The sequence below is a fragment of the Nitrospirota bacterium genome (assembly GCA_016214855.1).
Lineage (GTDB): Bacteria > Nitrospirota > Thermodesulfovibrionia > Thermodesulfovibrionales > UBA6898 > UBA6898.
The window spans coordinates 1-115343 of the sequence record JACRMT010000016.1 but is presented as its reverse complement, the minus strand read 5'-3'; the positions used below and the strand labels follow the sequence as shown (position 1 = coordinate 115343).

The 115343-nt window shown below is 51.5% G+C and carries 112 protein-coding genes, 3 tRNA genes, 1 other RNA gene and 1 pseudogene (1 of these 117 running past the window's edge); 57 read left to right on the top strand and 60 right to left on the bottom strand.

Annotation, left to right across the window (positions count from 1 at the left end):
* Nucleotides 1-3637, bottom strand: the 5' portion of a protein-coding gene (locus HZB62_13850) for a DUF11 domain-containing protein (protein MBI5076232.1). It extends 4211 nt beyond the left edge of the window; 3637 of the gene's 7848 nt are visible here — the first part of the coding sequence; its start codon is at nt 3635-3637; its stop codon lies off the left edge, out of view.
* 354 nt (nt 3638-3991) lie between these two features.
* Between HZB62_13850 and HZB62_13845 the strand changes: the two genes are divergently transcribed.
* The gene (locus HZB62_13845; protein MBI5076231.1) at nt 3992-4570 is read left to right on the top strand and encodes a type II secretion system protein GspG; all 579 of its coding nucleotides are present in this window, start codon (nt 3992-3994) and stop codon (nt 4568-4570) included.
* 44 nt (nt 4571-4614) lie between these two features.
* Here HZB62_13845 and HZB62_13840 read toward each other — a convergent pair whose 3' ends face one another.
* Together HZB62_13840 and HZB62_13835 are read right to left on the bottom strand one after the other, a co-directional pair.
* A complete protein-coding gene (locus HZB62_13840; GenBank protein MBI5076230.1) occupies nt 4615-5049 on the bottom strand; it encodes a DUF296 domain-containing protein in 435 nt (144 codons plus the stop codon).
* A 63-nt stretch (nt 5050-5112) separates the two neighbouring features.
* A complete protein-coding gene (locus HZB62_13835) occupies nt 5113-6012 on the bottom strand; it encodes a patatin-like phospholipase family protein (GenBank protein ID MBI5076229.1) in 900 nt (299 codons plus the stop codon).
* Between the two features lie 184 nt (nt 6013-6196).
* Between HZB62_13835 and HZB62_13830 the strand changes: the two genes are divergently transcribed.
* The gene (locus HZB62_13830; GenBank protein MBI5076228.1) at nt 6197-6583 is read left to right on the top strand and encodes a response regulator; all 387 of its coding nucleotides are present in this window, start codon (nt 6197-6199) and stop codon (nt 6581-6583) included.
* Nucleotides 6584-6592: 9 nt separating this feature from the next.
* On the opposite strand, the gene HZB62_13825 is transcribed toward HZB62_13830, so the two are convergent.
* The 18 genes from HZB62_13825 to HZB62_13740 all read right to left on the bottom strand — a co-directional run bounded on the left by HZB62_13825 (nt 6593) and on the right by HZB62_13740 (nt 21614).
* On the bottom strand, nt 6593-7663 hold the full coding sequence (locus HZB62_13825; protein ID MBI5076227.1) for a response regulator: 1071 nt from the start codon (nt 7661-7663) through the stop codon (nt 6593-6595).
* A gap of 133 nt (nt 7664-7796) precedes the next feature.
* A complete protein-coding gene (locus HZB62_13820; GenBank protein MBI5076226.1) occupies nt 7797-8105 on the bottom strand; it encodes a hypothetical protein in 309 nt (102 codons plus the stop codon).
* Between the two features lie 121 nt (nt 8106-8226).
* Nucleotides 8227-9165: an AEC family transporter gene (locus HZB62_13815; protein MBI5076225.1), complete on the bottom strand. Its 939-nt coding sequence runs from the start codon at nt 9163-9165 to the stop codon at nt 8227-8229.
* 165 nt (nt 9166-9330) lie between these two features.
* Nucleotides 9331-10137, bottom strand: coding sequence for a hypothetical protein (locus tag HZB62_13810; GenBank protein ID MBI5076224.1), 807 nt, complete (start codon nt 10135-10137; stop codon nt 9331-9333).
* Nucleotides 10134-11330 (bottom strand): FprA family A-type flavoprotein, encoded by a 1197-nt coding sequence (locus HZB62_13805; GenBank protein ID MBI5076223.1) that lies wholly within the window; start codon nt 11328-11330, stop codon nt 10134-10136. The genes HZB62_13810 and HZB62_13805 overlap by 4 nt, the downstream gene beginning before the upstream one ends.
* A 37-nt stretch (nt 11331-11367) precedes the next feature.
* Nucleotides 11368-11718, bottom strand: coding sequence for a hypothetical protein (locus HZB62_13800; GenBank protein ID MBI5076222.1), 351 nt, complete (start codon nt 11716-11718; stop codon nt 11368-11370).
* Nucleotides 11719-12027: 309 nt separating this feature from the next.
* Entirely contained in the window at nt 12028-12438 is a 411-nt protein-coding gene (locus tag HZB62_13795) for a PIN domain-containing protein (GenBank protein MBI5076221.1), read from the bottom strand.
* Nucleotides 12431-12685, bottom strand: coding sequence for an AbrB/MazE/SpoVT family DNA-binding domain-containing protein (locus HZB62_13790; GenBank protein ID MBI5076220.1), 255 nt, complete (start codon nt 12683-12685; stop codon nt 12431-12433). The genes HZB62_13795 and HZB62_13790 overlap by 8 nt, the downstream gene beginning before the upstream one ends.
* 338 nt (nt 12686-13023) lie before the next feature.
* Nucleotides 13024-13254, bottom strand: a complete 231-nt coding sequence (locus HZB62_13785) for a hypothetical protein (GenBank protein ID MBI5076219.1) — start codon at nt 13252-13254, stop codon at nt 13024-13026.
* Nucleotides 13255-13342: 88 nt separating this feature from the next.
* Nucleotides 13343-14377, bottom strand: a complete 1035-nt coding sequence (locus tag HZB62_13780; GenBank protein MBI5076218.1) for a RelA/SpoT domain-containing protein — start codon at nt 14375-14377, stop codon at nt 13343-13345.
* Nucleotides 14378-14479: 102 nt separating this feature from the next.
* Nucleotides 14480-14899 (bottom strand): DUF86 domain-containing protein, encoded by a 420-nt coding sequence (locus HZB62_13775; protein ID MBI5076217.1) that lies wholly within the window; start codon nt 14897-14899, stop codon nt 14480-14482.
* Nucleotides 14892-15473, bottom strand: a complete 582-nt coding sequence (locus tag HZB62_13770) for a nucleotidyltransferase domain-containing protein (protein ID MBI5076216.1) — start codon at nt 15471-15473, stop codon at nt 14892-14894. The genes HZB62_13775 and HZB62_13770 overlap by 8 nt, the downstream gene beginning before the upstream one ends.
* A 134-nt stretch (nt 15474-15607) precedes the next feature.
* Entirely contained in the window at nt 15608-15979 is a 372-nt protein-coding gene (locus tag HZB62_13765) for a hypothetical protein (protein MBI5076215.1), read from the bottom strand.
* On the bottom strand, nt 15976-16266 hold the full coding sequence (locus HZB62_13760) for a hypothetical protein (GenBank protein MBI5076214.1): 291 nt from the start codon (nt 16264-16266) through the stop codon (nt 15976-15978). The genes HZB62_13765 and HZB62_13760 overlap by 4 nt, the downstream gene beginning before the upstream one ends.
* Nucleotides 16267-16416: 150 nt before the next feature.
* Entirely contained in the window at nt 16417-18651 is a 2235-nt protein-coding gene (locus tag HZB62_13755) for a vitamin B12-dependent ribonucleotide reductase (GenBank protein MBI5076213.1), read from the bottom strand.
* A 363-nt stretch (nt 18652-19014) separates the two neighbouring features.
* Nucleotides 19015-19281 (bottom strand): cell division protein ZapA, encoded by a 267-nt coding sequence (locus HZB62_13750; GenBank protein MBI5076212.1) that lies wholly within the window; start codon nt 19279-19281, stop codon nt 19015-19017.
* A gap of 7 nt (nt 19282-19288) precedes the next feature.
* Nucleotides 19289-19507, bottom strand: coding sequence for a hypothetical protein (locus tag HZB62_13745; GenBank protein MBI5076211.1), 219 nt, complete (start codon nt 19505-19507; stop codon nt 19289-19291).
* A 139-nt stretch (nt 19508-19646) separates the two neighbouring features.
* Nucleotides 19647-21614 carry a transglycosylase SLT domain-containing protein gene (locus HZB62_13740; GenBank protein MBI5076210.1) on the bottom strand — a complete coding sequence of 656 codons (1968 nt, stop codon included), beginning with the start codon at nt 21612-21614 and terminating at the stop codon, nt 19647-19649.
* Nucleotides 21615-21722: 108 nt separating this feature from the next.
* On the opposite strand from HZB62_13740, the gene HZB62_13735 reads away from it, so the two are divergent.
* The gene (locus tag HZB62_13735; GenBank protein MBI5076209.1) at nt 21723-23576 is read left to right on the top strand and encodes a TIGR04442 family protein; all 1854 of its coding nucleotides are present in this window, start codon (nt 21723-21725) and stop codon (nt 23574-23576) included.
* Here HZB62_13735 and HZB62_13730 read toward each other — a convergent pair.
* Together HZB62_13730 and HZB62_13725 are read right to left on the bottom strand one after the other, a co-directional pair.
* A tRNA-Cys gene (locus tag HZB62_13730) sits at nt 23555-23630 on the bottom strand. The genes HZB62_13735 and HZB62_13730 overlap by 22 nt on opposite strands.
* Before the next feature lie 117 nt (nt 23631-23747).
* Nucleotides 23748-23822 (bottom strand) — tRNA-Gly (locus HZB62_13725).
* Between the two features lie 117 nt (nt 23823-23939).
* Here HZB62_13725 and trpE point away from each other — a divergent pair.
* Nucleotides 23940-25412 carry an anthranilate synthase component I gene (gene trpE, locus HZB62_13720; GenBank protein MBI5076208.1) on the top strand — a complete coding sequence of 491 codons (1473 nt, stop codon included), beginning with the start codon at nt 23940-23942 and terminating at the stop codon, nt 25410-25412.
* Nucleotides 25413-25492: 80 nt separating this feature from the next.
* Nucleotides 25493-26065 (top strand): aminodeoxychorismate/anthranilate synthase component II, encoded by a 573-nt coding sequence (locus HZB62_13715; GenBank protein MBI5076207.1) that lies wholly within the window; start codon nt 25493-25495, stop codon nt 26063-26065.
* Nucleotides 26066-26067: 2 nt separating this feature from the next.
* On the opposite strand, the gene trpD is transcribed toward HZB62_13715, so the two are convergent.
* Nucleotides 26068-27078 carry an anthranilate phosphoribosyltransferase gene (gene trpD, locus HZB62_13710; GenBank protein MBI5076206.1) on the bottom strand — a complete coding sequence of 337 codons (1011 nt, stop codon included), beginning with the start codon at nt 27076-27078 and terminating at the stop codon, nt 26068-26070.
* A gap of 15 nt (nt 27079-27093) precedes the next feature.
* Complete coding sequence (locus HZB62_13705) at nt 27094-28329, bottom strand: hypothetical protein (protein ID MBI5076205.1); 1236 nt, start codon at nt 28327-28329, stop codon at nt 27094-27096.
* Between the two features lie 179 nt (nt 28330-28508).
* Between HZB62_13705 and HZB62_13700 the strand changes: the two genes are divergently transcribed.
* From HZB62_13700 to HZB62_13665, 8 genes are all read left to right on the top strand, one after another.
* Entirely contained in the window at nt 28509-29414 is a 906-nt protein-coding gene (locus HZB62_13700) for a Gfo/Idh/MocA family oxidoreductase (protein MBI5076204.1), read from the top strand.
* 191 nt (nt 29415-29605) lie between these two features.
* Nucleotides 29606-30694: a DegT/DnrJ/EryC1/StrS family aminotransferase gene (locus HZB62_13695; protein ID MBI5076203.1), complete on the top strand. Its 1089-nt coding sequence runs from the start codon at nt 29606-29608 to the stop codon at nt 30692-30694.
* Complete coding sequence (gene lpxB / locus HZB62_13690) at nt 30687-31829, top strand: lipid-A-disaccharide synthase (protein MBI5076202.1); 1143 nt, start codon at nt 30687-30689, stop codon at nt 31827-31829. The genes HZB62_13695 and lpxB overlap by 8 nt, the downstream gene beginning before the upstream one ends.
* Before the next feature lie 172 nt (nt 31830-32001).
* Nucleotides 32002-33273, top strand: a complete 1272-nt coding sequence (locus HZB62_13685) for a 3-deoxy-D-manno-octulosonic acid transferase (protein ID MBI5076201.1) — start codon at nt 32002-32004, stop codon at nt 33271-33273.
* Nucleotides 33274-33514: 241 nt separating this feature from the next.
* Nucleotides 33515-35920 carry a DUF2207 domain-containing protein gene (locus tag HZB62_13680; protein ID MBI5076200.1) on the top strand — a complete coding sequence of 802 codons (2406 nt, stop codon included), beginning with the start codon at nt 33515-33517 and terminating at the stop codon, nt 35918-35920.
* 43 nt (nt 35921-35963) lie between these two features.
* Nucleotides 35964-36998, top strand: coding sequence for a tetraacyldisaccharide 4'-kinase (lpxK, locus tag HZB62_13675; protein MBI5076199.1), 1035 nt, complete (start codon nt 35964-35966; stop codon nt 36996-36998).
* Nucleotides 36999-37025: 27 nt separating this feature from the next.
* Nucleotides 37026-37439, top strand: coding sequence for a YjbQ family protein (locus HZB62_13670; GenBank protein MBI5076198.1), 414 nt, complete (start codon nt 37026-37028; stop codon nt 37437-37439).
* A 2-nt stretch (nt 37440-37441) separates the two neighbouring features.
* Nucleotides 37442-38683, top strand: coding sequence for a 6-phosphofructokinase (locus tag HZB62_13665; protein MBI5076197.1), 1242 nt, complete (start codon nt 37442-37444; stop codon nt 38681-38683).
* Between the two features lie 175 nt (nt 38684-38858).
* On the opposite strand, the gene HZB62_13660 is transcribed toward HZB62_13665, so the two are convergent.
* Entirely contained in the window at nt 38859-40253 is a 1395-nt protein-coding gene (locus tag HZB62_13660; GenBank protein ID MBI5076196.1) for a sigma-54-dependent Fis family transcriptional regulator, read from the bottom strand.
* Nucleotides 40254-40269: 16 nt separating this feature from the next.
* Nucleotides 40270-41304, bottom strand: a complete 1035-nt coding sequence (locus HZB62_13655) for a PAS domain-containing protein (protein ID MBI5076195.1) — start codon at nt 41302-41304, stop codon at nt 40270-40272.
* A 273-nt stretch (nt 41305-41577) separates the two neighbouring features.
* On the opposite strand from HZB62_13655, the gene HZB62_13650 reads away from it, so the two are divergent.
* The 3 genes from HZB62_13650 (at nt 41578) to HZB62_13640 (ending at nt 44242) form a co-directional block, all read left to right on the top strand.
* Nucleotides 41578-43020, top strand: a complete 1443-nt coding sequence (locus tag HZB62_13650) for a sensor histidine kinase (GenBank protein ID MBI5076194.1) — start codon at nt 41578-41580, stop codon at nt 43018-43020.
* Between the two features lie 3 nt (nt 43021-43023).
* Nucleotides 43024-43677: a response regulator transcription factor gene (locus HZB62_13645; GenBank protein MBI5076193.1), complete on the top strand. Its 654-nt coding sequence runs from the start codon at nt 43024-43026 to the stop codon at nt 43675-43677.
* Nucleotides 43678-43834: 157 nt separating this feature from the next.
* Nucleotides 43835-44242, top strand: coding sequence for a response regulator transcription factor (locus tag HZB62_13640; protein ID MBI5076192.1), 408 nt, complete (start codon nt 43835-43837; stop codon nt 44240-44242).
* 99 nt (nt 44243-44341) lie between these two features.
* On the opposite strand, the gene HZB62_13635 is transcribed toward HZB62_13640, so the two are convergent.
* From HZB62_13635 to HZB62_13625, 3 genes are all read right to left on the bottom strand, one after another.
* Nucleotides 44342-45172 carry a multicopper oxidase domain-containing protein gene (locus HZB62_13635; GenBank protein ID MBI5076191.1) on the bottom strand — a complete coding sequence of 277 codons (831 nt, stop codon included), beginning with the start codon at nt 45170-45172 and terminating at the stop codon, nt 44342-44344.
* Between the two features lie 99 nt (nt 45173-45271).
* On the bottom strand, nt 45272-45514 hold the full coding sequence (locus HZB62_13630; GenBank protein MBI5076190.1) for a carboxypeptidase regulatory-like domain-containing protein: 243 nt from the start codon (nt 45512-45514) through the stop codon (nt 45272-45274).
* Complete coding sequence (locus HZB62_13625; GenBank protein MBI5076189.1) at nt 45498-47789, bottom strand: carboxypeptidase regulatory-like domain-containing protein; 2292 nt, start codon at nt 47787-47789, stop codon at nt 45498-45500. Before HZB62_13625 ends, HZB62_13630 begins: the two co-directional genes overlap by 17 nt.
* On the opposite strand from HZB62_13625, the gene HZB62_13620 reads away from it, so the two are divergent.
* The 11 genes from HZB62_13620 to HZB62_13570 all read left to right on the top strand — a co-directional run bounded on the left by HZB62_13620 (nt 47758) and on the right by HZB62_13570 (nt 57266).
* Nucleotides 47758-48225 carry a hypothetical protein gene (locus HZB62_13620; protein ID MBI5076188.1) on the top strand — a complete coding sequence of 156 codons (468 nt, stop codon included), beginning with the start codon at nt 47758-47760 and terminating at the stop codon, nt 48223-48225. The genes HZB62_13625 and HZB62_13620 overlap by 32 nt on opposite strands.
* Nucleotides 48226-48543: 318 nt before the next feature.
* On the top strand, nt 48544-49542 hold the full coding sequence (locus tag HZB62_13615; protein MBI5076187.1) for a class II fructose-1,6-bisphosphate aldolase: 999 nt from the start codon (nt 48544-48546) through the stop codon (nt 49540-49542).
* Between the two features lie 243 nt (nt 49543-49785).
* Nucleotides 49786-49983 carry a 30S ribosomal protein S21 gene (locus tag HZB62_13610; protein MBI5076186.1) on the top strand — a complete coding sequence of 66 codons (198 nt, stop codon included), beginning with the start codon at nt 49786-49788 and terminating at the stop codon, nt 49981-49983.
* A 1-nt stretch (nt 49984) separates the two neighbouring features.
* Entirely contained in the window at nt 49985-50446 is a 462-nt protein-coding gene (locus tag HZB62_13605; protein ID MBI5076185.1) for a GatB/YqeY domain-containing protein, read from the top strand.
* Nucleotides 50446-51405: an NGG1p interacting factor NIF3 gene (locus HZB62_13600; protein ID MBI5076184.1), complete on the top strand. Its 960-nt coding sequence runs from the start codon at nt 50446-50448 to the stop codon at nt 51403-51405. Before HZB62_13605 ends, HZB62_13600 begins: the two co-directional genes overlap by 1 nt.
* A 70-nt stretch (nt 51406-51475) precedes the next feature.
* Entirely contained in the window at nt 51476-53170 is a 1695-nt protein-coding gene (locus HZB62_13595) for a DNA primase (protein MBI5076183.1), read from the top strand.
* A complete protein-coding gene (rpoD, locus tag HZB62_13590; protein ID MBI5076182.1) occupies nt 53157-54752 on the top strand; it encodes an RNA polymerase sigma factor RpoD in 1596 nt (531 codons plus the stop codon). Before HZB62_13595 ends, rpoD begins: the two co-directional genes overlap by 14 nt.
* Before the next feature lie 205 nt (nt 54753-54957).
* Nucleotides 54958-55034 (top strand) — tRNA-Ile (locus HZB62_13585).
* 16 nt (nt 55035-55050) lie between these two features.
* A complete protein-coding gene (locus HZB62_13580) occupies nt 55051-55758 on the top strand; it encodes a hypothetical protein (protein MBI5076181.1) in 708 nt (235 codons plus the stop codon).
* A 143-nt stretch (nt 55759-55901) separates the two neighbouring features.
* Nucleotides 55902-56327: RNase P RNA component class A (rnpB, locus tag HZB62_13575), an RNA gene on the top strand.
* A gap of 30 nt (nt 56328-56357) precedes the next feature.
* On the top strand, nt 56358-57266 hold the full coding sequence (locus HZB62_13570) for a LysR family transcriptional regulator (protein MBI5076180.1): 909 nt from the start codon (nt 56358-56360) through the stop codon (nt 57264-57266).
* A 60-nt stretch (nt 57267-57326) separates the two neighbouring features.
* Here HZB62_13570 and HZB62_13565 read toward each other — a convergent pair whose 3' ends face one another.
* Nucleotides 57327-58955 carry a DUF1957 domain-containing protein gene (locus HZB62_13565; GenBank protein ID MBI5076179.1) on the bottom strand — a complete coding sequence of 543 codons (1629 nt, stop codon included), beginning with the start codon at nt 58953-58955 and terminating at the stop codon, nt 57327-57329.
* A gap of 180 nt (nt 58956-59135) precedes the next feature.
* On the opposite strand from HZB62_13565, the gene HZB62_13560 reads away from it, so the two are divergent.
* Nucleotides 59136-59987 (top strand): aminotransferase class IV, encoded by an 852-nt coding sequence (locus tag HZB62_13560; GenBank protein MBI5076178.1) that lies wholly within the window; start codon nt 59136-59138, stop codon nt 59985-59987.
* A gap of 144 nt (nt 59988-60131) precedes the next feature.
* On the opposite strand, the gene HZB62_13555 is transcribed toward HZB62_13560, so the two are convergent.
* The 5 genes from HZB62_13555 to HZB62_13535 all read right to left on the bottom strand — a co-directional run bounded on the left by HZB62_13555 (nt 60132) and on the right by HZB62_13535 (nt 64529).
* Nucleotides 60132-61202: an LptF/LptG family permease gene (locus tag HZB62_13555; protein ID MBI5076177.1), complete on the bottom strand. Its 1071-nt coding sequence runs from the start codon at nt 61200-61202 to the stop codon at nt 60132-60134.
* Nucleotides 61199-62299: an LptF/LptG family permease gene (locus HZB62_13550; protein MBI5076176.1), complete on the bottom strand. Its 1101-nt coding sequence runs from the start codon at nt 62297-62299 to the stop codon at nt 61199-61201. The genes HZB62_13555 and HZB62_13550 overlap by 4 nt, the downstream gene beginning before the upstream one ends.
* The gene (locus HZB62_13545; protein MBI5076175.1) at nt 62266-62829 is read right to left on the bottom strand and encodes a tetratricopeptide repeat protein; all 564 of its coding nucleotides are present in this window, start codon (nt 62827-62829) and stop codon (nt 62266-62268) included. The genes HZB62_13550 and HZB62_13545 overlap by 34 nt, the downstream gene beginning before the upstream one ends.
* Before the next feature lie 220 nt (nt 62830-63049).
* The gene (locus HZB62_13540) at nt 63050-63505 is read right to left on the bottom strand and encodes an SRPBCC family protein (protein ID MBI5076174.1); all 456 of its coding nucleotides are present in this window, start codon (nt 63503-63505) and stop codon (nt 63050-63052) included.
* A 58-nt stretch (nt 63506-63563) separates the two neighbouring features.
* Nucleotides 63564-64529: an NAD(P)-dependent oxidoreductase gene (locus HZB62_13535; protein MBI5076173.1), complete on the bottom strand. Its 966-nt coding sequence runs from the start codon at nt 64527-64529 to the stop codon at nt 63564-63566.
* 328 nt (nt 64530-64857) lie between these two features.
* Between HZB62_13535 and mraZ the strand changes: the two genes are divergently transcribed.
* The 19 genes from mraZ (at nt 64858) to HZB62_13440 (ending at nt 84982) form a co-directional block, all read left to right on the top strand.
* Complete coding sequence (gene mraZ, locus HZB62_13530; protein MBI5076172.1) at nt 64858-65310, top strand: division/cell wall cluster transcriptional repressor MraZ; 453 nt, start codon at nt 64858-64860, stop codon at nt 65308-65310.
* On the top strand, nt 65311-66186 hold the full coding sequence (gene rsmH / locus HZB62_13525) for a 16S rRNA (cytosine(1402)-N(4))-methyltransferase RsmH (GenBank protein ID MBI5076171.1): 876 nt from the start codon (nt 65311-65313) through the stop codon (nt 66184-66186).
* Entirely contained in the window at nt 66183-66539 is a 357-nt protein-coding gene (locus HZB62_13520) for a hypothetical protein (protein MBI5076170.1), read from the top strand. Before rsmH ends, HZB62_13520 begins: the two co-directional genes overlap by 4 nt.
* Complete coding sequence (locus tag HZB62_13515) at nt 66536-68266, top strand: penicillin-binding protein 2 (protein MBI5076169.1); 1731 nt, start codon at nt 66536-66538, stop codon at nt 68264-68266. The genes HZB62_13520 and HZB62_13515 overlap by 4 nt, the downstream gene beginning before the upstream one ends.
* Before the next feature lie 71 nt (nt 68267-68337).
* Nucleotides 68338-69813, top strand: a complete 1476-nt coding sequence (locus HZB62_13510) for a UDP-N-acetylmuramoyl-L-alanyl-D-glutamate--2,6-diaminopimelate ligase (GenBank protein MBI5076168.1) — start codon at nt 68338-68340, stop codon at nt 69811-69813.
* Between the two features lie 54 nt (nt 69814-69867).
* On the top strand, nt 69868-71235 hold the full coding sequence (locus tag HZB62_13505) for a UDP-N-acetylmuramoyl-tripeptide--D-alanyl-D-alanine ligase (protein ID MBI5076167.1): 1368 nt from the start codon (nt 69868-69870) through the stop codon (nt 71233-71235).
* Nucleotides 71225-72307, top strand: a complete 1083-nt coding sequence (locus HZB62_13500; GenBank protein ID MBI5076166.1) for a phospho-N-acetylmuramoyl-pentapeptide-transferase — start codon at nt 71225-71227, stop codon at nt 72305-72307. Before HZB62_13505 ends, HZB62_13500 begins: the two co-directional genes overlap by 11 nt.
* Nucleotides 72308-72309: 2 nt before the next feature.
* Entirely contained in the window at nt 72310-73476 is a 1167-nt protein-coding gene (locus HZB62_13495; GenBank protein ID MBI5076165.1) for a D-alanyl-D-alanine carboxypeptidase, read from the top strand.
* Nucleotides 73460-74884, top strand: a complete 1425-nt coding sequence (murD, locus tag HZB62_13490) for a UDP-N-acetylmuramoyl-L-alanine--D-glutamate ligase (GenBank protein MBI5076164.1) — start codon at nt 73460-73462, stop codon at nt 74882-74884. The genes HZB62_13495 and murD overlap by 17 nt, the downstream gene beginning before the upstream one ends.
* Nucleotides 74877-76088 carry a putative lipid II flippase FtsW gene (gene ftsW, locus HZB62_13485; GenBank protein MBI5076163.1) on the top strand — a complete coding sequence of 404 codons (1212 nt, stop codon included), beginning with the start codon at nt 74877-74879 and terminating at the stop codon, nt 76086-76088. Before murD ends, ftsW begins: the two co-directional genes overlap by 8 nt.
* Nucleotides 76085-77203, top strand: coding sequence for an undecaprenyldiphospho-muramoylpentapeptide beta-N-acetylglucosaminyltransferase (murG, locus tag HZB62_13480; protein ID MBI5076162.1), 1119 nt, complete (start codon nt 76085-76087; stop codon nt 77201-77203). The genes ftsW and murG overlap by 4 nt, the downstream gene beginning before the upstream one ends.
* A gap of 1 nt (nt 77204) precedes the next feature.
* Complete coding sequence (locus tag HZB62_13475) at nt 77205-78593, top strand: UDP-N-acetylmuramate--L-alanine ligase (protein ID MBI5076161.1); 1389 nt, start codon at nt 77205-77207, stop codon at nt 78591-78593.
* Nucleotides 78583-79509 (top strand): UDP-N-acetylmuramate dehydrogenase, encoded by a 927-nt coding sequence (gene murB / locus HZB62_13470; protein ID MBI5076160.1) that lies wholly within the window; start codon nt 78583-78585, stop codon nt 79507-79509. Before HZB62_13475 ends, murB begins: the two co-directional genes overlap by 11 nt.
* Nucleotides 79509-80459 (top strand): D-alanine--D-alanine ligase, encoded by a 951-nt coding sequence (locus tag HZB62_13465; protein ID MBI5076159.1) that lies wholly within the window; start codon nt 79509-79511, stop codon nt 80457-80459. Before murB ends, HZB62_13465 begins: the two co-directional genes overlap by 1 nt.
* The gene (locus HZB62_13460) at nt 80459-81265 is read left to right on the top strand and encodes an FtsQ-type POTRA domain-containing protein (GenBank protein ID MBI5076158.1); all 807 of its coding nucleotides are present in this window, start codon (nt 80459-80461) and stop codon (nt 81263-81265) included. Before HZB62_13465 ends, HZB62_13460 begins: the two co-directional genes overlap by 1 nt.
* Nucleotides 81262-82524: a cell division protein FtsA gene (ftsA, locus tag HZB62_13455; protein ID MBI5076157.1), complete on the top strand. Its 1263-nt coding sequence runs from the start codon at nt 81262-81264 to the stop codon at nt 82522-82524. The genes HZB62_13460 and ftsA overlap by 4 nt, the downstream gene beginning before the upstream one ends.
* On the top strand, nt 82517-83725 hold the full coding sequence (gene ftsZ / locus HZB62_13450) for a cell division protein FtsZ (protein MBI5076156.1): 1209 nt from the start codon (nt 82517-82519) through the stop codon (nt 83723-83725). The genes ftsA and ftsZ overlap by 8 nt, the downstream gene beginning before the upstream one ends.
* Nucleotides 83726-84033: 308 nt before the next feature.
* Nucleotides 84034-84348, top strand: a complete 315-nt coding sequence (locus HZB62_13445) for a hypothetical protein (GenBank protein MBI5076155.1) — start codon at nt 84034-84036, stop codon at nt 84346-84348.
* Nucleotides 84349-84472: 124 nt separating this feature from the next.
* The gene (locus HZB62_13440; GenBank protein MBI5076154.1) at nt 84473-84982 is read left to right on the top strand and encodes an intradiol ring-cleavage dioxygenase; all 510 of its coding nucleotides are present in this window, start codon (nt 84473-84475) and stop codon (nt 84980-84982) included.
* Between the two features lie 39 nt (nt 84983-85021).
* On the opposite strand, the gene HZB62_13435 is transcribed toward HZB62_13440, so the two are convergent.
* From HZB62_13435 to HZB62_13415, 5 genes and pseudogenes are all read right to left on the bottom strand, one after another.
* A complete protein-coding gene (locus tag HZB62_13435; protein MBI5076153.1) occupies nt 85022-85558 on the bottom strand; it encodes an N-acetyltransferase in 537 nt (178 codons plus the stop codon).
* A gap of 189 nt (nt 85559-85747) precedes the next feature.
* Nucleotides 85748-85942 (bottom strand): annotated as a pseudogene (locus HZB62_13430) (GNAT family N-acetyltransferase).
* 620 nt (nt 85943-86562) lie between these two features.
* Complete coding sequence (locus HZB62_13425; GenBank protein MBI5076152.1) at nt 86563-87168, bottom strand: hypothetical protein; 606 nt, start codon at nt 87166-87168, stop codon at nt 86563-86565.
* 42 nt (nt 87169-87210) lie between these two features.
* Nucleotides 87211-87558: a hypothetical protein gene (locus HZB62_13420; protein ID MBI5076151.1), complete on the bottom strand. Its 348-nt coding sequence runs from the start codon at nt 87556-87558 to the stop codon at nt 87211-87213.
* Nucleotides 87559-87658: 100 nt separating this feature from the next.
* On the bottom strand, nt 87659-88216 hold the full coding sequence (locus HZB62_13415) for a hypothetical protein (GenBank protein MBI5076150.1): 558 nt from the start codon (nt 88214-88216) through the stop codon (nt 87659-87661).
* 177 nt (nt 88217-88393) lie between these two features.
* Between HZB62_13415 and HZB62_13410 the strand changes: the two genes are divergently transcribed.
* From HZB62_13410 to HZB62_13365, 10 genes are all read left to right on the top strand, one after another.
* Nucleotides 88394-88672: a hypothetical protein gene (locus HZB62_13410; GenBank protein ID MBI5076149.1), complete on the top strand. Its 279-nt coding sequence runs from the start codon at nt 88394-88396 to the stop codon at nt 88670-88672.
* A gap of 204 nt (nt 88673-88876) precedes the next feature.
* On the top strand, nt 88877-90877 hold the full coding sequence (locus HZB62_13405) for a sulfatase-like hydrolase/transferase (GenBank protein ID MBI5076148.1): 2001 nt from the start codon (nt 88877-88879) through the stop codon (nt 90875-90877).
* Complete coding sequence (locus HZB62_13400; protein ID MBI5076147.1) at nt 90867-91475, top strand: TetR/AcrR family transcriptional regulator; 609 nt, start codon at nt 90867-90869, stop codon at nt 91473-91475. Before HZB62_13405 ends, HZB62_13400 begins: the two co-directional genes overlap by 11 nt.
* 184 nt (nt 91476-91659) lie before the next feature.
* On the top strand, nt 91660-92874 hold the full coding sequence (locus tag HZB62_13395) for an efflux RND transporter periplasmic adaptor subunit (GenBank protein MBI5076146.1): 1215 nt from the start codon (nt 91660-91662) through the stop codon (nt 92872-92874).
* On the top strand, nt 92871-95993 hold the full coding sequence (locus tag HZB62_13390) for an efflux RND transporter permease subunit (GenBank protein MBI5076145.1): 3123 nt from the start codon (nt 92871-92873) through the stop codon (nt 95991-95993). Before HZB62_13395 ends, HZB62_13390 begins: the two co-directional genes overlap by 4 nt.
* Nucleotides 95994-96047: 54 nt before the next feature.
* Nucleotides 96048-97355: a TolC family protein gene (locus HZB62_13385; GenBank protein MBI5076144.1), complete on the top strand. Its 1308-nt coding sequence runs from the start codon at nt 96048-96050 to the stop codon at nt 97353-97355.
* A gap of 212 nt (nt 97356-97567) precedes the next feature.
* Nucleotides 97568-98731: a PilT/PilU family type 4a pilus ATPase gene (locus tag HZB62_13380; protein MBI5076143.1), complete on the top strand. Its 1164-nt coding sequence runs from the start codon at nt 97568-97570 to the stop codon at nt 98729-98731.
* Between the two features lie 99 nt (nt 98732-98830).
* Nucleotides 98831-100012, top strand: coding sequence for an efflux RND transporter periplasmic adaptor subunit (locus tag HZB62_13375; GenBank protein MBI5076142.1), 1182 nt, complete (start codon nt 98831-98833; stop codon nt 100010-100012).
* A gap of 1 nt (nt 100013) precedes the next feature.
* A complete protein-coding gene (locus tag HZB62_13370) occupies nt 100014-100700 on the top strand; it encodes an ABC transporter ATP-binding protein (GenBank protein ID MBI5076141.1) in 687 nt (228 codons plus the stop codon).
* A gap of 121 nt (nt 100701-100821) precedes the next feature.
* Entirely contained in the window at nt 100822-102051 is a 1230-nt protein-coding gene (locus tag HZB62_13365; GenBank protein ID MBI5076140.1) for an ABC transporter permease, read from the top strand.
* Between the two features lie 52 nt (nt 102052-102103).
* Here the strand turns inward: HZB62_13365 and HZB62_13360 are convergent, their stop codons facing one another.
* The 19 genes from HZB62_13360 to HZB62_13270 all read right to left on the bottom strand — a co-directional run bounded on the left by HZB62_13360 (nt 102104) and on the right by HZB62_13270 (nt 114825).
* Nucleotides 102104-102487 (bottom strand): hypothetical protein, encoded by a 384-nt coding sequence (locus HZB62_13360; protein MBI5076139.1) that lies wholly within the window; start codon nt 102485-102487, stop codon nt 102104-102106.
* Nucleotides 102488-102756: 269 nt separating this feature from the next.
* Entirely contained in the window at nt 102757-103605 is an 849-nt protein-coding gene (locus HZB62_13355; protein ID MBI5076138.1) for a phosphate ABC transporter substrate-binding protein, read from the bottom strand.
* Between the two features lie 89 nt (nt 103606-103694).
* The gene (locus tag HZB62_13350) at nt 103695-104279 is read right to left on the bottom strand and encodes a hypothetical protein (GenBank protein ID MBI5076137.1); all 585 of its coding nucleotides are present in this window, start codon (nt 104277-104279) and stop codon (nt 103695-103697) included.
* Nucleotides 104280-104373: 94 nt separating this feature from the next.
* Entirely contained in the window at nt 104374-104871 is a 498-nt protein-coding gene (locus HZB62_13345) for a rhodanese-like domain-containing protein (protein ID MBI5076136.1), read from the bottom strand.
* 174 nt (nt 104872-105045) lie between these two features.
* Nucleotides 105046-105609: a universal stress protein gene (locus HZB62_13340; GenBank protein MBI5076135.1), complete on the bottom strand. Its 564-nt coding sequence runs from the start codon at nt 105607-105609 to the stop codon at nt 105046-105048.
* A gap of 7 nt (nt 105610-105616) precedes the next feature.
* Nucleotides 105617-105763, bottom strand: coding sequence for a hypothetical protein (locus HZB62_13335; protein MBI5076134.1), 147 nt, complete (start codon nt 105761-105763; stop codon nt 105617-105619).
* A gap of 14 nt (nt 105764-105777) precedes the next feature.
* Complete coding sequence (locus HZB62_13330; GenBank protein MBI5076133.1) at nt 105778-107370, bottom strand: putative sulfate exporter family transporter; 1593 nt, start codon at nt 107368-107370, stop codon at nt 105778-105780.
* Nucleotides 107371-107431: 61 nt separating this feature from the next.
* Nucleotides 107432-107848: a universal stress protein gene (locus HZB62_13325; protein ID MBI5076132.1), complete on the bottom strand. Its 417-nt coding sequence runs from the start codon at nt 107846-107848 to the stop codon at nt 107432-107434.
* A 102-nt stretch (nt 107849-107950) separates the two neighbouring features.
* Nucleotides 107951-108973, bottom strand: a complete 1023-nt coding sequence (locus HZB62_13320) for a sulfurtransferase (protein MBI5076131.1) — start codon at nt 108971-108973, stop codon at nt 107951-107953.
* Between the two features lie 88 nt (nt 108974-109061).
* Complete coding sequence (locus HZB62_13315; GenBank protein MBI5076130.1) at nt 109062-109523, bottom strand: universal stress protein; 462 nt, start codon at nt 109521-109523, stop codon at nt 109062-109064.
* Nucleotides 109524-109593: 70 nt separating this feature from the next.
* Complete coding sequence (locus HZB62_13310) at nt 109594-109803, bottom strand: hypothetical protein (protein MBI5076129.1); 210 nt, start codon at nt 109801-109803, stop codon at nt 109594-109596.
* Nucleotides 109804-109839: 36 nt separating this feature from the next.
* Nucleotides 109840-110028, bottom strand: coding sequence for a hypothetical protein (locus HZB62_13305; protein MBI5076128.1), 189 nt, complete (start codon nt 110026-110028; stop codon nt 109840-109842).
* A 28-nt stretch (nt 110029-110056) separates the two neighbouring features.
* Nucleotides 110057-110311 carry a sulfurtransferase TusA family protein gene (locus tag HZB62_13300; protein MBI5076127.1) on the bottom strand — a complete coding sequence of 85 codons (255 nt, stop codon included), beginning with the start codon at nt 110309-110311 and terminating at the stop codon, nt 110057-110059.
* 28 nt (nt 110312-110339) lie between these two features.
* Nucleotides 110340-111767, bottom strand: coding sequence for a YeeE/YedE family protein (locus HZB62_13295; protein ID MBI5076126.1), 1428 nt, complete (start codon nt 111765-111767; stop codon nt 110340-110342).
* A gap of 225 nt (nt 111768-111992) precedes the next feature.
* On the bottom strand, nt 111993-113666 hold the full coding sequence (locus tag HZB62_13290) for a glycosyltransferase family 39 protein (GenBank protein ID MBI5076125.1): 1674 nt from the start codon (nt 113664-113666) through the stop codon (nt 111993-111995).
* A 35-nt stretch (nt 113667-113701) separates the two neighbouring features.
* Nucleotides 113702-114004 (bottom strand): hypothetical protein, encoded by a 303-nt coding sequence (locus tag HZB62_13285; GenBank protein ID MBI5076124.1) that lies wholly within the window; start codon nt 114002-114004, stop codon nt 113702-113704.
* 13 nt (nt 114005-114017) lie between these two features.
* Complete coding sequence (locus HZB62_13280) at nt 114018-114188, bottom strand: hypothetical protein (protein ID MBI5076123.1); 171 nt, start codon at nt 114186-114188, stop codon at nt 114018-114020.
* A gap of 23 nt (nt 114189-114211) precedes the next feature.
* Nucleotides 114212-114484 carry a hypothetical protein gene (locus HZB62_13275; GenBank protein ID MBI5076122.1) on the bottom strand — a complete coding sequence of 91 codons (273 nt, stop codon included), beginning with the start codon at nt 114482-114484 and terminating at the stop codon, nt 114212-114214.
* A gap of 116 nt (nt 114485-114600) precedes the next feature.
* Nucleotides 114601-114825, bottom strand: coding sequence for a sulfurtransferase TusA family protein (locus HZB62_13270; GenBank protein MBI5076121.1), 225 nt, complete (start codon nt 114823-114825; stop codon nt 114601-114603).
* Between the last annotated feature and the right edge of the window lie 518 nt (nt 114826-115343).

Sequence of the window (115343 nt, the reverse complement as noted above, 5' to 3'; positions counted from 1 at the left end):
CAGTCACCTCGACATAATACCCGGTCCCGGGTGTAACGCCGGTGAAGAGGTAGCGGCCATTGCCATCGGTGAGAGTTGTTGCGATCGGCGTTCCGAACTGGTCCTTGAGCGTAACCTCGGTGTTCGGTATGCCCGGTTCGCCTATGTCCTGCGTTCCATCAGCATCAGCGTCAAGCCAGATCCTGCCGCCGGTGCTGGCGCTGAGGGAGCTCGGTACAAGCACGGTGTTTGTTGCCGAGGCAGATACCGCCATCGGGATCTGCACGGAGCTTGTCGATGCGGTGTTGGTAATAATGGTCTGACCCGAAGGGAAAGGGTCGTCCACGGTGGCGCTAAACGTAAGGGTGAGTGAGCTGCCCGGAGCGATAACACAGCCTGCGCTGCTTGCCAGGAAATCAGGCGGATTGCCGGATGCGAATGTACTGGCCGGCGGCACAATATATCTGATATCCACGTTGTCGACATTGAAAGTCTTACCAACGGCATTGAATCCGCCTGTAACACGGAACTGTATGGTGGTAAAGCCGGAGATATACGAATTCAGACTGTAGGGTGGCGCAACATTAGGAACACCGCCTGTGAAAGTCGCCAGGACCGTAAATGGCCCGGCTACTGCGTTGCCGGCCTCGATCACCAGCGTATCACCTGCGGCAAGACCTGTTGAATTGTAGTCGAAATTCAGAGTGGCGTTCGTGGCACCGGTGAGATTGGCAGTGCGCTTGATCTGTGAACCAACTGCATTGGCAGGGACGTTGAAGCTTATGTCCACATTGTCGAAATATATTTCGTCGTTATTGGAATTCCACGCAACAGCACTCGATCTAAATCGAAGGATGATCGAGGCTGCGCCGCCAGGGGCTATAGGACCGAAGGCCTGTGTGACCCCGCTCCACGAACCGGACGCCCCCCCGTCAAAGGTGCCGAGCGTCGTCCAGCCAACTCCCCCGTTTAAACTGTATTCGGCAGTCACAGCCTCGCCGGCTCCTGCCGTACGGTTAGTAGGCACGAAACTGATCGTAACACTTGTAGCTCCCGTGATATTGGCTGTCCTGCTGATCATGAACGGATTAGCTGCAGAGGGATTGCGATCAAATACAAGACGGTTTCCGCTGACGTACATATGCTGGTTGCCCGTGATCGCGGCTGAGCCGTCATCATTGACTTCCGTCCAGTTGTTGCTCCAATTATTCGATCCATTATTTCCTGCATAGCTGCCGTTGGTGTTGAACTGATCGAGCACATTGGAGAGCAGATATCGAAACTGCAATTGGCCGGCCGTGATCCATACGAATCCGGCTCCTGCCCCGGCTGCGCCGGGACCAGGGTCTGTCTCTGCCCACGGATTGGCGGCCCAACTTACTGAACCAGGCCCCGTGTTATTGTAGAGTGCAGGGTTGAACACGTCGGCCACGTTCCGTAGAATATCACAGGTTACTGATCCGCTGGCAGGAACATAGCTTACCCCTGCCGGCAGGGGATCGTAAATAGAGACACCTGTCAGGTTGGCTGTTGCAGATGCAGGATTGGTTACAGTAACGGTATAAGGGATCGTGTCACCCGGAGATACCGGGTCAGCTGCCCCCGATGCCTTAGTGATCGTCGGTCCCCCTGAGGCAACATAAGCAAAGTCAGTTGTTGTGAAGGTCTGGGTCTGGCTCGGTGTTCCGAAGGTCCTCGTGCCGATGGCCTTCACACGGTTCTGGCTGAGGGTTCCTGCGGCAAGGACTGCTGTTGTCTGAGCAGTGAAGGAAATAGTGACCTGCTGATTTTCGGCCATATTGCCGAGCACCGTGTTGTCCCAGGTGAGACATGAACCGCCGCCTGCCGGGCAATTGCCAGTGAACGGCGCCGGCAGGGCAGCTCCAGCAGCTGTCACAGTCGGTGCAGTTGTGACTGTCGTCATATCGGGGAGTGTAATTGATGTTGGGCCAAGATATTGCCAGTTAGCCGGCAGCATATCCATTATCATTACATTATCCACCGTGTATTTCTGAGAGTTAGCGGTGAGGGTGAACGTGGCAGTTGACCCCGCTGCAGTCGGTACGACCTGAGGATTCACAGTCTTGTCCACGCTGAGCACGAGGGAGACGAAGTCTGTGGCCGGCAGCGCGACATAGCCGAGGTCCAGCGCCGGCGTGGAGTTCCCGGAGATGTCTGAGTTCTGACCATAGGCCATGGAGAACTCACCGGTCGCCCAGATGCGTGCCCCCGACAGGTTGCCGTCAGGATCTATTATGTACTGCGTTTGCAGGCGGTCTAGAGTGTAAGTCTGGTCCACCGTACCGTCGTTGTTTAAGTCCACAAAGACCCGGGTGTTGTCCTGGGCAACGGTGAGGAACACGCCCATATCATTGTCCCCGGCACGAGGCCCGGGAGGAACGTCGGCGGGCCAGTAGCCATTAGGGGTCCAGCCGAGGAAATGCTCAGTGTACAGCATTGTGGAGGGGAGGAGGCTGTACCCCCACTCGTGCGCGAACCCTCTTGTACCGCCTCCGCCGTTGGCATCGTTGGAGCCTACACCCCAGAATATATCGCTTCCCTTGAAGTACAGTCCCGAGTCCAGGGGGACGGAGCCTCCACTTGCTGCACGGAAAGAAACTACAGTATTGGCAAGGATGTTGAAGGTCCCGGAGGTGGTGCGACCCTGCCAATCGACCGTGATTGTTGAGGAGTTTGGGTTATACAGGTAGTAGTCAGTATCGCTTGCCTGGGCGTTGTCGTCCAGACCGGGCTGGTTGAGAGGCGCATAGTAGTCCTTTGTCCAGAAGCCTCGTGGAAACGCACTGAAACCTCGGGTCTGGTTGTTCACGTCAGTCCGGCCGGTGATGTATTTGACCTGAAGCGTGTCGGTGCCGGTAATCACGGCCCCCGCGGCCAGGGTCCCTGGGGCTGCGAAGGCACTCACGTCGTCGAGCAAAAAAGTCTGGCCTGTGTTAAGGGTGACGGTCGTCCCATCACCGGCATCCAGTATGCCGCTACGGTTCAGGTCGAGGACGTCCGGGGTGCCGTCGTTGTTGAGATCAATAGTGACCTGTGTGTTGTCCTTCGTGGCCTGGATCAGAACGTTCACTCGCTGGAATCCGTACCAGCCGCTGGTTTCCCCGAATGGGACGATGTAAGTCGTCAGTTGGGGCTTGATAGGGTAAATCTCCCAGGCTACCCCCTGGAGACCTACACCCCGCTCCTCTATCCAACTCACCCGGCTGACCGTGACGGCACCGCCGGCCACGTAGATCCGGTCCCGGCCGTCGTAGATGGTGCAAGGGCATGCGCCCGGAGTAGTAGGGAGAGCGATGTTCGCGCTCTCAAAGATTTTTATACCGCCGGTGTTGAGTGTGTACGTCTCGTCTGCCGTAGCCCCTGGATTCGCGGGGTCGAAGTTGTAACCGTTCTCCCAGTGGTCGTAATAGATGGTAGTGTTGTCAGACCATGCCGCCACGCTGATAACAGTGTGTGTGTGATAACCCGCCGGGCAGGCAGTCGCCCCCTGGGCGCAGAGGACGGCACCAATGGTGTCCTCGTCGCCGGGTATGTAGTATTCGGAATACCCCGACACGACTTGGCCCATCGCGGGCGATGCGGACAGCATGACTAAAAGACCTAACAAAAATTTATAAATAACTCTTATTGATTTCATGAATCTTGTTCCTTGACGCGCGGGATTTGAAAAATATCTGTAATGACCGGACATAATAACCTCCACTGTTCAGATCATGGCAACTAAATACAGTATTTACATAATTATATCATCTTATATCATTGCCATGTAAAATATTTAAAGCAGCCGTCTCTGTTCGACAGAATGGATTTTAACCTCACGCATACACGGGAAACAGCATTTTTTTGGTCGGGGGAGTATCCTCTTTCCCTGATCTGCTGCTGTAAAATGAGTTGCCGTTTGTCGCATTTCGCGGAATAATTGTTGTATTATCTGTCAGGTTGTGAAATAATTTTCAAGATCCATCACGTTGATAGCCTGATGTATCACCTGATGTATCATAGGAAATTATTTGGAGGGAGGACTTTTATGAAGTTCGGGAATGAAAAAGGTTTTACACTGATCGAAGTAATTGTTGTCGCAGGGATTATCGCCATACTCGCCGGAATCCTGGTGCCATTGATATTCAAGGAGATCGATGAGTCGAAAATTACAAGGGCTTCTGCTGATGTCAAGTCAATATCTGCTGCGATGCTCGTGTTCAAGAAGGATACCGGAGCCTGGCCTTTGATGGATGGAGGCTGTGCACCTAATGTTACTTTTCTGTCGGGATCAGGCAATCTTCCTGCAGACCTTGCTGCAATGGGCTATGATACCGGCGTTGCGAGTTCATACGATTCTCATTTATCTACTGATGTTGGTGGTTGTTATACGAACTGGAAGGGATCGTATATGGCAGTTGTGACTAAGGATCCCTGGGGAAACAGCTACGTGACAAATGCAAATGCTTTTGCAGTTTCCGGGCAGCCAGTCTGGATAATTTCGGCAGGGCCTAATGGCATCCTGGAAACGCCTACGAACAGCGCCGCTGTTGCCGATGGTATCGATGATGTTGGGGTCAGGATTAAATAATCACCAGTTCAATTAAGAAGTCCAATAGTTGGGGCAGCAGGACCTCAGAGTTTCAGCAGCACCATTGCTGATACCGGATCGAGCTCTCTCCTTGCGGTCACGCCCTCTATTTCGGTAATAACCGCCTCAAGGACCAGGAAGGTCTCTGAATCAGCCCTGAGGCAGCCGACCTTGACCATATCCTTTTTACCGAATGCCCCATGGAAATGCACCTTTGGTTCGTCATCCTGCCAGAAGATCGTGCCGAAGCCGACAACCTCATGGCTTTCCCCGAGCTTCTTCCATACAGGCTTCGGAGGGAACTCATCAGTTTCAGGCCCGACCACAATGCTGCCTTCACGCATGCCGCCGACAAGATGCACTACTGCTGCCCGGATATTCTCTTTTTTTGCAATATGCACGAGATTTGAAAGAATATCGTCCCTGTCTTCGAAACGAACCACAATTACTCTGCCCGGCCTGCCGACCTGATAGTTCATGACCTCTCCTTATTATCCATAGTTTTTTCCTCTGATCGCAAAATGTTCTTCAGGCAGCCGCTCTCAGTCCAGCCTCTTCTCCTGCCTGAGCCGCGCAATGATGGCCTGGATCTGAGGCAGCATGTCGAGGGCTGCTTTCTCCCCTTCGATCACGGCATCGAGGCGTTTCTCAAAGTCTGCAGCGCCGATGCGGCCTACCTTTGGCCGTATGACCACGTCTGCCTTTGCAAGCTGTATGGCGGAGATCTTCGCATGCATGATCCCGATAGACTGCAGTATCGTCTCGACAGTGCCTTCAGGCTGGAGCGCATCGATATCAGCCGAGATGTCAACAGCAATGACGATGTCAGCTCCCAGTCTTCGCGCCGCATCAACGGCAACAGGGCTTACAACGCCGCCGTCCACATACATCCTGCCGTCTATTTTGACCGGTCTGAATATGCCGGGGATCGAACAGCTCGCCCTTACTGCAGTGCCGGTATTGCCCCGCGAAAATACCGTCTCCTGTCCGTTCTGAATATTGGCTGCAACAGCATAAAAGGGGATTCGCATCTTTTCGAGCGGTGTGTTTCTGACCATGGCATTGACGTATTCTTCGAGCCGCTCGCCTTTTACAAAGCCGTTGTCCGGGACCGTCAGGTCAATGATCTCGTTCTTGTCCAGCGTGTGAGCCATCTTCTGGAGTTGATAAGACGTAAATCCATATGCATAGAGACTGCCGACAAAGCTGCCTGCGCTGGTGCCGATAACCATATGGACCGGGATCTTATTCGCCTCAATGATCTTGAGAACACCGATATGCGCGAAGCCGCGTGAAGCGCCTGCTCCAAGCACCAATGCCACCCTCGCCGGTTTCTGCTGTGGTTTGACTTCCTGCGGGGCACATGCAGCAAGGAGAAGGCAGATACAAAGTGCGGCTGTCAGACAGAGACGGACTATTATCATGGTTCTGCTGATGGTCATCCTGAGCCTCCTGTTTCAGGTATAGTATAAACTCCTGCCGGGTATTTCTGCACCTCCGGGCTGAAAAAATCATGATCGTTGTTTTGCTTTTTTCGCTCCAAGGTATATATTATTCAGGATAGAGCGGTGCAGGTCAGGCACCCGGACAGCGGTATCAGAAGGGATTCAGGGGAAAGGCAGGGACATGACAGAATCAGCACAAAGCATAAAAAAGATACTTATCGTTGAGGATGACGCAGATACGCTCGTGCTGATCCAGCATTTTCTGAAGGATTCCGGTCATGAACTTCTTCTGTCACGGCGGGGAGATGAAGCGTTCGAAATGACGCTCAGCCAGCAGCCGGACCTCGCTATTATAGACGGTCTGATACCGGGCATCCATGGATTCGAGCTCTGTAAAAAGATCAAGGAAGAGCCGAGACTGAAGAAGAAGCCGAAGGTGATCCTCATGTCGAGTGTCTATAAGACCCAGAAATACAAGTTCGAGGTCATAGAATTCAAGGCTGATGCCTTTATGGTGAAACCCTTTTCGAAAAGCGACCTTTTGACGAAAGTGAGCAGTCTGCTTTAGTAGACGCGGTCAGTTCTTTTTTTCCACCACCGTAACGGTTCTCAGATACCCCGCCAGCATGCTGTTCGCCTTCCTGATGTCTTCGGTCCTGGAGGTCAGCGCTGCTGCTTCTATGGCTTTTCCCATCTTTCCGATCTCGGGGAAGCCGTATCCCCCGGCGCTGCCCGCCATGCTGTGGCCGATGACGCGTATCTCTCCGAAGTTCTCCTGCTCAAGCAGTTTGCGGATCTTTTCAGTATCTGCCTTTCGGTTATTAAGAAATCCCGGCACCAGTTCAGCGATATCAGGATCGATCTCGACCACGTCAGATTCAAAGTCTTCCTGCACCCGATTGCGATGCAAGACGGTCTCCGGTCTTAGATGGTCAGACAGGGCCTTCATGATCGATTGGCGTGTTACGGGCTTGCTGAGATATCCGGTACAGCCTGCCCGGAGGCACTTCTGCACTTCATGGTGACCCTCGTGGGCTGTCATGGCGATTATCGGTATTTCGTCGCTGCCCGTCATGGAGCGTATGGATCGTGCGGCTGTGTACCCATCCATAACCGGCATCTCCATATCCATCAGGATCAGGGATATGCGGTCATCTTTCCTGACTGCAGCAATCGCCTCGATGCCGTTCTTTGCAAAGAGTAACGCATAGGGGGTTTCCTTCAGGTAATGTTTCAGCAGCCGCCTGCTCTCCTTCATGTCGTCAACAAAGAGGATCACCGGTCTCATCTCAAGCCAATGTTCCAGACAGGCCCTGAGTATCTGCTCATCACAGGGCTTGTTCAGAAAATCATTCATGCCCTGATCAAGACATGCCCGCCGGTGAGGGTCTGCAGGTAGCGCCGTGAATGCGATAATGGGAACTCTCCTGCCGCTGTCAAGACGTCTGATCTCTGCAGTTGCCTCAATGCCGTCCATTTCAGGCATCTGAAGGTCCATCAGAATGAGGTCATAGGACGATCTCGTAAAGGCCTCTACTGCCTCCCTGCCGTTATTGGCAATGGCGATTTCGTACCCTGCCCCTTCAAGCATCCTCCGGCAGACTGCCTGGTTGTCCTTATTGTCTTCAGCAAGGAGTATCCTGAACATGGCGGCGGATCTCTCTGATCAATGCAGGTCAGCCATAAAAAAAAGGGCTGCTGCCCGTTGGTCCTCAGGCTGCAACCCTGTCATGGTCGATCCGTAATAATGATCAGCAAAGGCTGATCGGACATGGACCAAGTTACTGTTTAATCTCGTCTACCCGGTTAGAAGAAGGCACATAATCAAAATCGCCTACCGGCCTTGCAAGGGTATATTTTATCGGATTGGTTATCAATGTCTCTGTGGTGTCGGGTACGCTGCCGCTTATGAGCGCAAAGGGAAACGAGACCACCCAGAGCGCAGCACCGCCTATAATAGACATGATACCAAGGGGCCGCGCAAAGATCGTATCTCCGGCAATAGGACCGTCATTTTCCATACCCGCAAACACCGGAACCGATACTACAAGAAAAGCCAATACCAGAATAAAAGCTGTGATCTTTTTCATAAAAAATCCTCCTTATTTTTGCTTCCTGCTCGAATTCTGGTTCCATTATAGTGAAATCCATGTGCATAATCAATAAATTTTCTGCCCAGTTCATGGAGACAGCCTCTCGGATCTCCTGCTGTTACTGTACCAGCAGACCGGTGAAATGGACCGCAATCGGCAGGGTAAAAAAGGAAAGAACCGTTGTTACCACGATTATGAAGGCGGACAAGGCGACATCGAGCTTGAACCGCGATGCGATCAGCAGTGAAAGTACCATGGTCGGCATGGCGCCCTCCAGCAGGGTGGAAGAAAGGGCCTGCCCCTGCAGACCGAGAGAGCGTGCTGCCATGAACGAGATGAACGGCGAGAGAACCATCTTGATCACCACTGCAGGGATGATGGCATACGCGTGACTCACTCTCGGGAGAGTAAGCGCCAGTCCGATGCTGAAGATCATCAGCGGAACCACAAGGCCTCCAAGCATATCGAGTGCTTTTAGAAAAAAAACAGGAAGAGGAATGCCGGCGAGCTTAAGCGTAATGCCGCAGGCTATGCCCCAGATAGGCGGTAGCGAGATGATCGTCCTAATTGCTTCCCGTATGGTCATTTTCTGGTTCTCACCATACCGGGCCGCAAGCGACGCGCCTGCAAGCCAGAGGACCGGTGTTGTTGCCAGAAGGTCGTAGAAGAGGGCGTATTTAGCAGCTCCAGGACCATACAGGCCGGTCAGTACCGGAAGCCCGAGATAGGTGACATTTCCAAACGCAGCCGAAATGACAAGAATCCCCTTTTCCTGCGGCGTGAGATGCATTATCCTGCCGAGCAGCGTATAGACCGCGACCGCAATGGCCAGCGTTGAGAGCGTTGTTATTATCGCGGTGGCCGGGATCAGGATCGTCTCGATATCGATGCTGGAGGTATAGAGCGTCTTTATGCAGAGGGCAGGGAGAAAGATGTTCAGCACCATGACATTGATGCCCTGGCGCAGGGAGTCAGCGTGGATGCCGCCGACCCTGAACCTCCTGCAGGCTACGCCTGCCAGGATGATCAGACCAAAGGGAAAAAGGATATCCTGCATAGCAGACATTATACGTTAAGAAGCAGTTCTTCGTAACTGCCCGGGTTATCTGCTGTAGTCTGTCAGGTAGAGGCAGAGCCGTGGATTGATAACCTATAGGCTAACCAAATGAAATGTTTATAGTTCATTCACGTCATCTTTTCAGCCTGTCAGCTTGCCGGCTGCTTAGGCTTTCTTAACGTGCTCATGGTTCTTCAGATGCTTCATGCAATACTCATGATCCCCTTCACAGGTCGAGCAGTATCTGAACTCCATGGTGCTATCGTCGTTCTCGGTCATGCCGCAGATCGTGCATTTATGGATAAAGCCTTTTTTTAGAGGCTTATTGAGCGAACTGCTGAACCCTTTTCTTCTTTGGTACGCTGAACCCCTGTGCTTCACGGTATTGATGATATCGCTGCCGAAGAAGAGAAAGTAATTCGAGACAGAGACCAGGGCCGCCACTTTTCCTGAAAGAGGAGCGGTCAGGAGCGTAAATGCGATAAAGGCCCAGTTCAGCCATGCCAGATATTTGATCTTTACCGGAATGATGAAGAAGAGCAGGACCTGGAAATCGGGAAATATATAGGCAAAGGCCAGGAAGAGCGAAAGGTTCAGATACAGAGCTGTTGTGCCCTGGCCGGTTATGAATGCTGCAAGTGCGGTAGCTGCCACACCGGTGAAATAGTAGATATTGAACCTGAAGCTTCCCCATTCCTGCTCCAGGCCTGTGCCGATCATGTAATAGAAATAGAGGATAAAGAAGATCCAGAGCAGAGAGGCTGAGGGCGGTATGAATACCCAGGTAATAAGCCTCCAGACCTCTCCCTGCATGATCAGCTGCGGGTTGAGTACGAGCATGCTGATGGCGTCGCTCTGCGGCATGCCGATCCTCAGGATATAGATCAGCGCATTGATGCCGACGATATAGACTATCAGCTGCCTGATCGCATACCGGCCGAACTTCCTTTCGAGTTTATTGAGCATGTTCATATACGTAACCTTTGTGCGATATTTGCGCCGAGACGACTGCAGTTCTGCAGATCTTCTTCAGTCGGGGAGCAGTTCACCTCTATAACAGGCTCCATGAGCTGCCATTTCATCCGCCCGGCGAGATCGGTCAGTTCCTTGATCCCACCTCCGCTCCAGCCATACGAGCCGAACAGGCCAACAATGCGGTCCTTCAATCCCTTGTTTTCGATCAGGCGGAGAAGATGGTCCATGAGCGGAAAGACCCCCATGTTATAGGTCGGGCTTCCGAGGACAATTGCCTTATAGCGCCAGATATCGGCGAGGATGTATGAAGGGTGCGTACGGGAGACATTATGGATCTTGATGGTGCCCGGTTTTTCAGCGGCAAGGGCATGGCCGATCGCCTCCATCATCTTCTCTGTATTGCCGTACATCGAGGCGTACACGATCACCACGCCTGCTTCAGCATCCTGCCGGGACCAACTGTCGTACAGTTCTATGGCATGCCTGGGCCGTGTTCTCCAGACAGGGCCGTGGGTCGAGGCGACCATGCTGATCTCCAGGTCCTTTATCTTTGCTATCGCCTTCTGCACCATAACGCTGTATTTGGCGATCACATTCGTGAAATACCTGAGCATCTCGTCTTCGTAAAACTGCAGGTCTTTGATCTCGTCATCAAAGATGCCGTCATCAAGACTTCCGAAGCCGCCGAAGGCATCACCGGAGAAAAGGACCTTGCGGGTCTCTTCATAGGTCATCATGGTCTCTGGCCAGTGGACCATGGGGGTCAGAAAGAATTTCAGCCTGCAGCTTCCAAGATCGAGACTGTCGCCGTCTTCCACCTGCCTGACATTATCTTTGATGCCGTAGAAATGGGTGAGCAGGTCCAAGGTCTTTTTGTTGCCCACGATCGCCATATCAGGAAAGGCCTCACGCAGTATTTTTATGCCGCCTGAATGGTCAGGCTCGATATGGTTGACGATCAGATAGTCGATCTTCTTTCTCTCACCCAGCAGGCTCCTGATCTTCTCCAGGTACCGGTCCATGGAGATGTCCTTTACTGCATCGATGATCGCCACCTTATCGTCAAGGATCATGTACGAGTTGTACGCCACGCCATGCGGTATGGGCCAGAGCTCTTCGAACAGGGCGGTCTGCCGGTCATTGACCCCGATCCAGTATATCTTGTCGTTCAGTTGTATCTCAGAAGTCATCTGCGTTATCTATTGTCCTTCATAAAAATAGTGCAGCTCAGTGCTGTGCCTTTCTGGCTCCAAGAAACCCGCCGAAGAGAGCGGCAAGGACCGACGGAACGGAAAGCACAGCGAATACAATGATGCCGAGGGGCAGGAGATTGCCTACTCCCTGTGTAAGGAGCATCCAGATAAACTGTCCGAAGAGCGGTGCGATTCCCCATCGCCACGATCTGACAGGCGCAAAGAAGCCTAATGCAAAAGAGATCAGGCAGACAGCCGGCATGCCCATCGTGAAATACAGGCCGGAATCCCAGGCCTCTCTTCGTCCTGAGGCCGCTGCGATGAAATACCATATCGCCGCACCAAACGTGATTGCTACAAGATATAAATAATAGTCTTTTTTCATGAGTTTGTTTCCTTTTTTACATTCTGTATCTCGGAGCAATGCAAAAAATCAATAAGCAAGTCCGATCCAATTACTCACTTGTTAGAGACATAACCCCCTCAGTCCCCCTTACCTCAAGGGGGAAGATATCACTCGTCATGCCTCAGTCTTTTCTTCCTGTCCTATTCCTCCCCTTGGGGTAAGGGGAGGCGAGGAGGGGTTATGGTCTCTTCTTGTTATTCACAAAACGGCGCGAGGATGTAACAATAACCCTCTGCATCTGTCTGCGGCTCATAATCAGGGTCTCCGTCGACTTTATATGATCATGCACTACAAGACAAGTTTCAGCCCCTCGACATTTTTAAAGTGCTTTACATCGAATGTTGCAATCTTAGAGTAATTTTTCGCTTTCATATAGGCGATATTGTATGCATCGATAAAATCGATCTTGCCCGATGAATAGTGACGGGCTGCCTCGGTAATTCTTGACTGGTTGGCAACCTTGATGTTTCTTGTTTCAAGGATCGTATCGATCACTCGCTGTATCTCCGCCCTTGAAAAGGCATAATACGATTCAAGGACCAAAACAATTTCTGCAATCACGAGATCGCTTGTTTCGAGTTTTACAGATCCCTTGTCCGCCTTTTCAAAAAGCTCCTTTGCCTTAAGATAGAACGGCTCCACGTCCCGCACAAAGAATCTGAGGAATGCATTGGTGTCGACAAAGACAGGATCATCCATGTTTGGAGCCTTCTTTTGCAATCTTTTCGGCTATGACTTTCCGGGTGAATGCTCTTTCATCTCCTTTGCCGACTTTTCTTCCCTGTGCAATGCCGCCAAGACTTAATATGGATTTTCTTGTCCGTTTCTTTATTATCAGGACATCGTCGCGCATTTCAAAGTCGAGGCTGTCGCCTTCCTGTATGTGGAGTTTTTCCCTGAACGGTTTGGGAATGGTAACCTGTCCTTTTTTTGTTATGAATGACATTGCCTTACCTCCTTATCGGTAATACTTAATATTAAGTCTTACCGATAACTAAGTCAAACTTGATTTGATGCATGGCTGGCTCTTAGTGACATAACCCCCTCAGCTCCTGTCTTCGTTGCTTTAATGCCGGATCATTTCTTAAGATTTTCATAATACCTCAAGACACATAACCCCCTCAGCCCCCCTTATCTCAAGGGGGAAATTAGAAGGAGTTCTCAATTCCAACACTTCAGTTACCCTTGATGACGTTATTGGTCATGTCTCGTTCTTCTCTTGCCATCTTGTCCCTCCACTTGAGGTAAGGGGAGGTGAGGAGGGGTTATTTATTGTCTCTTTCCTTATTCACAAAACGGCGCAAGGATGTAACAGTAACCCTCTGGATCTGTCTGCGGCTCATAGTCAGGGTCACCATCAACTTTATATTCGCTCAGCAAGATCTCTTTCCTGATCCGCTCGAAGTGATAGGAAACCCCATCGATCTGGAGCGAGCCAACTTCCCGCCCGTCATCCATCTCCAGCGGAATTTCAATAACATCACTGCCAGACCGTATCGTCGCTTTTTCTTTCATAACCGTTCTATTCCCGTAACCTGTCAAGGTGTAGACCTGACACTTTCTAGCACTTCCTAAAAGAGACTTCTCGGCCTCATATTTTGTTTTATTTTTCTCCTTCTTCGCCTTCCATAGTGGAAATAAGCTTTCCCACAGTTCCGGCTGGTAGCCTACTTACTTTCTCAAAAAATCCCCATCTATCTTCTTTGCTAAATTCAAAATCAAGCATTTTTCTTATAATGACCTGTATCGAGAAATCTATTGCGTCAGGCGCTACATCGGGTTCAGCATCACGGATTATTTTGAAGGCGACTTCCTTAAGTTCAAGAACCTTCGTCTTCTGCTTATTTAGAAGATTTCGAAAGTCCTTCACTGTCTTCACTTCAAAGAGGAATAAATCGGCCAATATGCTACTCATATTTTCATCCAACGCAAAACCCTTAGAATCCGGGAATTCTTCATTAAGTATCTTTGAAAGCAAATCTACATTGAGAGTCTCTAAGGAATCACTAATATCAGCCTTTATTAGATACTCTTCTTTCTGATTCAATAAGCGATCATACTCCTCGTCAATTAGCTCCAAGAGTGCAGCCATTCTGCTGAGAGGCCGCAGAAGATCCTTGCCAACATCTTTTCTCTCTTTGTAATTCATATAGTGAGAGGCAGCCGCCCATAAATGTTGTGATAGCGTCCTAACTTGAATTTCTGCAATTAGATTGCCAAACTTGTCAAAGATGTCAGGCATACAAGCAGCCCGTTTCAAACGTACCTCATAATGCACAGATTTATATCCAAATTGATCATCTTCATGAAATATGTATTTCTTTTTCTGAATCTCGAAATGTGCTTCAATTGAGGAGCATATTGGATCGATATACCTTTTAAACAATAAAGCAATCCTGATTCCGGCTAAATCCTTTACCTGCGCTAAGTGTTCGGGAATTGTAGACGCAAATTTTAAGTTGCGGATATTTTGTTCAATTGAATCAAACCCTTTAACCCGTTGACTAATTTCTGCTATTTTTGTCACACCATGATTTTCAAGTATTGTCTTAAGCTGATTACTAATTTCTTTTAAAAAATCCGTATACAGGACACGGCTGGATTCGTAATCTTTTCTGAGCTGTTCAATGGTAATCACCTAAAATACTTCTACTCCGGCCCTTACTACATTGTCCAGGACTCCCTTTAAGTCCTTAATCCCAATCTTAATCTTTGTGACTTTATTGCTCACAAGCGCATCCTACAATCCAAATTTCTTAACCACTGCCCTGCAGAACGAATCAAGGTCTTTGCTTTTTTTTTGCCATACCCTGTGGACGATCTTCAGGTCGATCTTTTCGTATTCATGCACGATCCTATTTCTGAACCCTGCCATCTGGATCATCTTCTTCGACAGCTGCGGGCCGATCACTTTTTTCTTTGTCATGGTCTCGAATATCGCTGCCTGAGAGCCCGGAACTTCCCATCCGGCGTCGCTCAGAATATGCGCTGCTATATCGCTGCATGCCTGAATAGCCTGGATTAGGTTGAAGAGTATGATACTTTGGAGGTCACTGTCTTTCTGGAATGCTGCAATCCCTGGATCTTTTCTGGCCCTTATTGCTCCAAGGTATATCTCGATCTTTTCTATTTTTCTCAATACGAGAGGTCTATCAACCATTGTTTGCCCTCCTGATGCGCTTTGAAACCCCATTGAGGCAGATGTCCTGAAGTGGTTTGAAATCAAGGTATTCGATTATCGCCCGTTCAGTAAAGTGGACCCTAAGCTTTCGCTTTCTGTCAAAGAGGACTTTCCCGGTTTTCAGCACCTGATACTTAAGGAAGGTAGGCGCAGTGTTCAGGATCACGATATCAACAGGCCGCAGCGAAAAGGAAGGAGACGCTGCATAATAGCGATTTTTCAAAGACTCAAAGTTCTTTCCCTTCAGCTGTGATTCGTCGATCAGTACGGCGATGTCGATATCGCTCTCGGCATTAACCTTATCCCTGCTGAAGCTGCCGAAAAGATAAAGGGCCGAAACTTCGGCCCTTTCCCTGAAATACCGCTTTATCCTTGTTAAATCCTCTATGGGATCCACGTTGTTATGCGCACTTGGTAAAGCCGCAGCTATGGCAGACCGCGCAGCCGCCTTCGTGTTCGACCGTGCCGCCGCATTCCGGACACTGGCCGATAAAGACGTTCTCTCTATGGTTCTTGTCGCCGCCGCTTTATTGCTTACTAATCTCGCTTTCACTTACCCTCCACTGAACACTACAACTTAAAATTCTTCACCACTGCCCTGCAGTATGCATCAAGGTCTTTGCTGATCTTTTGCCATACCCCTGTGGACGATCTTCAGGTCGATTCTTTCATATTCATGGCCAGCAGTCATACCGCTATTTCCAACGCTATCTGATCGTAACTTATCACGGGCGCTGTCTTGCGCTTGTCCTCCCTGATCTCAACCAGGCCGATGCGTACAAGATACTTCACATCGTCAGCAACATTTTTCACGTCCCTCTTTGCCATCCTTGCAAGTTCATTAATGGATGAAGGCTTTTGGGTTTTGACGATATGCAACAGCTCCAGCCGCTTGGGGGTCAGAGCTTTTCTGAACGATTCAAAGCTTGTGAAATTAATCTCAGGATCTCTGACAGGCTTTAGCCTCTCTCCCCTCTCGATGGCCTCTCCGGCCCTTACTACATTGTCCAGGATTCCCTTTAAGTCCTTAATCCCGACCTTGATCTTTTTGACCTTCATAGTTCACCTCTTTTAAACTTCTCCACGTCGTTGTAGAAATCTGTTACCAAATCACGAAGACTGACATAACGATATACATTTGTTGCTTCATAAATATGCCGGTGGTCTCCCTTTGCTTCAGCGTTGTCATATCCAATAACCCTGATATCATCAACGATATAGACGAGCGAGTATTTGTACCCATGTGGTTTGTCCTCTGTCGGTGCAGGCAATTGCCACATCTTAACCTCAATAGTGTTGCCCAGCTCATCAAAGCCCTTTTCATAAAGAATCAGGTGGGCTTTCATATTGGTATGATATACCTATGATATAGTCCGGTCAATCGAATAATAAGTGACAAGCCGCCTCCCCTCTGTTGACCCGTTATCCTCTGTACTCAACTACAAAGGGCTGAACAGAGGTTCAGCCCTTCGCGATTCTCTATATCGAATGATTACCTATGCGCACTTGGTGAAGCCGCAGCTGTGGCAGACTGCGCAGCCGCCTTCGTGCTCGACTGTGCCGCCGCATTCCGGACACTGGCCGATAAAGACATTCTCTCTATGGTGCTTGTCGCCGCCGTTGCCGTTGCCCTTGGTCCCCTTTTCCATATACTTTTCGAGGGCCTTTGCTATGGCATCAGAGCATGAGGTGATCTTGCCGCCGTTTGCCCAGGTCTGGTTGTGGCAGGTGATGCCCTTGAGCTGCTTGATGATCACGTCAGGCTCGATGTTGGAACGGAGCGCAAGGCTTACCAGTCTGCCGATCGCTTCTGCCTGGCTTGAGGCGCAGCCTCCTGCCTTGCCCATATGCGTGAAGAGCTCAAAGAGATGGCCGTTTTCATCCTCGTTCACGGTCACATAGATCGTGCCGCAGCCGGTGTTCATGGTGCGGGTCTCGCCGATGATCGCATCAGGCCGCTTTCTGGGGACGATCTTTGTCTCTGTCGGCTGAGGCTCTGCCTGCTTTGCCCCTGTCTTGCCGGTCGAGAGCACCTGCTCATCGCGTGAGCCGTCGCGGTACACGGTCACACCTTTACAATTCTGCTGGTACGCAAGCAGATAAACATTCTCAACATCCTTGGGCGTTGCACTATGGGAGAAGTTCACGGTCTTGGAGACTGCGTTGTCCACAAACTCCTGAAATGCCGCCTGCATGGCAACATGCTCGACCGGCTTGATGTCGTGAGCAGTCACAAAGACCGCCTTTACATCCTCGGGTATCTCGTCAAAGTCGTGGAGCGAGCCCTTGTCCGCTATCTTTTCCATCAGGTCCCTGGACCAGAATCCACGCTCCTTTGCCACCTTCTCAAAATACGGGTTGATCTCAAGGAGCTTGGTGCCCTCCATGACGTTCCTTACATAGGAGACGGCAAAGAGCGGCTCAACGCCTGATGAGCAGGTAGCGAGGATCGAGAGCGTGCCTGTAGGGGCGATCGTCGTGACGGTTGCATTCCTGATCTTCATCTTGCCGTCATAGATGCTCTCAGCATAATTCGGGAATACGCCCCTGTCTTCAGCAAGTGCAGACGATGCGTTTTTGCCTTCTTTCTGGATAAAGCCCATCACCTCTTTTGCGAGTTCTATGGCCTGGGGGGAATTGTACGGGACGCCCATCATGATCAGCATGTCAGCCCAGCCCATGACCCCAAGGCCGATCTTTCTGTTGGCCCGCGTCATCTCGGCGATCTTCTGAATAGGATATTTGTTCACGTCGATCACATTGTCGAGGAAATGTACTGACTTCCAGACCGTCTTCTTCAGCTTCTGATAGTTGACCTTGCCCTCAGTTACCATCATCGAGAGGTTGATCGAGCCGAGGTTGCAGGACTCATACGGCAGAAGCGGCTGCTCGCCGCAGGGGTTTGTTGACTCGATCTCCCCGACCTTTGGCGTGGGGTTCGAGGCGTTGATCCTGTCGATAAAGACAATGCCGGGTTCGCCGTTTTTCCAGGCATGGTTGACGATGAGGTCAAAGACCTCGCGTGCCTTGAGCGACCTGACCACGTTCTTTGTCCTGGGATTGACCAGTTCATAGTCTGTATCGTCCTTGACCGCCTGCATGAAACGGTCGGTTATGGCGATCGAGATGTTGAAGTTGTTGAACCGGGAATTGTCGTCCTTGGCAGTGATGAAGTTGAGGACATCAGGATGGTCAACACGGAGTATCCCCATGTTTGCACCTCTCCGGGTGCCGCCCTGCTTCACCGCCTCGGTTGCCGTGTCAAATACGGTCATGAACGACACGGGCCCTGATGATACGCCTTTTGTGGAGCCGACAATATCGCCGCCTGGTCTGAGATTCGAGAAGCTGAAGCCGGTGCCGCCGCCTGACTTATGGATGATGGCAGTGTGCTTTACCGCATCGAATATGGACTCCATGGAATCTCCGACAGGAAGCACAAAGCATGCGGAGAGCTGGCCTAACTTTCTTCCGGCATTCATGAGTGTTGGGCTGTTTGGGAGAAAATCGAGGGAGGTCATCATGTGATAGAACTCTTCTTCGAGCAACAGGACATCAGCTTCCGACTTCCCGTACATCATATCAGCGCGCGCAATGGTCTTTGCAACCCTCCTGAAAAGGTCCGCTGGTGCTTCGACGACCTTGCCTTCCTCGTCTTTTTTCAGGTATCTCTTTTCCAGGACCTTTAATGCATTTGGGGTAAGTCCGATCGCTGCCGCTGTGCTCTTCATAAGATGGTTCCCTCCCGGTGGTAATGCTAAATTATGTCGAAAAAATGGCTGTTTATTGCCAAAAAACAGGATGTCTGCTCTTGATGATACTGCGTTATTTTGCCTCTATATTTGAACATCAGAACCTTAAATACAATGGTCATAAAAAACTACATCTTGTGTTTGACTTAAGAATTTAACCACAACATATGGTATAAGTCAAGGCCAAATGAAGACTGTTCTGAACCCTTTGATTTTAATAACTATTTCCGGTGAAATCGGTGTTCATCATTTGTTGAGAGGACGACTAAGCCGCATGAATGGCTGAGCCGGTTATAGCGGAAAAATAAGCAAGGAGGTATTGCCGAAAAAAAACGATGCGGATCAGTCGAAAAGACCGCTGAGGGCGTTGGTCTTTTCCTCTATGGTCTGTGCTGCTCTGTCGTGGTCATCCCTCAGTCTCTGCAGCTCGTCAGCGATATTGAGCGATGCAAGAATGGAAGCTTTCAGGGGGGTTATATTTGGATTGCCAGCGTGGATCTCCTGAAGTTTTTCCTCCACATAAGCGGCAAGTTTCTTGATGTATTCCTCCTGGGCATCACCCTTGATGGTGTATTTCTGTCCGAGGATGCTGATTTCAACGCTGCCCACAGCTGTATCAGATCTCCAGGGTTTCGAGCTCCTCAAGAAGCTCTTCGACCTGGCTCTTGATCGACGTCTTTTCGTCCTTCAGAGATTCTACCTCCCGGTTTTTGCCGTCAAGAAGGGATTCAAGCTCCCTGATCTTATTTTCGAGGGATATCTTCTCCTCTTTCAGGGCCTTGACCCTTTCTACTGCTGTCGCTATTTTTTCCTCGAGGTTTTTTAGTCTGTCCACGGGTGCTACCTCCTTGCTGATAAGAGCTGGTGTTTCCCCTGCGCCGGGTGATGATGGAGCCAGAGGATCATCATCGAAAAGGGATGCCTTCCATGCCATTTGTTACGATACCAGATGCGCCGGTTTTGTGTCCATATTACTATGTCTTTCCGAGGATGATCTCGATTCCTTTGTCATCTCCCTGCTCAGCCAGCCCGGCCCGCCTGTATTGAAAATAGCTGGTGAGCACTTTTTTGACGTAATTTCTCGTTTCGCTGTAGGGAATGTCTTCGATGAATTCGTCGACAGAGCGGTAATCAAAGCGCTGCTGCCATGACCTTACCGCGAGTTCGCCTGCATTATATGCGGCGAGCATATGAGCCAGGGAATGGAATTCGTCCAGCAGGGACCTCAGGTAAAAGCTCCCCAGCAGGACATTGTTCTTCGGATCGGTAAGCTGCGAGGGCCTGTGAATGCCGAGCTTGAGGCTTTTATCAAGGCGGTATGCTGTCTGGGGCATGAGCTGCATGAGCCCGTATGCTCCTGCAGGAGATTTTACCGCCTGATCGAACCGGCTCTCCTCCCTCATGACCGAGAGGATGATGAAGGGATCAAGATTGTTTCGCTTTGATGCCTGTTCTACCTTGTCCCAGAAGGCGAGCGGGTACCAGAAGCGATGCATTTTTTCCGAGTAGGGGATCTTTGTTGTGAGGCCGATGGAGCGTCTGAATTCGCCCAACTCCTGGAACTTGGCTGCGTTGTACATGAGATCAGGCAACGAGGCAGTATGCCTGCTTGATGCTGCGAGCTCGGCAACCGCCTCTTCCCGCATGCCCAGAGAGATGAGCGCCTCCACCCTCTCGTTTGCCCGGGTCTTCCCTGGTGTGCTCTCGGGCAGATTCAGCGACGAAAGCCGGGGGATTATCCGGCGGCTTCGGGCATATGCCAGCACTACATAAAAATTGTTGTTGTCCGCTGCGACAAGCCCTGCATAAATGTGCGATGCATCCTTGTTCTGTGCCTCCATGCTCCTGGCCTGCCAATACAGATATTTCGGATCATCGTATTGGGCATGGAGCCTGGAGAAGGTATCTTCCGACTGCTGGTAGTCCCCCGAAAGGTACTGTGTCCACCCGATGCCCCAGAGTGCATCTTCTGCGTCAGACGGATAGGTCTTCAGCACGTCCTGGTAGATCTGTAATGCCCGGTTAAAATCCTTTTCTCTCCTTCTGTCAGCTGCAACCGTGACCAGAAGAAACCCGGTCTTCTTATCATTCCTGTCCGCGAGTGTGTTCAGTGCCGCTTCAAAGCCTTTTTTATCACCTGCACGGTACAGGGAACGGGCTTTGTAGAAGAGGTCGTTAACCTTTTCATAAAGCTCTGCTGCCTCCCGGTATTTCTTCTGTTTGAAAAGGGCATAGGCGAGGTTCCTGAGGATTTCCTGCCGGTGTTTTCCCGAGCATACTGCAAGCGCCTGCTTCAGGTCGCGCTCAGCTTCCTCAAAATCATACTGTTTGATAAGATTTGCGGCCCGCTCAACAATGTCACCCGTCGTGATCTGGTCCGGGCCCAGTTCGCTGCGTGCAGCAGCGGAGAGATAGCCCGCTCTGATATAGAGCTTTTTGAAGACCGCGGCTGCCCTGTCCTCGCGGCTGTTCTTCTTCAGCAGCTTCCCATAGACATAATATGTTTCATCGTCCTCCGGGAAATCCTTCACATAGGTCTCGTAAAGAGGCAGCAGTTCTTCGCCGCTGATATCTTTTTCTTCTCTGAGCTCAGCCATTCTTGCCTTTTTGCGCAGAGGAGAGGACGGATACTTGTCGATCAGTGCCTGGAGAGTTTCTCTCGACTTGCCATGCTCTCCGAGATTGTGGTACGCGTCGGCAAGATAGATCATCGCATAGTCCTCAAGAAGAGCAAACTCCCTTTGGGCGATGAGAAGATTGGGCACTGCCTCGCTGTAACGGCCGGCAGCGAGATCTTTCCTGCCGTTTGCCAAAGCTTCTCTGCCTCCGGAGTCCCCTGCCGAGACAGAGATAAGGACAGACAACAGGATCAGCGCGCAGCATGCGGGAAGGGTTATCTTTGCTGTGGAGCAGCCATGCATATTGTGGTGATGACGGTTCATAATTACCTGTATTTATAATAGATAAATCGCGGCCTTTCAGCAACTTATCAGCGAGCGTTCCGACGCCGGAATTAGAATAAAACAGGAGCCCTGTGGTATATTTTCACTATGATCAAAGACCTCAGGCTCCACGGCAGTCATGGTCCGGTGGACTTTTTTGCCCTCATCTCCGGAGCAGACACCCTCAGCACTTATTTCTATGAAGAAGAGACTGCACGTATCCGCTTTTTTTCCCGCGGCAATGAGTTTACGATCTCTGAAACAGGGGTAAGCTACCGGGGGACAGGCGGCAGCTTCTGCGAATACATGTTCGGCGTGGAAAAGCCCCTTGCAGACATGGAAAAAGAGGATGTGCTGAACAGGCTCATCATGTTCGGCGCTTTTATGGATGAAAGCGAGAGGGTCATTTTTACCAATGACACTGAGGGCGGAGAGACCTTTTATCGTCTTTTTCTCCAGGGACATGCGGTCGCGAACTATTACTTCCTGATCGCGTCAGAGTCTGACGGCGACCACAAGAAACGGCAGAAGCAGGTGCTCAGGGCTGTCGGCAAGTTTCTGAAGCGCACGGATATCTTGTCACAGAACAAGGATACCGAGCTGCTTGAGAGGTTCTGTTCCGAGCTGGGGGAGAAGAAGTCCATGGTCTTCATCTTCAAGCTGATTCACCGGGCGAACAGTGAATACTACAACGCCTTCAGGAGTTTTTATTTCAGGAACAGGGGGATCACCTCTGAGGAAGAGCTCTTCCTGAACGAGATCGTGTCGCAAAACGGGATCGACCACTATCAGCAGGAGCGGATGAAGATCGATGTCATGTACCGGCATCCGGATAATAAGCTGGTTGTTGATGAATATCGCGATATTCTTATCAAAGGTGCTGCTGACGATACCCTTGACGCCTCAGGTCATGCCCGTCTGAACAGGCTCAGGACCCTGAGCATCAGAAATAACATCCCGGTTGTGCTCTTTGACACGCTTGACGATCTTCTTCTCAAGGACAAGAAAGTGCTTGAGGTGCAGGAGCAGGAATATCTGAAAGAGTCGCGCGCCATTCTTGAGAACCTCTTTTTCAAAGACCCTTCCCTGAAGCAGCATATCATCAAGGAGGACATTGTAAGGCTCATCCGGGCAAAACATATTGCGTACTCGCAGAATGACCGCGGCTTTGAGCAGGTGCTGCTTGACATCGGCAAGGCCTGTGATGAGCTTGCGCGGGAGACCGACGACTTCAGCATCTTCGAGGAGTTCAGCTCCATCATCACCTATTTTGACCGGTATGATAATGTCCAGGCGCTTCTCAGCCAGATGTCCTTTATGAAGAACATCGAGTTCAGGGAGGAATCGCTCAGAAGCCTTGTCGGCAATAAAAAGGAATTTGACCGTCTTGACAGCGAGCTTTTCAGGGCTGTTTTTATTACCGACCTGATGGACAACAAATATATCACGGCATATGGCAGGCGCAAGCTGAAGCTGGTGAACAAGGGTGTTGAGAATATTCAAAACGGCGAGGCCTCATACAAAGATGTTATCGCAGACCTCACGGCGCTCACGGATGAAGAGAAGATCTACTTTGAGACGCATGCCGCGCTCAAGGAGCGGATGAGAAGCTTTTTCCCCGGTCTTGAACTGAAAGCAGTCAGAAACCATATCCGGGAGGACATTGCAAAAGAGCTGGCGGACAAGGGTATGACCGCGAAGATCCCGGCCCGGCTTTTTGAAAAGGTCTTTCTCGACCTCCGCAAGGAATCGGTCTATCTGAACCAGATCCTCCCTCAGGTGATACAGAACAGCGATTATGCGTTGCGGGAGGACTTTCTCCAGAACAGCGGACTGGACCGCTTTTATGTTGAGTCCCTTGAGCAGGAGTATTTCGAAGAGAAGGAAATGGACATTGCTCTGCTTGAGGCGATCAGGGAAGGGAGAGCGGTGAAGGGAGTTGGAGGCGGCGAGCGGATTTGAACCGCTGAATAACGGTTTTGCAGACCGTCCCCTTAACCACTTGGGTACGCCGCCGTGTTTGACAAAGTAAGCAGTAATAAGTAAGCAGTGGAAGAAAAAAGGACTTTATGTCTGTGTTGTGCCTGCTGCTTACGGCAGCCACTTCTGGTGCTTAGTGCTTACTGATTTTTATGGAGCGGGAAACGGGATTCGAACCCGCGACCCCAACCTTGGCAAGGTTGTGCTCTACCACTGAGCTATTCCCGCATGCAATGCTTTACGAAAACTCTGTCATAACCAGAGGGCATTCTTAACTTATCAGTGAGGAATGCGCTATAATTACGACGTTAGAGATACTAATTTAAAAAGGAAATTTTTGTCAATATGCTCTATCCTGATTTTGCAGAATTTGAGGGGCTTTCGCAGAAGGGGAACCTGATCCCGGTGTATCGGGAGATCCTCGCCGATACATACACACCGGTGACCGCATTTCTGAAACTCGGCGGCTCTCCGTCCTTTCTGCTCGAGAGCGTTGAGGGCGGTGAGAAATGGGCGCGCTATTCATTTCTTGGCTCACGTCCTGAAAAAATCCTGAAAGGCAGGGGCCGGAGGGTAGAGATCCTTGAAGGGATGAACCCGCCGCGGATCATCGAGACCGAAAACCCTGTCGATGTCATCAAGGCCGAGATCATGACCTATCGCCCTGTTGAGGTGAAGGGTCTGCCCCGTTTTTTCGGCGGCCTTGTCGGGTATATCGGGTATGACATGGTCAAGTTCTTTGAGACGATCGAACTGAAGGCCAAGGAGGGCATCGGCCTGCCGGATTTCTTTCTTATGCTTACTGACACCATGCTTGTCTTCGACAGTCTGAAGCAGAAGATCAAGGTGGTTTCGAATGCTCATGTTGACGGCAGGGACCTGAAGGAGATCTATGCAGAATCGGTGCAGAAGATCGATGAGATCATCAGCAGGCTGAGAACTCCTCTGCAGGGAACAGATGCCGGCACCCCGGAAAAGGAAACCGGTTTTGTTTCGAATATACCCAAAGAAGGGTTCCTTTCTGCCGTAGAAAAGGCCAAGGAATATGTGATGGCAGGCGACATCGTCCAGGTGGTTCTGTCTCAGCGGTTCGAGCGGTCTTCGCAGGTCGATCCCTTTGATATCTATAGGGCGCTGCGGGTGATCAACCCTTCGCCGTATATGTATTATCTTGACATCGGTGAAGGCAAGATCGTGGGATCGTCGCCCGAGATCCTGGTGAGGGTCGAGAACCGGAAGATCGTACTCCGTCCTATCGCAGGTACGCGGAGGCGGGGAGAGACCGACACGGTTGATAAAGAACTGGAAGAGGAATTAAAACGTGATCCCAAGGAGATCGCTGAGCATATCATGCTGGTCGACCTGGGAAGGAATGATGTGGGACGGGTGGCAAAGGTCGGCTCTGTGAAGGTTACGGACCTGATGGCAGTGGAACGGTACAGTCATGTGATGCATCTCGTATCGAATGTTGAGGGAGATCTTGAGGACGGACTTGATTCTTTTGATGTGTTAGGCGCCTGTTTCCCTGCAGGTACGGTGAGCGGCGCTCCCAAGGTGCGTGCCATGGAGATCATAGATGAGCTTGAGCCTGCGCAGAGAGGACCCTATGCCGGGTCTGTCGGCTATCTGAGCTATTCGGGGAACCTCGATATGTGCATTACGATCAGGACGCTTGTGATCAGGGACAATAAGGTCTATGTCCAGGCAGGCGCAGGCATTGTTGCAGACTCGGAGCCGGAGAAGGAATACACGGAGACGGTGAACAAGGCAAAGGGCATGATGAAGGCCGTTGACATGGCCGAAGAAGGATTGGATTAGAAAAGCCGTAACCAGTAATGGGTGATGAGTGATGGGTAGGCAGCAAACAGAAAGAAACAGAAGGTGAAGAGGGAAATACGATGCTATTGATGATTGACAACTATGATTCTTTTACCTATAACCTGGTCCAGTATTTCGGTGAACTGGGTGAGGATGTGCGGGTATTCAGGAACAACAGGATAACGCTTGATGAGATAGATGCGATGAAGCCTGACCGTATTGTCATATCACCGGGCCCCTGCACACCGAACGAAGCAGGGATCTCAATCGATACGATCAGGCGATTCGGCGGCAGGGTGCCGCTCCTTGGTGTATGTCTCGGCCACCAGTCGATCGGTGCGGCATTCGGCGGAGAGATCATCCGCGCGCCGAGGCTCATGCATGGCAAGACCTCGCTTATTCATCATGACGGCAGGACACTCTTCGAGGGTCTGCCGAACCCCTTTGAGGCAACACGGTACCATTCGCTGCTCATCAGGAAAGAGACCAAGCCGGACTGTCTCGAGATAACGGCATGGACCGATACCGGGGAGATCATGGGCGTCAGGCACAAGGAGCTGCTCATAGAGGGAGTGCAGTTCCACCCGGAGTCAATACTGACCCTTGCGGGAAAAGATCTGCTCAGGAATTTTCTTAAGCTCAGACAGAAATAATGCTATAGGCTGTTTGAGACCTTTATGATCTCTTCGAGTTTTTTCAGGGCACGGCCTGAATCGATCGCTTCCTGAGCCATTGCAACAGCGGTTTTCGCATCCGATGCCCTGCCTGCGACCATAAAACCTGCAGCCGCATTGATCAGCACGATATCGCGTTTTGCCCCCTTTTCACCGCCCAGGGTCTGCCGGGTGATATTCGCATTTTCCTGATTGTCGCCGCCGACCAGATCTTCCCGCTTCCCGCGTTCAAGCCCGAAGTCCTCGGGAGAGAGGATAAGGTTTTCCACCCTGCCTTGCGTGAACCGGGATACCCGTGTGCCGTCAGTGATCGTGATCTCATCAAGACCGTCTTCACCGTGCACTACCATAGCATCTTCTGCCCCGAGGTTTCCCAGCACGGTTGCGAGCGTTTCGGTGAGCTTGGCGGTGAATACGCCGAGTATCTGTCTTTTGGCTCCGGCAGGATTGGTTATGGGGCCGAGAATATTGAAGACCGTTCTCAGGCCCATCTCTCTGCGCGGCCCGATCGCGTACTTCATTGCCGGGTGGAAAAGGGGAGCGAAAAGAAAACCGAAACCTGTTTCAAAGAGACATTTCTCGACCTTGTCCGGGGACAGATCGATCCTGATGCCGAGCGCCTCAAGCAGGTCCGCGCTGCCTGATTTGCTCGATACGGCCTTATTGCCATGCTTGGCCACAGGAACACCCCCCGCTGCCACAACGATAGCAACGGTTGTGGAGATATTGAATGTATGAGACATGTCCCCGCCTGTGCCGCAGGTATCAAGCACACCCTCCGGTGCATTGATCTTCGCTGCCTTGTCCCGCATGATGCGTGCCGCACCGGTGATCTCTTCAACGGTCTCACCCTTGATCCTGAGCGCTGTGAGAAAGGCGCCTATCTGGGCATCAGTGGCCTTTCCCTCCATGATCTCTTTCATGCACTCGGCCATTTCAGATTCAGAGAGGTTAATGCCTCCGACGAGCAGATTGATGGCTTCCTTGATCATAATGGTCATATCCCCCTAATAACAGTAATCTTGTTCAGCCGGGTCTTCCTGTGTATCTTTATTCCCCGCCGGTTCCGTGGTTACATCTGTATTTGGTTGAGGTCCCTTATTATTCGAGATCCCTATGTCCCTGCTTTTTGCCGCGGCAACATTAGCCCCTGAATCCCGGGCATCTTTTATGCCTGCCGGTTCCGCAGCCACATTTTTATTTTGCTGATGTTCTCTGTTGTTCGAGATCCCGCTGTCCCTGTTCTTTGTCATGGCGACATTAATCACGGTATTGAGGAATTGGGGAGGAAGGTGCTGAAGGTTCGTATTGCTCGGTGTTTTATTCAAAATGAATTCTGAACTTGCCATCAGATTTATCTGGTCGTTTTCAAAAAAGCGGCCGGCTGTACTTTCCGTGATATCCTCAGGTGAGAAGGTAGAGATCTCAGGAACGATGAAGTAGTTGCTTCCGAACGAATACTTTGTGACATAGTTATAGAATTCTTTCTGGCATCTGCCTACGTATCCCCCTCCGATAAGCACAGACTTCGCACCAACTGCTTCAAGGAAGGAAAGGAGCACCACAAGGTCCTCCGAAAGAAGCCTGCCGACACTTGCCGATTCGGACTCCATGTAGATCACGGACGGCGACCCGTTGGCGATCTCATTGAGGTAGCGTGCATATTCGTCATTGGAATTCATGTATGTGTAACTGTTGGTGGTCCGATAGTTCCGCGGCAGCAGAAGTATGACGAGTTTTTCATCCATGGTCAGATATTCAAGAAAGTTCTTTTCATTTCTCTGCTGTTCCTGCTCCAGCCGCTTGATAGCCTTTATCTGCGGTTCTCTCAGGAACAGATCAACAAGGCTGTCCTTCTGGTCCATGGGGGGGCGAACTACCTGTGGTTTATTAGAGTGAAAGAACAGGTAGTAGGAGGGATGTACAAAGATATATACCGACTTGCTGCTGTCGATATATTTAGCGTAATCGCCGTACGAGCTGGGCGGGATATCCTGCAGTTTCCGAATGCCGAGCTTGCTGTATGCCCACGATATCCAGTGCGGGTCCTTTTCGATATCCTGGTTCCTTTTTTCTACGGCGTCCATGACAGCGCCGATATGCTGCTGCTTCTGCTCCAGGAACTCTCCGAGGGATTTGTCGTCAAAGGGCAGGACCGGGGCAACGTTCTGTGTCGGTACAGAAGCGCAGCCGGCAAAAAAGGCGATACAGAACAGAAGGGAAAAGAGGCTATTCTTTTTCATGGTTGACTACGCTCATTTTACAAATTATGATATTTGGATTACAAGCAGTGCAGATGCTTCAGGCGGCTGCCTCCGCTGCTTAATCCCTTCCTGTTCGCTTTTTATGATCATGGGTATCCTTGCTGAAACTTCCTTTGATAGTGCAAAATATACCGCATATTCTTGTCAAGGGGGGAAGCGTGTCACTGCGTATCGGCGTAATCGGCGTGGGCTATCTCGGGCAGCACCATGCCCGCATTTTTTCTGAATTGGAGCATGCTCAGCTTGTTGGCGTTGCTGACCGTGACCGCTTGAGAGCTGACGGGATCGCAGCAAAATACGGCTGTGCAGCATTCGAAGATTGGAAAGAACTGGTCGAAAAATGCGATGCGGTCAGTATTGTTACTCCTACAACAACGCACCATGGGATCGCGCTTGCCTGCCTGAAAGCAGGCAAGGATGTCTTTATTGAAAAACCGATCACGGAAACGCTCGACGATGCGCGTGAGCTCATCGCTGCGGCTGATGCGGGAGAACGCATTCTTCAGGTCGGTCATCTGGAACGCTATAACCCTGCCATTGTCGCAGCCGCGGGTCTTATACAGAACCCCCGGTTCATTGAGGCAGAGCGGCTTTCGCCGTTCCTGGGCAGGGGTACGGATGTTGATGTGACCCTCGACCTCATGATACACGATATTGATATTGTGAGCGGCCTGGTAAAGTCAAAGGTCCGGAGCATCAGTGCTGCTGGTGACCGGGTGCTCACCGGCAAGATCGATGCTGCAAAGGCATGGATCGAGTTTGAGAACGGCTGCAAGGCGCTCATCACGGCAAGCAGGCTTGCGACGGAAAAGGTGCGGAGTCTGAAGGTCCATCAGAATGATGCGTACATTTCGATCGACTACCAGGCCCAGGAAGTGAGACGGTATTTTAAGGATGCCACCGGTATTGCCTTTGATGTCATCAAGACTGAGAGCAGGGAGCCTCTAAAAGAGGAACTGAAGGATTTTATCTCCTGTCTGCAGGGCAGGACCTGTCCTCTGGTATCGGGAAAAGAGGGTATGCAGGCCCTGGAGATCGTGTTGAAAATAAACGAGATGATATAGGTATTACAGGATATAAATAGTCTTAACATGGCATGAACATTGGTTTATAAAATCCCTCCTAACCTCCCTTTGTCAAAGGGAGGAAAACTGCCCCTCTTTGAAAAAGAGGGGTGTGGGGAGATTTTTTGTGGATGACATATAATCAATGCGTTTAATTTGTAAGCAATAAAAATAATGGAGATATAACAGAAATGGTTCCGATGATAGACCTGAAAAAACAGTTTGCTGACATAAAGGATGAGGTGCTTGGCACGGTTGCCGAGATCCTTGAAAGTGCGCACTATATCCTTGGCCCGCGGGTATCCGAGTTCGAGAAGAAGGTCGCTGCGTACCACGGCGTGTCCGTGGCGATCGGCGTTGCATCCGGCACGGATGCGCTGCATCTTGCGGTAGAGGCGCTGGGGATCGGCGATGGAGACGAAGTGATCACAACGCCCTTCACCTTCTTCGCAACGGCCGAATCCGTGATCTATACGGGTGCCACGCCGGTCTTCGTCGATATTGATCCCGAGACCATGAATATTGATCCTGCCCAGATCGAGGCGAAGATCACCGAGAACACAAAGGCGATCGTTCCTGTCCATATCTTTGGCCATCCGGCAGAGATGGAAAAGATCATGGCGATCGCAAAGAAATATAACCTGCATGTCATCGAAGACTGCGCCCAGTCCTTCGGCGCAGATATCAGGGGCAGGAAGACCGGCAGCTTTGGGGATATCGGCTGTTTCAGTTTCTATCCGAGCAAGAACCTCGGCGCATTCGGCGACGCCGGTATGGTGACCCTGAATGATGCAGAGCTTGTTGACAGGATCAGAGTACTCAGGAACCACGGCTCAAAAGGTGCGTACAAACATGAGTCTGTCGGTTTCAACAGCAGGCTCGATGAACTGCAGGCAGGCATTCTCCTGGTGAAGTTCAGGAGAATTGACGAGTACAACAGGCGCAGACGTGAAAACGCAGCGCTGTACAACACCTGTATCTCGGATACGGTGCTCAAACCAGTTGAAAGGCCCGGCATGACCCATGTATATCACCAATACACCCTGCGGAGCGCACAGCGGGACAGGATACAGCAGAAGCTGCGTGAAAAGGACATTTCGTCAGTTGTCTATTATCCGATCCCTCTTCACCTGCAGGAGGCATTGAGTTTCCTTGACCACAAAAAAGGGGATTTCCCGGTTGCTGAAGAGGCAGCGGCAACCGTGCTTTCCCTGCCCATGTATCCGGAACTTGAAGAAAAAACGATCAGGGAGATTGCAGAGATCATCAACAATGCCTGAAACGGTCATGATCGTTGCAGGTGAGACCTCAGGGGAGCTCTACGGAGCGCTCCTTGCAGAGGCCCTGAAAAAGAAGGTCCCGCATATCAGGATCATCGGCATCGGCGGCGAAAGGATGCAGGCTGCCGGGGTTGAACTGCTCTCCGGCATAGCAAGCGCCTTTGGCCTTGCCGAGGCACTCTCTTCCATAAAGGCACTGAAAGAGACATTCAGAAAAGCTTCAGAGGCGTTTCAGCACTACCGCCCTTCAGTTGTTGTTCTTATCGACTACCCTGACTTCAATCTCCGTCTTGCAGCAGAGGCACAAAAGCAGGATATCCCGGTCCTTTATTACGTGAGTCCTCAGGTATGGGCATGGCGGAAGGGTAGGGTGAAGAAGATCGCTAAACTCGTTGACCGGATGGCAGTTCTCCTTCCCTTTGAGGAGCAGATCTATCGTGATTCCGGTCTCGATGCAGAGTTTGTGGGACACCCGATCCTTGACGAGATGAGGCAGTTGCAGTCGGACAGGAAGACAATGAAAACAGAGCTGGGCCTTGATCCTGATATGCAGCTCATATCTCTTCTTCCGGGAAGCAGGCCCCATGAACTGGAAAGGCTTCTTCCCCTGCTCCTTGATACGGTAAGACAGGCCAGATCGGATCTGCCCGAAGCTCAGTATTGCCTGCCCTTTGCTCCGAACACGGACCTGATACAGCATAAGGCCCTTATCGACGCCTTGCAGCATGAAGGCGTGAAGATCAATAAAGGCAAGTCGCTGAAGACCCTTGCTGCCTCAGATTATGCGGTTATTGCCTCGGGTACGGCAACGCTTCAGGCAGTGCTTCTCGGGCTTCCGCTTGTTGTTGTCTATAAGGTTTTTCCGCTCACCTTCTGGCTTGCCCGGCGCATCATCAGGGTGAAATACGCATCTCTCGTCAATATCCTTTCCGGTCGCGAGGTTGTCAGGGAACTCCTCCAGAAAGAGGCGACCGTTGAAAATATCATGCTTGAGCTGAAGCGCATGATGAGCGATCCTGCATACCGGTCGCAGATGCTGAAGACCTATGATGAGGTGCGGGAGATATTTTCTGAAAAGCATGCGTCTGACCGGGTGTCTGACATGGTCATGGAGATGGCCGGCTGGAAGAAGTAATACAATGCTAAGGGGTTTATAAGCATGAAGACAATTATTAAATCCCTCCTATCCTCTCCCCATCCGGGGACAGGTCTTTGCCAAAGGGAGGTATCATGCCCCTCTTTGGCAAAGAGGGGTGGGGGGAGATTTTTTTGGATGGCCAATAACCAATGCACCTAATAATAAAACTATGTTCCTGATATACAGCATTCTTTACACAATGGCTCTTCTGATCCTGTTCATGCCGGAGTATCTGAAACGGCCCTCTGATCTGCGCAGGAAATGGCTCCGCGACAAGTTCGGGTTTTTTGACCTAGTACGCATTACGCATCACTCATCACCTATCTGGATCCATGCTGTCTCGGTCGGTGAAGTTAATGCGGCAATTCCCTTTCTGACGAAACTGAAGGCGGCATATCCGGCAATCCCTGTCATCCTGTCTACCATCACTGATACCGGGCAGAAGGTCGCGAGACAAAAGACTCCTGAGGGCACTCATATTGTCTACCTTCCCTTTGACCTGAGATCGATCCTTACGCGGTGTTTTGAAAAGATCAGGCCGAGGCTGTTCATTGTTGTGGAGACAGAACTCTGGCCGAACCTATTCAGGGTTGCAGCTGAAAGGACCATCCCGGTCATTATCCTGAACGGACGGATATCGGAGAAGTCCTCAAAGGGATACCGGCGGGTATCCTTTTTCATGAAGGAGGTTTTGGATCATGTTACGCTCTTTTGCATGCAGAGCGGTCCGGATGCCGACAGGATCAAGGCTATCGGCGCAGAAGGGAACAAAGTGCAGGTGCTCGGCAATTTCAAGTTTGATATGGACATCTCGCTGCATATCCCGTCCTGGATGAAAGAGGTGCAGGGTCACGTTATCGTTGCAGGAAGCACACATGCAGGCGAGGAGCAGATAATCATTGATGCATACCGGGAGAACGTCTATCTCTTTCCCGGGCTGAAACTTATTATTGCGCCGCGTCACCCTGAACGCTTTGCAGAGGCAGAAGAGGTGATCAGGAAATCCGACATGAGATATGCCAAACGGTCGGAACTGGAAGCAGCGGGAGGGGAGGCGCAGTCAAATAAATTCAATATAATGCTGCTTGATACGGTGGGTGAGCTGACCGCTGTGTACAGCATCGCTGATATCGCGATCATGGGCAAAAGCATCGAAGGTCGCGGCGGCCAGAACCCGCTTGAGCCTGCATATTGGGGAAAGCCGATCATCTGCGGAGAGCATATGGAGAACTTTCCCTTTATTAAAGATTTTTATGCTGCAGGAGCGGCCTTTCAGGTTACCCCGGCCGGTCTTGCGAAAAAGATCAAGGAACTCCTCATGCAGCCGGAAAAGGCAAGGTCAGCAGGAGAAAAAGCGCGTGCCCTGTATCTGAAAAACTCCGGAGCTGTTGACCGTGCAATGAAGATTGTGGATGGTTTTGTGCAGTCCACTTCAGAATAACGAGTGCTCATGCTGTATCCCTTCAGTTACTGGTGATTCATAACTCCCCGCTTAAGGCACCTACTGTTGGCCATCCCCCTCTAACCTCAAGAGGGGGATTTATTCTTACCTCTCCGCGCTCAGGCGGATTCGACGAGGAGACAAGAGGTGGTTTATTCCTCCCCTGAAGATAAGGGGAGGTGAGGAGGGGTTATGATTCTTACATTATATATAGAGAATTTTCTATGCTACACTTTCAGATATGATCCGTAAAGTCTTTGTCGCGGTGTTCCTGTTCCTCATCCTGATCGTTATCGTCGGTCTGCTCGGTCTGCTCGGTCTCGGTAAGCGGATCAATGCTCCGGGCCTTGATATTCTGGTATCCCGTATGGTTGGCGAGCATCGCCAGGGAAGCGGCCCCTTGCCTGATACGACATTGCCGTGGAATATCGAGGGGATCGCAGGAACGTGGAAAGGTGTCAGCGATCTGGACGGGACTGCCTGGCAGTTCACCTTTGAAAAAAACTTTGCGGTCCGGATATCCAGTTCTTCAGGATATGCGAGTCAGGGGACCGCATTTGTCCACTGGAAACTGGGTCTTACGGACGGATTGGTCAGGGTGCCGCCCGGCTGGGCGCCCCTTGATGTTGATATCATTGACTCAACAGAACCCCGCCATAGAAACAGCTCCTCGTTGGGCGCCTTTTCGCTCAAGGGAAAGGTGCTTCAATACTGTTTCAATGAGCCCGGCAGGCTGGTGCGACCGATCAATGACCTTTCGCATGACGGCATCCGCTGTTTTGATCTCTCCCGTGGAGAGGCTGAAGTGAAAAGCCCTGCATCGAAAACGCCGGCTCCTTTGATCGCGCCGCTGCCGGAAGCAGGTCCCGGATCTTCTGCTGATAGGAAGGTCCCTGGCAGTGTTACGAACTTCCATGCCAACATCCTCATCCAGTCGGATGGAAATATCCATGTCAGGGAGACGATGCTGGTCCTGACAGGCGGTGCGACATTCGAGCAGAAAGAGGGTGCGCTGCTTACCGGCATTTACCGGGCCATTGGCGGACGCGTCCAGGGACAGCATGCGTATTACCGGCTGATGGGATTTGAGATGAAGGGTGCTGCTCTCGACGGCCAGCCGATACCCTATAGGGTTAAGACCTCTGGCCGCTGGTACACCCATTATGTTTTTCTCGGACCGGAGCGGCTTACCCTCACACCAGGGACCCATGAGTTTACGATTGAGTATGTGGTGGACCGTCATATCAGATTCCTTCCCGATCACGATGAGCTCTTCTGGTGGGTCTTTGGCGAGGGCATGCACGGCTGGGCCGGATCGGTCGGCACGATTGGCGTTACGGTTCTTCTTCCCTACGGGACTTCCGGCGTCATCGCCAGTCTTGAAGATCACTCCTGGAATGCCGGCACAGGGAAGATACCGGAACTCCTCAGACAGGCTGCAGCCTCTGAATCTGCAAATGTCCTGCACTATGAGAAGGTCATCTCGAAGAAGCACCCCTACCTCTCGGTCGTGGTGAGCATGCCTAAAGGTGCGGTCAGCGGGCCTGATCTGGACCAGCGCGTGATTTTCTTTTTTCGCGACATGAGCGCCTATTGGGCAGGACTGATCGGGCTGACCGTATTCTTCACATACTATCTTTTTGCCTGGGTACGCGTCGGCAGAGACCCGGAGGCATCTTCGATCGTGCCGCGTTACAGGCCTCCGGCAGGGTGTTCACCAGCCATTGCCCGCCGCCTGGTCACGATGGGCTATGACCGTACCGCCTTTTCTGCGGCACTGCTTGATCTGGCAGCAGCGGGTCTGGTCAGGCTCACGTCTCGGGCAGGACGGTATTTTGTGGAGAGAACAGACAAGCAGGCTGTCGGCCTTGCTCCGGATGAGGCAAGCCTCCTTGACGCGCTATTTAAGAGTTCATCCAACAGCGCTCATCAACGGAGCAGGCAGGAGCTTGATGCCATTATGATCCACCGGGCTTATCGTGCGCACCGCCGCTCTCTCTGGCGGTTGGTGAACAGACGGTTCTTTACGCGGAATTTGCTCCATGTCATACCCGCCTTCCTGATCTCGCTCGTTGTTGCTGCGATCAATGCGGAGATCGTTGACATAGGAGGAACGTATATCAGGGAGTTGACCGCTCTTGGTCTCTGGACACTGTTGACCGGATTCATCACACGCTTTCTCATGAGAAAAAAAGTCCTCGAACTGAAGAAGCCTTCCAAGGTCGTCTATCTTGCAGCCCTTTTCCCTCTTGTGCTCTATGCTGTTGCTGTTGTGGTCAGTCAAAGTGTTGAGGTCTTCAATATCATGAAGTTTATGTTCTTTGCGCCGCTTTTCGTGATGATGACAGGCCATGTGGTCTTTCTCTTTCTGCTCAGAGCCCCAACAGAGTTGGGCAGGAGGATGCTTGATGAGATTGAGGGCTTCAGGGTCTTTCTCGCAGCAACCGAGGGAGACCGGCTCGACCGGATGCATCCGCCCGAAAAGACGCCTGCCCTGTTCCAGGCCTATATGCCGTATGCGCTTGCGCTCGGCGTAGAGAATCGCTGGTCAGAACAGTTCTCAGGGCAGATCGATGAGACTTACACACTTCCACCGCTCGATCTTTTTCTGGCAGCGATCGCACGATTATTTACGAGCAAAGAATAGGAGCATCTCATTTTTTGTGGGGGGATTGGAGTAGAATAGAAAAATGAATTTCCTCGAATACCTATATTATCTTGGGCTTTCCGCAAAGAAGTTTTTTGCGCTGAAGGACCAAAAGAGATTGCCTTTCAGAGTGATCAGCATCGGCAACATCACGCTGGGCGGGACCGGCAAAACTCCCGCTGCGATCGCTGTAGCGCAAGAGGCGAAAAAGCGGGGATTCCTGCCGATCATTCTTACGCGCGGGTACAAGGGAACTGCTCAGGGACCGTGTTTTGTAACCAAAGGAGAAAAGCCGCTTCTCACTTCGGCGCAGGCTGGTGACGAACCGCTTCTGATGGCAGAGAGGCTCGAAGGAGTAGCTATCGTAAAGGGTGCTGACAGGTATGAATCAGGTATGTTTGCAATCTCAGCTCTTAGCCTTCAGCCTTCAGCTTCGGAACTGAGTTTATCTTCTTCCCCTAATCCCCAACCCCCAACTCCTCTCTTCATTCTCGACGATGGATTCCAGCACTGGAAACTGTCCAGAGACCGGGACATCGTGCTTATTGATTCAAGAAATCCTTTTGGCAACAGGAAACTGTTTCCTGTTGGAATCTTGAGGGAGCCCTTGACCGGACTGAACAGGGCAGATGTCATCATGATCACCAAGGCAGAGCGTGAAGATGCAGGACTTATCGCTGGGATAAGAAAATACAATAAGCATGCTCCGATCTTTTTTTCTGATCATCGTGTTATTGCGGTGAGGTCCGGATCGGGAGAGAGAAAACCGCCTGCTTCCCTGCAAGGCAGAAAGGTCTTCTGTTTTTGCGGCCTGGCAGATCCCGAGGCGTTCAGAGCAACGGCAACAGGTTCAGGCGCAGAAGTGACAGGCATGAAGGCATACCGCGACCATCACCGGTATTGTCAGCAGGACGTTGATGCTGTCAGCAGAGAATGTATGGCATCAGGCGCATCCTGGATCCTTACCACAGAGAAAGATTTTGTTAAGCTCAGAAATCTTGATTTGCCGGGAAATATTCTTATAATAGAAATTGCATTCATTGCAGACCGGTCTTTTTATGACAGCGTGTTTGCATAACTGGTCTGAACACTATAGGGGGAAGACGTGGTCAGGTATATAAACGTAAAGAGCAAGACAAGAACCGAGTTTGTCGACGTTACGGAAAAGATACAGGAGGCGGTCAAGGAAGCAGGCATTTCTAACGGTATCTGCTATCTCTTTGTGCCGCATACTACAGCGGGTATTACGATCAATGAGGGGGCTGATCCCTCTGTGCAGCGCGATATCCAGACCTATCTGAACAGGGTCATACCGTTTGAGGGTGACTATCATCACCGCGAGGGCAACTCATCAGCGCATATCAAGGCAGCGGTGGTCGGCGTTTCCAGTCATGTTTTTGTTGAAGAAGGCAAGCTTGTGTTAGGCACCTGGCAGTCCATCTTTTTCTGCGAGTTCGATGGGCCGAGACATAGAAGGGTTGCGCTCAAGTTCACCACCAGCGACAGGAAGCAGGCATAGACATGAAAAAAGAGGTTGTGGCTATTGTTGTCGGCGGCGGCCCTGCGCCCGGTATCAACGGGGTCATCAGTGCGGCGACCATTGAGGCGATTAATGAAGGCAAAGAGGTCATCGGCATTTTCGGAGGCTTTAAGAGCCTTTTTGCGGGCGATAAGAATTGTGCCATACCCCTTAGCATCGAGGATGTGTCAAGGATCCATACTGCGGGCGGCTCGATCCTCAGGACATCCCGCGACCCTGCTGACATTGCGAAAGCCAAATTCCCGGTCCTGCTCAAGACCCTGAAGACCCTGAAGGTCCGATATCTCATAACGATCGGCGGTGACGGCACCGCATTTATGGCACGCTGGATCGAACGGGAGTCGCGGGGCAAGGTCTCTGTTGTCCATGTGCCCAAGACGATTGATAACGACCTCACCCTTCCGGGCGGCCGGTCATCCTTTGGCTATCACACGGCGCGCCACTGGGGCGTAGAGATCGTGAAGAATATCATGGAGGATGCCAGAACCACGGGCAGATGGTATTTCATCTCTACCATGGGAAGGAACGCCGGTCACCTTGCACTGGGTATCGGCAAGGCAGTTGGCGCCACGATCACTCTTATCCCTGAAGAATTCACTGAAAACAGGATCCCCTTTCAGAAGATCTCCGATATCCTTGAGGGTGCTATTATCAAGAGGCTTGCCCATGGCAAGGATCATGGCATAGCGGTACTGGCTGAAGGTATTTCAGCAAAGGTTGACGAACTGGAACTCAGGGCCTGCGACGATATCAAATGTGATGAGGTCGGCAGAATGAGGCTCTCGGAGATCCAGCTTGGCAGAATTATGAGTGACATGGTGAAGAAGAGCCTTGGCGCAAGAGGTGTGCATATGACCATTGTCCACAAGACCATAGGCTATGAACTGCGGGCGGCAGACCCAGTGCCCTATGATATCGAGTACACGCGTAACCTCGGGTACGGCGCTGTCCGGTTTCTGCTTAGTGGAGGGACCGGTGCCATGATAACCCTTGATGAAGGCAGGCTCAGGCCTGTATCTTTTGTCGAAATGACAGACTCTGCAACCGGCAAGACAAAGGTGCGGCTCGTTGATATAACGTCAGAGTCCTATGAGGTCGGAAGAAAATATATGATACGCCTCGAAAAAGAGGACTTCAATACCGGGAATGTCGAGGTGCTGGCAAAGACCGCAAAGCTGTCCGTTGCTGATTTCAAAAAACGCTTCGAATATCTCATGAAATAATTCTTCCGCGGCGGTCGTCTTATGCCCCTTTCTTTTATCCCCTCCTGGCAGCAGTCAGGTTAACCGCGTGCCTTGAACCTTCCTCTGCAGTGATAAGCCCGTCAAGGGTCAGCTGTGTCAGGCTTATGAGAGAAGCGATGCATAGTGTGCTGGTGAGGTCTGATGTGGCTGAAACTCAGGTCTTGATCTTGTATCCCTTGATCTTGGTCCTGAGCGTGTTGCGGTTAATGCCAAGCAGTCTCGCTGTCTTGAGCTGGTTGCCGTTCGTTTCTTTCAGGACGATGGAGATAAGCGCTTTTTCCACCTCAGAGAGGACCGTGTCGTACAGATTGAAATTCGTGATCTTTGCCATGTCCTTGAGATACCGCTTCAGCTTCTCCTCGAGAAAATCCTTTATGGAGTAAGAATTTGCCTCTTCGATAAGCAGGTCTTTTTTCTCGATGATCGTGCCGGTCGAAAGCACGCAGGCCCGCTTGATCACATTTTCAAGTTCGCGCACATTGCCGGGCCAATCATATTTTTCAAGAAAGGCCTTTGTTTCCCTGGATAGTTCCTTTTCCCCGGTCTCCAGCTTTTCAACCGCTTCCTGCAGAAAGCGTTTTATCAGCAGAGGGACGTCCTCTTTTCTCTCTCTGAGCGGCGGCACCTTGATCTGAACGACATTGAAGCGGTAATAGAGGTCCTCGCGAAAACGGCCCTGACTGACTGCCTCGGCAAGATCTCTGTTCGTTGCACCGATAATACGGACATCGGCCTTGATAGTATTATTGCTCCCAAGGGGATTGAACTCCTTCTCCTGAAGAAAACGGAGCAGTTTTGCCTGGAGGTTCTGCTCCATTTCACCGATTTCGTCAAGGAAGAGCGTGCCCCCATCGGCCGCTTCGATCCTGCCGGTCTTGTCACGGACAGCACCGGTAAAGGCCCCTTTTTTATACCCGAACAGCTCTGATTCGAGCAGATCCCTGGGGATCGATGCAGCATTAATGGCCACAAAGGGCCCGGTTGAACGTCTGCTGTTCAGGTGGATGGCCTTGGCCACCAGTTCCTTGCCGGTGCCGCTTTCGCCGGTGATCAGGACCGTAATATCTTTTGACGCCACCCTGCCGATATCCTTGAATATCTTCAGCATCTTCGGACTTTTGCCGACCATCTGCGGCGCTTCGGTCTCAAAGGCAGCTTTCTTGAGCTCCCTCAGTTCCTGCCGCAGGGCAAGATCCTTGAATGCCTTGTCCACCAGGATCTTAAGCTCTTCGATGTCAAAGGGTTTTTCGAGATAATCATATGCGCCTTCCTTCATGGCGCTGATCGTGCTGTCCATCATGGCGTTTGCCGTTATCATGATCACGATCGTGTCCGGATGCGATGCCCTCAGTTCGCGCAGGCCGTCAAGGCCGTTGCCGTCAGGCAGGATGAGGTCAAGCAGAATGACCGGGGGCTGATCCTCGGCAGCCCGAAGACCTGATGCGAGCCTGGTCCGCGAGCTGATCTTATATCCTGCCGGCTCCAGCGCTTTTTTAACCACCCAGATGATGCTTTCGTCGTCGTCTATGATGAGGATCTTCTTATCCATAATTAAAGCACCCGCTTCAGGCTTCCCGGAAGGGCAGATACAGCGAGAACATAGTGCCCTTGCCTTTCTGGCTCGTGACCGAGATCATGCCGCCGTGATCTTTCATGATCTTCTTCGAGAGGGCGAGCCCTATGCCGGTACCGCCTTTTTTCTTTGTGTAAAACGGCAGGAAGATCTTTTGCAGATCCTCTTCTGTCATGCCTTTTCCCGTATCCCTGATGGTTATCAGAGCCATGCGTTTTATCTTCCCGTGTTCACCAAAGAGCTCCTTTGAGGGACCGGTGGATATTTCAAGCAACCCACCTTTCTTCATCGATTCCAGCGCATTCTTGATGATGTTCAGAAAAACCTGAAGGAGCTTTGACTCATCGCCGAGGATAACCGGGAGGCTGGGATCGTAGAGCCTCCTGATCCTGATACCGGCCTTTTCGATCGGAACAGAGAGGATCGCAACGGTTTTTTCGACGACTTCGTGGATATTGACCGCCTGGAAGGAAGGCTTTCTGCATATGGTGAGATAGTCCTGGAGGATAGCATTCAGCCGGTCGGTTTCTCTGACGATGAGGTCAGCGTATTCAGCAAGGGATGAGTCTTTTGTTCTCTGAACGAGAAGTTGCGCAGCGCCCTTTATGCCGCCGAGGGGATTTTTTATCTCATGAGATATGGAGCCGAGCAGAAATACCAGTGCCTCGTGGTCATGATCCTCACCTTCGGCAAGCGGTATATTCTCGGACAGCGAAAGGGCTGCCCCTTCGACCCGGTCCTGGACATAAAAGGGTGAGAGGCTGAAATCAATGTTCATCTGTCTTGCCATGTAAATGCTGACCGACTTCCCCCTGAAGGAGCGTTCTTCGTCGATGCTCTTCCTGATGAGCGGCGATATCTTCTTTTCACCCCGAAAGAGCTGGCTCAGTTTTTTGCCGACAATATCCCTGGAGCTCTTGCCGAAGAGCTCTTCGCCGCTTTTATTGATAAATGTCATCCTGCTTTTTTTGTCAAAAAGAATGATGGTCTCTTTAAGGTTATGAATGATTGATTCAAAAGAAAACATTGCCTATTTTTCGGTAGAAGGAGTGCATGAACTCTATCATATCAGCAGGACTTTTTTCAAATTGGGAAATGCTCGAGGTCGAAAGCGAACAGGCTTGACACACTGAAAACTTTCGGTTCTTGACAACCCGATAAATGCTTTTGAAAAATTTCTTCTCTCATAATAGTTATGGCAGGTTATGGCATAGATGTTCGAATTTTTATACAATAGAGTGCAATGGCTGAATTAATAAGAGAACTGATGATTGGTTCACTAAAGTTAAGGTATTGTTACGTGGTGCCGACAATTTTCTTTTTGCTCGGCACTCTTTCGATTGTCCTGCTCATGACAGCCGAACGCTTAAACGAAAGAGAGCGTCTCGATTTTGTCCGGAGCGCTACGCTCATGGATATACAGATTCATACTGCAATGGGCCATAGCCAGTTGGAGGAGGCCTTCGAAAATGAGGTTTCAGAGACGCTGGATGAGGCTAGGTCTCATATCGATCAGGCAATAAACCTTGCCGAAGCGCTCGTCAACGGCGGGAAAACCGAACATGAGGACATCCCTTATCCGCTGAAGGACAGAGTACTGCAGGAACGCGTGGAAGAGATCAAGTCCCTGATTATACAGGTCAAAATGATGATTCCTCAGAGCGTTCAGCGTGCTGACAAGCCCGGCAGCGGAACTGACGAAGATGAGCAGTCAGATCCGATATTCAGGGAAATTCTCAGAAAGACGAGGGCTTTGGAAGAACTTACCAAAACAGGCAATGCTAAAAAAAGAGAGACAGCGCGGCGTCTCTTCGTTGGTATCCTGTCGTCATGGACTGTTATCATGGTTATCGCCGCAATAGGTCTTTGGTACGGAGAAAAGCGGCGGCGAAGGACGGAAAATGAGCTGGTAGAGGCAAATGCGCAACTTCTCTCTCAGTCAGAGGAACTGAAGGAACACCGTGAGCGCCTTACAGAGCTGATCGAAATGCGCACATCGGAATTATCGACCGTTAACGAGCTTCTCCTGAACGAAATCGAGGTGCGCAAGCAGACAGAAGTTACATTGAAAGAGTCGGAAAAACAGCTCCGGCTGCTTTCCTCCAGTCTTATGACTGCCCAGGAAACGGAGAGAAAGAACATTTCGAGAGAGCTGCATGATGAATTGGGGCATGCCTTGACGATCATGAAGCTCAGGCTGAAGTCTGTCTCGAGAGTCTGTCAGGGCAATGCCGGGAGCAAAGATGAATGCGAAGATATAATGAACTATATCGATCAGACTATCGATAGCGTACGCAGGCTCAGCCGCGATTTGAGTCCTGCCATACTGGAAGACCTCGGTCTTACCGCTGCCATCCGGTGGCTGGTGGATAACTTCAACAGGAATTTTGATGGAACCATCGCGCTGGATATGGAGGATATCGACAGTCTCTTTCCAGAGGAAGCCAGTATAATGATATACAGGGTCCTCCAGGAGGCTATCACCAACTTGGGAAAGCACGCCGATGCGAGGGACGCGTCAGTTATCGTCCGAAAGGTTAACGGAGCGGTCGCCTTCTCCATTGAGGATAATGGGAGGGGGTTCAACCCTTCGCGATTCTCTGGGGCAGACTCTGTTGGAAAGGGTTTGGGTCTTGCTATCATGGAAGAGCGGGTGCGGATGCTGATGGGAATCCTGACGATACAGAGTAAGGAAGGAAGAGGCACCCGAATATCTTTCACTATACCGGCTCAGAAGGAGTAAGCAGTGGCGGAAACATATCGCATAATTCTTGCTGACGACCATAAACTGCTGCGGAGTGGCCTAAAGGGCATCCTCGAGAGTGTGGCAGGCCTTGAAGTTGTCGGGGAGGCCGGCGACGGACTTGAACTGCTGAAACTTCTTGGCAGAATAACTCCGAATCTGGTCATCCTGGATATATCCATGCCGAATCTCAGGGGGATCGAAGCCGTCTCACGGATCAGACATCAGTATCCGGAGGTACAGGTGCTGATCCTGACCATGCATAATGACAGGTCTTACCTTCACCAGGCCATTGCTGCCGGCGCTGCCGGGTACCTGCTGAAGGAGGACGCTGATCCTGACCTTTTCATTGCTATTGAGAAGATACGGCAGGGGAAAATATATGTATCTCCTCATCTCGCGGAAGATATGCTGGATGACTGGGCAGGCATGCACCGCGGTGCGGTTAATAGCTCTGTGCGGTCCGGAGTACTGACCCCAAGAGAAAAAGAAGTCCTTAAGCTCATAGCTGAAGGCAAGACGAGCAGAGAGATCGGCGAGCTTCTCTTTATCAGTGTACGTACCGTTGAACGTCATCGTGCCAATATCATGGATAGATTAGAGATCAGAAATACCGCCGATCTCGTTAGATATGCCATGCAGGAAGGGTATATCTGAACTGTATGGCTCGGGCGATAAGGCCCTCCCCTCTTTTTTCGCATACGTAGTTTTGCCCATATCAAAACAGGTAGTTTAGCCGATTTACTCCCCTGCTGCAGCCTGATATCCTTGTGCCATGAGCAACGAGACATGTGCGTACTATCATGGTAAATAAATGATGCCGAAGGTAAAAAGTTATGACATTGTATTGGCTGATGACCATGAATTGTTCCGGCAGGATTTGAGAAAAATCATCGACGGGATGTCAGGCCTCAAGGTGGTTGGTGAAGCCTGCAACGGGCATGAACTGCTGAAACTCATTGGCAGCCTCAGGCCGCAGATGGCAATACTCGACATATCCATGCCCAAGCTCAGTGGAATCGACGCAGCCCATGAAATCGAGCAGAAACACCCGCGTATTAAAGTGCTGATCCTGACCATACACAAAGATGATGCCTATCTCAGGCGGGCGATCTCTGTCGGCGCTGAGGGGTATGTGCTCAAGGAACATATTGATAGAGACCTGTACCCGGCCATATCAGTTATAAGGCAGGGCCAGGTCTTTTTCCCAAGCCTCATCTGAGCGCCTGTCGGGAATACTGACCTCGCGCGTAGGCATTGTCTGATAGTAATTCTACCTATACTGAAATGGGTATTTCTCTGAATTGTTATACAGTGATGATTATGATAAATTCTTAATAATTACTATATTTAAATCTTTTTTCGGTATTCTCGCGTAAGCGCCTACTGTTGGCTGTGAGTTACAGAGAAATAGAGGAAATAATGTCGGACAACATGCAGTACAAACGGAGCCCTGTTTTCCGCTGACGAAAAAATACTCCGGGATGAACTCCCTCGTGAACTGGATACGGTTTATTGTCTGGCCTGCCTCCGCCATTGCATTAAATCTGGGGTCAATATTGTGCAGATGCCAGATCCAGGTCCTTGCACTATCCCACCCGTTGCCAGGGAACTCGGCAGTATTTCCGAGATCGCTAAAGAGCCTGTTTATCTGGGCCGGCGGCCCTGAGTATGGGGTGATCTCTCCGCCTGATCCGGGAAGAACTATGAGCGTTCCGCTGAGGCCCATCACCCGGTTAACAGGCGCATTCAGCGGGTCATAATAGATATATGTGCCTGCCGGCGGCGCCTGAAAATCGAGGTTAACACTCTGTCCTGGCGCTATCATGCCGCTGCTTATCCTCGTGTCCGTTACAGCAACTGCGTGGTCCTCATCAAGGTTGTTTGTGATTCTGAGCCTGATGCTGTCCCCTTCCCTCGCAAAGATAACAGGGCCCGGAAATTTCGGTCCGGTCAGATCTGCAAAGGCCCAGATGTAGGTCTGGTTGAGATCCACTGTTTCGAGCATGGCATCGGTTATAGAGAGCTCAAGTGTCACCTGGGATGCCAAGGCTTCGCTCTGGTTGAATATTCCCGGGATCTTTATGAGGTCACTAAAAGCCACGGCTGTCATGCCGGTCAACCCTATCTTGATAAAATCTCTTCGATCCATAGACCCTCCTCTGTTTCTTGTATTACCGTCTTGGGAGATTGCTCGTTTAAAAAAGGCGGGGCAAAGCCCCGCCATCAGAAATACGGATGTTCAATTCTATCAGTTCCTCGTGAAATTCTGTCCTGCCAAATTCGAATTGTTTATAGTCACCGTCCTGCTGACAGGTGTGAAGGTGAACCCTGCAAGGGAAGGTGTGACCGTGTAATTGCCATTGGCCAGCCCTGTTAAGGTATAGACACCGGAGGCATTCGTGGTGGTCGTGCCTGCGGCTGCTCCGCCAAGGGTTATCGTTACTCCGGACAGAGGAAGCCCTCCACCTACACCACTACTTGACGTTCTCACTGTTCCTGAGATCGAGAAGGTGGCTGCAGCAGCCGTGCCTACATGAGATCGAGAAGGTGGCTGCAGCAGCCGTGCCTACAAAGTCCTGTCCTGTCACATTGGCATTGTTTATCACAACTGCCCTGTTTACAGGAGCAAAGGTGAACCCTGCAAGGGAAGGTGTGACCGTATAGTTGCCGTTTGCACGACCTGTGAAGGTATAGACTCCAGAGGCATTCGTCGTGGTATTAGCAGTTGCTGCTCCGGTCAGGGCAATAGACACTCCTGACAGAGGAAGCCCTCCGCTGGTCACCGTTCCGGAAACCGAGAAGGTCCCTGCAGCAACCGTCCTGAGAAAGTCCCGACCTGTCACATTTGCACTGTTTATCACAACAGCCCTGTTCACAGGCGTGAAGACAAAACCTGGCTGACTCGGGGTTACCGTGTAGTTACCGTCTGCCAGACTGGTGAAGGTGTAAACTCCTAAGGCATTCGTAATGGCATTAGCAGTTGCAGCTCCGGTCAGAGCAACCGGCACTCCTGCCACAGGTGTGCCTCCACCGAGACCACCGCCCGGTACCCTCACTGTTCCTGAGATCGAGAAGATCGCGGGAAGCGCTGTAAAGTCCTGGCCCGTTACGTTTACATTATTTATCGTCACCGCCCTGCTTGCAGGCGTGAAAGCAAATCCTGCAAGGGAAGGTGTAACCGTGTAGTTGCCGTTCAGCAACCCGGCAAAGGTGTAATTACCGTTGACGTCAGTTGTGACCGTGCCTGTGGCAGCGCCGCTTAAGGTCATTGTCACATTGGGAACTGCAACGCCGTTTGATCTTGCAACCCTGCCCGAGATCGACGAGATTGCCGGATTCACCGTTACCGACACCGTGGCGGTATTGGAGATTTGACCGAGCACCGTAACAGTGTAGGTAAAGGTGGCTATCCCGGAAAAACCTGCATTGGCTGTAAAGGTAAAGGTGTTATCGGCATTAAGTACCGCATTGCCGTTTGCAGAGTTCGTCACCCGCGTCACTGTGGCCCCTGCCGGAATGGCCCCGCCATTGAAAGTATCGTTAGCCAGGACATTAATATTCACCGGCGTAGTCCCTGTGGTGGTTGCAACATCGTTATTGGCAATCACGTTAGACGAAATCACCGTTACAGACACTGTGGCAATGTTGGAGACCTGACCGCTCACCGTAACATTGTACGTAAAAGTGGCTATCCCGGAGAAACCTGCGTTGGCTGTAAAGGTGAAGGTGTTGTCAACGTTAAGTACCGCATTGCCGTTTGCAGAGTTCGTCACCCGCGTCACTGTGGCTCCTGCCGGTATGGCCAGACCATCGTACGTGTCATTAGCCAGGACATTAATATTCACCGGGGTAGTCCCTGTGGTGGTTGCAACATCGTTATTGGCAACCGGAACAGCCGGGTTCACGGTTACTGTCACTGTAGCGGTATTGGAGAGTTGACCGCTCACCGTAACATTGTACGTAAAGGTAGCTACCCCTATAAAGCCTGCATTGGCTGTAAAGGTGAAGGTGTTGTCGGGATTAAGAACCGCATTCCCATCAACAGCGTTCGTCACCCGCGTCACTATGGCCCCTGCAGGAATGGCCAGGCCATCAAAAGTGTCATTAGCCAGGACATTAATATTCACCGGAGCAGCTCCATTGGCAGTAGCAACATCCCCGCTGGCAACCGTGCGCAGAACAAAGGATATCGTCCGGTCGGCAAACTGTAAGGCTTCTATGTTCCGGAGCGTATCAGTCCCGTCGGCTGTGGTCCCACGAGCATGAGTAACAGTAATAATGCCAGCATTGTTGACGATATCGTAGTCGGCCAGAGGACCGGAGAAGACCGCTGTGTCGATGTGGGCTGGGTTTACAGCAGCCACCTTGATAGAGCGGACGATCACCAGCTGGCCGGGATTGATCTGGCCTGCAATCACAACAGTATTGAGCGTTGCCATGGTGTCATGGAACTCGGCCACGCCTGGAGGTCGCACGCCGGTGACCCTGATCTGGGCATCGAGCCATGCGTCTCCGTCGAGGATGTCATCGCCGCCACGACCCTCGAGGATGTCGCTTCCTGCGCCGCCAAGGATTATGTTGCCGCCGCTGAATGACGTCGCGCCAACCGGCAGAAGCGCTGCCAGGCCCTGGATCCTCGCGATGCCGGCAGCATTGAGTGCGTGATCAGGAGCGATAATTGCAGCAGTGCGGTTGTCGCCCGGAGGGCTTTCTCTGTCGGGCGTGTCGATTGTCTTGACTGGAGCTGCAATTGCTAATACCACCACGAATGCCTCAGGAGTTTTCACCTTTACAGGGCTGGCTAATGGCAACTATACGGTCACACCTTCCCTTGCAGGGTTCACCTTTGCTCCTGTAAACAGGGCAGTTGTGATAAACAATGCCAATGTGACAGGACAGGACTTTGTAGGTACGCCAGCTGCATCCACCTTCTCAATCTCAGGAACGGTGAGGACAGCAGGCGGCGGTATTGGCGTGGGCGGTGGTCTTGGGACTCCTGTGGCAGGGGTGACTATAACCCTTGGTGGAGCAGCAACAGGCACGACCACTACGAATGCCTTAGGAGTCTATACCTTAACAGGGCTGGCCAACGGCAATTACACGGTAACACCATCCCTTGCAGGGTTCACTTTCACACCTGTCAACAGGGCGGTGATCATAAACAATGCAAATATGACAGGACAGAATTTCACGAGGAACTGATAGAACTGAACATCCGTATTTCTGATGGCGGGGCTTTGCCCCGCTTTTTTTTTCATTGAACATGGCGACCTGCCTATGAGGCAATAAGTAAAGCCCCATAACTTGTCATTTACGCAGGTCGGAATGACAGAACAAGCTGAGATGTCGCCTTATTTATTTTCGGTTTCCTTGGTAATTTATGCTGCTTACATTTGTGTAACAAGTTATGGTAGCATGAAAACCTGGGATAACGAGATGGGCTTGAACAGACGCACTATTATGATAATTAAGAGATCTGAGACAGAGAAGATCGGATGATCTGAAATTAAGGAGGGTGTGATGGAGAAGGTATCTTACAAGGAGATCGGCCTGGTGAATACCAGGGAAATGTTTCAAAAGGCGATGCAGGGGCAATACGCGATCCCGGCATACAATTTCAACAACATGGAGCAGCTGCAGGCGATCGTCATGGGATGTGTCGAATCCAGATCCCCCTTCATCCTGCAGGTTTCCAGCGGCGCCCGCAAATATGCCAACCAGACGCTGCTGCGCTTCCTTGCCATGGGTGCCGTTGCCATGATAAGGGATGCAGGGTCGCCGGTGAAATTTGCGCTTCATCTTGACCACGGCGATACCTTTGAACTCTGCAAATCCTGCATTGATACCGGATTTTCTTCGGTTATGATCGACGGCTCGCACCATTCCTATGAAGACAACATTAAACTGACCAGGCAGGTGGTGGAATACGCCCGCGACCACGATGTTACAGTCGAAGGTGAGTTAGGTGTGCTTGCAGGTATTGAAGATGAGGTTTCCGCGGATAAATCCACCTATACCAAACCCGAGGAAGTGGAAGACTTCGTGAGCAAGACGAATGTGGACTCTCTGGCCATATCGATCGGGACATCCCACGGCGCCATGAAGTTCAAGCCTGAGCAGTGCACCCTTGACGAGCGGGGCATACTTGTTCCTCCTCCGCTTCGGTTTGACATTCTTGAGGAGATCGAAAAGCGCATCCCCGGGTTTCCTATTGTGCTTCATGGCGCCTCGTCAGTTGTGCCGGAATATGTGCAGATGATCAATGCTAATGGAGGCAAACTGAAGGATGCGGTGGGCATACCCGAGGAACAGCTCAGAAAAGCTGCCAAGAGCGCAGTCTGCAAGATCAATATCGACAGTGACGGCCGTCTTGCCATGACTGCGTTGATCCGCAAGACCTTTGCCGAGAAGCCGGCTGAGTTCGATCCGAGGAAATACCTTGGACCGGCCCGTGACGAATTGACGAAGATGATCATCCACAAGAATAAGGAAGTGTTGGGGTCTGCAGAGCGGGCATAAAAGCAGACCTGTCCCCGGCAGGGGACGGTGCAGCTGCCCGGAGAGATGGTCTGCAGGGTTATGTATTCCCTGGAGGACACTGCGGTCGGTCTGCAGCTTTCCCTTGCGGGCTTCGGTCTGAGCAACCTGAAAAGTTACATTTCCTTTTGTTTTCAAATGGTTTTCCTATGGTTAGATTGACATGCTTCCTTGTAACCTGATAAAATATTCGACAATTTTCAAAGAGAGAGGAGTGATACATGAATGCCCGAAATCAGGGTGCGCGAAAGTGACTCACTCGAAAATGCTCTTAAACGCTTCAAGAAACAGTGCGAAAAGGAAGGGATCCTTTCTGAGGTCAAGAAGCGTGAGCACTACGACAAGCCGAGCGTGAAAAAGAAGAAGAAAGCCATTGCTGCACGCAAGAAGGCAGCAAAAAGAATCAAGTTGGGATCGCGATAACGTGTCGGTTCTAAAACGGATTGACGAGGATCTCAAGGTCGCGATGAAGAGCTCTGACACGGTCAGGGTCTCTGCATTGCGCATGGCCAAGGCGGCGATCAAAAACGTTCAGATCGAGAAGGGCCGGGAGCTCTCCGATGAGGAGATACTCCCGGTTCTCTCATCTATGGGCAAGCAGCGTCGTGAGTCCATAGAGCAGTTCGCAAAGGCAGGCAGGGAAGATCTTGCCGGAATAGAACGGCAGGAGCTTTCCATTCTGCAGTCTTATATGCCGGCCCAGCTTTCGATGGATGAAGTTGAGAAATTTATTATACAGGCCATCCAGGAGTCATCCGCAACATCAGAGGCAGATATGGGCAAGGTGATGAAGGTGCTGATGCCGAAGATCAAAGGTGTGGCAGACGGCAAATGGGTCAATACGCGGGTAAAAGAGCTGCTGGTCTCCCCTCCCGCCCGGTCCTGATGATCCTCCGCAACCTTTACCAGAAAGCAATTGAAATCGGCGCGGCAAATGACCCGCGCGGACAGAAAGCCGTACAGCAGGAACTGCAGCGGCTCATAAAAGATCATGAAGAACTCAAACAGGAAGAAAAAGACCTCTTTGACCTTGACTCACTGAACAATCCCTACTCGGATTCCCGCATTCTCCACGGCAGCGGGGACGAGGAGATCAGGCACATTCTTGTCGGCGTCGATATCGAGGTCGGCGAGATCCTTCTGGCAGATACCCTCAGGAATCGCGGTGAAAAGATAGATCTTGTACTTGCGCACCACCCGGAGGGCAGGGCATTTGCAAACCTGGCCGCTGTCATGCATATGCAGTCGGACATCCTGAGCCTTTTCGGCGTTCCGATCAACATTGCCGAAGATCTTATGGAAGGCCGGGCAAAGGAGATCGAACGGCGGCTCATGCCGGTCAATCATACGCGGGCAGTGGATGCGGCCCGTCTTCTCAATATCCCTTTTCTCTGTCTTCATACCCCTGCCGATAATATGGTCGTCACGTTTCTCCAAAGGCTCTTTGATGAGAAAAAACCTCATGATCTCGGTGATCTGTTTGACCTGCTCAGAGCAATACCGGAGTATGCCGATGCCATGAAGATCGGCGTTGGTCCGAAGATACTCCTGGGTTCAAAGAAGCGGCGTGCCGGCAAGGTCTTTGTTGACATGACCGGCGGCACTGAGGGGTCCAAGGACATCTTCAATAGTCTGGCCCATGCCGGCGTAAATACTATCGTAGGCATGCATATGAGTGAAGAGCACCGGAAAGAGGCTGAAAAGAACCACCTGAATGTCATCATAGCCGGTCACATATCGAGTGATAATCTCGGGCTGAATCTGCTCCTTGACGAGACACTGAAGGGGACAGATATACAGATTCTCGAATGCTCCGGGTACAAAAGGACAGGCAGGCTCTCCTGATCAGCCCGGCCGGGCAGAAAAATTTCCTGCATGGTAAAATACGGCCTGACTATTTCCTCACTGGGGCCATATGAGATCTGACAGAGTTCTTGAAGAGATAAAAGAAAGAATAGATATTGTAGATTTCATCTCCGGCTATGTTCAGCTCAGAAAGTCAGGCCAGAACTGGAAAGGCAACTGCCCGTTCCATAACGAAAAGACCCCCTCCTTTATGGTAAGTCAGGCCAAGCAGATTTACCACTGCTTTGGGTGCGGGGCTGGCGGTGATGTTATCGGCTTTCTGGTAAACTATGAGCGCATGTCTTTTCCAGAGGCCCTGCAGGTGCTTGCGGAGAAAGCAGGTGTAAAGCTGCCCGTATTCGGGCAGGACAAAAAAGCGACCGAAAAAGGGCAGCAGATCAGGAATGCGCTCGCCCATGCAGCGGAATTCTATGGTCTCAGACTGCGCGAATCAAAGAGCGCCTCTGCCTATATCAAAAAACGCGGTATAGCAGACGAATCCATAGCATTGTTCAAAATAGGATATGCGCCGGCAGGATGGAGCAATCTCCTGAAGCATCTCAGGCAGGCAGGGTACAACGATGTTGTGATCAGGGAGGCCGGGCTTGCTGTTGCCGGCGACAAAGGCCTGTACGACATGTTCCGTGAAAGGATCATCTTCCCGATCATGGGAACGAACGGCAATGTGATCGCCTTTGGCGGAAGGGCAATGGATGACAGTCTGCCGAAGTATATCAATTCTCCGGAAACCCCGGTCTTCAGGAAATCCGAAACGCTCTACGGCCTGTACACGGCAAAAGAGGCGATCCGGCAGAAGGACCATGCGCTGATCGTGGAAGGGTACATGGATGTGCTCATCTGCCACCAATACGGGTTTAAGAATGCGGTCGCGCCGCTTGGTACATCACTGACATCAGGGCATCTTCTGAAACTGCGGAAGCTGACGAAAGAGGTGGTCGTTATCTTTGACGGAGATGCCGCCGGTATTGCCGCAGCAAAGAGGGCGCTGCCGCTTCTGGCGCAGAATGATTTTCATGCGAAGGTACTGATCCTGCCGGATAGCGAGGACCCGGACAGCTATCTGGGAAAACACGGCAGCGAAGCCTTCAGCATTCTTATCGAAAAGGCTGAATCCGTTACCGATTTCATTCTGGGCGCTTCAAAGGGGCAGAAGAGCGAGGCTGTGCGGGAGGCGCTTGCGGTCATTGCCGAGAGGCAGGATGCGATCGAGGCTGAACATATGCTCATCGAACTTGCGGGCAAGACAAGGATCAGCGAGGCGACGCTGAGAGAGGAATACCGGAAGCTGCGGGCAAAGAAAACAGGGGTGCCGATAGCGCCGGTCCGGACAAGGACCGCACCCAGAAACCGTGCTGAAGAGGAACTTCTTCTCAGCGCGGTCATTGCATTTTCTGACAAGGCTGATGCCGTGCTTTCGCGGCTCAACCCTGATGAGATGGAAGATGCTGCTGTTGCCTCACTGTTTCGCAAGATCGCGGCGCTGCCCGACAGGACCAATATAGCCGGAGTCCTTGATCACGCGAGCGAGGAAGACCGGCTGCTTTTTACCAGGCTTTCTGTTGCGCCGGGCTTTGACCCGGATTTTGTCGACCGGAACATCGAAGACTGTTTCATGAAGATAGAGAAAAGGAAATTTGAGTCGCGGCTCCAACATGCCAGGGCCTCAGGTGATATACAATTGATCAATGCCCTCTTGCTTGAAAAGAAAAAAATGATAAAGGAAAGGGATCATGAAACACGATAAGGACTTTAACGAGTATTTTGAAGAGTTTGACTTTGACAGTGAACGCACCTTTGAGTCAAAGGAAGATGCCGGGGACGAAGAGATTGCCGAAGAGGAAGAGGAAAAGGGCAGCGCTCTGCTCGAAGCCGAATATGACCCGATCAAGGTCTATCTCAAGGAGATGGGCGGCGTGCCTCTGCTTACCAAGGAGAGCGAGATCGACCTTGCGGTAAAGATCGAGAAGGGCAAGGAGCGGCTTGCCCGCGTCATCTTTTCTCTTCCCTTTGCAATCGACAGACTTGTCGTCCTGGGAAGTATGGTTGAGGCCGGTGAAGCTCCCCTGTGGCATATCGTCCAGAACGGGGATGAGGAGATGGAAGAGGATCTTGCGTATGAACGGAAGCGGTTCTATTCGGCAACGCGCAAGATCAAGACCCTTTTTCAGAAGCGTAAAGAATTTTTGGAAAAGATCAAGGACTCCGGCAGGAAACCTGACCAAAAGATGATCAAGTCGCTGACAGACAGCAGGGATAAAATGCTTCATGAGGTGATCGGTCTCAAACTGAAAGACGACGTGCTGCACGACTTTTCAGAGGAATTGAAAAGGACAATCATGGACCTTTATGAGCTGTATACACGACTGCAGTTTGCCGGTGAAAAGGCGGTTTATCGGGGCGCGAGTCTGACAAAGGCAGGGAAGATATCTCTGCCGAAGAACCTGAAGAATAAAACGATCAGGGAAGAGATCGCCCTGATCGTCCGGGAGAGCGATGCGGTCAGAAATGCCATCAGGGAGATCGAGGGCCGGTTCGGCGCATCATATGAAGAGATGCGCAATGCGCTCAAGATCATAATCGCAGAGGAGATGACCATAGACGATGCAAAGGGAAAGCTTACCGAAGCTAACCTCCGGCTGGTCATCAGCATTGCCAAGAGATACATAGGCAAGGGGCTTGGTTTTTCCGATCTTATTCAGGAAGGGAACATCGGGCTCATGAGGGCGGTCGAGAAATTTGAGTATCAGCGAGGATATAAGTTCAGCACGTACGCCACCTGGTGGATACGACAGTCCATAACCCGTGCTCTTGCAGACCAGTCCAGGACCATAAGGATACCGGTGCATATGGTCGAGGCAATAAACAGAATGACCAAGGCGGTCCGGGAGCTCGTTCAGGAGAAAGGCAGGGAGCCTTCGGCCGAAGAGATAGCGCAGAGGCTGAATATTCCGATTGAGAAGGTCAGGAGCATGCTCAAGATCTCGAAGGAGCCGATCTCACTTGAAACTCCTGTGGGTGAAGAAGATGACAGTCATCTGAGCGACTTTATTGAGGATAAAGGGACCCTCTCCCCGCTTGATGAGGCGATACAGAAGGATATGAGAAAGAACATTGATGCGGCACTTGCATTGCTCTCTCCCAAGGAGCGCGAGATCATCAAGAAGCGGTTCGGCATCGGCGATGAGGTGCCCCATACGCTTGAGGATGTCGGCATGGAATACGAGGTGACCCGCGAGCGGATAAGGCAGATCGAGGTGAAGGCGATACGGAAGCTGCGTCATCCGTCAAGGAGCAGGTGGCTCAGGACCTTTATCGAAACGTCGTGATGTGTCAGCCCCTGCCGGTCCCGGCAGCAGGGGCCTTAGGCGCGCCGAGGCAGATATTGCGTGATCGGCCCTTCAGGGAAACGCTGCAAGCCGCTTGACCAATGGTTCTGGCGGGATATATAGTATTAAACTAACGTTTGATCGGCAGTGAAATGGTTTGCCATTCTTGTCACGCGTTACGCATTTCGCGTTACGGTTTCATGAAGGGCCCATAGCTCAGTTGGTTAGAGCTACCGGCTCATAACCGGTTGGTCCCAGGTTCGAGTCCTGGTGGGCCCACCATACCTCAGGAGGATTGGTGGAAGATCGCATAAAGCTTCTCGTACAGCTGCAACAGACAGATACCCGCATGCTTGAAAAGCGGAGGTTTATTGATAAGGTTCCCCTGCGCATAAGCGAAGTTGACGAGCCGTTCAAAAAAGCCAAGGCGGAGTGGGAGAAGATGAAGCTGAAGGCCGAAGCAGCCGCAAAGAAGAGGAAGGACAAAGAGAAGGCCCTTGAGGATGCCCAGGAAAAGATCAGGAAGATGAGGGCCAGAACATCAGATATCAAGAATAACAAGGAATATCAGGCCCACCTGAAAGAGATTGAGTCATCCGAGAAGGAGATAGCAGCGATCGAGGAGCAGATCCTTCAGATCATGACAGAGATTGATACTACGCAGAAGGAAGAGCTTGAATTTGGCCAAAACGTAAAGAGAGAAGAGGAAAAGATCCAGGGCTTTAAAAAAGAGCTTGAAGCAGACGTTGAGCGCCTCACACAGGAACTCGGCCGGATGAAGGAAGAACGGGCCGGACTGGTCGCTCTGGTTGATGCTGATACGTATAACAGGTATCTCAAGCTGCTGAGAGACGGCAAGGGAGTTGCAGTTGCTAGGGCTGAGGACAATATATGTCTTGGGTGCGATATGAACATTCCGCCCCAGCTTTCTCTGGAGATACGAAAAGGTTCAGAATTGGTCCAGTGCCCCCAGTGCTATCGGATCCTGTACTGCGAAGAAAATTAGGTCCCTTCGGCCCATGGCCAACAGTCAGGAGCTTTGGGCTCACCTGCTTCTGGCGTTTAAAATACGGTTTCCGGCTGTCAGAAAAAGACTTTCAAATCCGAAAGAAAATATTATATAATGATTAATATTTATTATAGACTGCCGAAGCAGTACACGCAGCCGCTGTAAAGGTTACAGCCTTTGCAGAGGAAAGTCCGAGCTCCACAGGGCAAGGCGCTTCGTAATGCGGAGTCTTCCGGTAACCCGGGGGAAGGAAAGTGCCACAGAAAGGGAAACCACCCTGTAACAGGGGAAAGGGTGAAAAGGTGAGGTAAGAGCTCACCAGTGTTCCGGGTGACCGGGCAGCTTGGTAAACCCCGCCTGGAGCAAGGCCAAATAGGTTCTGTTTTGAGAGGTGCCCCCTCGAATCCCTGCAAGGGGAGACAGAACGGGTTAGGCCGCATGACCCTGACCGTAATGTCAGGGCTCAGATGAATGGCTGCAGTCCCGGGGCCGCCCGGTGGTGCTTAAGGCACCTGCTGTTGGCGGCTTTCGGGAATACAGAACTCGGCTTATGAACTGCTTCGGCAGCTAATTCTTTCAAGAGGCAAAGGAGTGCCATGGACGACCACAAACTCAAGGTTTTCTGCACGGTGGCTGAGACCAAAAGCTTTTCTAAAACATCGGAGATCATTCATCTCACGCAGCCCGCTGTCAGCCTCCAGATCCAGGCGCTTGAAGAGGTCTATGAAACCAAGCTGTTCGACCGGTCAAGCAGCACCGTGACCCTGACGCCGGCAGGTGAAGTGCTCTATAAATACGCCAAGGAGATCCTGAGCCTTTATGCGAATGCACAGAAGATGATCGGTGAACTGACCGGTCTCGTCAAAGGAAGCATCAGCATCGGCGCAAGTTCAACGATCGGCAATTATGTCCTTCCCGGCGTGATAACCGATTTCAAGAAGACCCATCCGAAGATCAAGATCCATCTGCTGGTAGGCAATACGAAGCGTGTAGTGGAGATGCTCAATTCCGGCAACATCGATCTGGGTTTTGTCGAAGGGGAAGTGACACGCCAGAAGATGATCGTCGAAAAGATCCTTGCAGATGAGCTTATGCTTATTGTGCCTGCACATCATCCCTGGGCAAAGAAGAAGGAAATATCCATCAGCGAACTGACCAAGGAGCCGGTCATCTTCAGGGAAGGCGGCTCGGGCACACGCCAGATGATCGAGAAGTTTCTTGCCATGCATGGGATTGCTCCGCAGGCAATGAAGATATCCATGGTCCTTGGCAGCACAGAGGCGATCAAGGAGGCTGTTGCAAACGGTCTGGGCGTTTCGATCATCTCCCGCTGGGCAGCACGCAAGGAATATAAATACGGCATCTTGAATTTACTGAAGATCAAGGAACAAAAAATGATGAGGGAGTTCTCACTGATCGCCAATAAAGGCGCTGTTCTGAACCATGCGGCCGATGAGTTCCTCACCTATCTGAAATCTTACCCGTTTGAAAAACTGTTGTCTTAGCTGCTCAGGTTTTTAGCCTGTAGTCTGTCAGGCAGAGACTACAGACTCAACCGCTACAGACTATTCACCTGTATAACTCCTTGTTCCTTTGGCTGCATAGATCCTGAAGTCAATATCCCTGAAGATGCAGGTTTTTTTTTCGAGGGATTCCACTGCATGTTCCCGTATCTTCCCCCTATGGATATCCCTGCAGAGCATAAAAAAATTGCCGATATGCTCCCTGAACTTTGCTTCAGCGAACGTGGCAGCAGAGCCCATCGTTATCATGAAGGGCCAGTCGCTTGCCTGTGCTATCAGCAGTTCTCTCAGAGCCTGATTCAGCGCACGTTCCATCAGTCCCTCTGCGTTCCGGTGCTGCGCTGAAAGTTCCGTCATCTTTTCTGACGCCTTCTTCAGATGACGGTACATCCAGCTGTTAGCGGGATCAAGCCAGACAGTGCTGTACCCGCTTTTCCCCCAGCTTGAGGGTGACGGCGTGACGGTCTCCTTCACCCTGTTCTCCGCGCAGAATTCGGATGGTGTTATGAACCTGAACGGTCTCTTCTGCAGCGAGAGATTCCTCAGCACGAAACGCAGCCATTCAGTGCCTTCATACCACCAGTGGCCGAAAAGCTCGGCATCATACGCAGCAGTGATAACCGGTCTGGTCCTCAACTTTTCCCTGAGAAAAAGGACCTGTTTTTCCCGCTCCCGCATAAAGTGCTCTGCATGGAGCGCTGCTTTTCTCAGCCCCTGTCCGGGGTCATAGAGCATCTTGTTTTCGGTCTTTCCTGTTATACGGAAATATTTCATGCCGGTGAAGGACCTGATGCCTCCCGGCAGAAAAGGCTTCAGATATTCATGGTCCAGATCAAAGCCTATGTCTCGATAAAAGTCACGGTAATCAACATCCCCCGGATATCCATATTGTGAGCTCCATACCTGTTTTGCCGATTCCGTGTCGCGACCAAAGGCGATCGGACCGGAAGGGGTCCTGACCGGGCGGTATATGCTTTTCTTCGGTCTGGGCGAGGCGTTGAGCAGGCCGTGGCTTTCGAGGAAAAAATAGTTTATGCCTGCCTCTGATACGTGTTCATCCAGACCTGGTGCATAGCCGCATTCAGGCAGCCAGATGCCGGCGGGATTCGCATTAAAATGCTTCCTGAATGTGCTGACCCCGAGTGCGAGCTGTGTCCGCATGCTGTTCAACCCGGACATATGCAGGGGCAGATAGGCGTGGGTTGCCGCGCTGGTGATCAGTTCGACCTTGCCGGATCGGGAAATCGAGCGAAACGCAGAGATGAGATCTTTCCGGTATGTATCCTCAAAGAGCCGTCTCGTCTTAAGAAATCTTTCATGATACATCTCTGCAACCCTTTTAAGCCCCGGCTCGGTCCGTGTTCTCGAGAGCTCCCTTTCCGCGAGCTCTATGCGGCTCTCCAGATACCGCTCAAAGCGTGTCATAAGCAGCTCGTCACTCAGCATCTCCAGAAGCGACGGCGTAAGAGAGAGCGTTATCCTGAAGTCGGTCCTGTCGTTCAGGAGGTCATCAAAGACAGCAAGCAGGGGAATGTAGGATTCTATGATGGCTTCATGAAGCCAGACCTCCTCAAGATGCTGCTCATGTTCGGGATACCGAATGTAGGGGAGATGCGCATGGAGGAGAAGCAGCAGATATCCCTGGGTCCTGGATCGGTCGGCGATGGTCACAGTAAGAAATAATACAAGATACCCGCTGTTCAGGCAAGCTTGACAGTGACTGCGCAGGTGAATAGTCTATAGCTGTTTAGTTTATAGCCTATACCTGACAACAGCAGGTGCTTTAAGCACAGACTAGAGTCTAAACAACCTGAGAAGTTACGAATACATTTATAAACAGGGAGAGCAGACATGCAGATATTTCTGAATGACAGGATCGTGCCTGAGCATGAGGCTGTGGTCTCTGTATTTGATCATGGATTTCTTTACGGAGACGGCATCTACGAGACCATGCGTGCCTATGACGGCATTGTCTTCATGCTGGACAGACATATCGGGAGGCTTAACCGCTCGGCATCCCTCATACAGCTGATTGTCCCTTCTCCTGACAGCATTCGTAGTGCAGTTCATGAGACTGTCCGGGCGAATGGCCTGAAGAGCGCTTATGTCCGGGTGACCGTATCTCGCGGCAAAGGTCCCATAGGGCTTGATCCTGCACTCTGTCCCAACCCCACCCTTGTGGTGATCGCTGAGGAGTTCAGGGAATATCCCGAGAAGTATTATAACGAGGGCGTAAAATTCATCATAGCGAAGACCCGCAGAAACCTGAGAGAAGCGCTTGATCCCAGGATAAAGTCCCTGAATTTTCTGAATAACATCCTTGCCAAGATCGAGGCAAAAGAGCGGGGCGCTTATGAGTCTGTCATGCTGAACGCCGAAGGCTTCATCGCCGAGGGCACGGTCTGCAATATCTTCTTTGTCAAAGACGATATCCTCTGTACGCCTTCTGTTGATTCGGGAGTGCTGGACGGCATTACGCGGGAGCTTGTAATCGACCTTGCCAGGGAAACAGGCATGCAGGTCACAGAAGGGAATTATCTGCCTGAGGACCTCTTCAGCGCAACAGAGGTCTTTTTTACGAATACCACGAGCGAGATCATGCCCGTATCACGGGTCGAAGATGTAATATACCCGGTGGGAGAGGTGGCGAAACGACTGCGGCGGCTGTACAGGGAGAGAGTCAGAAAAGCCGTAAATGCGTGAGGCGTAATTGGTAATTGGCGATGAATAAAAGATATTAAGTAAAAAACTGCCAGCTCTTCCCGTTTCCCATTGCACGCTTTAACGCTTCCACGCATCTGCGCTTCTACGCATTACCCATCACGCATCTACGCTTTACGGCCCCTCTTACTCCGGTGTCTTTACATACAGATAAACAGCGGTGGAACCGAAAAGAACCGGTACCAGCCACGAAGCGATAAAAGGCGGAAGCATGCCGGCGTATCCGATAGACAGGGTAAACGTATAGCCGAACCAGTAGAGAAGGCTTACGCCAAGTCCGAGGCCGGCAGTGAAGAGCCCGCCTCCCCTATGCGCCCTTCCTGACAGTGACATTCCCAGAAGCATCATAAAGGCATTGATCAGGGGAAAAGAGACCTTTGAGTTCAGATCAACAAACAGTTTCACGTTGCTGAAGCCGGCGGTCTTAAGCCTCTGGATGTACCGATAGAGTTCAGCGATACCCATCTCCTCAGATGATCTCATCTCCTTTGAAAAGATGTCCGGTGAATCAAGGTCAGGGTAATTCATGCGGCCGATGTTCCTGGTCTTTCCGGTTTCACTGTCATACAGTGATGCTTCCTCGAAGAGCCACTGCCGCTGATCCGCCTGCCAGACTGCGCGTTTTGCCGTGATCACGCTTTTCAGAAAGTCCTTGCCATGGATAAAAATGCTCACATTCCGGGCGATCTGCTTTTCCGGGATGTACAGCTCTAATTTTACGGGATTGCCATTCGTATCCTTGATCCAGGTGGCGCCGCCGGAAACAGCTGTCTTCTTTTCTTTTCCTTCCATCTTTGTCTTCAATGCTGCTGAGCGCTGGGAGAAATCCGGAATCACAAACTCGCTGATGCAGAAGGCGACGACGCTCAGCGCGGCGCCCACAATGACAAAGGGATAGAACAGATCACGCATCTTTCCGCCGGCTGCGCGTATCGCAGTTATTTCCTTTCTCCGCGCTGCCTGGCTGAACGTGAAGAGGCTGCAGATCAGCACTGACATCGGAAGCAGATACAGAAAGAATTTGGGGATGGTATAGACTGCATACATGATCAGAGATCCAACAGAGGGTTTGTTCGGCAGAAAGTCATCGATCCTGCCGATCAGGTCAATAAGGCTGAATACGAGTGAGAGGCCAAGAGAGATCAGAAGCAGCAGTCTGAAGAAATCAGAGAGGTACAGCCGCTGGACCATCCTCACCGCAGGCTCTCCTTCCGAAACATGACCCCTGAGAAGATCCCCATAAGGGCCGTAGCCAGCCATGCACCGAGGTAGTGCGGCATTTTTCCGGCAGTGACCAGGTTCTCGCCGTAGATGAGCAGGGTGTAATACAGCGTAAAGACAAAAAGCCCGAGGGCAAGACCGCCCAGCTTTCCGGACTTGCCCGATGCGAGGGCAAGAGGCGGGCCAAGGAAGGCGAGGATCAGGCATACTGCAGGCAGAGAGAACCTGCGGTGGAGCTCAAGATAGAACGCCACCTTTCTCTTGTCAGAGTCTGCGGTCCTTGACTGTTCCAGAAGCTGGGAAGGGGTGAACTCCATTTTTTTCGGAGCGGCTGACTCAGAATCAAGGTTCAGGATCATATTGTATTTTTCAAAGAAGAACTCGGTGGTTATTGTTCCGTGCATGATGTTGATGTACCCATCAGTAAGGTAAAGTCCGACACCGCCGTTGTCCTGAGAAAAAAACTTGCCATGCTTTGCCATCAGCACCTTCGGCTCATCCTTTTTTCGATTGTCATAAATGAAGATATCCTCGATCATGTCTGCCGATTTCTTGCCTTTGACCACAATAACGATATCTTTGAATGATGAATTGAAGGTGCCTTCTTCGAGCGCCATTGCTGACCGCGCCGCAATGATCTCTGCGATGGTTTCCCTGAGTGTCACGCTGCTTCGCGGCCCGATATAGAAACTGACCGCAAGCGTGGCAAGAAAACAGAATGCTCCCAGTAACAGGACCGGACGGGAAATGTTCATAAAATCCATGCCTGATGACTTAAGCACGACGATCTCGCTGTCAAGGTTCATTCTGCCGTACACCAGCAGGACCGAAAGCAGGAGCGACATCGGGATCGTAAGCATAAGAAGCTGCGGCTGGATGTACAGGATGATCCTTCCCATATCAAAAATCGAGGCTCCGACACCCGAAAGAAGGCGGCTCAGGCGGATCAGTTTTTCCATCATCAGGATCGAGTTCAGAAAGGCAAGGGACAGACTGAAGGTTAGCAGCAGGTCCCTGAAGGTCGATCTCTGGATGAGCTTCACGCGTGTTTTTCCATAATGCTTCTGAAGCACGGGGCATTATGAACATTGCTATAGGTCTTTGATGTCCTGATATAGTTCCAGTTGTTATAGCCCTTTTCGATCGCCTTATGAAGCCATTTGCAGGACTCCTCAGCATTGTTCCGTGCAGCATAGATCTCCGCCATGCTGTTGAGGGCATAGATATTGTCGGGATTCAGTCTCAGTGATGTCCGTATATCTTCCTCGGCAGCATCAAGGTTCCCCATCAGCAGTAAGGCAAAGCCCCTGTTGTTATACGGCATGCCATTATCAGGTTTCAGGGTGATCGCCTTGTCGTAGTCTGCTATGGCCAGATCGTACTGCTCGGTCTGCATATAAACATTGCCCCTGTTGTTGTAAGCGAGGAAGAAATCCGGGTTCAGTTCAATGGCTTTGTTATAATCAGTGATAGCATGGTCGAATTCTCTTTTTCTGAAGTAGACATTGCCCCGTTCCTTGAAAGCCCTGAAATCTTTTGGATTATGTTCAATCTCCCGGGTGTACCGGGCGATATCAAAATCATATTTCCAGGTTTTTGGCATGAACTCTGGTGGTTTCGTGGTCTATTGCCCATAACCAGGCAACGCGTACTACCGTAACAGGATGAAACATCATATCAAACCCTCCCGGAGAGCCTATTATACCAAATTGCTTCTGAAATACGTGACCGCGCCTCTCAGTCCGGAAAAGAAACGTCATCCTTCTCTACGGATCAATAAAGTGAAGAGGAATACCAGAAAAAAATTGGCCGCAAAGGAACAACTACGCCTCTATGATGTCCCGCAGGGTTTCGAGATAGCGCTTGCCGGTGGGTTTGCCCCATCGCTGGACCATCCAGACCAGAAACCTGATAAAAATATGGATGCCTGCATTGCCGATATGTATTGTTTGGATCAGGGATGTCCCTCCATCGCGTTCCGATAATTCATAGATCTCCTCGATGACCCTGTATTGAGAATCTGGCCCTCCTGTATGGCGTATGACCAGCTTTGATGGGGGGTCGAAATGGACGAATTCTGCCAGAAACTCAGATGCCCTGGCTCGTTCATTCATCTGGTACGTTATGGCGTAGCGATAGCCCTGTTGTATGGCTGTAAAGGACGAGGGGGATACGCGTTTCACCTTCGGGTTCCAGAGCGGCATATTTGCAGGGTTCTCAAGAAAAGCCCAGACAGTCCCGGCAGGACGGTTGATGAAGATGCTATCTATAAGTTTCATGATGGTCCCTTCTTAGCCGCCTTGTTTTGTTCCCATCCCGGATATCCTGCAGTCCCTCTCAAACTTTCTTGTAGTCCTCGACCATCTCTTTCACTCCTTCAGACAGGGAATAGGCAGGCTGCCAATTCAGGAGGCTCTTTGCTTTTGCATTGTCGAACAGCAGATCGTTTGAAAGATAATCTATGTATTTGATCGGGTCGAAGTTGACGTTGAAGAAGCCTGAGAAAAGTTCGAGCGGAATGGCCGGGAGTTTCAGAAGCAGGGCAGGGATCGGGATGATCCTGACCTTCTTATGAAGCGCATCTGCAATGGCAGTGAAGAAGTCGAGCCAGGTGTGGCTCAGCCCGTCAGTGAGATTGAAGATCTGCCCCGCTGCCTCAGGCCGCGTACCAGCGAGAACAATTGCCTCTGCAAGGTCCTTCACCTGGACGAAAGGCGTAATGTTCTTCGCATCGCCTATGAAGGGCAGGCCGATCGGACCGAGCGTTTCGATCACGCTTACCATCCTGCCCAGGTATCGCGACCCCGGCCCGTACACAGGTGCAGGCCTGACAATGGCATATTCGCATCCCTCGGTTTTTTTCCTGATGATCCCTTCGCAGCTCCTCTTGTAAGCTGTGTAATGGTCGTTGAATGTGACCTGTGACGTTGTCTCTTCTCCTGCGGGCTGTTCTGAGGGAATGCCTGCCACAGTTATGGAACTGACGAAGACAAAGCGTTTAACACCTTTTGCATCAAGATTATCAATGATCTTTTCGATGAGCGTGATGTTCTTGTCTGCCTGGGCCTTGGTGAGATTTTTTATCTCGCCGATGTGATAGAAGAGCTCAATGCTGTCCATGGCATCGACGACCGAGCCGGGGTCTTCAAGATCGCCCTGGACGATCTCAATATTTTTCTCCTTCAGACTCTCAGGCATTTCAGGTCTACGCGACAGGAGTCTGACAGCATGACCGCAGGAAAGAAGTGCCTGAACAACCTGGCTGCCGATAAATCCTGTGCCGCCGGTGACAAGGGCTTTCATTGAAGATCTGCCGGGCTCACGAAGTCAACGATCTGTTCCATGCTTATCTCCAGTGTTATCTCTGACTGGCGTCTGTTCCTGAACACGCTGTCTGCTCAGGGCAGCCGGTAAGAAGGCCTTTGAGCATTTCTGGATTCTCCTTCAGGTTATCACATTTCATGGGAGCTGTCAGTTATGGACCTCCCACTTTCTTGCACTCTACATATTGGGTGTCTTCTCATTATTAGCACAAGATATGGGAAAAATAAAAAAAGTTTAATTTCTTCTTGACAAAGATTCCATCCTCCTATAAATTTAGTGGTAAATAGTGGTAGAAAGTGGAGGAGTAATGCCAGGTTTCTCTGGAAAATACTATTACAGTGTGGACCCCAAGGGCCGGATCATGGTTCCTTCTCCTTTCCGCGAAATCATTTCCACTAATTATAATCCCAAACTCTACGTTGTCAATGCGCTCATTGACAAGTGTCTCCTCATCTATCCCCAGGAAGAATGGCTCAAGCTTGAAGAAAAGGTCAGGCTGCTGCCGAGCATGGACGAGTCTGTCCAGTATTTCAAGAGAAAGGTCATAGCCTCTGCCCAGGAAGTCGAACTGGACAAGCAGGGGAGGATCCTTATTCCTGCAGCGCACCGGGAAGATGCCGGTCTGAACAGCGACATCGTGATCGCAGGCACAACAGACAAGATAGAGGTCTGGGACAGAAAAGAGTGGGATGCCGTTCTTGATCTTACCACGGAAGACAAGAAGGCAGTTGCGGCGAAACTTACGTCATACGGTATTTAAATGACGATCATCCATCTCCCTGTGATGTCAGGGGAGGTGATCGAAATTCTCGCTCCTCACCGGGGCGGGATATATGTAGATGCAACAGTAGGACTCGGGGGACATTCTGAAATGATTCTTTCACAGGTCGGTCAGGATGTAAAGGTTGTCGGGCTGGACAGGGATGAGCAGGCATTACAGAGAGCTGCTCAGCGTCTGAACGACAGCAGGGTTTTACTGAAAAAGGGCACGTTCTCGCAGATGGAACAGGTGCTTAACGCAGAAGGGATTCACGAGGCTGACGGTATCCTCCTTGATCTGGGGGTTTCGATGATGCAGATCAAGGACCCAATAAGGGGTTTCAGCTTTCTTTCGAATGAAAGGCTCGACATGAGAATGGACAACGCACAACTTCTGAGTGCCTGGGACATGGTGAATACCTATGACGAGCAGGAACTGGTCCGGATCCTCAGGGAATATGGCGAGGAATACCGGGCAGCGAGAGTGGTGAGGGCGATCCTGAGCGCACGGGCAAAGAAGACGATCGACACCTGTGCCGAGCTGGCAGATGTCGTATTCCGGGCATTAGGCAGAAGCGGCAGGACCCATCCTGCGACGCGGACATTCCAGGCCCTGAGAATTGCGTTGAACAGTGAACTTGAGGAACTGAGGCTTGGGCTTGAAGCATCGCTCAGAATGCTGAACAAGGGCGGAAGGCTCTGCGTTATTTCCTATCACTCTCTGGAGGACAGGATCGTGAAGAACTTCATACGCGACAGCGCAAAGGCTGGAATGGTGAACCAGCTCACCAAAAAGCCGCTTGTTCCTTCGAGAGAGGAGATGCGGCAGAACCCATCTTCGCGGAGCGCAAAGCTGAGAGGAGCTGAAAAACTATGAGAAGGTCGAAAAAAAACAGCATGTTCTCATGGGCGTACAAACCGCTCTGTTTTGTGATCGTCCTTTTCTGTCTGTTCGGCCTTGTATGGCTGCGGTCGAGCGTCACATCAGCGGCATACAGCATACGTGAGCTTGAAGACAGGCGCACTGTTGCGTTCAAGGAGATGAAGATGCTCATGGCAGAACGTTCAAAGCTTATGGCGATCTCGAGCATTGACCTCCCGAGCCAGGGCGAGAAAAAACTGGTGAGCGGAGGGTATGTATTTCCTGACCGGGTGAAAGTGATCCATGTGACACGGACTAAGGAGACTGAGGCGTACAAAGCATCGCATAAGGCGGAGAAGAAAGATTGAAGCAGAACTGGCTGAATAACGGCGAAGCCAGCAGGAAGAGAACGGTGATCCTCAATACTGTCATCATCTTCAGCTTTGTGATGGTATTTTTCAGGCTTGCTGACATCATGGTGCTGAAGAACAAGTTCTACACGGAAAAGGCAAAGTCCCAGCAGGTCAAGACAGAGGACATTCAGGCCCGCCGCGGCAACATCTATGACCGCAAGGGCCGCGAGATCGCCATAAACCTGGAGATGGAGTCGCTTTACTGCGACCCGGGAGAGGCAGGCACAAATCCTGAGAGCGTCAGGCAGCTCTCCTCTATTCTGAGTGTTGAGCCCAGGGCAATACAGGCAAAGCTGACACAGCAGAAGAGATTTGTCTGGGTTGACAGGAAGCTGAGTCTTGAGACTGCTGACAGGGTGAAAAAACTGAAAATGAAGGGTTTCGGCTTTATGACAGAGGCCAAGAGGTTCTATCCCAGGGGCAGCCTTGCATCACACATTGTGGGTGCCGTGGGCAAAGAGAACCAGCCTCTTGAGGGCATTGAACTGAAATATGACAAATACCTGCGGACCTCGGCCGGCAAGGTACAAGTTGCCCGGGATGCGAGCGGCAGGGTCCTTTCCACCGGCATGGTCATGGAGACCAAGGGCAACGACATCATCCTTACGATCGATGAGGGGCTCCAGTATATTGCGGAAAAAGAGCTCGACAGGGCAATGCTGAAATGGCGGTCTGTTGCAGCGACAGCGATCATGATGGACCCATTTACGGGCGAGATCCTTGCCCTCGCAAGCAGACCTGCTTTTGATCTGAATGAGATCATGAGCGCTGTCAAGAATGATGTACGGAACAGGGCCATTACTGATATCTATGAGCCTGGCTCAACGTTCAAGATCGTTGCCGGAACTGCCGCAATTGAAGAGAAGCTTTTTTCTGCAGGTCAGACCTTTGACTGCAGCCGTGGAAGCATCGAGGTCGGCGGCAAGAATATCAAGGACGCGCATAAGCACGGCGTGCTCTCTTTTGAAGAGGTGATACAGAAATCTTCCAACGTCGGGACCATCATGATCGGCATGAAACTCGGCAAGGATAGGCTCTATGAGTATGCAAAGCGCTTCGGCTTTGGCGACAGAACGAACATTGACCTGCCCGGAGAGGTTTCCGGCTGGATACGCAAGCCTGAGAAATGGTCAGCCACATCGCTCGGCGCCATCCCGATCGGTCAGGAGGTAGCGGTAACGCCCCTCCAGATCCTGAGGGCGTATTCTGCTATTGCGAACGGCGGATATCTTGTGCAGCCTCATCTCGTGTCTCAGATCCTGACACCTGAAGGTCAGCCGGTCTTTTCTTTCAGTCCGGACCAGAAGAAGAGGATCATATCAGAGAGGACCGCAGCAGCAATGCGGGATATTCTGAAAACCGTTGTTGAAGAAGGCGGCACTGCGACCGGCGCTGCGATCGAGGGCAACAAGGTGGCAGGCAAGACCGGCACTGCCCAGCTCGTGGACCAGAGGACAAAGCGCTATTCAAAGGACCGTTTTATCAGCTCGTTCGTGGGGTTTGTGCCTGCGGATAGTCCGAAGATCGCCATGATCGTCGTGGTGCACGAGCCAAAAGGAGCGATATACGGCGGTGTTGTCGCAGCCCCGGTATTCAAGACCGTTGCTGACCAGGCGCTTTCCTATATGAATGTGCCGCGCGATGACGGCCCCGGCAAAAATCTGCTTCTGGTGTCGCGGTAGGGATAAGGACAGGCTGAGGTTAAGGTCAAGGCTGAGATAAAGGCAGAATGAGGCAGAAGAAGAAATAAGAAATGAAGATAAAAGAACTGATAGACAGTAGTGAGATCGTGAGCATCATCGGCAGCGATGAGCTGCCGGTGAGCGGCATTTCCTATGATTCCCGGAAAGTGGAATACGGGCATCTCTTCGTTGCAATGCAAGGAGAAAAGGCGGATGGTCATGATTTTATTGAAAGCGCTCTGAAAAAAGGCGCGATCGCGGTTATCCATGACAGAGATATTTCAGACAGCGGGACGCCGTCGCCTCTCGCATCGTTCATAAGGGTGAAGGACAGCAGAAAATCTCTGGCTTTTGCCGCTAATGCTTACTATCGGGAGCCATCGCGTGGCATGACCGTCATCGGTATTACCGGGACGAACGGCAAGACGACCACGACCTATATCCTGAAGTCGATCCTCGAGGCATGGGGGAAAAAGGTCGGCCTTATCGGCACGATCCAATACATGATCGGCGATGCCGTGTATCAGGCAACCCATACAACGCCGGAGTCCCTTGAATTTCAGGCCCTGCTTCATGACATGCTTGCGGCAGGCTGCAGCCACGTTGTGACAGAGGTTTCATCTCATGCGCTGACCCAGAAGAGGATAGACAATACCATTTTCAAAGCAGGCGTATTCACGAACCTTACCAGGGATCATCTCGATTTCCACGGCACCATGGACGACTATTTCCTCTCAAAGAAGCGGTTCTTTACTGACCTGCTCGACAGGAACGCAATGTCGATCATCAACCATGATGATTCGTGGGGAAGAAGACTTGCAGAAAGTCCTCTCACCGGTACCTATACCTTTGGTCTTGAGGCCGGGGCAGACCTGACGGCATCAGATATGAACAATTCCTTTGACGGACTGCGGTTCAGATTAACCTTCCGCGGAAGGGCCTATGACATTGTCTCTCCGCTGGTTGGTCTGCCGAATGTGTACAACATCCTTTCTGCAGCAGGGGCTGCAGCATCGGTCGGTGTGCCCTGGGAGGTGATCCTCGAAGGGATAAGGAAATCGCCGGCGATCAGGGGACGGTTCGAGAAGGTCGATGTTGGTCAGAAGTTCCTTGCGATCGTTGATTACGCACATACCGAAGATGCGCTTGAGCGTCTCATCTACACGGCGCGAAGCCTGACCAAGGGAAAGATCATCACGGTCTTCGGCTGCGGCGGCGACCGCGACCGGGGCAAGAGGCCGCGGATGGGGGCCATTGCAACGCGGCTGAGCGATTTTGTGATCATCACGTCTGACAATCCGAGGTCTGAGAAGCCGGAGGATATCATCAGAGAGATAGAGGCCGGCGCAGCACGAAGGAATTATCTGGTCGAGGCTGACCGGAAAGAGGCGATAAAGCGGGCAGTTCTGATGGCAGAAGCGAATGATGTTCTGCTGGTCGCAGGCAAGGGCCATGAAATCTGCCAGGAGATCGGGGGAACGAGATTTCCATTCAATGACAGGGAGGTAATCGAAGAGTCTGTCAGGCACCTGATCAATAACAGATAAAGAATACGGCTAAACGGTATTCGTGGTACGGGGGTGCGGACCACAAAATAATTCATGACAATCGTGACAACCGACGAAATAGTTCAGGCAACAGGGGGGAAAGTGCTCTGCGGCAAGCAGGAGGCATTCAGCGGTCTTTCCATTGATTCGCGCAATATTGGCAGCGGAGAGCTTTTCATTGCCCTGCGCGGTGAACGGTTCGACGGTCATGATTTTATCCGCGATGCGCTGCAGAACGGCAGCGGAGCCCTGGTGAGCATCCCGCCTGTTGAGCCGGGCAGGGATAAGACGATCATTTACGTGAAAAATACCCAGAAGGCGCTGCAGGACATTGCCCGCTTCCGGAGGCTGAAAAGGAACATTCCGGTCGTAAGCGTCACCGGAACGAACGGCAAGACAACGACCAAGGAGCTTATCGCATCCATCCTCTCCCAAAAGCACAAGGTTCTCAAGACCACCGGTAATTTCAACAATCATATCGGCCTTCCGCTCTGCGTGTCGAACATGCAGGGAGACGAGGCGTTCGCAGTTCTTGAGATGGGCTCGAATGCGCGCGGTGATATTCGGGAGCTCTGCGGGATCGTACAGCCTGACCTTGCGGTTGTCACGAACGTGGGACAGGCTCATCTCGAAGGATTCGGCAGCATCGAGGCTGTGCGTGACACTGACCTCGAGGTCCTTGACCATGTCGGGACCGTAGCGGTGAATTGCGATGACCGCTTCCTGATGCAGGGAATGACCGGTTTCACGGGCAAGGCCGTCACGTATGGCATAGACCATGCCGCTGATTTTTCTGCAACAGATATTGCCCTGGCTCAGCAGGGTTCGACCTTCACGCTCCATACGCCCAACAGCGGAGCGTTCAAAGTCAGCCTGAAGATATCAGGCAGATTCAATGTGCTGAATGCCCTGGCAGCTGCATCCATAGCCTGTGAGCTTGGTATCGGTCCTGAGGAGATCAGACAGGGGCTTGAGGCATTCACCGGGGTTCCGATGCGGCTTGAGATCAGGAGATATTCAGGAGCGCTGGTGATCAATGATGTGTATAATGCGAACCCTGCATCCATGGAAGAGGCACTGAAGGAACTGGTACGATTAAGAAAGGGCAGGACCATTGCTGTCCTTGGCGACATGCTGGAACTCGGCGCCTTCTCTGAAGATGCCCATAGAGGTCTTATGCAGAAGTTGAATGAACTTCATGTTGACCTGCTGATCGCGGTCGGGCCTGAGATGCAGAAGGTTTCAGCAATATTTTCCGGCGTCTGTCATCAGGCAGCAAGCTCTGATGAAGCGCGGTCCCTGCTTCTTGGCATGGTGAACGAGGGCGACACTATACTGATCAAGGGGTCCCGCGGCCTGCGCATGGAAAAGGTGCTTGCCGGCGAAGGGAAGCCTGCAGCGGAGGTGAGCAATGCTCTATAAGCTCCTCCTGGCGCTGCAGCCGTATTTCTCCCCCCTGAACGTATTCCGGTACATAACGTTCAGGACTGCGCTTGCGGTCCTCACTGCCATGCTTGTTTCGCTGCTCATTGGCCCGTGCATTATACGCTGGCTCAAGAGGATCAGCATAACCCAGCAGATCCGCGATGACGGTCCCCAGACGCATCTCAAGAAATCCGGCACACCCACCATGGGCGGAATCATCATTATTATTGCGATGCTCATTACGCTCTTTTGCTGGGGAGACCTGTCCAATAAATACATGTGGATCATGATCATCTCGTTGATCGGATACGGATCGATCGGCCTGCTCGATGATTACCTCAAGGTGATCAGGAAGAACCCGAAAGGCCTGCGCGCATGGTACAAGTTCGGTGCGCAGATCGGCATAGCGCTCGTTATCGGCCTGGTGCTCTATTCCAATCCTGATGACCCGTACCGCTCAGAGCTGATCGTGCCGTTCTTCAAGAAATGGTTCTTTGATATCGGCTGGTTCTATATCCCCTTTTCCGTGCTGGTGATCGTGGGATCGTCGAATGCCGTGAATCTTACGGACGGTATTGATGGTCTTGCGATCGGCCTGGTGGGCATTGCGGCCCTTGCAAACATGCTCCTGGTCTATATCTCCGGAAACGCGAAGTTTTCCCAGTATCTCGGTGTTTACTTCCTGACCGGCACAGGAGAGCTGACCGTGTTCTGCGGGGCCATGTTAGGCGCAGCGCTCGGCTTTCTCTGGTTCAATGCGTACCCTGCCGATGTCTTCATGGGCGATGTAGGGTCATTGAGCCTGGGGGGAGCCCTCGGCACGCTTGCGGTCATAACAAAGCATGAGATTGCTCTTGCGGTCGTCGGCGGGATCTTTGTGATCGAGACCTTTTCTGTCATAGCACAGGTTGCTTCGTTCAAACTGACCGGCAAGAGGATATTCAAAATGGCGCCGATCCATCACCATTTTGAGCTGATGGGATGGCCGGAATCCAAGGTGATCGTCCGGTTCTGGATCGTCGGAATAATGCTGGCGCTGCTCAGTCTTGCAACGCTGAAATTGAGGTGAATATGAAACAGTTATCAGTAATCAGTAATCAGTTATCAGTGAAGACCTTGATGATTGCCCTGGTCCTTTCACTCATTACTATTCACACATCACTGATTACGGCCTTTGGCGAGGATATCCAGGCGCGGGCGGCAGTGGTGATGGAAGCATCTACCGGAAGGGTGCTTTATGCCAAGAACCCGGAGCTGAGGCTGATGCCTGCAAGCACGACCAAGCTGATGACAGCGCTGATCGCGGTTGAAAAGGTGAACCTTAAGGATGTGGTGACCATCAGCCGCAATGCGGTCAATGTGGCTCCGACAAAATCAGGGTTCAAAGAGGGCGACAAGGTGACGGTTGAGACGCTCCTGTATGCAGCGCTCATGAAATCGGCGAACGATGCTGCCGTGGCCCTTGCCGAGGCAGCAGGCGGTACAGAGGAGCAGTTCGTGCAGCTAATGAACAGAAAGGCGATCGCCCTCGGCGCTACTGATACGAAGTTCATCAATCCCAACGGCCTGCCGGGCCACGGACAGTACACAACTGCCTATGATCTGTCCAAGATCATGCGCCAGGCGATCAAACACCCGGTGCTGAAGGAGATCCTCGGAACCCGTGCAGCCGAGCTCTCTACCGAGGCAGGCAAGACCGTTTTCGTAAAGAATACCAATAAGCTCCTCTGGTCAGATGACGAGCTCCTGGGCGGCAAGACCGGTTTTACCAACGCTGCCCGGCATTGTTTTGTCTGCGCCGGTGAGCGCGAGAACAATACGCTGATCGTAGCGCTCCTCGGCGCGCCGAGCAGGACCGAGCTCTGGAAGGAGACCGAGGACCTCATGGCCTTCGGCTCAAAGGTGATGAAAAATCAGGAAGAACCTGTCGTGTACCTTACCCGGTCTGACTATGACGATGCGATGCTGACGAAGGCAGCGTACACAAGAAAGGTTGGCGGAAAGGCAAGGATGGTGAAGGGCAAGCGCGTCATCGCGGCAAAGGCAGCTTCACCGGGTAAGAGCAAAATGGTCAAGGCAAAATACAAGGTCAAGGCTGAGGGAAAGAGCAAGGTCACGGCTAAGGCCAAGCTCAAGGCCAAGTCCAAGGCCAGGAAGAATACGAAGATGATGGTGAAAGCAAAGAAGGCAAAGAAGACGAATATGGCAAAAAAAGGACTGGATGGAATTAACGGGTAGACAGATCACCGTGGTAGGGCTGGCCAGGTCCGGAGCAGGCGCTGCGCGGCTGCTTGCCGACATGGGCGCAGTCGTGACGGTAACCGATAATAGGACAGCCGGGGAGCTTGCCGATATCGTCAGCACCCTTTCGGCCTCTGTCCGGCTCTGTCTCGGCAGCCATCCGGAGGAGATATTCTCAGATGCAGATCTGATCGTGGTGAGCCCGGGCGTGCCGCTCACGATCAAGCCTCTTGCAGATGCAAGGAAAAAAGGGAAGAGGATCATCGGAGAGCTTGAGCTGGCATACCAGATCATCGAGGGCCGGACGGCATATGAAAAGGCGATGCCGTTCCTTGCGATCACCGGCAGCAACGGGAAATCGACAACAACATCCCTGCTGAACCATATGATGAAAACAGCCGGCTTCAGGACCCTGTTCGGCGGCAACATCGGCAATGCACTTACGGAAGAGATCATGAAAATGGACAGAGAGCATGCAGAGCCTGACGCAGTGGTGGCCGAGATATCAAGCTTTCAGCTTGAGGCCATAGAGACGTTCAGGCCGCATATAGCAGCGATCCTGAATATCACGCCTGACCATCTTGACCGGTACCGTTCCATGAAAGAATATTGTGATGCAAAGGCGGCCATATTTCGAAACCAGCATGAGCCTGATATCCTGATCCTCAATGCTGACGATCCTGAGACCATGAAACTCTATGAGGCAAACCTCAGGGAGCGCGTCAGGGGCCCCCACGTGTATTTCTTCAGCAGGACGCGTGAAGTTGAGGGGCTTTATGAAAAAAGCGGCATGGTGGTCGTAAATCTGCCTCACCACGAGCAGGGAGCGGTGAATCTGGAGCTCATCAAAGCGCAGGAGATCCGCATCAAAGGAGTTCATAACCTGGAGAATGCCATGGCTGCTTCGGCCATGGCTCTCCTTGCAGGCTGTCCGGTCGAGGCGGTCAGGGAGTCTCTCAGGGCGTTCCCCGGTCTTGAACACCGGCTCGAACTGGTCAGAGAGCTTGACGGCGTGAAATATATCAACGACTCAAAAGGCACCAATGTCGGCGCAGTGATTAAATCGATCGAAAGCTTTTCCGAACCTCTTATCCTGATCGCCGGCGGCAGGGACAAGGCAGGCGACTTTGCAGCGCTCAGGGACCTTGCTGCCGAAAAGATCAAGGCAGTCGTACTGATCGGAGAGTCTGCCGGAAAGATAGCCGACGCATTGAATAGCGTCACCAGAACGTTCATGGCACGGGATCTGAAAGAAGCGGTGCAGATCTCCCGAACGCATGCAGATGAAGGCGATGTGGTGCTTCTGTCCCCTGCCTGCGCAAGCTTTGACATGTTCCGGGACTTTGAGGACAGGGGTGCTCAGTTCAAGACGATCGTCAAGGAGCTTGAGGCGATCCATGCATAGCCGCGCATCATCCATACAGACCCCGGTCGTCAGGTCTTACGACAAAATGATCTTCTTTGCGATGCTTGCCCTGATCATCTTCGGCAGCATTATGATCTACAGCTCAACCGGCGTTGTGGTACCTGCTGCGGAAAAGAAGAGCATAACAGAGTTCTATTATGTGAAGCGCCATGTGATCACCATGATAATGGGTACCATAGCGCTTCTTGTGGCGTACCGGTTCAACGCGGCACACCTTGAGAAGATAGCGGTCCCGCTGCTCATCTTCTCCGGCATCCTGCTTGTTCTGGTCTTTGTCCCTGGTATCAGCCTTAAGGCAGGAGGAGCGCGGCGTTGGCTCAGGCTCGGGATCATGACCTTTCAGCCTTCGGAACTGGTGAAACTTGCGATGGTCATCTTTCTGGCCAAATACCTCTCCGGCCCCGATTACGACGCCAACAATTTCAGGAGCTTTATAAAGCCGCTCGGCATTATGGCGCTCTTTCAGGCAGTATTCCTGAAACAGCCTGACTTTGGCGCGACCATGAGTCTCTTTATCCTGACGATGGCAATGCTTTTCATCTCCGGAACGAGGCTGCGGTATATTGCATCCCTGCTGCTGCTGGCAATCCCGGTCGTGATCAAGCTCGCCATGGAGCCGTACCGGCTGAAGAGGATCACCACCTTTCTCGATCCGACAAAGGACCCGCAGGGCAGCGGTTTCCAGCTTATCCAGTCATTCATCTCCCTCGGCAGCGGCGGCCTGACAGGTCTCGGTCTTGGCGAGTCAAAGCAGAAGCTCGCGTATCTGCCTGCGAAGCATACGGATTTTATTTTCTGCCTGGTGGGAGAGGAATTGGGCCTGCTTGGAGCAACCGCGGTGATAGCTCTTTTTGTGTTTCTCTTTGTGCGCGGTATTACGATCGCGAACCGGACAAAGGACAGGTTTCATTTCTTCCTTGCGTACGGCCTGACCATCATGATCGCCGTGCAGGCACTGGTCAATTTTGCGGTTGTTACCGGCATGGTGCCGACAAAAGGTCTTCCCTTGCCGTTCATGAGCTATGGCGGTTCAGCCCTTCTGGTGAACATGGTCGTTATCGGACTGCTGCTGCGTATCTCGCGAGGCGATGATCCGCGGCCAGGGCTGATCGGTGATAAGAATATCATTGCCCGAAAGGCTGCCAGGAGAAGTATCTACAGCAGTCAGGGGACGGTCAGATGAAGATCATGATAGCAGGCGGCGGCACCGGAGGCCACCTTTTCCCCGGACTTGCTCTGGCGGAAGAGTTCAAAAAGAGGGATGCGAATACAGAAGTGGCCTTTGTCGGAACAGAGCACGGCATAGAGGCAAAGATCATTCCCCGGGAAGGATATCCTCTGCATTTTTTGAGGGCAGAGGGCATAGTAGGCAAGTCGTTCATAAAAAGAATGACCGGCACGGCAAAGATGGCGCTCTCGTTCCTCGATGCGCGGAGGATCCTCACTGCCGTGTCACCTGACATCGTGATCGGCGTCGGCGGCTATGCTTCCGGTGCGGTGGTGCTGACAGCGAGCCTGAGATCGATCCCGACCCTGATCCATGAGCAGAACTCTGTGCCCGGCACAACGAACAGGATCCTCGGCAGATTTGTGGACAGGATATGCGTTACGTACCAGGAGAGCATGTCGGTCTTTCCGATCGGAAAGACCTTTCTTGCCGGCAACCCGGTCCGCATGAAGATCATGAAAGGCGAACGTGAATCTGCATGCAGGCTCTTCTCGCTTGACAGCGGGATGTTCACGGTCTTCATATTCGGCGGGAGCTCCGGCGCATCCTCGATCAACAGGACCATGGTCGACGCCCTGAACCACCTCGGCGAGCTGAAAGAAAAGATACAGTTCCTGCACCAGACCGGTGACAGGGATTATGAGCGTATCCGCGACGCATACCGCAAGACCGGCGCAAAGGGAACGGTCGCGCCGTTCATCTTTCAGATGGCAGAGGCATATGCTGCATCAGACATCGTCATCTCCCGTGCAGGAGCAACAACGCTCGCTGAACTGACCGGACTCGGAAAGCCTGCGATCCTTATTCCTTATCCTCACGCTGCAGGAAGGCATCAGGAGTTCAATGCCATGAAACTGAAGGAGATGGGTGCAGCAAAGGTCCTGTTCGAACAGGAGATGAACGGTCCGATGCTTGCAGAGGTTATCAGGGAAATGTTTGGGAACGCCGAAGGGCTTAAAGAGATGCAGCGGGCAAGCAGGGGACTCGGAAGACCTGACGCCTGCAGCAAGATCGTTGATCTGGCCATGGGCCTGCTCAAAAACCATGCGCCCAGGAAGAAAGGCAGCTGACATGTTCGAGAGATACCAGACCATACATTTTGTCGGCATAGGCGGCATCGGGATGTCAGGCATTGCCGAGGTGCTTGCGAATCTCGGGTATGAGGTAACCGGCTCGGACGTAAAGGAATCAGAGACAACAAAACGGCTCCAGGCAATGGGTATCAGGATCTCCATCGGTCACCGCGCCGAGAATATCGGCAATGCCCATGTGGTTGTCGTATCTTCGGCAGTCTCTTCTGACAACCCTGAAGTGCTGGCTGCAAAGGCCGGCACCATATCCGTGATCCCGCGCGCAGAGATGCTGGCAGAGCTTGCGCGTCTGAAATACAGCGTGCTTATTGCCGGTGCGCACGGCAAGACAACGACCACCTCGCTCATCTCGACCGTGCTGGGCCACGGCGGGTTTGACCCCACGATCATCATCGGCGGCAAGCTCAAAGGCATCGGCTCGAACGCACGCCTCGGCAGGGGCGAGTTCCTCATTGCAGAGGCTGACGAGAGCGACGGCTCGTTCCTCAAGCTCTCGCCCACGATCGCTGTTGTGACGAACATAGACAGGGAACATATGGATTTTTTCAAGGACATGAAGTGCCTGAAAGAGGCCTTTCTTGCCTTTATCAACAAGATACCTTTTTACGGAGCAGCCTTTGTCTGCGATGAGAATGAATATGTCAGAGAGCTTATTCCTTCGATTCACCGGAGGTTCCTCACCTATGGCATGTCCGAAACGTCCGACATCCGCGCATCGAATATCAGGCAGGGGTTCATGTCAACGACCTTTGACGTGACCGTTGATCATACTGACGTCGGCACGTTCACGCTGCCGATACCGGGCCAACATAATGTGCTGAACAGCCTGGCATGCATCGGCGTTGCCCTGGAGCTGAAGATGCACCCTGCAGCGATCAAAGAGGCGCTCAGCTCATTCAGCGGCATCCAGAGAAGGTTTGAGTTCAAGGGCGAGGCACGCGGCGTGAAGGTCTATGATGATTATGGCCATCATCCCACTGAGGTCCGGGCCACCCTAGCTGCAGCCAAAGAGAACATGAAACATCTGAGCAATGCAGGAAGACTTTTCGTGGTGTTCCAGCCGCATCGGTATACACGGACAGCAGACCTGATGGATGAGTTCGCCGGTTCCTTCCTCGGCATTGATGCCCTTGTCCTGCTCGACATCTACCCGGCAAGCGAAAAGCCGATCCCCGGGATAACCTCGGAACTGCTCGCAGAAAAGATGAAGCAGAAGGGACAGAAGAACATAGCGTGTTTCAGCGACAGGGAAGAAGCGATGAAACACCTGGCATCGCAGCTGAAGGCAGGCGATGTGCTGCTGACGCTCGGCGCAGGTGATGTCTTTAAGCTCGGTGAATCAATGGTGGAGAGGCTTCATGGTGATTAGCCAGGCAGAGTGGGAAAAGAACTTCAACGGCTACTTTCAGGGAGACGTTGCGTTTGGCGCGTCCATGAAAGAGCATACGAGCCTTGCTATCGGCGGACCGGCTGATGTGATCGTCAGCCCGGCTGATCCGGTATCGATGAAAAATATTGTGGTGCTCCTCGGCAGACAGAAGGTGCCTTTTCTCCCCCTGGGAGGCGGCACGAATATCCTGGTGAGAGATGCAGGCATTGACGGCGTTGTGATCAAGTTCAAGGCCTTTAACCGGATAGAGATCATCCATGAAACAGATGACCATGCAGAACTCTTTGTCGAGGCAGGTGTGCCTCTGCAGAGACTGGTGAACTTCTGCAGGGAAAAGGGCTATGCAGGCATGGAAGGGCTTATCGGCATACCCGGGATGGTGGGCGGCGCGGTCTGCGGCAATGCCGGATCGTATGGCTGCGAGATCAGAGACCTGCTGCTTTCTGTTGTGGTCCTGCGCGCTGACGGCAGACTTGAGCGGTTCAGGCCTGAGGACCTCGGCTTCGGGTACCGCACGTCGAACATCAGTGCTGACGACATCGTGCTGAGCGCAAACCTGAAGGTCAATAAGGACGATGCAGCCGCTGTTGCAGCGCGGACCGATGGATTTTTCCTGCAGAAGAAGACATCCCAGCCGATAGGGGAACGGTCTGCAGGCTGTGTGTTCAGGAACCCTGAAGGCATGTCAGCCGGACGGATGATCGATGAGGCAGGCTGTAAAGGCATGCGCAGCGGCGACATCGAAGTGAGCAGCATGCATGCGAACTTCTTTGTGAACCGCGGCGAAGGCAGGGCAGATGACTACCTGAGGCTTATGGATGAGGTTTCTGCGAAGGTGACGGATAGGTTCCATGTCACGCTGGAGCCTGAAATACGGGTGATGGGGAAGGGATGATGAAAGAAAAAGAGATGAAAAAAAGAAAGATCGGTGTTCTCCTTGGAGGCCTGTCAGCTGAGCGGGAAGTTTCGCTCAGGAGTGGAAAGGCCGTGTTCAGGGCACTGAAGTCTATCGGTTTTAACGCAGTTGCCATAGATGCAAAAGGCGACTTTTATGCAAAACTGAAGAAGCAGAAGATCGAACAGGTCTTCATTGCACTGCATGGCGGACACGGCGAGAACGGTGCAGTCCAGGGCATGCTCGAGATCATGAATATTCCCTATACGGGTTCAGGCGTGCTGGCATCATCCCTTGCCATGGACAAGGTTGCTTCAAAGAAGATCTTTCTCTATCACCATATACCGGTCCCCGCGTTTTCGATCATAGAGCGATCAGCTCTCAGCGATCAGCGCTCAGCAAAGAACGCCTCACGAATCACGAATCACGGATTACGCGGCAAGCTTGGCTTGCCGATTGTTGTAAAGCCGGCCACAGAAGGATCGAGCGTCGGGGTAGAGATCGTGAAGGATGCAAAGTCCTATCAGAAGGCGCTGAAAAAGGCCTTTGCATACGGTGATACCGTGCTGATCGAAAAGTATATCAGAGGCCAGGAAGTGCAGATCGCGATCCTTGATAACAAGGTCCTTGGCGGCGTAGAGGTGAGGCCCTCAGATGAGTTTTACAGTTATAAGGCAAAGTATACGGCAGGTCTGACGCAGTATATCTTCCCGCCCGAGCTTGACAGAACGACATACAAAAAGGCTGAGAAGGCTGCCCTGGCTGCTCATCAGGCGCTCGGCTGTTCCGGAGCAACGAGGGTGGACCTGATCATTGATAAACACCGTAACCCTTATGTGCTTGAAGTGAATACGATCCCGGGCATGACCGAGACAAGCCTGCTGCCGAAGATCGCGAAGAACGCAGGGCTTGAGTTCCCGGAACTGATCCGTCGGATATTGGGAGACTGATGAAGGCCGGAAGCAGCAAGAGCAACAACAGCAGGGTCAATGCATCCGCAAGGAAGAGCTCTCCGAACAGGCTCAGGCGGTCTGTCTCGGTATTTGCTAAGCTGAAAATGGTCCTTCTGGTCGGCATTCCCCTTATTGCAGTGGTCGGCGTCATATATCTTCTCGGTCATGCAGTGCCTTCTGCCTTCAAAATGAAGGCCGTGGAACTGGCCGGCAATGAGCACCTGACTGACGATGAGCTGAAGAGCATCGGCGGGCTCAGGGGAGACGAGAGCCTCCTGACCATGTCCAGCCGGAAGGTATATGAAAAATTGAAGGAGTCGCCCTGGATACAGACAGCATCCGTGCGCAAGGAATATCCGTCAAAGCTCCTGATCAGGATCAGGGAGACCGAGCCCTTTGCGCTGCTGGACATGAAGGGCAAGATGTTCATTGTGGATGACAGGGGGAGGATGCTCGAAGAATTGAAGGACAACTCTATACCGTTTCTTCCGGTGATCATGAGCGATCCTTACAACGAGAAAGAGGCATTCAGAGAGGCGGTCAATCTGGCCAAGGTGATCAAGAACATGGGTGTGCTGCATAAGAAGCAGCGTATCGAGATCATCGCCCATCAGCCCAATGAGGTGGCGGCGAACCTTGACGGTGTTCATGTGAAGGTCGGGGCAGGCGAGCATGAGGACAAGTTGACGCGGCTCAGCGAGATAGAGGCAGAGATCAGCAAACGGCATATCCCGGTTGCGTACATTGATCTCAGGTTCGCGAAAAAAGCGATCGTGAAACCGGTGAACGAGGTGATCAGATGAGCGGCAAGGTCTTCGCTGCGATCGACATAGGAACGACCAGCATATCGGTGCTTGCAGCAGAAGCAACGGAAAAAAGGGCGAGGGTGCTCGGCTCGTGCACAACAGCTTCCCGCGGGCTCAGAAAAGGTGTTGTGGTGAACATCGAGGAGGCTGTGCAGTCCATCCGCAATGCCATGCGCGAGGCAGAATCTGCAACAGGCAGAAAGATAGCATCTGCAGTCGTCGGCATTACCGGGCAGCATATCCAGGGGTTCCTGAGCACCGGGCTCATCGGTCTTCACGGCAGGGAGGTCACCGCTGCTGACAGGCTGCTTGCCATAGAATCTGCAAAGACCGTGTATATGCCGCTTGACCGCGAGGTGCTTCATGCGATCCCTGCAGAGTTCATGCTCGACGGGCAGCGCAACATCACTGATCCTGTCGGCATGTCAGGCGTGAGGCTTGAGTCAACCGTGCATATCATAACCGCCTATTCGCCTGCAGTGCAGAATCTCAAAAAGGCCTGCGAACAGGCAGGAGTTCAGGTCCTCGATATGGTGTTCGGGCCAACCGCAGCAGCAGGGGCAGTGCTCACGCATGACGAAATCGAACAGGGAGTTCTCCTTATCGACATCGGCGGCGGCACAACAGACATTGCTTTTTTCAGGGATGGGGCAATGGTGCATGCTTCGGTCCTCGGCATCGGGGGGCTGCATATTACGAACGATCTTGCCGTTGGCCTGCAGGTGAGCGTGGCAGAAGCTGAGAGGGTCAAGAAGGCAGCGGGTCTTGCCTCTGTCCGTGCGCTTGCTGCAGAAGAGGCCATAGAAATAACCGGGCAGGACGGGCAGGTGCAGAAGATAAGCAGAGAAATGCTTGCTGCTATTATTCAGCCCAGATGCGAAGAACTGTTCGAGAAGGTCAGGGAAGAACTCGTAATGTTCGGCGCAGGGGACGCTGTCTGCACCGCAGTCCTGATCGGCGGAACAGCGCTTCTCGGCAGCATCACAGACCTTGCAGCATCTGTCCTTGCCATGCCGGCACGCGTCGGGCTTCCCCAGGGAGTCGTTGGCATGAAGAACAGTATGAGGACCCCGTCATATGCCGCGGTTGCCGGCCTTGTGGCGTATGCGGCCCGGAAAGAAGAAGAGGCCGCACCGCATATCAACAGGGTAGCCGGCGTGATGACACGGGTCGCGGAGAAGATGAAGAACAGTAGCGGATACAAGGATTTCCTTGAAATATTTCAAAAGAAGAAAAAGGGGGTATCGTATGTTTGAGATCGAAGAGGTAAGAGGCCAGAACGCCAAGATCAAGGTGGTGGGTGTGGGAGGCGCCGGCGGCAATGCCATCAATAACATGATCGCATCGCATATGCACGGTGTCGAGTTCATTGCGGTCAACACTGACCTGCAGGTTCTTGAATCATCCCTTGCGTCGGTCAAGGTGCAGATCGGCAAGCAGTCAACCAAGGGCCTGGGTGCAGGTTCGAATCCGGAGATCGGCAGGCAGGCAGCGATCGAGGACCGGGCTGCCATCATGGAGATGCTTGACGGCTGCGACATGGTCTTCATCACCGCAGGCATGGGCGGAGGCACCGGCACCGGGGCTGCCCCGGTCATTGCAAGCATCGCAAAGGAGATCGGCGCCCTGACCGTCGCCATCCTGACCAAACCGTTTTTTTATGAAGGCAAGAGAAGAAAAGAGAATGCTGAAGAAGGCATCAGGGACCTTGCAAACTGCGTGGACACCATGATCGTGATCCCCAACGACAAGATAAGCCTTGTCGTGGAAAAGGGCACCCCCATGCTCAAGGCATTTTCCATTGCCAATGACGTGCTGAGGCATGCAGTGCAGGGCATCTCGGACATCATCCTCGTGCCCGGCCTGATCAATGTGGACTTTGCCGATGTAAAGACCGTCATGGAGAGCATGGGCCGCGCTGTCATGGGCTCAGGCACTGCTAAAGGCGAGGGCGGAGCTTTTGAGGCTGCCAAGAAGGCCATCTCCAATCCGCTCCTGGAGCATTCGTCCATCGAGGGCGCAAAAGGCATTCTGATCAATATTACCGGCGGACTTGAACTTTCGCACGACGGCATCCAGGCGGCCGCATCATTCATATATGACAATGCACACGAAGATGCCGTAGTGATCCTGGGTGCGGTCATCGATCCTGATATGAACGACGAGGTCCGGGTAACGGTCATCGCAACCGGTTTTGATGAAAGAAAGCAGAAGGTGGAACTGCCGGAGATCCAAAAATGGGCTCCAAGGGAAGAAGTAAAGGAGATCAAACCGATCGTAAGCAGGGCTGTCTGTGAACCCGTTTCCCTGAAGGCATCTGATCGGGTCCTGGCGAAAAGCCTGAATTACAGTCTTGAGCCTGCCATGCCGCGCGACATCTTTGCCTATGAGGAAGAGATGGACCTGCCGGCATTTCTCAGAAGGCCAGGCCAGCAGATACAGCAAAAAGGATTATAAGGGCTTCCTCAACAAAGAGGAGCTTCCACCCCCCTGGGAGCTCCTCCCCCCCCTCTTGAGCAATTATTGATGCAAAGCAACTTTTTCCTGAAAAGAGGATAAATTTCCCAAAAAAGATGATAATGATAGAGGCAACTAAATTTGCTGAGCATCATGCTCCTGAAATCATATACTATAACTAATTGATATTATGTCATTTTATTGTTTCATGGAGCGTTGTCTCAAAATTGGCATGAGGTTTGCTTACATTGATGTCCGGTAACTTTGAAATATAAGTTCAATACTAAAAAATGAAGGAGGTGACTACTATGAAGAAAGTATTAGCATTGATCATCGCACTCATGTTCGCATTCGCAGTGACAGCAGCTTTTGCAGCTGATGCACCGAAGGCAGCAGCTCCTGCAGCAAAGGCAGCTGACACAAAGGCTCCTGCAAAGATGGAGGAGAAGAAGGCTGACGTTAAGGCTGACGCAAAGATGGACGACAAGGCAGATAAGAAGGCAGCTAAGAAGGCCAAGAAGTCCAAGAAGGCAGCAAAGGCTGACGAGAAGAAGGCTGACGCTCCTAAGGTTGAGGAGAAGAAGGCTGACGCTCCTAAGGCAGCAGCTCCTGCAAAGAAGTAATTACTTCTTAACAGACAAAAAAGGGCTGGTCAGAAATGACCGGCCCTTTTTTTAATTCGTTAAGGTCAATCATGGGAAAGCACCCGCTGTAATGCGTAGTAATGTCTAATAGGTGGAGGGTATGATGAGTAAAACGGGAAACTGGCCGCACCTTTTAGTCGTCTGTCTGATTGTGCTGTTGGCTGCAGGCAGAGAAACTGCGACAGCAGCCACCTGCACACCGACGCCCTGGGATGAAATCGGGCCTTTTTACCGGCAGAACGCTCCTGTGCGAAACAGCATCGGCAAGGGGTATGTCCTGAGCGGGACCGTTCGCTCATCTGATGACTGCCGTCCCCTTCCGAATATGCGGATCGAGGTCTGGCAGGCCGGACCGGACGGAGCGTATGATGATAACCACAGGGCTACCCTCTATTCAGATCAAAACGGGCAGTACCGTCTGGAAACCAGTTTCCCTCCTCCCTACGCGCGGCGGCCGCCGCATATCCATATCCTGGTAGATGCAAAAGGGTTTGAAGGTTTGATAGCGCAGCACTATCCTCAAAAAGGCAGCCAGGGTGCAACGTTTGATCTTGTGATCGTCCCGGAGACAAAAGGCAAGCTCAGGAAGACAAAGAATGCGATCGGGCGCTGAAGTGAATGCGTATTAAATGCCAAAGCTCAGCGAAGGCGGTCAGTTGTCCGTTGCAATTCCTTGCCGGCCATTTGCCTTGAATCCTTCATGGAACATGACATTACCGTGCGGAAAGTGCCCGTCAAAGGAAAGAGCGAAGAATACCTCTTGCGGAACGCCCTCCAGCACAAGTCCGGTAACGTTCTCAAATCCGAATTTCCTGTAGTATTGCGGATGTCCCACCAGACAACAGCCCTTGGCGCCCAGTTTTTTTAACCGTGACAGCCCTTCCTGTATCAGGGCTTTGCCAATACCCTTCTGCTCATACTCCGGTAACACTGAAACGGGGCCGAGTCCGTACCAGTGCATGGCGCCGTCCGCGATGGTCATCGGGGAGAATGCAATATGCCCGACCACACGGCCATCAACTTCTGCGACCAGCGATAGGGTAAGAGCTTTCGCGGCACGCAGCGCCTCAACGATGAATTGCTCCGTATGGTTGCTGATCTCCAGAGTTTTGAACGCCGCGACGGTCACCTCGGTTATGGTGCTGGCGTCGGCGTCAGTCTCGTTTCTGATTACGATCGCAGGGTTCATGGAAGTTTCATTTCTCCTTCTGATCAACACTTGGGGGTGTCTTTGAATATCTGCTGCCTTTGATTGACCCGCATTATAACGTGATGGAATGCCCCTTCAAATTCTATTCTCGGTTTCCGTGCCATGCAGTCACCCTATCAAGTCATCTATGGAATGTCAATAAACAAGTCTGACCCCATAGGCTGCACCCATATGTCCGACCACACGGCCATCAACTTCTGCGACCAGCGATAGGGTCAGAGCTTTCGCGGCACGCAGTGCCTCAATGATGAATTGCTCCGTGTGGTTGCTGATCTCCAGAGTTTTGAACGCAGCGACGGTCACCTCGGTTATGGTGCTGACGTCGGCGTCAGTCTCGTTTCTGATTACGATCGCAGGGTTCATGGAAGTTTCATTTCTCCTTCTGATCAACACTTGGGGGTGTCTTTGAATATCTGCTGTCTTTGATTGCCCCGTGTTATAACGTGATAGAATGCCCCTTCAAATACTATCCTCGGTTTCCGTGCCATGCAGTCACACTATCAAGTCATCTATGGAATGTCAATAAACAAGTCTGACCCCATAGGCTGCACCCTAGTTTTTCTACCGCGAGCGTTGCAAGCTCTTTTATCCCATGCCCGGATCGTCTCTCTCTCGCTCGGGCTTCCTGCATTGTAAATAGCTCTGATTCAAAACCTGCATGCTTGATGGCTATCTCCAATGACTGGAATAAATGGCTAACGAATATCGGTATAGTCGAGCGGTTGGCATTTAAGAACGAGGGGGCATTGCCGTAAATACGGTCAGCGCATAAGGCATATGCAACTGCCGTTTCCGCGAGAGTGGAAATATGTTTATTCATTGTAAACCCCCACTTGAAGTGGGGGAACCTTATGCTGGGTTTCCAAAGGGGCGCTAAGCAGCCCTTTGGGCAAGGTGGTGGTCCAAAGCCACCACCGCGAAGTCGAGCACCGCGCAAGCGAAGCGCCGTGCGGTGCGAGTTTACTATTATCAGTCATTTGACCTCAGTTCCAACGGAGACCATAGAAATTGGCAAGGATAGCGTAGATAACATCAGTGTCTGTGAGAGTATCCATAGCCTTGCGTTTGGAAGCCCCTATGTTCCGCTTCATTTTTTGCGCGATGCTAGAGTTTTTTGGTCGAAATTCAATATAACCGTATGACCGAAGAAAATCTGTGTTCTCACTCGTGAACTCTTGATCTTCGGATGCGATAACCTGGCGGGAGAGGAAAAAACGATGCCCGCTGTAGACAAAATAACCTCGTATTTCAGCGCCCTTAACATATGACGTTAGTCTTGAGTTAAATGTGACCTTTGCAAGTTCAGTGTAAATATTGATTATGCCTTGAATGTTTTCCACTGTGCTTGAAAAAATCCAACCTGGCTTTTCGGTTAGTTTAATCTCTTCACCCGATTTGAGGGAAATCATCAACCCAACACTTTCGTCAGAGCCGATCTTTGTCATTTCTATCGGCAGGCCCATATGGATGTTAGTCTTCGTTCTGACAAACCTGAGATGCGCTATATCGGCAAACAGGTGAAGGACTCCTTTGCATTGAAAGCCGCTAGTCACAATTTGAAAATCTTTTAGATCAGCTTTAGTAGTCATTTTGTTTCACTTCAGGCTGGTGTTCTGCGTCTCTCTTGGTTTTTAAAATATGTCTTCGGCATTTGGCTCTTTCTTGCTCCGTGTCAAAAAATCAATGAGACCATCAATGTCTTTTATTACGGCTAAGCAATCTTCTGGTACGATGGTTCTGTTAGGCTCTTCCGGGCCTTCATATTCTGTTCTTTCTTCCTCGGATAATCCGTTCAATATTTCTTTCTCAAAATATTTCTTAGGAATTTCAAATGTGTATTCATTTTGTGTTTTATCCAGGTCTTCCTCTATATTTTCCCCGATATATACAAATGTTCTAATATCCGGAACAGGATATTTAGCAGTAGACCAACCACAGGAAAAATATACGTGGCCTTTTTTTAATTCATTTGGTTCCATTTATATTCTCCGCAGAACGACCGTGCTCAGGAGCGCGGGGCAACCACGAGAAAACTGAAAAAAGAAAAGCGGCTAATCCCGCGTCGCCTGGAGCAAAGTGTTAAAGCTCCATTCTTAATTTCTTAATTTCGTATTCAGTAGTATTAAGCACAAGGGAAATATCATAATCGGTCAGACCCTCACTTTTCAGTTGTTGAATAATTTTCTTCCTGATTCCAATCGTACTTTTTCCGTCTAGATATGGCTGCAGCGGATCACCAGTCTGGAGCATCCTTTCAGCATTGTGTTGCGAACGCTCTTGATGATAAATCGGGTTGTAAAGGATCATGCCTCGAACAGTAACAAAGCCCAAAAGAGCACCAACCAGCCGAAAGAGACATAAAGAAAAAGAGGTTTCGTCAAAGTCTTTTGTATTTGATGCCTTTAGCGCTCGTTCAGCCCAATATGTCAACTGCTCCTTGTGCTTTGTTGTTGTCTCTAATTCATGGAGTCTCTTAACAATTTTCTTCAATGCCTTTTTATACCAATCCAGTCTGTATTTATCGGTATGTACTTGGCCAGCAATGTGATAGGCCTTGTCACCGAGAAAAACGCGAATGGTTGTCTCAAAAAACATCTCGTAACCGGCGTCAAATTTTATTGTCTTTTTTGATTTCATATTGCTTTAACAATTACTATACGAACGTCCGATTTATCTCGCTCATGAGATAAATAATATCACACGGAATAAATCTGTCAATGGAAATAGTCTTTAAACACAGCATGTTTACTATTTGTGCTTTTCGTATAATGTGGTAATATGGACTAAAAGCGACGTTCGTATAATATGGGAAATTTGGCAAATAACAAAAATAACGCGCTGCCTGAGTTTCAGGCGTACCTCCTGAAGAGAAAGCTTGTTCCCGAAAAGAACATCCCCTATTTTGCCTATTGGGTCAGCAGATATCTGCACTTTGCCCGGAAAAAGGAGTTATCCTCTGAAGTGTATAACGAGGCCGGTGTCCTCGAATTCCTTGACGGGCTGCGCTCTGATCCCAAAACGCTCGAATGGCAGCCGAGACAGGCAGATGAGGCGATTCAGCATTCAAGAACTTTCTCAGCCATCTTGCCCTGAAATTGCGGGTCTCGGCCTCAACGCAGAATCAGGCTGGATCGTAACCCATAGCAATTAATGCCTGTCAGCTCAAGTCACTTATCCCCGGTCAACAATGCTTCCTTGACTTCAGTAGCAGGCTGAAGGGATAATTAACGGATGTTCACGTGAACAGATGTTCATCTCCGTAACGTCTACACAGATCAAAACGATCACAAGGAGCAAATGCAGGACAACCAAATAACCCCTCAACGTATCTCAGCGGACAATAACGCCTCAGGCAGTTCCAGCAGGAAAGAGCCGGGTCGTTTTTTGATCCTCGGCGTCTTCTTCGCCGCCTTTCTCGGCCTTTCCTTTATGACCAGGATCGTCCTGACGGTAATGAATCTGCGCGCACTCGATGCGAAGCCGCTGCTGCTTTTGAAGGTTTACGGCATGGGGTTTCTGTTCGACCTGGCAACAGCCGGCTATGTTGCCCTGCCTTTTGTCCTTTATCTTGTCATTCTGCCTGACCGGATCTATAACAGCAGGCCGCACCGGATCGCCATGTCCATGGCAGTCTTTTTGACGGCCTATCTTTTCCTTTTCAGCAGTGGGTCCGAATTCTTTTTCTTTGAAGAGTTCGGTGTGAGGTTCAATTTCATTGCGGTCGATTATCTTATCTATACCCATGAGGTTGTGAAGAATATCATGGAGTCATATCCGGTCATCCCCATACTCCTGACGATCGCTCTCATCTCGGCTCTCGCCGTGTTTGTTATGCGGAGAAAACTCCATTTCTCAGGTGTTCAGAAGAGCAGCCTGGGTCAGCGGATGAGAAGGGGAGCGGTCTTTTTTATCATACCTGTTGCTGCTACCGTGTTTGTGAGTCTGCCGCTGGCTCACATATCCGCAAACGTATATGCGAATGAACTTGCGGCCAACGGTATTTACGCGCTCTTTGCGGCCTTCAGGAACAATACGATAAATTATGAGGATTTCTATACCTCTCTGGACAGCAACGATGCTTTCAGGAATTTGAGGACACTGCTCTCTGAAAAAAATGCTGCTTTCCTAAACGAAGACATCTATGACATTACCAGGAAGATCAGCAATACCGGCCCTGAAAAAAGGCTGAATGTCGTGGTGATTGTGGAGGAAAGCCTGAGCGCTGAATACTTGGGGGTATTCGGCAATAAAAAGGGTCTCACCCCGAACCTTGACCGGCTGGCAAAGGAAAGCGTCTTTTTCACGCACATGCACGCAACAGGGACCAGGACTGACAGGGGGCTTGAAGCGATAAGTCTTTCTCTGCCGCCAACGCCCGGCCGCTCGACGCTGAAGCGCAAAGGCAATGAGAACCTCTTTTCCTGGGGCTCGCTTATGAAAAGCCTTGGTTATGACACGAAGTTACTGTATGGCGGATACGGATACTTTGATAATATGAACTATTTCTTCGGCCATAACGGCATTGACCATATTATCGACAGGGCAGACTTCTCAAAGTCAGAGGTCATCTTTGAGAATGCCTGGGGCGTGAGCGATGAGGACCTTTTTCGCAAGTCCATAGAGGTGTTTGGCAAGTCACATGAAAGCCGCAAGCCGTTTTTCGGCCTGATCATGACAACGTCCAACCACAGGCCCTATACGTATCCTGAAGGAAGGATCGATATACCGTCCCATACCGGGCGGGACGGCGCGATAAAGTATGCCGATCATGCCATCGGAACCTTTCTGCAGGCAGCTTCGAAAGAACCCTGGTTCCGCGACACGATCTTTGTATTTGTGGCAGACCACTGTGCAAGCTCTGCGGGAAGGATTGCGCTTCCGGTCAGGAAGTATGAGATCCCGCTGTTCGTCTATTCTCCTGGGCATTTGGCGCCAAGAACCATTGAAAGGCTCTCAAGCCAGATCGACATTGCGCCGACGGTCATGGGTATGCTTAACATCAGCTATAATTCCCGGTTCTTTGGCAAGGATATTCTCAGGATGTCTCCGGACCAGGAAAGGGCTTTTATCGGGACCTATGAACGGCTTGGATATGAAAAGAATGGCCGGCTTGTTGTCCTGAATGTAAAAAAAGATAATCGTTATTACGAGTATGATGCGAACACAAAGAAGCAGAAGGAGGGGGCTGCTGACCCTGGCCTTCTGGACGAGGCGATCAGTTATTATCAGGGAGCGAGCTATCTGTCAGAGCATCGCCTGAACCGGTTTGAAGCGGAGGCCGCAGGGCATGTCCGTTGAGGTCAGGAAGCGTATCGTGAAACGGCGGACCGGAGATGAGTCGAAGCAGAACATCCTCAGGGCTGCCTGCGATGTGTTCGCAGAGCGCGGTTATGAAAAGGCTTCGATCCGGGAGGTGGCGAAGCGGGCGCATATAAGTATCGGCGGCATCTACCTCTATTTTCCCAACAAACAGCAGCTCTATACGGGTCTCATGAAAAGCCAAATGGATGAATTTCTCGACCGCATCGGGGCGCTCTGCGCAGAAGGGCCTGAGGCAGCGCTCCGAAAGCTTATTGATCTGTATATGGAGCTTGCGGTCACGAAGACGAAGATGCTGTCTACAGGCGTCAAGGAATACGATCTGGAGTTCAAACGGCCTATCAGGGATTCCTTTTTCAAGGCTCAGCATAGCATAATTACCGATATCCTGAAGAAGGGGATGCAGGGCGGAACATGGCGCTCCATGGACTGCCCGGGAACTGCCCTGATGATCCTGGTGACGCTCAGGGGTGCGATCCTCGGATACCTGACCGGCGATATAAAAAGGCCGAAGGCATATGGCCGATCACTCTACGAATTTTTTCTCAACGGGATAAGGAGTAACCAGAATGGATAATGGTTTATTTAGAGTTTCAAAATTGAAACTGCATCTGTTCAGTAAATCCCTCCTAACCTCTCCTCATCCGGGGACAAGCCTTTGTCAAAGGGAGGCATTAGTGACCCCTCTTTGGCAAAGAGGGGCGAGGGGAGATTTTTTTAATGTAAATTCTATAGTCCTTGTGGCTGCGGTCATTACGCTCATGGTTGCCGCTGTTGCCTGCAAACAGAAGGAGCAGCAGACGGCAAAACCGGCGGTTCCGGTCATGATCGGCATTGCAGCGCAGAAGGCAGTGCCCCTGCAGATCAACGCGATCGGCAATGTGGAGGCATCGTCAACGGTTGCGGTCAAGGCACAGGTGGGAGGGACCCTGATAAAAGTCCACTTCACAGAAGGCCAGGATGTGAAAAAGGGGGAACTGCTCTTTACCATTGATCCGCGGCCTTATGAGGCAGCACTGAAGCAGGCTGAAGCGATCTTTGCCAGAGACCGTGCGCAGTTTGAGAATGCCCGTGCAGAAGAGCGGCGGTATGCGGAGCTGGTGAAGAAGGGATACGTTTCAGAGACCCAGTATGAACAGGTACGCACAAATGCGGTGGCGCTCGAGGCTGTTGTCCAGTCTTCAAAGGCCCAGGTCGAAAATGCGCATCTGCAGCTTGCTTATTGTACGATCCGGTCGCCTTTTTCAGGGAGGACCGGCAGTCTATCAGTGTACGAAGGCAATCTCATCAAGGCGAGCGCTGACTCTCCCATGGTCACGATCAACCAGATACAACCGGTGAATGTGAGCTTTGCTGTTCCGGAGAAGACTCTTCCTGAAATCAAGAAATACATGACAGGCGGTGCGCTTAAGGTCGAAGTATTGCTCTCAAAGGACGACAGGACCCCTCTGCAGGGAAGCCTTACCTTTATCGACAATGCGGTTGACACGGCAACAGGGATGATAAGACTGAAGGGGAGCTTTGCCAATAACGACAGAAAGCTCTGGCCCGGCCAGTTCGTGAACCTGCTGCTGACCCTTATGACCCAGAGCAACGCAGTTGTTGTACCAACCCAGGCGGTGCAGACCGGACAGAAGGGGCCGTTTGTCTTTGTCGTGAAGGAAGACGCAACCGCTGAAGCACGATCAATTGTGGTGAGCAGGACATTTGGAGATGAGTCAGTTATTGAGAGCGGTCTTAAGCCCGGTGAGAAAGTGGTTACTGACGGACAACTCAGACTTTCACCTGGGGCAAAGGTGGAGGTTAAGAGCAAGGCTAAGGATAAGACAGAAGCTGAGGATAAAGATCAGGTTAAGGCTGAGGATAAGGTCAAGGACAGCAGAGAGCAGAAAGGAAAAGATAAGGCAGAGAATAAGGATAAGGTAAAGGAACAGGGGCAGAAAGAGGAGAAGAGGTCAGGGGGAAAAGCGAAATGAATCTTTCCGAGCTGTTCATAAAACGGCCGATCATGACCAGCCTGGTGATGCTGGCGGTGATGCTGGTCGGCCTTTTTGCGTACAGGGCCCTTCCGGTGAACGATCTGCCAAAGGTCGATTTTCCGACCATCCAGGTGCGGGCCGATCTGCCGGGCGCCAATCCGGAAACCATGGCCTCTGCCGTTGCCACTCCGCTGGAAAGGCAATTTTCGACCATTGCGGGCCTTGACTCGATGAGCTCGACGAATGGGCAGGGCATCTCGGTCATTGTCCTTAAGTTTGCGATCGAGAAGAATATCGATGCTGCAGCCCAGGACGTGCAGGCAGCCATCTCCAAAGCGGCCCGCCAGCTGCCGGCAGACATGCCGACCCCGCCTTCCTATCAGAAGGTAAACCCGGCGGACCAGCCCGTACTCTACCTGGCGCTCAGTTCTCCAACCCTGCCGCTGTCAGAGGTCAATGAATTTGCCGATACCATTATTGCCCCGCGTATATCCATGATCAACGGCGTGGCCCAGGTATTGGTGTTTGGCTCCCAGAAATATGCTGTTCGGGTGCAGCTCGATCCAAAGGCTTTGACCAGCCGCAAGATCGGTCTGGACGAGGTGGCAGCAGCGCTGAGCACCGGCAATGTCAATCTGCCCACCGGCGGACTGCAGGGAGACAAGCAGGCCTTTACTATTCTGGCAACCGGACAGCTGTACAACGCCGAGGCGTTCAAACCGCTGATCATTGCCTGGCGCGGCGGGGCTCCGGTCAGGCTGCAGGATGTCGCTACCGTGATCGACAGCGTTGAGAACGACAAGGTGGCTGCCTGGTTCAATACCAAAGGGAAATCAACCCGGGCCATTGTCATGGCCATTCAGCGCCAGCCCGGCACCAACACGATCGAGGTGGTCGACAGCATTAAAATGCAGATCCCAAGTTTTCGCAGGCAGCTGCCCGGGGCGGTCGAGCTGAATGTGCTCTTCGACCGGACCGACACGATCCGCGAATCAGTGGCTGACGTCAAATTCACGCTGCTGCTGACTATCGGACTGGTCATCATGGTGATCTTTCTCTTCCTGCGCAACCTGTCGGCCACGATCATCCCGAGTCTGGCGCTGCCGCTCTCGATCATCGGCACCTTTGCGGTCATGTATGCCCTCGGCTTCTCGGTCAACAACATCACGCTGATGGCGCTGACCCTGTCGGTCGGCTTTGTGGTGGATGACGCAATTGTGATGCTCGAGAACATTGTCCGTCATATGGAGCACGGAGAGGCGCCGATGGAGGCAGCCCTGAAGGGTTCGAGAGAGATCGGTTTCACGATCATCTCGATGACCATCTCGCTGGTTGCGGTCTTCATACCGGTGCTGTTCATGGCCGGGATGCTCGGGCGAATGCTGCATGAGTTTGCCGTTACCATCACGTTTGCCATCCTCATCTCCGGGGTCGTGTCCCTGACCCTGACCCCCATGCTCGCGAGCCGTTTTTTGAAACCGCCGGGGGAGGAGAGACACGGCATGCTGTATAACTTCATGGAACGGTTTTTCAATGGCATGCTTCGTTTGTATGAGCGCTCTCTTTCCAGGGTGCTCTGTTTTCGGCGTACGACAATTGTGCTGACCCTGGTCATGACCGTGGCTACGGTCTGGCTCTTCACGCTCATGCCGATGGGACTGCTTCCTCCTGATGACATCGGCGCTATCAGCGCGACCACTGAAGGCGCCCAGGGCATATCCTTCGACGAGCTCAAGCGCAAGCAGCAGCAGCTTGCCGAGATCGTGCTGCAGGAACCGAACGTTGAGGCCTTCATGTCGTCTGTGGGAGCAACCGGGAGCCGGGTTGGAGGCAACAGCGGCGGCATGTTCATCAAACTCAAACCGCGCCATGAGCGCACGCTGAATGCAGATCAGATCATCCAGAAACTTCGTCCCAGGGTCGCAACAGTCCCGGGCATTCTGCTGTTCATGCAGAACCCGCCTCCCATAAGGCTTGAGGCGACCCAGTCCAAGGCCCAGTACCAGTTCGTGCTGCAGAGTCCGGATACGGACGAACTCTATCGCCAGGCATCGGCCTTCGAGATGAAGCTGCGCACTATGCCGCTTCTGCAGGACGTCACCTCTGACCTGCAGATGAAGAACCCGCAGGTCAATCTCGACATTGACCGCAACAGGGCCGCGGCCCTCGGCATTTCTGCCCAGCAGATCGAGGATACGCTGTACTCGGCTTACGGCTCACGCCAGGCCACCACGATCTATTCGCCCACGAATCAGTACAAGGTGGTGATGGAGCTGGAACCCCAATATCAGTCCGACCCTTCGGCCCTGGGCATGCTCTATGTTCGTTCTTCAGCGGATCAACTGGTCCCGCTCTCATCCCTCGGCACACTGAAAAATGATCTGGGACCGCTGTCGGTCAACCATCTCGGCCAGATCACCTCAGTGACCATCTCTTTCAACCTGAAACCGGATGTGCCGCTCGGCGATGCGGTGGCCGCCATCGGGAAAGAGGCCAGGGCCCTGCCTTCGACCATCACGACCGGTTTCCAGGGGACAGCCCAGGTCTATCAGGCCTCGACCAGGGGGCTTGCGCTTCTGCTGATCATAGCTATTATTGTTATCTATATCGTGCTCGGCATTCTTTATGAAAGTTATATCCACCCGCTCACCATTCTTTCCGGGCTGCCGTCTGCCGGGTTCGGTGCGCTCATCACCCTGATGATCTTCGGCAAGGACCTGAACCTGTATGCCTTTGTCGGCATCATCATGCTGGTCGGCATCGTGAAGAAAAATGCGATCATGATGATCGATTTTGCGCTCGACGCGCAGCGCCGCGAAGGCCTTGCACCTCTTGATGCGATCTACCAGGGGGCTATCGTGCGTTTCCGTCCTATCATGATGACCACCATGGCAGCACTTATGGGCACGCTCCCCATTGCGATCGGCTTCGGCGCAGGCGCAGCTTCCCGCCGCTCCTTAGGTCTCGCTGTTGTGGGCGGTCTGTTGGTTTCACAGCTCCTGACCCTGTATATAACGCCGGTTGTCTATTACTATATGGACAGGATGCAGGAATGGGTAAAAGTACGCCTCAGGGTAAATCTGAAGAGGCAGAAGCAGGGCAATGTACAGGCCTGATCGAAGGTGTATAATAGATGCACCATGAATGTTTATAATCGGAGGAACACTATAATGAAAAGAACAATTTTCCTGCTGCTGATCATGACGTTTTCTTTTGTCCCTGCTGCGCATGCCGAGGAGATCATAGGCAGAGGTGAACTGGTTACCCTTGAGCGGGCGGTCCAGATCGGTCTGAAGAGACACCCCAATGTGCTTGCGGGACAGGGTTCGGTTGCTGTCAGCGAGGCGAAGAAGGGACAGGCACAGGCCGGGTACTGGCCGACACTCGATGCGACGGCGGGGTACGGCAGGGTCAAGTCTGCTTCCGGTTCGTCTGTCAGCTCTTTGCTCAGTTCGGGGTTCTCCTCTTCTCACTCGTTTGAGCAGTATTCTGCCGGCGCTGCAGCGAAACAGACCATTTTCGATTTTGGCAGGACGGGAACCAATGTGGACATACAGAAACAGAACATAGAGGCATCAAAGTCTGATCTTGAAAATACGGAAGAGCAGATAATTCTGAACGTAAAGCAGGCGTATTACAACCACCTTCGGGCGAAAAGGAACAGGGCTGTTGCCGACGAGACGGTCAATCAGTTCCGTCAGCATCTTGAACAGGCAAAGGCCTTTTACGAGGTCGGCACGAAACCAAAATTTGATGTGACAAAGGCAGAGGTTGACCTGAGCAATGCAAGACTGAACCTTATCGTTGCAGAGAATGCCGTTCGACTCACCATGGTATCGCTCAATAATGCCATGGGAGTGCCTGAAGCGCCTGATTACACCATTGAGGACAACCTATCTTTTACAAAATACGTGGTTGGTCTTGAGGACGCAGTAAAAAAGGCCTATGAGAACAGGCCTGAACTGAAGGCGCTCACTGCCCGGCGTATAGCTGCGGAAAAGGCAGTCTACGGTGCGAAGACAGGCTATTTTCCGATGCTTACCGGCAGCGCTTCATGGTCGTGGTCAGGGGAAAGGCCGGATACCCGTGATGGCGGCTGGAACGCGGGTGTTGCGCTTTCAATCCCTATCTTCAGCGGATTTCTTACCAGGAACCAGGTGTTAGAGGCAAAGGCAAACCTGAGCATCCTTGCGGCAAATGAGGAGGCCCTGCGACAGAACGTACTTCTTGAGGTGCAGCAGAACTATCTGAGCCTTAATGAGGCAGAAGAGCGGATCGTAACTGCAGATCTGGCGGTCCGCCAGGCCAAAGAAAATCATGAGATCGCCACCGGCAGGTATGCAGCAGGGGTGGGCAACCCCATTGAGGTTACGGACGCAGAGGTTGCGCTGAGCAATGCAAAGGCAGCGCATATTCAGGCTCTCTATGACTATAAGGTGGGGGCTGCAAGTCTTGAAAAGGCCATGGGCACCAGATAATTAAAATTCTTAAATATATTTAATAATTAATTCATATAAGCTTCATTATTTAGCTGTATGATATTTTCAAGGGCAAAAACCCTTAGCAAAACCCCTCCTAAGGTAGCCGGTCCCCCACCGGCTACCACATTTTTTCCCTGACTCCATCTTCAAAAAAACAGATCGAAACAGATCAAAAGAAGGCGTAAACAGGGGCAGTTTTAGACGGCCAAATGGTAAACTATGCCCTGAAGTACATTCAGACTATAAATTATTTATTCAGGAAGGTCATTGTGAATAATCTTATCGCTCTTTTTCAGAAAGTTCTTCATAAGGCAAAGGAGATGAACGTCTCGGACGTTCATCTGAGTGTAGGGTCGCCATGGAAGTTCAGGCAGCACGGCCACGTTGCGGCTGTGAAATCGCTCGAACCCCTGAAGGTGGCGGAGGCAGATGCAATTGTCCGGCATATCATCGAGCAGACGCGCACGGTCCTGCCTGAGGAGATCGAAAAATTCATGCAGACACTGCAGGACTTCGACTGTTCTTACTCCCTTGCCGGCATCTGCAGGTTCCGGGTGAATATCTGCCGTCAGAGGGGCTCCTTTGCCATTGTTCTCAGGATCGTGCCCTACGACATCCCGTCTGTTGAGGCCCTCGGTCTGCCGCAGGTAATCAAGGACCTGGCCATGGAAGAGCGGGGACTTATCCTTGTCACCGGGATCACCGGGAGCGGCAAGTCAACGACCATGGCATCCATGATCAACCTCATCAACAATTCGAAGCCCTGCAAGATCGTGACGATCGAAGACCCGATCGAATACCTGCATAATGAGATCAAATCCTCTGTTATCCAGCGCGAGATCGGGTCCGACACGGAGAGCTTTTCCAAGGCCCTGCGCGCGGCCCTGCGCCAGGACCCTGACATCATCATGGTTGGAGAGATGAGGGACAGGACCACCATCGACATTGCCTTAAAGGCTGCGGAGACCGGACATCTGGTCATGTCCACGCTTCATACGGTGGACGCGCCGAAGACGATACAGAGGATCATCAGCGTGTTTGATCTTTCCGAACAGCTCACCATCAGAAAACGCCTCTCTGAAGCCTTGACCGCCATCGTCTCCCAGCGGCTTATCAGGAAAAAGGACAATGCCGGCCGTGTCGCGGTCATTGAAGTGATGCGCAACACGCTCAGTATTGCTGACTGCATCGAGAATCAGGACAAGATGGGGAATATACGCGATTATATCTCAACCGGCAAGGACCAATACGGCATGCAGACCTTTGATCAGCATCTGATGGATCTGTACAATCAGGGTGTCATCACCTTTGAGGCAGCAAAGGCTGCTGCAACCAGCCCTGCTGATTTTGAACTGAGCGTGAATGTCCACTGACCGGCGACTGCATGAGGTATCCGGTTCCTTATGCTGTAACTATTGAGCCGTTGCGATTGTTTAAGTAGTAAAGCGGATTTCTGACTGTTCGGAGGTAAGATGAAGAAGATTACTTGTGCCCCGGGGGGTATTGCTGTCATTGTTGTTATCGCTTTGCTGGCAGCTGCCGGATTCTTTTGGCGCAGCAACAAGGGAAACGACGTAAAATTCCGGACAGAAAAAGTTGTAAGGGGTGACATAACCTCCACGGTGACAGCATCCGGCACGGTCAATGCGGTCACCACAGTGCTGGTCGGCACACAGGTCTCCGGCACCGTAAAAGAGATCTTTGTTGACTTCAATTCCGCAGTAAAGAAAAACCAGATCATAGCACAGATAGACCCTGCAACCTTCGAGGCCCAGGTGGAACAGGCACGGGCAGGGCTGTTGCTGGCAAAGGCTAACCTCGAAAGATCAGAGGCCTCACTTGCGGACGCGCAGAGATCCATGAACAGGTCAAAAGAGCTTTTTTTGAAAAACCTTATCGCCAGAAGCGACCTCGATTCTGCAGAGACGAACTTTCTCACTGCCCGGGCGCAGGTGACTGCCTCAAAGGCTCAGGTCGCACAGGCAGAGGCAACGCTCAAGACAGCGGAGACGAATATGCGGTATACGAGGATCATCTCCCCTGTTGACGGCACTGTTGTTTCGCGGAATGTGGATGTAGGCCAGACGGTTGCCGCAAGTTTCCAGACACCCACGCTCTTTACCATAGCCCAGGACCTCACCAAGATGCAGATCGACACGAATGTTGACGAGGCGGACATAGGCAGGATCAAGACAGACATGGATGTTGATTTTACGGTTGATGCATACCCTGAGACCACGTTCAAAGGCAAGGTCTTTCAGGTGCGGAACGCGCCGATATCTGTCCAGAATGTCGTTACCTATGATGTTGTGATCAAGTTGTCCAATCCTGATCTCAAGCTCAAGCCCGGGATGACCGCTAATGTTTCGATCATCACCTCTACACATGGCAATGTGCTGAAGCTGCCAAAGGCAGCGCTGCGCTTCAGTCCCGGCACGCCGGATAAGACGAAGGCCGGCAAGCAGCAAAGAGGGCCGGGCGTCTGGGTGGTCGAGAATAAATCGCCAAAGCGTATTGGGGTCACCATAGGGATCAGCGACGGCATGCACAGCGAACTTCTGTCCGATGACCTTAAGGAAGGCCAGGAAGTGATCGTCGAATCTTTCGGCAAGGCCAATGAAAAGCCGGCTGCCGCTGCCCCGAAAATGTTCTGATATGAGCCTGATCGACGCTCGGGGCATCAGCAAAACATACACCTTCGGCGAGCTTCAGGTGAGGGCGCTCTGTCCCACGACCCTGACTATCGAAGAGGGTGAGTTCATTGCGGTCATGGGGCCGTCCGGATCAGGCAAGTCAACGCTTATGAATATCCTCGGCTGCCTTGACAAGCCGACAACCGGGAACTACCTGCTGAGCGGGGTTGATGTGGGCGGGTTGAGCAGGGACGAGCGCGCTGAGATCAGGAACAGGAAGATCGGGTTTGTATTTCAGGGGTTCAATCTGCTTTCGAGGACAGCAGCAATAGAAAATGTTGAACTGCCGCTTCTGTATAAGGGCGTTTCTGCTGAAGAGCGGAGGCAAAAGGCCATGGCAGCGCTCAGAAAGGTCGGGCTTGAGGGCAGGGAGCACCACCACCCCAATCAGCTTTCAGGCGGCCAGCAGCAGCGTGTTGCGATTGCACGGGCCCTGGTGAACAATGCTCCTATCATCTTTGCTGACGAACCGACCGGAAACCTTGATACGAAGACGAGTGCGGAGATCATGGACCTTTTTGTGCAGCTGAACACCGAGGCCAATATTACGGTCATGCTGGTGACGCATGAGTCTGATATTGCTGCGTACAGCAAGCGCATTATCCGCTTCCTTGACGGCTGCATTGTGAGCGATGAGGTAAGAAAATGACTTGCAGATCAGCCATCAGCATTCAGTGGTCAGCTTTCAGCAGAGAAGGCATAAAGAATGTCCCAGGTGCGTACGAGTGTATAGGCTGTTCGGATTGTGTCTTTGCTGAGCGCATACAGACATGATCAATATCCCCTCCACATTCAGGATCTCTCTCAGGGCATTGCGCGTGAACAAGATGCGCTCAGGGCTTACCATGCTCGGCATGATCATCGGCGTCGGCGCGGTGATAGCCATGCTTGCGGTCGGCACCGGTGCGCGTCAGAAGATTTCTGAGCAGATAGCGAGCATCGGCAGCAACCTGATCATGGTACTGTCAGGGGCGAGTACATCCGGGGGCATTCGGATGGGTGCAGGCACCCAGCCTACGCTTTCGCTCGGCGATGCTGACGCAGTCGAGAAGGAATGTCCTTCAGTGCAGGCTGTTGCTCCGATCCTCGGCGGTACGGCCCAGGTAGTGTATGGGAATCAGAACTGGTCTACAGGTGTGACCGGAACTTCGCCGAACATACTCATTGTTCGCGAATGGAGTCTGTCCTCGGGAAGACCGTTTTCTGACGATGATGTGAAGAGCGCCACAAAAGTTTGTCTTATCGGCCAGACCATCGTGGAAAATCTTTTCGGCAGCATCGATCCTGTGGGACAGGTGATACGCATCAAGAAGATCCCCTTTACCGTAGTAGGTGTGCTTGAGGAAAAGGGCCAGTCGCCGAACGGGCAGGACCAGGACGACACTATCTTCATCCCGATTACGACAGCACAGAAGAAACTTTTCGGCACTGCCTTTCCCGGAATGATCCGCCTTATGTCTGTAAAGGCACGGTCAGCAGAAGATCTTCCGAAGGCCGAAAAGGAGATCACTGACCTGCTTCGGCAGCGCCACAGATTGAGCGCAAAACAGGAGAATGACTTCACGGTCAGAAACCTTACCCAGATGCTCCAGACCGCTGAGCAGTCAACCAAGGTGATGACCATCCTGTTAGGCGCAATTGCCTCGGTATCGCTTGTTGTCGGCGGCATCGGCATCATGAACATCATGCTCGTCTCGGTCACGGAGAGGACACGGGAGATCGGCATCAGGATGGCGGTCGGCGCCAAGACCTGGGACATCAGACTTCAGTTCATCATTGAGGCCCTGACGCTTTCGATGATCGGCGGCATCATCGGCATCATCTGCGGGATTACGGTATCCAAAGTGCTTTCTAATCTTGCAGGCTGGTCTATTGTCGTATCGCCTTTTTCTGTGTTTCTTTCCTTCGGTTTCTCAGGCCTGGTAGGGATCTTCTTCGGTTTTTATCCGGCGTACAAGGCATCGCTGCTCGATCCCATAGAAGCTCTGCGCTATGAATAAAAAAGCCCTGCAGGAATGCAGGGCTTTTCGCGGGACGGTAGTGCCGGGCGGTCTATTTAATAAGCGTAGCAAGTCCTCCGATAACGGGAAGTTTTTTGGTGCTGCCGTTTGCCGCATTAATAATGCCCATAATGGCAAGGCCCAGGCAAGCCAGCCAGAACACCGGCAAAAGAAGCATTGCCATCAGAGGTCCCAGAAGGGGGATGAAGGCCAGGATGAATGTTATGATAGTCAGGCCGATTCCTCCGGCAAATCCGAAGATGAGGAGAATCAACTGCTGATTTGAATGAAACTTGGCGTATATGCTGTTTTTTGCCTCAGTCACCAGCGGGATGAAAAATAAAATCGGAAATATGTAACCCACGATCGCCAGAACCTTGTTCTTCTCCACATCCTGTGCATCAAACTGTGCCGTCTCCTGATCTGTCTCGCCCATTGAACCCTCCTAAGTATAGTATTAGTCTTTAAGACAGAAACAGTTTACCATTTATATACCCGTATAACCATAATATTTAACATCGCCATGCCGCTTGTTCAACCCGATATCCATGGCCTGCAAAGTGCAGTCATACCCTTAATGGGACAAACAGCATATCTTAATATTACCCCGGCATCCTCGCTGGTCGGCAATCGGACGGCTTAGCATTTCGAATATAAAGAGCGATTTCAGTCAGGCGAGGACAGGATGAGGAATTCGATTGCGGGTTAATAGTTGCCGTATTTCTGCCAGAGCGCCTGACCGTCCTTGAGCGTTACAGTATTTTCTTTTTTGATTATGCCCTGCCCTTCATCGCTGAGCACAAAGGAGATAAACTTGTTAACCTCCGGACTTGCATCATGTCTGGTAACAAGATACAGCGGCCGGTACAGCATATACTCCCCACGTGCAATGGTGTTATACGATGGGGCTTTCCCTTCGATCTTCAGCACCTTGAACGACCGCTTTGTAGCGCTGCTTATCCCTGTAAAGGCAATAGTCCACGGGGTCTTTTCCACGGCCTCTTCAACCGGTCCGGTGGATTTGAAAAGTAGCGCCTTCGGAGTAAATTCCTGGTCCGGGTTCTTGAACACAAGCTTGCGAGCCATCTGGCCCACACCGGAAAGTTTGCCTTCCCGAGCAACGACCTGGATAGGCCGGTCTGGGCCTCCAACGCTCTTCCAACTGGAAGTCTTGCCGGTAAAAATATTCCGTATCTGTTCAAGGGTCAGGTTATCCACAGGGTTTGATTTATGAGTGACCACTATAATGGCGTCCCAAGCCACGGGGACCAGCTTAACCCCGCGCTCTTCATTCCTCGCAACTGCATGTCTGCACGTGCCACCGATGTCGGCTTTTCCGGCAGCCACGTCAACGATTCCCCTGGTGGCGCCGGCTTCCTGAAGGCTTATCTTCACGCCTGTCTTTTTTTCATACTCCTTTGATATGGACTGCATTACCGAGAGTTCAAGGATATCGCACCCTACCCATTTCAGTTCAGCAGCAGGGGCGACTCCGACTGCGATTACGCAAACAAAAATCAGTAAGGTTAAACCTGCGAATGCCATTTTCCTCATTTCCGTTACCTCCTTTATTGTCACCCTTTCATTATTATTGACCTTCCGCATTGGACCTGCTTCGTCAAAACGTGCACTATCCGTGCTAACTATCCTGTGTTCCATATCAGCACCAGGATGAGTAAAAGGACAAGTTCAAGAACCGATATCTTGACCATGATAAGAGCGATAGTTCTCTCCGAAATGGTGAGCTTGAGCCAGACGCTATCCATGAACCATTTCTGAAACTGCTTTGAGAGAGAATTTCTCTCGCTAATTTTCAGATAGTTCCCGACGCTTCTAAGCCATACATCAAGTTCATCCTGAGTTCCTTTTATGAGGGACTCATTTTCTGCATCAAGTTCGAATGTCTGTGTAAGCTGAATACCTCCGCTAACAGGTTCGAGCCCGTAGCGTATGGTTCTAATAACTCCGCTTCCGATGGCATAGGAGATCAGCCTGTTCGTCTCAAGCCTGTCTATTTCAATGGCATGAGTCTCGATATTTTTAGTTGCATAATATTCGATCGTCAGTATAAGACGTTCACCTATCTGTGCAACCCTGCCTGATGAGGGTTCAATACTCTTCAGACTAAAAAAAGGCGAGAGTCTGATAATTGTCTTCAGGTCAGTTATGACCTGGAAGGCCGCTGCAAGAGATACCGGCAGCAGAATGCTTGAGGATATCGAGTGCATTGGCTATTTATACGTACGCATATAAAATGCAAAGGGTCAGGGTTGCTCTCCGCATTCCCCAACCCTTTGCATTAATATGGGTTACCGTATCCGGCTATTTGCCGCCTTCAACTGTCGGGTAGTCAAGCTTGACCCATTCGGGCAGTCCGTTTCTGAACCAGTAGACTTCCTTGAAGCCGAGGCTCTGATAAAGAAGGGCAGCTGCCGGTGAGCGCCAGCATTTAACGCCGTTGCAATAGAGTACAAGCGGGACTTTCTTGTCCAGCGCGTCAGACAGCTTTGGGTTTCCCATCAGTTCATCTACGGTAATAAGAGTGGCACCGGTTATGTGCTCTTTGGTGAACTGTTCCTTGTTCCTGTTGTCGATGATCACGAACTTCTTCTTCTCATCCATCCACTTTTTTAATTCTTTGCCGTCGATAAGCTTGATGCCCTGAAGGGATGCAGGCATGTCTTTCTTTGCATCAGCGTCTGCCTTCAGACTCTCTGCCTGTTTAATGACAGCATCCGGATAGGGTCCTGCAGCTGCCATGGTGTAAAACCCTGCCAAGGCCACGGTGAGAAACAGTAATGCGATCAATGTGCGTTTCATGATGCTTCCTCCTTTACCGCCTGTTCATGACAGGTGGCTGATAAAATGGTTAACCACGTCTGCCGGCTTTGTAAAAAGTCCGTATGCTGCGTTGCGCTTCAAAACCCGTCACTGCGACGTAACTGTAATTACGCCTCATTCCTCATTTTTTGCGCGCCTTGCCTCCGGAGCTTTTTACAAACCCGTCTCACATTTCCTACTTTTCCCGAGTTTGTTCCATTGGGTTTCCTGAAAATCTTGAGCATGTCCCTGCTCCCTGAGCTTCTCACCCCCTCTGCCGGCATCTGCTTTTACCCGGAGAACCGAACAAGGCGCTGCCTTCATCAGTTTGACAAGGGAAACCTTTGCCCTGTATTCCTCGGATGTTTTGCTGCCATTGCTGCCGATCACAATGAGGTCTGCGTTGGTCCCGCCGGCCTCTTCGGCAATGACTGTCCCGGGGTCACCCACCCTGACAGAAGACGTTACGGTTATGCCGTGCGCCCCTGCACGCTGAACGAGCCCGGCCAGTGCCGCATCTGCCATCCGGTACAGTTCTGATTCGGCGTAGCGGTAAAAATCCATTCTCTTTTCAGAGGAGTGGAGCCATTCTATGCCGACCAGAGACCCCCAGTCCTTATGAATGACATAGAGACCATGAAGACGTGCACCCAATGCCTGAGCCAATTGTATGGCATGTAACTCTGCCTGAATCGCATTTTCGGTGCCGTGCGTAGCCACCAGTATCTTACGTATCATAGCGAAATCACTTCAGTGCGATAAGCACCAGTATCGCAAGGACAAAGGCAATTATCAGCGCTGTAATATCTTCCTTTTTTTCAGAGGCAAAGACGCTGAGAGCGCGCTCCTCCATCTTTTTTTGTTCTTCTGTCGTTGCTTTTTCTTCAGCCATTTTTCATGCCTCCTTTAGATGGTTCCCTTGATTAACAGCCAGCAGACAAAGAAAGAAAGTACTGCCTTTGCAACTCCGGAAACCACACCTATTAGCGCTGCCTTTCCTCCTGCTTGTCGGATGGTCGACCAGGTGATCTGCATCCCAAGGCCGATAAGACCGAAGGCAAAGAACCACATCATATATTCCCTCATCATCTCCATGGTCTTGGGCTTTGCCTGGACTTTCTTGTCAGCGTCCTGAAATACCTTTTTCATGTCTTTGTCAGTTGTAAAATCCTGAGCTTTCAGGACAAGGTCAGTCTGATCAGCACTGGTTACCTGCCTGTCGGCTACAAGTTTTTCAAGCGCTTCCTTGACCTTTGGGTCGGTGACTGAACCGGTTTCAATAAATGCCTGAATCTTCTTCAAGTCCCTGGTTCTTACTTCCTTGCTTTCGGCAGGCTTGAAGCTGTAGAAGTGCTTGCCGTGGAGTTCCTGCCCGGAAGGGGTGAAGACTCCTGTTGAACTGAAAGCAAACATGATGATAAAACCGAGGACAAAGAGCGGAAACTTGTCAATGAGGACCTTGCCAAGATTGACCTTGCCTTTCTCAGACTCTTCCTCTCCCTTTGCAAACCATATTGCAAGCACAATGACTATGAAGGGGAGGAACAGGATTCTGGTGATATTAAATATTTCCGCGACTTTCAGGGTCTCTATGGTGTTGGGGTCAAATATCAGGGCAGCTGCCGCAACCTGGGCTGAGTTGAGGATGCCGGTGCCTGCCCAGGCCCCGAACTGAAGCTCGTTCATGCCTACCATCTTTGCTACGGGTGGGAAAACAAAAAGGCCTACAACACCTATTAGCAGCAGCATGCCGATCGAGTAGGCCATGTCAACGCCTCTGGCCTTCACGACCGGGGCTGCAGCAACTGCAGCTGATACGCCGCAGACGCCCATACCGGCAGACAGCACACCGATTAATGGACGGGGTGCCTGAGCAAGCTTGCCGAGCCATAGGACAAGTAGGGAAGTTCCCATAACGAATGTAGCGACCATCACAATACTCAACCCGCCAAGATACTTGAGCTCGGTAATGCTGTACATTGCTCCCAGCGTGATAACCCCCATCTTCATGGCCAGACGGGCGGTCTTGACACCTGCCTGCATCCAGGAAGGAATGCCGATAGTATTGACCCAGATAATGCCGAGGATGATCCCGAGGAGGATGTAGTTAAGGCCGAAGATAGTTGCCATATCAAAACCGAGCGCAGGTTTCGCCAGTTTTCCCCATATCTTGAAGATGGGCTCCATGTAATAACGTGTTATATAACAAAGAGTGATTATAGTTCCGATGCCGGCCATAGGGGCACGCACAAGTTTGTCAAACTTTGATGTCATGGACGGCACCGCAAGATTCCAGATGCCGATCAGACAGATGATAACCCCTGACCATAAGCCAACGGAAATCTGCGTGCCGATTGTACCGCCTGTTTTAAGGTACTCCGCGACAGCGACGAGTCCGCTGGGTGTTAAAGCCGTATTCTGGCTCCTGAGAATAAGGGCATACGCAAGAAGAATCAGCCCCACTATTAATGTTACGGGTGACCTCTTTTCCCCATCCATATCTGCCTCCTTTTATGAACGTTTAGTTTTATTTACGGCACTGCTTTTTATACTGTTTTCTTTATTTCACAACCAGGACATCGCAAGCTGCATGATCAACGACCCTGGAGGAGACGCTGCCAAGCAGGAATTTTCTGGCTCCATGCCTGCCGTGGGAGCCGACCACAACCAGATCGATCTTCTTGTCGGCGCAGGTGCTGATTATGATGTCTGCAGCGTTTCCAAACAGTACAGCAGTCTCCATTTCAACGCCTTTTTTGGAAAGGTCATCCTTCAATGCAGTCAGTCTTTTTTCAGATTCCTCGGTCATGATGCTATACATGTTTTTGCAGTCGTCATCGCTTATTTCCATCATGCAGAGGTCAGGGACAACAGAGAGTACGACGATAGCGGACTTTGTCATCGCTGCTATGTCTGCAGCCTTTGAGAGTGCCTTATCCGCGTGTTCTGAACCATCATGAGCAACTAATATACGCATTTAGAATCCCCCCTTTTTTGCGGAATGATAATCAGGCCGGCAGAAAAGACTGCCGGCCTGTCTTCTAAAAAATAGCACATACATAGTCGAAGTGCAACCTGACTATTCCTTTGCTCCCTCTTTTTTCGGCATGGCATCCTTGAGGGCCTTGAGATCATCTTCAGCCTTCTTCAGCCTCTCGAAGTTGATCCACTGTTCGTCAGCCACCGGGTATTTGAGATTGTTGCCCCAGACGATCCAGGAATCATCCCAGTTTGCAGGCTCCTTAAAGCCAAGCAGTCTCATCTCAAGATACGTAAGGGTTGAACGCGTTCCGGTGTGGCAGTATCCAATCGTACGCTTGCTCTTGTCGAAGTCTTTGAAGAACCCGGCAACCCGGTCAGGCGAAAGATAGCCGTTGTCAACGTCTTTACCCGTCTTTGGATCTTTTTCCTGATCCATAGTGTTTTTATGAGAGATGTTCTTGGTTGTGTTGGGAACATAGCCGCCGCGCAGGGAGCGGATATCCTCGCCCGCATGTTCTTTTTCGGTTCTGGAATCTATGAGGGTGATGCCCTTCTTTTTGCCCTGGGCGATCTGAAGTATTTCATCGGTAGTGGCGATCCTGTTTGCTACGACCTTTGCCGCAAATTTTGTCTCTTTTTTCATGGCAGGTTCATTCGTCAGTTTTTTGCCTGCCTTCATCCATGCATCAATACCGCCGTTGAGTACATGTGCCTTGTCATGACCGAGATACTCCATTATCCAGAAGGAGACGCTCACATCCTTGAAGGTGTCAGTGGTCTTGTGCTCGCCATAAAAGACAACGTGTGTGTTATTGCCTATGCCGGACTTGCCGAAAATAGTCTCATATTTCTTTGGATCCTTGAATACCCTTGATGTGCTGTCCCGCAAAGCTTTTTTGCACTCTTTGCCAAAGCTGATGGCGCCCGGGATATGACCTTTTGCGTAATCCTTCAGATCCCTGCAGTCCACAATGACCCAGTCTGCCTTGCTCGCGTTCTTCTCGACATCTGCCGGTGTCAGCAGCAATTCAGGATGTGCCCACGTTGCAGCTTGTGACAGGCCTGCTGAGACCAGCAGGAACATCGTTACTACCATCAGATGCATAATTCTTTTTTTCATAGCCTCGTTTGCCTCCCTTTCAGTGTTACGGTTGTTAGTTAAGAATTGGATCAGCGGAAGCCGCCTCTTCAATTTTCCCTGCATGATCTTACTTGGCAAGAAGCACAGGTATATCAGCCCTGTTGGCCACCTCCCTGCTGACACTGCCCATAAGAAGATCGTGCATTTTCCTGCCCCGTGACCCTATGATTATCATGCCTGCACCTTCTTCCTTTGCAGCGTTGAGTATTTCGTCTGCAGGATGGCCTTCCCTGACAAGCGTTTTTATTCCGACAATCCCTTTTTCCTTAAAGAGGTCAGTGTGAAATGAGATGACCTTTGCGGCCTTCCTGTCCAGAAATTCCTGGTACTCTGTACCTTTCAGCATCTCCTTCAGGGTTGACATCTCTGCCTCCCCGAGCATCTCGTCCATAAGGGAGCGGCCTTCGATCTTCTGGATATAGAGAAGCACTACGGTATCGGGACGGTTTGACGGAAAGAGATCGATAAAGGTGCGAACGGCTGCCTCTGACCCCTTGCTGTCATCAACAGCAATAAGTATTTTTTTCATGCGTCTGCCTCCCTGAGCAATCTGACTTTGTATGGCCTGCAACTGTTTCTGATGTCTGGCTGTTTCTGCATCACTCTGCCTTGTACAGGTCCTTGAAATGCTCTTCATATTCCTTGCCGAACTCCGAGCCAATGGCCTTGGTTTCCGAGGAGCCGTACGCCGGGGCTTCCTGCTTCTCAAAATATCCGGGTTGGATCGGGATGCCATAAGAGGTCTTAAATCCTATCAACACCCCGACCATAAAGACGACCACAATGACTGCAATAAATTTCTTTTCCATCAGTTATCCTCCCTGAAATGCCTATGCAGATCCGTACTACTTTTCTTCATCTTTAAAGAGATCCTTATAGTGCTGCTCCATCCCCTTGTCTATCTGGGACTCTACTCCTTTTTCTTTCCGGCCGCTGAATACGCCGGCCTGGATAAAGGGCGGAACGCTGTACCCGATCAAAAATCCGGTAAATAAGGTGACTACAAGAATTGCGATGATGAATGTTCTGTCCATGTCTACACCTCCGGCAATGACGCTGGTGTCATGCCGCCTTCCTTATCTTGAAGATAATTTTGCCGCCTTGCTGGGTCCGCTCGATTATTTCATTGCCAAGCGATGAACACATGGCCGTGATCGATTCACCTGAAGAAGGATTGTCAAAGGTGACTTCCAGGGTATCTCCTTCCTTGATCTTTTCGAGCATTTTCTTGGTGTAAATCTGAGGATGCGGGCAGACATACCCTGTGCAGTCAAGGGCATAGGAGCCTTCGGATATTTTTTCGAATTTTACCGCCATGATAGTGTTCCTCCTTTTTCTCTCTGCATCATATTTCCATTCCGGCAAGTTCTTTGGCCATTTTCCGCTCTGTCCACCAGTTGAAGAATTTCACCCCTACAAAGGCTCCGCCTATCATGCCGAGCCCGAAGAGCCATCCGCCGACATCGCCGTTAGAGACCCGGACAAAGAATGCGCCCACATTACAGCCGAGGCCGAGCCGTGAGCCGATTCCCATGAGAAAGCCGCCGACAATGGCCCATGTCGCAAGTTCCATGGTCGGTTTTTTGAATTTGAACTCATTGTTCATCAGCGCCATGATTGCTGCACCGCCTATAAGGGCCAGGGACATCCAGTCAGCAGGATTCAGGGCAGGGTTCGGTATGCCGTTGATATAGCCGAAAAAGATATTGTCCATATTGTTCCAGCCGAGCTTGTGCATGACCCAGCCTACCCACTGGGCCTCCTGCGTGGTCACATACCAGTAGCCTGGGTCAAACACGGTACCCCTGATCGACAGGCCGAAATCCGAGCCGAGCCGCGTGAGGATCTCTCCTGCATTTCTGATCCCGAACTTTATGCGCAGACCTTCAATGACGAACATCTGGAGTCCGCAGGCTATGCCGAGAAAGAGGCCTGCTAACGAGGTCCTCTTTGATGAAAGAATCATCTGCCAGAAACCGGTGAGATGGTCACGGAGGCTGACACTTCCCTTTGCTTTCAGCGTGTCGCGCACAAACGCCCTCTTCCCCCAGATGAAATAGACCACGGTCAGCATGAGAAGCGCAGGTAAGATGACGCCGACAAGAAGATTTCCTGCAAATGCGCCTGACGCTGATTCGTTCTTCAGGCCGAGCAGCTTTGCGAATGTGACGGTTGGATGGTTCCAGACATAGCCTGCAAGGTATTGGTCGAGCCAGCCATCTCCAACATTTATCACCGCCGGAAGGTTCTTTGACAGTGCTGAGGCGTGCCAGGAAGCCGGGACGAGGTAATTGAGCCAGCCGCCGATATCTGCAAAGGACGACTGTGTTACGCTGATGGATAATATTACGAGCAGAGCCACCCCGTTTCCTTCTCCTGCCTTATAGAGTGAGCCAGAGGCGCAGCCGCCTGCAAAGACCATCCCGACCCCGAATATAAGACCTGCGATCATGGAGTGAATCCCTGAAGGAGAGGCATGGAACGTGCTGAATCCGGTAGCTGTCACAAATGAAGAGACGAGTCCGAAAAATAACGTGGCGGTCATGATGCCTACAACCATTCTCGGCACGCCGACGGCGAACAGGTCCCTGAAGGCTGAGGCAAAACAGAACCTGCCGTATTGCAGGCACATGCCGTAGATGAGACCGAACCAGAGATAGGCGGAGAGATAAATATAATAATCATTGTAAGCGTATGTCACTATGCTTACGAGGGCGAAGAATCCGATGATCACCAACGCCCATATCTTCTTCTTTTTTGCATCACTTTCCACCTTTCTACCTCCACGAATTGAATTTGCCTCTGTCAACAACGAATTGTTTTTCAAGGGGATTGTTGCAAGTGGCATACCATCAGGTCCGAGCGGTCCGGAAAAAGGGAAATATGGTGTTAATACAGAGGCTTGATACCGGGAGGCCTGCAGTGTCGTTCACCCTGCTGATTTGTGAACTGTTCCGAAAGGAACAATGAAAGGGAATAGTTGTCCCAAAAGGAACAGCTATTCCTGCCTGAGGATCGTCACGAACGTCTGGTATTTAAAGACCTCTGATGTCTGTCCGAACTCTTTCAGCATCTTCAGGGAACCAGGATCTTTTCCAATGAATGCCCCGGCTGCAGGGTCGAGCGCCCTGCTCGAAATGATGACAACAGCACAGCTTTTGTCTGTCTCGGGCTGAGAATACAGATCAGGCTTTGTTGTCTCCCAGGTGAACCTCAGGGAAGATTTCTGCGTTGTGCTGTCCTGCATATGCCCGGGCCACTCCTGGGGAGAGACGATTTTTTTGACCGTATGGTAGTCGAGTATCGGTATTGCTGCGAATGTGCTGCCTGACGAGCTTTCCTGCGGCAGGGCATAGACCTCAACAGAATCGCAGTTCAGGGTGTTGAGATACTGCCCGGCATGTTTCAGGTTTGCCATGCCTGTAGTGTTCAGGAACGGCAGATATGCGCTGTATACGAGAACCAGCGACGAGGCCGCGATGCACAGGGAAATGAATTGTTTGATGGGCCTGTCTTTGACCAGTTGAAGACCATATGCTGCCATGAGAGCAAAGAGCGGGAAGAGCGGGATAATATACCGTATTCTCTTTATCTGGAGGATGAGTACCAAAACAGCGAACCATGCTGGAATAAGGAAACGTATATCCTTCTTTTGGATCGCCCGGTATATTCCGCAGAGTGCGAGGATGGTCACGAACGGATGTGTCTGGTACAGGAACGTCGAGAGAAAACCTTCCTGCCAGCGGCTGAGGCCTGACCACTGGTACGTCCTGAGGATCATGATCTGGTCCCGGAAAAGATCATAGCGGACAAAGATGACACCCCCTGCAAGAAGACCTGCAATGAGAAGAACAGAACATGTTCTGCTGAATGTCTTCTTCGGCTGTCCCGTTCCGGAAACAAATGAGATTATCGGAATAACAGAAAGCATCAGCCAGGTCGAATATTTTGCAAAAATGGCCAAGCATAATGCGACTGAGGCAGCAACTGTCCAGCGAAGCCCTCCCTTTTCAATCGCATGAAGAAAGGTATAGATGGAAAGGGTCAGGAAGAACATTGTCGGCAGATCGACAAGCAGCAGAGGCACCTGCGTAAGCAGGTAGGGCATTCCCAGCAGAAGCAGTCCTGCATGCAGCCCTGTTTCCTCATCCCAAAGCCTTTTCCCGACAAGGAATGTCATTACGCCTGTCAGCGCGAAGAGGGTGGTGTTGAACACCTGAATACAGAGCCTGGAATCTCCAAAAACGGCAAACACAAGGCCGTAGAGAAAGGGCACCAGCGGCATATCGGTCCAGGCATGGATCTTGTCGCCCCAATGATCAAGGAAATACCGTATCCCGTGCTCTTTCAGGGATTTGGCCTGGACAAAATATCTGGACGCATCAATGATTGACTCGGACTCCTGCCAGAGAGGGATGATCGAAACGAAAGACAGGAGAAAAAGAAATGCATATGCATTGCGCCCGGAAAACCTCAGGCGCGACAGGGCATAGGCGCAAAGCAATGCCGGTAAAAGGAAGAAAAATACTTGCAGGATACCTGACTGAGAGAAGACCCATCGCCAGCTGGTGAACGTATTGTTATCTGCCGAGCGGTAGATGTAGAGAATGGGCAGGACGATAAGGGTGCAGAAGGACACGAGCAGGACATGCTCGGTCTTCCTGATATCCATGATAGGCACCTCCTGTGCGGGAGAAACAGAAACCGCTAAAACACCAGAACTCTGTCAGATTCATGCACCATGACTGCATTATTATACTGACTGCCGCTCAGGATTTCGTCAGGCAAGCCTTCTTTTTTTATTCCTTCCTTCTGTGCGCTGAGGTCGCAGAAGCTCATCAATACTCCGTGAAGGATGGACAGTCCGGCAAAAGCAGGATCTTTCAACAGTCTCGTGCCGGTGTCCATCACAAATATCGTGATCTCATGGCCTCTGCCAAGTGCAGCCGTCACCATGCCGATAATATGGTCAAGATGTTTATCCGTATTAACCAGTATGCCGAGTTTCATGTCTCACGCCTCCTTATTGCCAGCAAATTACCCTGTCATGTGATTCCATCAGGCTGACGATATAGTCATAATCCCTGTTTTCTCTCAGATCAATGACAGTCACATGATCTATCATTGCCTGCTCCAAAAATATCGTGCCTGTTGTTGTGTCAGGCTCTTCTTTGACCACATGCAGGATCCTCATCAGTTCCTCCCTTGTTACATCGATTAATACGGCAGCACGGTGTCATAGCCCGGAAATTTCCTGGCCATATGTTCGGTGGAAAGATATTCCATACCGCTGTTTTCGGCTGAATTTGTGTACATCTTCATGTCCATCAACTCCATGGTCTCGATATTCAGCCTGTTGTTTTCAGAATCCTCCAGTTTCCTGTCAAGCACAAAGACATCGATTGTGTCATCCATAAGAGTAAGTCCTACAGCCATTCTTAGCGCCTCATCCTGCCTGTCGCGTGCAACAACTGCAATTCTTTTTTTCACTCGATACCTCCTGATATCTGGTCTTGCCGTTATCCTCCTGACAGCGCAGGGGGTCATGCCCGGCACTGCCAAAGGCAGATACCGGGCATGCGGGGAGAAAGACTTTGCTCTCTTATTCATTTCTGTATATTAAAATAGATGACTCCACTCTCTTCTTCCAGGGAGAGCAGACGGTAACCAGAATATTCGCATAGTGCAATAAGGGCCTGTCTTGCCCCTGAATCGTCAGCTATGACCCTGAGTATCTGGCCTTTTGCCATCATGCTCAGAACGTTCCTTGTCACTTCCTTTGGCCTCTGGTCAGTAAGTCCCTTGATATCAAGTGTCTTGTCTGCTTTCATGCGCTTGCCTCTTCTGAAAACTGTCGACCGCAGCGTATCGACGCAGTAACGGTTCCAGTCACCATGGAACAGTATTTGCAAGTTGAATACCAGAGCTATACCTATTGGAATATAAGGAAATTCAAGAAGGCCGGTATTATTTATTGTCCGGATCGGGACAGGATAATCTTGCACTCTGGCCTGTTTGCGACAGTGATGAGGGAAAGGTTGAGACCCTTATCGCATGGTCAAAGTCTCACTTGGCCAATCTACGCAGATATCGTTTCGGCAATAAATGCCTTGCCTCTTTCGTCCTTCATAACAACAGCGGCAGTGAAGGCTACTCCGTTTTTTTTAAAAATGAACAGATGGAGAGCTGATTTGCCCTATAAATGCCCTCACTGCTGTCCGGTTAAGAGACAGCTGAATACTTAAAACTATATGACAGATAATGCTTTTTACAACTATTTTGGTGGTGTCGACTTGAATACAAATCGACGAATGGGCAATCCTTTTGGAACTGAGAGTTCCGGAGGTGC

What these genes read in the sequence shown, in the direction of transcription:
- HZB62_13845 (MBI5076231.1), top strand. Translation starts at nt 3,992, where the DNA reads ATGTATCATAGGAAATTATTTGGAGGGAGGACTTTTATGAAGTTCGGG.
- HZB62_13840 (MBI5076230.1), bottom strand. Translation starts at nt 5,049, where the DNA reads ATGAACTATCAGGTCGGCAGGCCGGGCAGAGTAATTGTGGTTCGTTTC.
- HZB62_13835 (MBI5076229.1), bottom strand. Translation starts at nt 6,012, where the DNA reads ATGACCATCAGCAGAACCATGATAATAGTCCGTCTCTGTCTGACAGCC.
- HZB62_13830 (MBI5076228.1), top strand. Translation starts at nt 6,197, where the DNA reads ATGACAGAATCAGCACAAAGCATAAAAAAGATACTTATCGTTGAGGAT.
- HZB62_13825 (MBI5076227.1), bottom strand. Translation starts at nt 7,663, where the DNA reads ATGTTCAGGATACTCCTTGCTGAAGACAATAAGGACAACCAGGCAGTC.
- HZB62_13820 (MBI5076226.1), bottom strand. Translation starts at nt 8,105, where the DNA reads ATGAAAAAGATCACAGCTTTTATTCTGGTATTGGCTTTTCTTGTAGTA.
- HZB62_13815 (MBI5076225.1), bottom strand. Translation starts at nt 9,165, where the DNA reads ATGCAGGATATCCTTTTTCCCTTTGGTCTGATCATCCTGGCAGGCGTA.
- HZB62_13810 (MBI5076224.1), bottom strand. Translation starts at nt 10,137, where the DNA reads ATGAACATGCTCAATAAACTCGAAAGGAAGTTCGGCCGGTATGCGATC.
- HZB62_13805 (MBI5076223.1), bottom strand. Translation starts at nt 11,330, where the DNA reads ATGACTTCTGAGATACAACTGAACGACAAGATATACTGGATCGGGGTC.
- HZB62_13800 (MBI5076222.1), bottom strand. Translation starts at nt 11,718, where the DNA reads ATGAAAAAAGACTATTATTTATATCTTGTAGCAATCACGTTTGGTGCG.
- HZB62_13795 (MBI5076221.1), bottom strand. Translation starts at nt 12,438, where the DNA reads ATGGATGATCCTGTCTTTGTCGACACCAATGCATTCCTCAGATTCTTT.
- HZB62_13790 (MBI5076220.1), bottom strand. Translation starts at nt 12,685, where the DNA reads ATGTCATTCATAACAAAAAAAGGACAGGTTACCATTCCCAAACCGTTC.
- HZB62_13785 (MBI5076219.1), bottom strand. Translation starts at nt 13,254, where the DNA reads ATGAAAGAAAAAGCGACGATACGGTCTGGCAGTGATGTTATTGAAATT.
- HZB62_13775 (MBI5076217.1), bottom strand. Translation starts at nt 14,899, where the DNA reads ATGGTTGATAGACCTCTCGTATTGAGAAAAATAGAAAAGATCGAGATA.
- HZB62_13765 (MBI5076215.1), bottom strand. Translation starts at nt 15,979, where the DNA reads ATGAAGGTCAAAAAGATCAAGGTCGGGATTAAGGACTTAAAGGGAATC.
- HZB62_13760 (MBI5076214.1), bottom strand. Translation starts at nt 16,266, where the DNA reads ATGAAAGCCCACCTGATTCTTTATGAAAAGGGCTTTGATGAGCTGGGC.
- HZB62_13755 (MBI5076213.1), bottom strand. Translation starts at nt 18,651, where the DNA reads ATGAAGAGCACAGCGGCAGCGATCGGACTTACCCCAAATGCATTAAAG.
- HZB62_13740 (MBI5076210.1), bottom strand. Translation starts at nt 21,614, where the DNA reads ATGAACCGTCATCACCACAATATGCATGGCTGCTCCACAGCAAAGATA.
- HZB62_13735 (MBI5076209.1), top strand. Translation starts at nt 21,723, where the DNA reads ATGATCAAAGACCTCAGGCTCCACGGCAGTCATGGTCCGGTGGACTTT.
- trpE (MBI5076208.1), top strand. Translation starts at nt 23,940, where the DNA reads ATGCTCTATCCTGATTTTGCAGAATTTGAGGGGCTTTCGCAGAAGGGG.
- HZB62_13715 (MBI5076207.1), top strand. Translation starts at nt 25,493, where the DNA reads ATGCTATTGATGATTGACAACTATGATTCTTTTACCTATAACCTGGTC.
- trpD (MBI5076206.1), bottom strand. Translation starts at nt 27,078, where the DNA reads ATGATCAAGGAAGCCATCAATCTGCTCGTCGGAGGCATTAACCTCTCT.
- HZB62_13705 (MBI5076205.1), bottom strand. Translation starts at nt 28,329, where the DNA reads ATGAAAAAGAATAGCCTCTTTTCCCTTCTGTTCTGTATCGCCTTTTTT.
- HZB62_13695 (MBI5076203.1), top strand. Translation starts at nt 29,606, where the DNA reads ATGGTTCCGATGATAGACCTGAAAAAACAGTTTGCTGACATAAAGGAT.
- lpxB (MBI5076202.1), top strand. Translation starts at nt 30,687, where the DNA reads ATGCCTGAAACGGTCATGATCGTTGCAGGTGAGACCTCAGGGGAGCTC.
- HZB62_13685 (MBI5076201.1), top strand. Translation starts at nt 32,002, where the DNA reads ATGTTCCTGATATACAGCATTCTTTACACAATGGCTCTTCTGATCCTG.
- HZB62_13680 (MBI5076200.1), top strand. Translation starts at nt 33,515, where the DNA reads ATGATCCGTAAAGTCTTTGTCGCGGTGTTCCTGTTCCTCATCCTGATC.
- lpxK (MBI5076199.1), top strand. Translation starts at nt 35,964, where the DNA reads ATGAATTTCCTCGAATACCTATATTATCTTGGGCTTTCCGCAAAGAAG.
- HZB62_13665 (MBI5076197.1), top strand. Translation starts at nt 37,442, where the DNA reads ATGAAAAAAGAGGTTGTGGCTATTGTTGTCGGCGGCGGCCCTGCGCCC.
- HZB62_13660 (MBI5076196.1), bottom strand. Translation starts at nt 40,253, where the DNA reads ATGGATAAGAAGATCCTCATCATAGACGACGACGAAAGCATCATCTGG.
- HZB62_13655 (MBI5076195.1), bottom strand. Translation starts at nt 41,304, where the DNA reads ATGTTTTCTTTTGAATCAATCATTCATAACCTTAAAGAGACCATCATT.
- HZB62_13640 (MBI5076192.1), top strand. Translation starts at nt 43,835, where the DNA reads ATGATGCCGAAGGTAAAAAGTTATGACATTGTATTGGCTGATGACCAT.
- HZB62_13635 (MBI5076191.1), bottom strand. Translation starts at nt 45,172, where the DNA reads ATGGATCGAAGAGATTTTATCAAGATAGGGTTGACCGGCATGACAGCC.
- HZB62_13615 (MBI5076187.1), top strand. Translation starts at nt 48,544, where the DNA reads ATGGAGAAGGTATCTTACAAGGAGATCGGCCTGGTGAATACCAGGGAA.
- HZB62_13610 (MBI5076186.1), top strand. Translation starts at nt 49,786, where the DNA reads ATGCCCGAAATCAGGGTGCGCGAAAGTGACTCACTCGAAAATGCTCTT.
- HZB62_13600 (MBI5076184.1), top strand. Translation starts at nt 50,446, where the DNA reads ATGATCCTCCGCAACCTTTACCAGAAAGCAATTGAAATCGGCGCGGCA.
- HZB62_13595 (MBI5076183.1), top strand. Translation starts at nt 51,476, where the DNA reads ATGAGATCTGACAGAGTTCTTGAAGAGATAAAAGAAAGAATAGATATT.
- rpoD (MBI5076182.1), top strand. Translation starts at nt 53,157, where the DNA reads ATGAAACACGATAAGGACTTTAACGAGTATTTTGAAGAGTTTGACTTT.
- HZB62_13570 (MBI5076180.1), top strand. Translation starts at nt 56,358, where the DNA reads ATGGACGACCACAAACTCAAGGTTTTCTGCACGGTGGCTGAGACCAAA.
- HZB62_13560 (MBI5076178.1), top strand. Translation starts at nt 59,136, where the DNA reads ATGCAGATATTTCTGAATGACAGGATCGTGCCTGAGCATGAGGCTGTG.
- HZB62_13545 (MBI5076175.1), bottom strand. Translation starts at nt 62,829, where the DNA reads ATGCCAAAAACCTGGAAATATGATTTTGATATCGCCCGGTACACCCGG.
- HZB62_13540 (MBI5076174.1), bottom strand. Translation starts at nt 63,505, where the DNA reads ATGAAACTTATAGATAGCATCTTCATCAACCGTCCTGCCGGGACTGTC.
- HZB62_13535 (MBI5076173.1), bottom strand. Translation starts at nt 64,529, where the DNA reads ATGAAAGCCCTTGTCACCGGCGGCACAGGATTTATCGGCAGCCAGGTT.
- mraZ (MBI5076172.1), top strand. Translation starts at nt 64,858, where the DNA reads ATGCCAGGTTTCTCTGGAAAATACTATTACAGTGTGGACCCCAAGGGC.
- rsmH (MBI5076171.1), top strand. Translation starts at nt 65,311, where the DNA reads ATGACGATCATCCATCTCCCTGTGATGTCAGGGGAGGTGATCGAAATT.
- HZB62_13520 (MBI5076170.1), top strand. Translation starts at nt 66,183, where the DNA reads ATGAGAAGGTCGAAAAAAAACAGCATGTTCTCATGGGCGTACAAACCG.
- HZB62_13510 (MBI5076168.1), top strand. Translation starts at nt 68,338, where the DNA reads ATGAAGATAAAAGAACTGATAGACAGTAGTGAGATCGTGAGCATCATC.
- HZB62_13505 (MBI5076167.1), top strand. Translation starts at nt 69,868, where the DNA reads ATGACAATCGTGACAACCGACGAAATAGTTCAGGCAACAGGGGGGAAA.
- HZB62_13500 (MBI5076166.1), top strand. Translation starts at nt 71,225, where the DNA reads ATGCTCTATAAGCTCCTCCTGGCGCTGCAGCCGTATTTCTCCCCCCTG.
- HZB62_13495 (MBI5076165.1), top strand. Translation starts at nt 72,310, where the DNA reads ATGAAACAGTTATCAGTAATCAGTAATCAGTTATCAGTGAAGACCTTG.
- murD (MBI5076164.1), top strand. Translation starts at nt 73,460, where the DNA reads ATGGAATTAACGGGTAGACAGATCACCGTGGTAGGGCTGGCCAGGTCC.
- ftsW (MBI5076163.1), top strand. Translation starts at nt 74,877, where the DNA reads ATGCATAGCCGCGCATCATCCATACAGACCCCGGTCGTCAGGTCTTAC.
- murG (MBI5076162.1), top strand. Translation starts at nt 76,085, where the DNA reads ATGAAGATCATGATAGCAGGCGGCGGCACCGGAGGCCACCTTTTCCCC.
- HZB62_13475 (MBI5076161.1), top strand. Translation starts at nt 77,205, where the DNA reads ATGTTCGAGAGATACCAGACCATACATTTTGTCGGCATAGGCGGCATC.
- murB (MBI5076160.1), top strand. Translation starts at nt 78,583, where the DNA reads ATGGTGATTAGCCAGGCAGAGTGGGAAAAGAACTTCAACGGCTACTTT.
- HZB62_13465 (MBI5076159.1), top strand. Translation starts at nt 79,509, where the DNA reads ATGAAAGAAAAAGAGATGAAAAAAAGAAAGATCGGTGTTCTCCTTGGA.
- HZB62_13460 (MBI5076158.1), top strand. Translation starts at nt 80,459, where the DNA reads ATGAAGGCCGGAAGCAGCAAGAGCAACAACAGCAGGGTCAATGCATCC.
- ftsA (MBI5076157.1), top strand. Translation starts at nt 81,262, where the DNA reads ATGAGCGGCAAGGTCTTCGCTGCGATCGACATAGGAACGACCAGCATA.
- ftsZ (MBI5076156.1), top strand. Translation starts at nt 82,517, where the DNA reads ATGTTTGAGATCGAAGAGGTAAGAGGCCAGAACGCCAAGATCAAGGTG.
- HZB62_13445 (MBI5076155.1), top strand. Translation starts at nt 84,034, where the DNA reads ATGAAGAAAGTATTAGCATTGATCATCGCACTCATGTTCGCATTCGCA.
- HZB62_13440 (MBI5076154.1), top strand. Translation starts at nt 84,473, where the DNA reads ATGAGTAAAACGGGAAACTGGCCGCACCTTTTAGTCGTCTGTCTGATT.
- HZB62_13435 (MBI5076153.1), bottom strand. Translation starts at nt 85,558, where the DNA reads ATGAACCCTGCGATCGTAATCAGAAACGAGACTGACGCCGACGCCAGC.
- HZB62_13425 (MBI5076152.1), bottom strand. Translation starts at nt 87,168, where the DNA reads ATGACTACTAAAGCTGATCTAAAAGATTTTCAAATTGTGACTAGCGGC.
- HZB62_13420 (MBI5076151.1), bottom strand. Translation starts at nt 87,558, where the DNA reads ATGGAACCAAATGAATTAAAAAAAGGCCACGTATATTTTTCCTGTGGT.
- HZB62_13415 (MBI5076150.1), bottom strand. Translation starts at nt 88,216, where the DNA reads ATGAAATCAAAAAAGACAATAAAATTTGACGCCGGTTACGAGATGTTT.
- HZB62_13405 (MBI5076148.1), top strand. Translation starts at nt 88,877, where the DNA reads ATGCAGGACAACCAAATAACCCCTCAACGTATCTCAGCGGACAATAAC.
- HZB62_13400 (MBI5076147.1), top strand. Translation starts at nt 90,867, where the DNA reads ATGTCCGTTGAGGTCAGGAAGCGTATCGTGAAACGGCGGACCGGAGAT.
- HZB62_13395 (MBI5076146.1), top strand. Translation starts at nt 91,660, where the DNA reads ATGGTTGCCGCTGTTGCCTGCAAACAGAAGGAGCAGCAGACGGCAAAA.
- HZB62_13390 (MBI5076145.1), top strand. Translation starts at nt 92,871, where the DNA reads ATGAATCTTTCCGAGCTGTTCATAAAACGGCCGATCATGACCAGCCTG.
- HZB62_13385 (MBI5076144.1), top strand. Translation starts at nt 96,048, where the DNA reads ATGAAAAGAACAATTTTCCTGCTGCTGATCATGACGTTTTCTTTTGTC.
- HZB62_13380 (MBI5076143.1), top strand. Translation starts at nt 97,568, where the DNA reads ATGGTAAACTATGCCCTGAAGTACATTCAGACTATAAATTATTTATTC.
- HZB62_13375 (MBI5076142.1), top strand. Translation starts at nt 98,831, where the DNA reads ATGAAGAAGATTACTTGTGCCCCGGGGGGTATTGCTGTCATTGTTGTT.
- HZB62_13370 (MBI5076141.1), top strand. Translation starts at nt 100,014, where the DNA reads ATGAGCCTGATCGACGCTCGGGGCATCAGCAAAACATACACCTTCGGC.
- HZB62_13365 (MBI5076140.1), top strand. Translation starts at nt 100,822, where the DNA reads ATGATCAATATCCCCTCCACATTCAGGATCTCTCTCAGGGCATTGCGC.
- HZB62_13360 (MBI5076139.1), bottom strand. Translation starts at nt 102,487, where the DNA reads ATGGGCGAGACAGATCAGGAGACGGCACAGTTTGATGCACAGGATGTG.
- HZB62_13355 (MBI5076138.1), bottom strand. Translation starts at nt 103,605, where the DNA reads ATGAGGAAAATGGCATTCGCAGGTTTAACCTTACTGATTTTTGTTTGC.
- HZB62_13350 (MBI5076137.1), bottom strand. Translation starts at nt 104,279, where the DNA reads ATGCACTCGATATCCTCAAGCATTCTGCTGCCGGTATCTCTTGCAGCG.
- HZB62_13345 (MBI5076136.1), bottom strand. Translation starts at nt 104,871, where the DNA reads ATGAAACGCACATTGATCGCATTACTGTTTCTCACCGTGGCCTTGGCA.
- HZB62_13340 (MBI5076135.1), bottom strand. Translation starts at nt 105,609, where the DNA reads ATGATACGTAAGATACTGGTGGCTACGCACGGCACCGAAAATGCGATT.
- HZB62_13335 (MBI5076134.1), bottom strand. Translation starts at nt 105,763, where the DNA reads ATGGCTGAAGAAAAAGCAACGACAGAAGAACAAAAAAAGATGGAGGAG.
- HZB62_13330 (MBI5076133.1), bottom strand. Translation starts at nt 107,370, where the DNA reads ATGGATGGGGAAAAGAGGTCACCCGTAACATTAATAGTGGGGCTGATT.
- HZB62_13325 (MBI5076132.1), bottom strand. Translation starts at nt 107,848, where the DNA reads ATGCGTATATTAGTTGCTCATGATGGTTCAGAACACGCGGATAAGGCA.
- HZB62_13320 (MBI5076131.1), bottom strand. Translation starts at nt 108,973, where the DNA reads ATGAAAAAAAGAATTATGCATCTGATGGTAGTAACGATGTTCCTGCTG.
- HZB62_13315 (MBI5076130.1), bottom strand. Translation starts at nt 109,523, where the DNA reads ATGAAAAAAATACTTATTGCTGTTGATGACAGCAAGGGGTCAGAGGCA.
- HZB62_13310 (MBI5076129.1), bottom strand. Translation starts at nt 109,803, where the DNA reads ATGGAAAAGAAATTTATTGCAGTCATTGTGGTCGTCTTTATGGTCGGG.
- HZB62_13305 (MBI5076128.1), bottom strand. Translation starts at nt 110,028, where the DNA reads ATGGACAGAACATTCATCATCGCAATTCTTGTAGTCACCTTATTTACC.
- HZB62_13300 (MBI5076127.1), bottom strand. Translation starts at nt 110,311, where the DNA reads ATGGCGGTAAAATTCGAAAAAATATCCGAAGGCTCCTATGCCCTTGAC.
- HZB62_13290 (MBI5076125.1), bottom strand. Translation starts at nt 113,666, where the DNA reads ATGGATATCAGGAAGACCGAGCATGTCCTGCTCGTGTCCTTCTGCACC.
- HZB62_13285 (MBI5076124.1), bottom strand. Translation starts at nt 114,004, where the DNA reads ATGAAACTCGGCATACTGGTTAATACGGATAAACATCTTGACCATATT.
- HZB62_13280 (MBI5076123.1), bottom strand. Translation starts at nt 114,188, where the DNA reads ATGAGGATCCTGCATGTGGTCAAAGAAGAGCCTGACACAACAACAGGC.
- HZB62_13270 (MBI5076121.1), bottom strand. Translation starts at nt 114,825, where the DNA reads ATGAAAGCAGACAAGACACTTGATATCAAGGGACTTACTGACCAGAGG.